Origin of the sequence: Sporosarcina sp. HYO08, from assembly GCF_001563475.1 — a bacterium.
Classification (GTDB): domain Bacteria; phylum Bacillota; class Bacilli; order Bacillales_A; family Planococcaceae; genus Sporosarcina.
Genome location: NZ_LPUT01000027.1, coordinates 230686 through 346028, shown reverse-complemented (window position 1 = coordinate 346028; position 115343 = coordinate 230686). Strand labels below are relative to the sequence as shown.

The following is a 115343-nucleotide window of genomic DNA, read 5'->3' as shown; positions in this document are numbered from 1 at the left end:
TTAGACTTTCCTAGAAATTGCTCGGCGGCTGTTGCGATTTCCGAAATGGAACCGCCAATTTTAATAATCGCTGTTCCATCGGCCATCACCGGCACACCTTGTTCTGTATAAACTTCCGGTGTTGTTACTTCCAATTTGCTTGATAATAAACTTAACGGAACAGCCTGTTGGAAAATCGGGAACACGAACGTACCGCCCCCGCGAATGATTTTCACACGATTGCCCGAGTCATCTGTATGGACATTTTTTGTTCCTAAATAACTTCCCGTGACAATCAATGCCTCATCTGGCCCGACCGTCTTATACTTAGAAATATACACAAGTAAAACAGCTAGCAAAATAAATGCAACAATCCCAATCGCAATCCAAATACCCATCTACTTTCCCTCCTCTAATTTACTTGAAGCGGAATGGTTCGTACGCTTTGACGATAAACGTCCCTTCCTTTACTTCAATAATGAGCACTTCCTTGTCATAGTCGATCGCTTCGTTCTCATAACCTGCCGCTCGTTTGGAAAGAATGCCATTGACTGTTTCAATAACAATTTCACCGAATCCATCAGTCGGAATGGGAACGATGACACGCCCAACTTGCCCTGTTAGTGACTCATCGGTATAAGCAAGCGATACTTCGGCTGAACGGAGCGGCAGCAGTACGAAAAAATAAAGTAGAAAATCTAAAATAATCGCAACTACCACAGCAATGATAAGTATCAACATATTGTTCCAATCTGTCGTAAGCTCCAATATGTAACCAACCGCGGCCGTAAATGTCACAAATGAAAGCATGATCGCGGGGTCCAAAAAAGGGCTCGTTTCTCCAATTCCTTCTGCCACATCACTGAAGAATACATATAACAGGGTTGCCATCCCGGCAAGTATAAGGACAGTTAAATAAACGTGAACAATCGGAAATCCAAACAGTTCCATTTCAACACCTCCATTTTCGCTGCTTAGTTAGTTATACGAAGTACCTTCACCATTGGTTTCAAATATTTTCTCATATTTTTAAAAATTACCATTGGGATGCGTTAAGTTTTAGACAGATTAGGGTATTCTACTAAATGCGTTCATTTGTAAAATTCTTGTAAATTTCTTATGTTTTTTGTCGAATACCGCCCAAAAATTGATATGATGAAGAGCGGTCAAAAAATTTCCAGTAACGGATGGAGGCACTATAATGTTTAGTTCAAAAAAAACCGATCCTTTTTTCGCGGCATTACTTTCAATCGCAGAAAATGTGCAAGAAGCAATGCATTATGCGAATGACTTCAAAATACAAAATGCAGCAGATCTAAAGGAAGTAAGTATTAAGCTCAAAAATTATGAAACAGCAGGGGACGAACTCATTCATGATCTAATCGCAAGGTTAAATAAATCATTTATGACACCGATCGAACGGGAAGATATTTTGCAGTTGGCGATCAAAATGGACGATGTGATTGACGGCGTAGAGGCATTTGTCGCTCACCTAGAAATGTATTCTCTCATTGAAATTAATGAATACATACAAAAATTTATGGATAATATCGTGAAAAGCTCCGACGAAATTGTTAAAGCGATGCAACTGCTCGCACGCAGAAAGCTTGAAGCTATGCGGGAGCACGCTGTCTTGATCAAAGAATACGAGCGTATTTGTGATGAAGTTTTTAGAACGTCGATCAAGCAATTATTCATTACAGAACAGGATCCGATTCGCATCATTCAATTTAAAGACATTTACGAGCAATTGGAAGATATTGCCGATCACTGTCAAGACGTTGCCAACACAATTGAAACAATTATTATGCGAAACGCATAAAGATGGGAGATTAAATGGATACGATTCTCTTCCTAACGATTCTCGTTGTTATTTTCGCACTTGCTTTTGACTTTATTAATGGGTTTCATGATACAGCAAATGCCATTGCAACATCTGTATCGACACGAGCTTTAAAGCCGCGTGTTGCTATTATGATGGCGGCTACCATGAACTTTGTCGGCGCCATCACATTCACAGGGGTCGCCAAAACAATTTCCAAAGATATTGTCGATCCATTTGTTTTGGAAAATGGTTCACTTGTTATATTAGCAGCGCTCACAGCAGCCATTGCATGGAATTTAATTACCTGGTATTACGGCATTCCTTCTAGCTCCTCCCATGCATTGATTGGCTCGATTGCGGGGGCGGCCATTTCCGCGGCGGGATTTGGTATTCTAAATTACACAGGCTTTATGAAAATTTTACAAGCACTGATCTTTTCTCCATTTATTGCATTAGCGGGCGGCTTTCTCATGATGTCATTGTTTAAGGTCATCTTTAAAAATCGTAATTTATTCAAAGCGAATACGCGCTTTCGTTATATGCAAATCGGAACTGCTGCTCTTCAATCGTTTACGCATGGGACAAACGATGCCCAAAAAGCAATGGGGATCATTACAATGGCCTTGATTGCAGCGGATCTCCAATCAGGAGATGATATTCAATTATGGGTCCGAATCGCCGCGGCAGTTGCAATGGGGATTGGAACTGCAATGGGTGGATATAAAATTATTAAAACAGTTGGCGGTAAAATTATGAAAATCCGTCCTGTTAACGGGGCGGCGGCAGACTTATCCTCTGCGATTATCATTTTCGGTGCTACGCTTATCCATTTGCCTGTTAGTACAACACACGTCATTTCATCCGCGATTATGGGGGTTGGAACTGCACAGCGTGTAAAAGGAGTTAAGTGGGGCGTTGCGCAAAAAATTGTCATGACGTGGATCATCACTTTGCCGATCTCCGCGACAATTGCAGCAATCGTTTACCAAATCCTCAATTTAGTCTTCTCACAGTTATCTATGTGAAGATCATTTGAAAAGATGAAAACGTTTTTAACATTTTCCTTGCACTACCCATTCCAATCTGTTATGATAGAGGAGAATTATTTTTGTTCGGTACGAAGGTCTCGATTACTTCTTGACCGCTTCAAGACTTGAGCAAGGATAGTAACACAATGTGTGCAAGTGCGCACGAGGAGGAAACAAACATGGAACAAGGTAAAGTAAAATGGTTTAACGCAGAAAAAGGTTTTGGATTCATCGAGCGTGAAGATGGCGACGACGTATTCGTACACTTCTCAGCAATCCAAGGCGAAGGCTTCAAAACTCTTGAAGAAGGCCAGGACGTATCTTTCGAAATCGAGCAAGGTCAACGCGGTCTACAAGCTACAAACGTTACAAAAAACTAATTTGACTTTTGAAATCCACTTCCTTCGGGGAGTGGATTTTTTTTGTGTTTTTCTCTTCCCCTTCAACACCCCCCAATCTCAAGACATTCATTCTTCTTTCCGTTATTATAGAAGAATAAGGTTTAACTTGATTCAATTGTCCCTCTGCTTCCACGATGGTGGGAACCGACAGGTGTAAGGGATCAAGTGATAGAAAGGAAGGATCATATGCGTCCGCTCGCAAAATTTGTTACGAGTGTCCCAAAATATATCATCGCCGCTTGGGTCGTTATTTTTGTCGGTTTGGCCATTTTTGCTGTTCGACTGCCAAGCTACTTACAAGGCGATGGATTTGAAATGAAAGGCGAACATGCAGAAGTGATGGACATCGTTTCTGATCAGTTCGACATGCCTGCCGAAACAATGTTTCTCGTATTTGACGGCGTTTCTGATGCCAAAATTCAAGAAACGCTGACGACAGTTGAAGAACTAGGTGTTACGTCTGACAGTGTTTCGCCGCTCGATGTAGAAAAACAATATACAGCAAATGTTTCCTATGCGATGTTGCATTTTGACAATGATGACCTGGATATGTCCCAAGTCGTCACACAAATCCGTGATGCGATTGGCGATGAGAAAGGCGTTACGCTTACGGGTGCTTCCGCCATTTCAAAAGATATTAATACCGCTAGCCAACGTGATTTAATGACGGCAGAAGCGATCGGGCTGCCCATTGCGATCATTATTCTTCTTTTCGCGTTTGGAACTGTCGTTGCCTCATTCGTTCCGATACTAATTGGCGTTGTGACGGTCGTGACTTCTTTTGGCGTCCTAACGCTAATCGGCAGCAAACTAGATTTGTCCATTTTTGTGTTAAACATTATTCCGATGCTCGGTCTTGCGTTAAGCATCGATTTTGCCTTGCTCTTTATTAGCCGTTACCGAGAGGAGCGCAGGAAAAGTGCCATTCAAGAAGCAGTCTCTACGACCGTTCGAACCGCTGGCAGGTCTATCATTTTTTCAGCATTTTGTGTATTTATCGGCCTTGGCGCTATGTTTATCATTCGCGTCGCCATTTTCCAAAACATTGCACTTGGCGGCATGATCGTTGTCGGCATGGCTGTCCTCAGTTCGGTTACGTTATTGCCTGCACTTCTCATGACACTTGGAGATCGGATTGAAAAATGGCAGCTGTTGAAAGTGAAAACAAATGGTTCCGATCGTTGGCGTGATTTTGCGAATGGCGTCATTAAACGTCCAGTACTCATCACTTCGATCGCCGTCGTTTTACTGAGCATCGCGATCATTCCAGTAAAAAACATGGAATTGACGATCCCGCAAATTGATTCATTACCTAAGTCATATGATACAAGACAAGCCTATGAGCTCATAGAAAAAACGTTTGAAATGGATCGGCAATCATCCCTCTATCTCGTTGCAGAACGGGCAAATGGCTGGGATGATGAAGCTGGACTGCAATCGATGAAGCAATTAGAAGATGCACTAACAGCGGATCCGCTCGTCGATCAAGTGCAAACCATTTTTACAGCAAGCAAAATCGACACTGCCCAGCAATGGGAACAAGCGATGCAAATGCCCCAAATGGCTTCATCCCTTACACCGCTTTTAGACACTTTTGTCAATGGGGATTTACTGTTAATCCCAGTGACGATTAGCGCCAAAGGATCATCTGAAGCAGCGCAAGATTGGGTGCGCGACTGGTCGGCGAAGGAGACCGAATGGAATTTGCGTATCGGCGGACATCCAAAGTTCAACCAAGAAATATTCGATGAAATTTGGGACAAGATTTGGATTGCCTTGGGCGTGGTCGTCGCTACGACATTTGTCATTTTAATGATCGCTTTCAGATCTATTTTAATACCGATTAAAGCAATTGCGATGAATGTCATCGGGCTTGCCTCAACATTCGGCATCCTCGTGTACATTTTCCAATATGGACATTTTGGCATGGAAGCCGGAACGATCGCACTCATTATTCCAGTGCTCGTCTTTAGCCTCGTTTTCGGTTTAAGTATGGACTATGAAGTATTTCTGATTTCACGCATGCAAGAGGAATATGCCAACACGTATGACAATGATTATTCAACAGTTGAAGGGCTTGCAACAACAAGTAAAATTATTACTTCTGCCGCTCTCATTATGATCGTCATCACCGGCGCTTTCGCATTCACTGACGTCTTGCCCGTTAAGCAAATTGGCGTCGGCATCGCCGTCGCAGTTGCGATCGATGCGACAATTATTCGATTGCTTCTCGTGCCTAGCCTTATGAAACTGTTCGGCAAATGGAACTGGTGGCTGCCATTTCGAAAAGGACCTTATAAAGCCGGGAATTGGCACTCATGAAGTAATCAAACAAAGACATATGACACACCAGGCAATTTCGGTTGGTGCCAGGCACCAAAAAGATGAAATATCACTCTAGCGGTGGATATTTCATCTTTTTTTCTGTCGGAACAACTTTTACTTTGTCAAAGTCACCTTCCGATACGACCAAATACATTGGACGGCTATTGTTTTTTGTATAATAATAATTATAGCGGAATCCTGGATCATCCTTATAGGAAACCATTACAATGAGCCTCCGTCCGTCTCTTGAGATATTCTTAATCTTCTTTTGATCAATCATGGATTTTGAGATCCCTTGTTCTTCGATATACTGTTCAAATTCTTTTTCCGCTAAGTCCCATTGGCCCCGTGCCGAGAAACCATGCCACCCCAGAACTAATAGGGCGATTAGGAATAATACTATTGTGAATCTCATTATGCTCCCCCCATGATAGATTTACGGGCGCTTCTAAAAAAAGTTTCAACGTATCGGGAAGTCAAAGTTTATTCAAATCTATTGCATAGAACTGTGCATCCTAAAGAACTAGGACAAACGATGTGCCCTAGTTAAGAAATTTTATATTCGATAGTAGAAAACGATTCGAACCCAGTTTCGCCTTTATCAAACGTCGCCATCATTGTGAAATAGATGACTGCCACTACAATGAGGACAAAAAGAACAAGTCCGATGACGAGATGACTCCCCTTCATGCGCACCCGTCGCCTCCCTTGCCAGGCGAAAACCGTTCTTCCCTTAAATAATCAACGGCCTCTTCATAATCCCCAAAGCTATCTTCCAAATTTTCACCATGATACACATTCCAAGCGTCCATTTCTTCCTTTAACACCAACTGTTCTCCTTCTGGATTTGTCCAAAACTCTACAATCGGCTCTCCGTCAGACTTTTCCGTAGATAATGCATCGATCGCGTCGCGAATAATCGTCCGCAACTCCTCTTCCGTCGCCTCCCGAATATTCACAAGGCCTCGGTCGTCGGACGCGTAACCCGGAATGCCCGATACGTAAACAAAGCCATTGCCATTCGGGTGTAAATGTTGAACGACAATCGTTTTATCATACACACTGTCTTCATAATGATAATTGACCCGTTTCATCGACACGTCTTTTCGTGTCAGTTCAGGAAATGATTCAATAATCGCTTGCTTTTGTTCAAATGTTAGCATAGTTCCACTCTTTTCCATTTAGTTTTTTTCAGTATATCATCATTCATCGTGTCTTCCATTCAATAAAAATGACGACCAACACGATCATGGCGATCGCTATCACATAAAATCCACTTGGCGTACTGCTAATCCCACCAAACATCCTTTCATTCCCCTTCCGTTAACCGTTCAATCCCGAAATAATTGACAAATCAACTGTCACTTGCCGAATATTGGTTTGCAAAGCTTCTTTTACTTTCTTCTCACCCGCACCCCATGAGAGCGGCGTCATGCGAATGAGCGGTTCCAGCAATTCAGGTGTCAGCGGAAATTGATACGTCAGCCGCGTTGTTTCCACTTCTTCAAAATGCGCCCCAAAACGTTCAATAGGATCCGCGGAGTTCGCTTGATCGCTTTTCCCGTCATAAAAAATTGTTCTCAATTCCTGTAAATAGCCACTTTCAGGAACTACTTTCAGACACATTCCCCCTGGCTTTAATACCCTTGTGAATTCTGCAAAATTAGCAGGTGATAAAATATTGACGATAAAGTCAAATTCCCCGCTTCCAAATGGGCACTTCGCAAGATCAGCGACTGCCCAAATCGAGCCTGGATGCATTTTTGCGGCAGCCTCGATGCCTTCTTTTGCCAGATCAATCCCCACGCCTGTTAAATTGTTCAAACGTGTGCAAATAGCCGACAAGTGAGAACCTTCTCCACATCCCGCATCCAATAGAAGGGCGGAGTGTTCCCCGTTTCTTGCCACCTTTATATTTTCCGTGATCCGAGAAATAATTGGGTCAAAAAAACCGCTCGCCATCACTATTTTCCTTGCCTGAAATAGGGACTTATCATACTTCGTTCCGGAAGCTTGCGGTGCTAAATTGACATAACCATTTTTAGATAAATCAAAGGAGTGGTTGTTTAAACAAACAAGTTTTGCATACTCTAGCAAATCCATGTCAGATGAACAGATCGGACAACTCAATATTGGGCTGTTGTTTTCGATGACACGCGCATTTTTCATTTTTTTCGAAACCATCATATTTTCACGCTCCGCGCATTTGTTATTGTACAAGTATATCGTTTTTCCTGACAGACTGGAAATTCGGAACCTCTAATGGCTATGAGCGTCTTACTTCTACCTGAAACAGCAAGGAGGTACAATAAGCTTAAGGGGGGAAATCCGATGAGAAGACTATTCCTTTTAGCACTTTTTGCAGGTTTACTTTATATCGCAAAACCTATCTGGGAAGAACCTGTCTCAAAAATTGTCGACCTTTCATTTTTCGACACCATTGACGAACAGGTCAATACCCTTTTAAATAATCAATCGGTGCATACCGCCGTTCAATACATTCGAGATACAGCCGATAAAGCGGCTCTTTTTATATCATCACCTTCGGTGGATCAAGAGAAACTAGCACCCGATGTCAAAATTCCGATTTTAGAAAAGCCGCCAAGTGGAGAAATCGCCATTCATAACATTGTGCTTGGCAGTTCTGAAGAAAATGTGAGAACAGAACTAGGCGATCCGCAGCGCGTTTCTGTGAACGAATACGGCACGGAATGGGAAACGTATCATGATCGTTATCATAATTTCGTTATGATTTCATTTGACGAGCTGCGAAACGTCAATGCGATTTACACAAACGATCGCCTTATTTCCACTTCCGCAGGCATCCAATACGGCTCATCCAAATCAGATGTCCGAACTGCATTTGGTGACCCGATTAAAGAGATTCGAAAAGGCCTGCACATTTTCATTTTACAAGACAGCGAAGAATACGATGTCTTTAAGTCAGGCGATACGTATACGTATGTTTTTTATGATCTCCATAAAAACGATACCGTAACAGCCGTTCAACTGATCTCAGCCTCTCTGGAACGGAGAAAAGCCGGTATTTACGCCGGCGGTAATGACGCGCTTAGAAAAGGATTTGAGCAGCAGCTGTTTGACTTAACGAATGCTGCGCGTGTGCGGAACGGACTTTCTGTACTTCAGTGGGACGAACTTGTTTCCGGGACGGCTCGTAAGCATAGTGAAGATATGGCGGTAAAAAATTATTTCAGCCATACAAATCAAGAAGGAAAATCGCCATTTGATCGGATGCAGTATGATGGCATTTTATTTTCCAGTGCGGGAGAAAACCTTGCCTATGGTCAGCCTAGTAGCATTTTTGCGCATGAAGGCTTGATGAATTCAGAAGGACATCGTAAAAATATTTTGCAAGGTCATTTCAGTCATCTTGGGACTGGCGTTGCATTCAATGAAAAGTCACAACCGTATTACACTGAAAAATTTTTCTCAAAATAAAATGGGATACCCTAGAGGTGACTGGCACCACGATACACTTTCAAAATATCGTATCACCTTCATTTTTGATACGATATTTAGTGTTCAATGGTGTCCGACGCTTCGCTCTAGGACATCCCTTTTCATTTTATTTCGCTTTGACAACTGCACAAGCAATCCGATCGCCGGAATTTCCTGATGGATCTGTTTTATAGTCATCTTCGTTTGCATGGATGACAAGTGCGCTGCCATCTCGATCGAGCAATGAATTTTTTTGACCCATTTCTAACGTGACGTCTTTCAACTCCAACTCGGCTGACACTCGTCCATTTGCATCCACTTCAATGTTAGGTAAATCCCCTAAATGGAACCCTTTTGGATTATCAAAGCCATGTTCTCGATGGGCTGGATTTAAATGTCCGCCTGCCGAGGTGAAAGTAGGTGGTGTACAAACGCCCGTTTCATGAATATGGATACCTTTCTTACCCGGCGGCAGCCCTTCCGCGATGACAGCGATCGTCACGCCGTCTTTCCCTTCAACAAAGCTCACTTCGCCGATCTTCTCATTTTTTGTATTAATCAACGGCGCCACAGCCATTTGTTCGCTTCCTCCGCTGACTGGAACTTTCATATTATTGCTACCGCATCCACTGACCAGCAGTAAGGTCATGATAACGATGAATAAGATGATCTTTTGTTTCATCTGACATCCTCCTTTTGTTTCTATACTAAGAAGGATGTCCTAATTAGATACTTTTTATCATATTTGGGAAATGTTTACGGAATAGCCCAATCCTGTCGTCAAAGAATTCACCATGACCAGAAAAAAAGCCACTGTTAACTCCATTAATTTATGGAATCAACAGTGGTTTTTTACTTAAGCCAATACTAGTTTTTCGAGATCAAGTGGTGCGATGTACGTACCTTCTTTGTACACACGCATATTCCCACCAGAAATTTCATCGATTAAAATAATATCACCTGTTTGACTGTCACGGCCAAACTCTAGTTTAATGTCGTACAAGTCGAGACCCTTTTCAGCAAGTGTATCTTTCACGACATTCGAAATTTGCTTCGTCAACGCCTCAAGCGTATCGTATTCTTCATTCGTCAAAATATCGAGCTGCGCTAAGCCATCTTTTGAAATTGGCGGATCATTGCGCTCATCGTCTTTAATCGTTACTTCAACAAAAGCGTCCAGCACTTGTCCTTCTTCACAATACGCACCATAGCGGCGTAAGAAACTGCCTACTGCGCGGTATCTGCAAATGACCTCCAAGCCATTTCCGAACATCGTTGCCGCCTTTACTGTCATCGTCACATCCTCAATATTCGCATCGATGTAATGGCTTGGAATGCCTTCTTCCGCCATTTTTTCAAAGAAAAATGTTGTCATCCGGAGCCCCGACTGTCCTGCTCCTTCAATCGTTAAACCAACTGTATTGGCACCCGGGTCAAATACGCCATCTTCCCCAGTCACATCATCTTTAAATTTTAAGAGAATGTTACCGTCTTCTAATTTGTACACATCTTTCGTTTTACCTTTATAAATGAGTTCCATGGACAAGTTCCTTTCCACTCAAATAGTCGTTCTTTCTTTAGTATAAATGAATTTCACGGGAAGAAAAAGAAAAGTTTCCCGAAACTTGACGGGCGTCAAGGTCTATTCATAAAAAATATCTTATTCTTAAGTCAGAAGAACAAAGGGAGGAAAACAAAATGAAAAAAGCTGTCTTTACACTTGAACCGCTTAGCTGTCCATCTTGCATTAAGAAAATTGAAAGTACTTTATCAAAATTGAACGGGGTCCAAGAAGCGAAAGTGCTATTCAACTCAAGCAAAGCGCGTGTTATGTTCGATGCAGAAACCATTCAGGCGGATGAACTTCAAAATACGATCGTTAAACTAGGTTATCCTGTATTATCGCAAAAAGTTTCATAAGCTGAAGGAAACGGGCTGAACCTCCGTTTCCTTTTTTATTGGAATGAAGGGAATTTTCCCCAACGACTTGATGGACATCAAGGTTTCTTTTACCGAAACACTTTAAGCTAGAGATAGATAGAAGGTACAAAATTTAAAAACTAAAGGAGAGATTGGTATGAATGCCAAAAGAACATCTCAAATTACAGCTGTCACTGGCATTTTGCTTGCCGTAGCTATCGGGCTTCACATCATCGGCCTCCATGAATGGAGACAGCTATTGCTAATCCTAGCAACAATTATTGCTGGCATTCCGATCACTATCAAAGCATTCAAAGCACTGCGAATGAAAGCATTCAGCATCGAGCTTCTTGTCACGATCGCCGTTGTGGGTGCATTGTTCATCGGGGAATATGTCGAATCTGCCGCTGTTACTTTTCTATTTTTATTCGGTGCGTATCTGGAAGCACGTACATTGGAAAAAACCCGTTCTTCCTTAAAAGCATTAGTGGATCTGGCACCGTTAGAAGCGACTGTCGTCCGTGACGGCACAACGATGACCGTTTCCGTCGACGATGTAGAAGTCGGTGACCGTGTCATCATCCGTTCCGGTGAGAAAGTTGCAGTAGATGGCTCAATTATCACAGGTACTGCCACGTTGAATGAAGCTGCCATTACCGGCGAATCCGTTCCCGCTTCCAAAACAATTGACGACCGTGTATTTAGCGGAACGATCGTGGATAACGGATTTATCGAAATCATTGCGGAACGTGTCGGCGACGATACGACATTCGCACGCATTATCGAACTCGTTGAAGAAGCGCAAGAATCACAATCGAAAACACAGAAGTTTTTAGATCGATTCGCGAATATTTACACCCCTTCCATCGTTATCTTATCCATACTTGTCTATATCTTTACACGCAATATCGAAATGACACTCACATTCCTCGTCATCGCATGTCCCGGCGCACTTGTCATTTCGGCACCCGTCTCCATCGTTGCCGGTATCGGAAATGGCGCAAGAAATGGCGTCCTTATTAAGGGCGGCGACATTATGGAAAAACTTGCAAAAATCGACACGGTTGTTTTTGATAAAACAGGCACGTTAACACGCGGACGCCCAGAAGTAACGGATATCCACGCGTTCACGGGAAATGAAGAAGACTTGCTTCGCATCGTTGCAGAAGCTGAAATGATTTCTGAACACCATCTTGGCCAAACGATTGTCAAAGAAGCGAAAAACCGCAACATCGAGCTCATGAATGAGCCTGAAGACGCCGAGGTAATAAAAGGAAACGGGATCCGTGCTCGCATTGAAGGCAAACAACTTGTCATCGGTAACCGTAAATTAATGGCTTCTGAAGGAATCATTATTGATGATGTTGCAGAAGACTATGCGGTACAACGTGAAAAAACCGGCAACACAGCGATCTTCGCAAGCATTGACGGTGTGATCGCGGGTATCTTTTCAATCGCTGACAAAATCCGTCCTGAAGCAGAAGAAGCACTTCAGCAACTGCGCACAAATGGCATCAAACAAATCATTATGCTGACAGGTGATAACCGCCATACGGCAGAACTTGTCGGAGCCCAATTAGGACTCGACGAAGTGCATGCGGAGCTGCTTCCAGAAGACAAAGTAGCAATGGTACAAAAACTGAAAAACAAAGGTCGCCATGTTGCAATGGCGGGCGATGGCATTAATGATGCACCAGCAATCGCAACAGCTGATATTGGTCTTGCGATGGGTGAAGGCGGAACGGACATTTCAATGGAAACCGCTGATATTGTCCTCATGGCTGATCGATTGGATCAATTCGCACATGCCTATTCCCTCTCGAAAGCAACCGTTCGCAACATGAAACAAAACACTTTCATCGCAGTTGGAACAGTTGTCTTACTTCTTGCAGGCGTCTTACTCGGAAAAGTATTCCTCGCGTCCGGCATGCTTATTCATGAATTAAGCGTACTAGCCGTTATTGTAAACGCCGTCCGATTAATTCGGTATAATGGAAAAAAGAAACGAGTAAGTCGACATGTTCCAGAACCATTAATAGAGTGAGGTGAATCAATCAATGACAGGATGTAATCACCATTCGGATCACGGCTTGGAGATGCAGAAGTTATGCATCTCCATTGTACCGATTTTTAATCATTTAACACCTTCGGAAATGAACGAAATCGTAAAGGAAACGACATCTGTTACACACTTGCGGGGTCAAACGATTTACCACGCAGGTGATCGATCAGAAGGTCTTTATATCGTCCATAAAGGACGGGTGAAAATTTATCGATTATCTGACAATGGCAAAGAACAGCTCGTGCGAATACTAAAACCTGGCGATTTCACCGGTGAACTATCGCTGTTTAGTGAATCGGTTCATAATGCTTATGCAGAAGCGTTAGGGCCTGTAGAATTATGCGTCATGGGGCGAGAAAACTTCCAAGCATTTTTACTCAAATACCCAGCGATTTCGTTAAAAGTACTCTCGGAATTCTCTGCACGACTAGCGAAGACCGAAACACAAGCAGCCCGCATTGCCATGGAAACGACAGACGCAAGGGTTGCGATGTATATCGCAGATCTGGTGGAAGAGCAAAAAAGCAACATCATTCAATTACCAATGAGTCGAAAAGACATCGCCTCGCATCTTGGTACGACGCCCGAAACGGTCAGCCGGAAGCTTACGGACTTTGAAGAAGCTGGCTGGATTCGGCAACGCGGGAAACGCGAGATCGAGGTTTTGGACTTAGATGAACTTTTATTAGTTTGAGCTTTCCCAATGACGGTTTTTCACACTCAATTTTAATTATTCCGACAAGTACTTCCATTTATCACGTCCATATGCTACACTAGTCCATGAAATGATAACTTCATAGAACTGACCATTAGGGGAATCCTTTTAAAGGACTGAGAGAGGAGTGCGACTCCGATACCCTTATTACCTGAACAGGTTTGAACCTGCGGAGGGAAGTGGCGTGTCTTTCATATTTTAAGGAATAAACTCATGACAGACCACTTTCCAAACGCGGAAAGTGGTCTTTTTCGTTGCATAAGGGGGAATGTCATGAATTTAATCGCTGTGACGGACGACAAGATGGAAACTGCACAACTTGTTGACACACTTTGCGCGATCGAACCATCAATCGATGCCGTCATCTTACGAGAAAAGTCAAAAACAGATGCTGAAGTGATTGAATTGATCCAAACGGTAAAACGTTCGGGCTTTGATGCATCAAAGATTATTGTCCATAGACGTCCGGACGTCGCAACCATTGCAGGCATCCAAAAAGTGCAGCTGCCCGGTCATGGTTTGCCGCTCAGGCTCGCCAAAAAACAGTTTCCAAGTTTGTCGTTTGGCAGATCTGTCCACTCCCTTGAGGAAGCGGAAGCTGCCTATAACGACGGAGCAGATTGGGTGCTTTACGGGCATCTTTTTGCAACAGGTTCAAAAGAAGGATTGCCGCCGCGAGGAACGGAAGAACTTCGCCGAATCGCTGGCTCGCTGCCAATTCCCGTTTATGCGATTGGCGGAATCAAACCGAAACACCTTTCATCTTTACAGCAAATTGGCGTAGCAGGTGTCGCCGTCATGTCTACCATTTTTAGAAGTGATGAACCGGACGAGGTTGCATCCTCATACAAGGAGGGCTCCTATGCCACAAAACGTTGACGTTGTCATCATTGGCGGAGGCATAATCGGGTGTAGTATCGCCTATTATGCCGCGAAAGCGGGCCTTTCTGTCGTACTCGTTGAAAGTTCCCAAATCGCACAAGGTACTACTTGTGCCGCTGGCGGCATGCTAGGGGCGCATTCCGAGTATTTAAATGACCAATTTTACTCATTCGCACGCGAAAGCCAGGTGCTATACGAGGAGTTCTGGCGGGAATCGGGCATTGACATTGCCTATACAACGGGCGGCATTGTCCAATTCGCTCAGTCGAATGAGGAAAGAAAAGCACTTTCCCGTTGGCATGATGCCGCTTATCTTTCACCTGAACAAATTCAGGAACGCATGCCAAGCGTCTCCCCTCCTGCATTTGGGGGTTATTTATTCCAAGAGGATGTGCACGTCCATCCCGAGAAAACTACACGAGCATTTTGTCAATCAGCAGAACAACTGGGCGCAACCATTTTACGGAATAGCCAAGTCGACGAAATTGAAACCATTCGTGGAGGTTATCGGGTTTTAGACTGGAATGCTAAACATGTTGTCATTGCGGGCGGCGTGACAAGCGGGATGCTAATTCCAGGACTACAAATGACAGCAGTGAAAGGCCAATGCATGCAGCTCGATGGAATGGGGATGCGTTTGCCGTATACGCTTTTTCACCAAGGATGTTACATCGTACCCCGAACGGACGGAACGCTTGTCGTTGGCGCAACGATGGAACCCGGCGTGATGGACTTAGACACGACGATTGCTGGTCATTTCGCCTTGAATGATATTGCAGAACGATTCATTTCCGGTCTTTCCGGTTTTCCAGTTTTGAAACGCTGGGCCGGGCTCCGTCCAAAAACGGTTGATGACTTACCTTATATCGGGCGGGTGCCAGGAAAAGAAAATATGTATGTTGCGGCTGGACACTTCCGCAACGGCATTTTATTGGCGCCTGCAACAGCTTGTCTCATTCGTGATTTGATGATTGGAATTGAAGTCGATACAGAACGGTTGGAAACATTTGATCCAAAAAGGGGGATTTTTCATGGAACGCGTTATCGAGTTGAACGGCAATCAGTATGATGTGCCTGTCGAAGTAGGGAATGTACAAGAGTTGCTTGGTCATCTTGAACTTGCAGATCGAATCGTCATCGTAGAAAAGAATAGAAATATCCTTTCTAAAGATGCATTCGATCAGCCAATCAAGGACCGTGACCAAATTGAAATCATTCACTTTGTAGGAGGAGGATAAATATGCTTAAGATTGGTAATAAAACATTCAACTCTCGTTTACTTTTAGGAACAGGAAAGTATCCATCATTTGAAATTCAAAAAGAAGCAGTACGCGTTTCGGAATCGGAAATCTTAACATTTGCAGTGAGACGGATGAATATTTTCGAACCAACGCAGCCGAATTTCTTGGAGCAGCTTGACCTTTCGAAATATACGCTCTTGCCAAATACGGCGGGTGCAAAAACAGCGGAGGAAGCGGTGCGCATTGCACAGCTTGCGAAAGCGTCTGGCCTTTGTGACATGGTGAAAGTCGAAATTATCGGTTGTGACCGATCTTTACTTCCTGACCCAGTGGAAACACTTCGTGCGACAGAAATGTTGCTGGACGAAGGGTTTATCGTTCTACCGTACACATCCGATGACGTTGTACTCGCGCGTAGGCTATGTGAAATGGGCGTCCATGCGATCATGCCGGGTGCAGCACCCATTGGATCAGGCCGCGGCATTTTAAATCCGCTGAACTTGTCCTTTATCATTGAACAATCCGAAGTGCCAGTCATCATCGATGCGGGCATCGGCTCTCCAAAAGACGCGGCATATGCGATGGAGCTTGGCGCAGACGCGGTGTTGTTGAACACGGCGGTATCTGAAGCAGATGATCCAATTAAGATGGCGCAAGCGATGAAATTAGCGATTGAAGCAGGAAGACTTGGCTACGAAGCGGGCCGCATGCCGGAGCGCGATTATGCGGTGGCAAGCAGCCCGTTAGAAGGATTGGTTCCAAATTGAGCAGCAGTAAATACTCGCGCCAAGAACTTTTTGCGCCTATTGGTGAGGAAGGACAAAAACGAATCCGCGAGGCAAAAGTTTTTATTCTCGGCGCAGGAGCTCTCGGTTCATCTGGTGCAGAAATGCTTGTCCGGGCGGGTGTTGGGCAAATTACAATCGTGGACCGGGACATTATCGAATGGACGAACCTTCATCGCCAACAGCTCTACACAGAACAAGACGTGGTTGATCAATTGCCAAAAGCGGCGGCTGCGGAGCGACGACTCAAAGCGATTAATAGTGATGTCGACATAACAGGCATCGTGACCGATGTGACACCACAGAATATTATGGAGCTAATCGATGGACATGACATCGTTTTGGATGCGACAGACAACATTGAAACAAGACTCATTGCAAACGACGCTGCATTGAAGCTCGGTATCCCCTTCTTCATGGGTGCCTGCGTTGGCAGTTATGGCCTTACTTTCCCAATCGGTATTCAAGACGATCAACCGTGTCTCCATTGCTTGTTGGAAGCGTTGCCTTCCCAAACGATGACATGCGATACGGTCGGCGTCATTAGCCCGATTGTTGTAACGACCGCTGCGCGGCAAGCTGCGGATGTGTTGAAATATTTAACGGGTGCCGATTTCGAACCGAAGCTTGAGTCCGCAGATTTGTGGACAGGCGACCGTGCTTCGATGAATGTTGCAAGTATGAAAAAAGCAGGTTGCCCGAGCTGTTCAGAAAATGCAGTCTATCCATTTTTATCTGCCCGTGAATCGATGCGGACAGCTGTGCTTTGCGGACGTGAAACCGTACAACTATCCTGGCCGGAAGGAAGAACTTTCGATCCGTTAGCATTTGCGGAATCCATTCATGGTACAACAACGAATTTAGTAAAGAACGAGCATCTAGTTGCTTGTGAATACAAAGGGCATCGCGTCGTTCTGTTTCGAGATGGCCGCATGCTCATCCACGGGACAAAAGAAGTTGTTACAGCGAAGAAAATTGCAGCTGGGTTATTGGGGTGAATAAAAAACGCTTGGGGTACAATTTTCCAAGCGTTTTTATGTTACGTTTCTACTTTCCTTTTATTTAACAAATAAAAAACAATCGCTAGTAGAACTTGAATGAGCGGAAGAAAGATTGCCCAAGGAAACGGCGGATGCGCACCTATGAACCAAGCAATTGGAAAAAGCAAGATTGCACTAATTAGCATCGGGATCGACGAACGCCTTATGAGGGCATATATAAATGTAATGACGGATCCTAAAAGCAGTGGATAGAATAAATTTAAAGTACCCAACAAAAGACCCATAATTTGTTCCACATGTAACATCCCCCTTCATTCTGATTCGACCACCACTTATTCTTAAAAAGCACCTGAGCCGCCCCCTCCTCCACCCGTGCCGCCTCCGCTACTTGAGGAAGTTGTTGACGAACCACTCGCATCAATTGAAGCATTTGTATTTGCGTTGTTGAAGGATGAAGAAATATCAACAGGATTGTAGACAATCGGACTCCCCACATTTCCTCGCCGCATACGGTTTTCTGCATCAGCAAATTCCTTAAAAGCTGTTCCGAGATTTTGATCTTTCATGCCAATTCCATATGTATACGCACGGAGCTTATCAACCATCGGCAATCGATTCCATTCTTCCATATTTAATTCCTTAAAAATGGCCCGGAACTGTTTCCACTCCTCTACGATTTGAATACCTCGTTTATTTTTCGGGTGATAAAGCGCCGCAAATCCCCCCATCGTTAGTGCAAATACAATCGCAAGCGCCATATACAGAAAAAGTTCATACCAAGCAAATGGGATCGCTACTACACCCACTACGACAGCAAGAAAAGCAATCATCCACCGGAATTTAGCACGGTTCTCAAACAAATCCTGCGACTTCACTTCCTCCGCAATCGCTTTTCGCCAGGATGCCAATGCCAAACTATACGAATGATGATTTGTCTCTTTTTTCGTATACGTTTCTAAATCTGCAATATCAAAGTAAGTACGGTCCCCTATTCTATCGAATAAAAGGGCGATCAGCACTTGTTCATGAGAATGCGTCACATCGCGATTCACCAACTCGAACTGCTGCTCGGTCAATTGCTTTATATGCCCTTTTCGAATGAGATCCAATAGAGCTGCGGCAGTTGTTTCCGGTGTTAACTGCCCAGCCTTTGTGAAGAAAATTGTTGCAGGAATACTCATTTTCTGTTCCGGAATAATTACACCGGTACGCTGAATTTTATCCCGAATCGCTTGCCTTTTTCGTCGTCCTACGACTGATACACTACTAAACAAAGCAACTAGTAAAATACCAACAGCCGTTATGCCAATCCCTCCAACAACTGCTACTTGTTCTTTGTTAGCAGCATAACGCCTTTCTTCTTCCGCTAAGCGGTTGGATTCTTCTATCACTTTACTGCGGATTGTCCCATTGCTTTCTGCCATTTTCGGAAACAACTTTGGCTCATAAACGACTCGGATATCACCATTTTTACCTGCCGGCACTTCCCCCATCAAAAACATAACGGAACCGTCCGACGTAAGCACTCCTTTGTCGTAAGCCGTATCGTAACCAATAAACAATGCCTTGTTCACCGCTTGAGGCGGATGAATCGTTATTTTCATATTGCCGTAATCGGCTTCATTGCGATTGTCAAAAAATGGCCAGTAAAACTGCGCACCATCCTCATATTTTTCCATCCCGTTCTGAATTTGATAATGCAGCTCAATCGTTACAGTTTCATCTTTTCCCTTTCGATGGATTTTATAGAGACCTTTTTTTGATTCGACGGCTAAGGCTTTGCCATTTTCCGATGCAGTAAACCGGTCAATTTTCGCGCCTTTTTTTGGAATGATTTCGCGCGTAATGCCATTGAACTTCCCATCAAACACGTATGTATGTTTTTCGATGACGTCAACCTCTCCATTCGTCTGAAGATACGCATCTATCGTTACTTCTTTTATCGTAAAATCGACTGCCAATGTCTGGATTGGCAATAGTAAAATTAGCATCAACATCAGCGGTATGATTTTTCTCCAAATCATCGCACTCACCCCTTTCTTTCTTTACGAAGGAAAAACGAATAAAGTTTCAAACTATTTGTCTTGCCGCGTAGTGCATTTCAGTCCTCCATTCTAGTAAATCACTTGTGAAATCATACCAGTTACCGAAAACAACAAGACAAGTATGATGAAACAACATACAATTTACATACAAACTACTTTATTCAAGAAGAAGGGAATGGCAAGTGTATTGATTCTGATGCAAAAGGGGGGATTGAATTGAAGGTGTCACTTAGGATCGACAGTCAGCTCGAGGACACGAAGGTGACGATTGAGTGTCCAGAATTGGATGATTCTGTGCAACAGCTGCTAGATTTCATCAAAGAAAGGGAAACAATATTTCTAATCGGGAGTAAGGGGAATATGCAACATATCTTAAAGCCGTCTGTGATTCATTACTTTCATTCGGATAAAGATGGTGTGCTAGCTGTTACTCATGACGGTACGTTCCGATTAAAGGAAAAGTTATATGAGCTTGAAGAAATGCTGCCTAAGAGTAAGTTTTTAAGACTCTCTAAATCGGTCATCGCAAACCTTCATGAACTAAGTCGATTCGAAGCATCTTTTAATGGCACATTATGTGTGTATTTTAAATCAGGGGCGAAAGAATATGTCACTCGCACGTACGTCCCTTCCATTAAAGAAATATTAAATATGAACAGGAGGAAAAACAATTGAAAACTTTTTTATTTCGCAGTGTCATCGGTATTTTTTTCGGTGCATTCCTGGCTGTTGTCGCTACAAACTCCTTTGTGTATTTTGGCGGACAGGACGTTCTTGACGGACAATTATTTTTGAAAAACTCCCTCGGCTTCATTTTTTGCGGCTGGTTTTTCACGGTAAGCCCGCTCTATTTTGAATACACACGTTTAAAGCTATCTCAACAAACTGCACTGCATTTCATAACAGTCGTTGTTCTCTATTTTACCCTTGCATTCGGTATTGGTTGGATTGAATTTACCGTTAGAAGTTTCTCCCTCGCACTTTCATTATTTATCCTTTGCTATATCCTATTCTGGATTGTTTTCTACCTTTATTTTAGACATCAAGCCAAAAAACTGAATGCACAACTGCAAGAGCTATAAAAAAACTGCACAACAGCCTGTTTTAAAAGGCTTGTGCAGTTTTTCTATGAATGTAAATTCCCCCATAATCGCATGGCCATATAAATTGCTACGCCCCAGACGACGAGCGCAGAAATTTTATTCAACAATGCCATCAGCTTTCCGCTTGAATCGAGCTTGCCAAAAAGTTTCCCCGCAAGTGCCAATCCCAAAAACCAAAGCCATGAAACAATAATTGTCGTTACTGTAAACGCCACCCGCATGTCCCCGGCATAATTTAGCGCGTTTGACCCGATGACGCCAATCGTATCAAGAATAGCGTGAGGGTTTAACAATGAAACCGATGCCGCGAAAAGGATTTGCTTTTTCGGGGTGAAACGCTCACCGTCTAGTTGCACCGAGGCAGCATTGCTGCGCCAAAGCGACCAGCCAATGTAAAGTAAAAATACAATTCCTATACTAAAAATAATGTTTTCAAGCCAGCCAAATGTGAGTACAAGAAGCGAAACGCCCGACACCGCCGCTACGATTAAAAGTGTATCGCAAATACCTGCCGTAATTACGACCGGCAACGCACGGGAAAATCGCGGCTGTAAAGCGCCTTGGTTAAAAACAAAGACATTTTGCGCTCCTAACGGCACAATGAGTCCAAATGCTAAAATGATTCCGTGAACAATCGCTGCTGCCAACAATCCCACCCTTTTCCCCATATGGATAAAGCCGCATCCAATCGTGCGATGCGGCGCTCGTTTTATTTAGTCTTCTGTAAAATAACGACTTTTAAATAGTTAAACTCCGGATAATCCCGCGGTGTGCGGAAATCTTTCGGAAGAGATGACTCTTCTAAAATTTTATACGACGAATTAGATGCCTTAAATGCCTGGTCGATAAATGATTTAAACTTCTTCATCCCGAAGCTTGCATTGTTTGTGGATGCAACGATAACGCCATTTTTCTCCGTGATGGCAATCGCATCTTGAAGCAATGCCGGGTAATCCTTCGCTGTGCTGAACGTATATTTCTTGGACCGCGCAAAACTTGGTGGATCCAAAATGACAAGGTCAAATTTCAGTTCGTGACGTTTGGCATACCGGAAATAATCGAAGACATCCATTACTTTAATGTCTTGCTGTTCATAATCAATGCCATTGACACTAAACTGCTCAATCGTTTTTGGCAAACTGCGTTTCGCCAGATCGACGCTCGTTGTTTTGACCGCGCCACCAAGCGCTGCCGCCACAGAAAACGCGCCCGTGTAAGAAAATGTATTTAGTATATTTTTTCCTTCCGAATAGTTATTACGAATCGCCTTCCGCACATCCCGCTGATCTAAGAAAACACCCGTCATCGCACCGTCATTTAAATCGACTGCGAAGTTCATGCCATTTTCTTTTACGATGATCGGAAAATCTCCTTGCTCACCTTTGACGAAGTCGTCCTGTTCGATGTATTGACCTTTTGTGTCAAAGCGCTTTTTCTCATAGATCGCTTTATATGAAACAATTTTATCCAATACACCATAGACATGATGCTTCAGCGAATAAATGCCAGCGCTGTACCAGCTCACCATGTAGTAGCCGTCAAAATAATCGATCGCCAACCCGCCAATGCCATCGCCTTCCCCATTAAATACACGGAAAGCTGTTGTTTCTGGATCCGCAAAGAAAGATTCGCGACGAGCGAGTGCCGCCGCAATTTTCGATTCGAAAAAGGCGAAGTCAATTGCCTCGTCTTCTTTTCGCGTCAATACCCAGCCGATTCCTTTGTTTTGATTGCCGTAATAGCCTTTCGCCACAAACTTTCGGTAACGATCAATAAGACGGATGATGCTGCCTTCTTCACGAAGCACTTCCGGATTCATCACTGCCTCTTTGAGAATTAACGGATAACCCTTTTTTAAATCGGCAATATTTTTAGCATTTACTTGTACATCAATCGTTTTAGTCATTTTGTCATCCTTACTTCGTTATTTTCTTTTATTATCGCATGGTTTGATAAGATTTGCGAAAATAAAAACGAAGCTAGTTCTTTAGTAAGGTTCGGGAGTACAACAATCCAACTACGCCGATGATGATAAATAAAACAGCCCGAACAAGGATCGATATACTCGCCAAATCGACGATGAATAACTTGAGAACACTAATCACAATAAGCACCGCACCACTATTTTTAACAGCCTTCCAATTCATCTTCCCGCCGATGCTGATCGATAGGAAGGCAAAGGTAAACAGCAAGAATGTATGCACCAACAGGGTATATTCCCATTCCCAGTTATAAGCAATTGTGACAGCGAAGTACCATTTGTTCAGGAAGATAAAATAGATCACTTGCATCAAAATCGCCAACAATGGAATCCGTAGCTTTTCACTTGAAAGATAAAAAGAATCTTTCAAAATCGATAGAAATAAAATCGTCAATGCAATCATATAACCAATTTGTACAGTTAAATTGAACGGGAAATTGCCGCCGTGCATGTAGCCATAGGGTGCTGTACTCGTCGGGATCAGTAACAGTCCTAACAGGAGAAATAGCAGAACCGCCGTATGCGTCAAGTAAATTCCCTTTTCCCATTTGTGAAAAGCGTACATTCCACACAGCACAATCATCAGGACAAGGTAACGGATATGAGATGCCGTTTCAAAATGCAAGCCAATACCTTCAACCCATATCCCTGTCAGCTTGGTGACATAAACAAGCACGATCAATTGACCAACAACCAAACTTTGATTGATTCGAACTATTTTCCCCTTGAGAAAAGCGGGCGGAAATTGATACAGCGTGTAATAGATCCAAAGCATCGTATATAAGAAAACGATCCACACCGCATGTTCCCACGTCCAAAATCCATAGAATTCCGTGTCAAACAAGACTGCCATAGCTGTAAATAAATAAATGATTGAACTCGCAATGATTGTACGCAATGTCGCAAAACGTAAACCTACCCATAATCCAACCGTTCCGTTAACGAGAAGGAGAATAAGCTGTACATAAGCATTTTCAAAATCGAACGATAGGAGAAAAACCGTTACGGCGAACACCGCCACCGCTGTTAGTACCCCACGTAGCAATTCTTCCTTCTTTCGAAATGCGTATGCTGCAAGCGCAACATAGAGGAGGGCAAATAGTCCATACACGACCACTTCCTGCGGATCATCAAGCCCCTTAATCCAGCCGATCGTAAAAACAAAATTTGTATACAGAAGCGCTTCTGAAAAAACAGTTCTTGAGATACTACCTTTCAAGTAAAAGAATAGCAATGCCATATGTTGAATGAGTACCGTCCCAACAAGAATGGATTCATCCCCATCTGTAAAATTCAATACCGCATAGGCGAGCAATGTCAGATGGAAGAACATAAATGTGACGTAAAACGTGTATTTATGTCGTTGACTGAGCGATACATAAAACAAGGACAGGAATAGTAGAAGGATGTATAAACAAAATTGGATCGACGTTGCTCCTTCTCCCTCCAACAGAAAAGGTAGCAAAAAGCCTGCAATCGCCGAAAACACCGTCAATGTTTCTGACTTGGTCTTCTTGGATAACCATAAACCTGCGCCAATGTAAGCCACACCGACGACAAACGCCACAGTAAAAGGAAAATACCCATACAAATAATGTGCCGCAAATGTCGTCAAAATCCCAAGCGCAATAACCCCACCGAGCAACGTTAAACCAAATCCCTTTCTCCCGCCGCTAACATAACGCATTCCAAGAAAATAGAGCAAAGCCGTACCCGCATAGCCCAAAACAACACGCACCGGATTCGTGATAATCCCGTGATCCATTCCGACCTTTAGGCCCCAGAGCACCCCAAGGAGTAAAATGAACATAAACACACGCGGCAGCCAAATGCCCATAGTCTGTTCGAGGTTGAACTCTTTTTTCGGCAATGGCTTCGTTTGGACGGGTTCCTTTACTAACCGATCCGGCTTCCTTGCTGCAATAGCTGGTTTTGGTTTCCTAGTGATGATGGAAGGCCTAGGCTTATCAACAGGCGGTGCCTCTTGGACTTGCCGTTCTGCCAGCTGTTGTTTTAGCAAGCGAACCTCTTCTTCTAGAAGGGCCATTCGTTTCAAAAGGTTCTCCATTTCCTCATTCAACTGCATCCCTCCAATCCCTTTCCGTCTTCCATTCTATTCTGGAAATTATAACACAATATTCCAATAAATAGAAAACACACATAGATTGCTTGGCTCTTATGAAAAAAGGTGTGAAAGAAAGCGATTAAAAAGAAAAAGCACGAAGGGATATTTTCCCGTACGCACTTTTTCTTTGTGACAGACTATGAGTTTCGGCTAGCATACACCCCCATCGCATCCCGCATAAACACCGCTAACCCTTCCCCAAACTGATCAATATTCTTCCTAAACCGTTCATCATCCACATACATCTTTCCAAGCCCCGCAAAAACTTCCGGTGGGTAGTTGCCTATTTTATTTAGCATGGTATACCACTCCCCAATCGCCGCTTGTGCTTCGTCTGATGCAGGGTCCAAATGTCTTACGCTTGCCAAGTTAAAGTAAATTCGATTCATTTCCTCGCCAAGTTCCGGTCCGAACCCGGCAACTTTCTTCTTCGACTCGTCGACTGCTTTGTCACCCCACCGATCTCTTGCTTCTTGTTCATATGGGTTATGACTAAAGTCAAATCCCTTAAATTTCTCTTCGTTCGTCATATTAATTTCTCCCTTCTCATGCTGGATTGTCTGCTCAATTGTTTCAATCATTGCATCCAGTCGTTTGCGCTTTTCAAGCAGCATATCGCGCTGCATTTCGAAAGCTTGTTGACGGTTGAATGATGGATCATCAAGCAGCTTCTTAATTTTTTTCAAAGGAAAGCCAAGTTCGCGGAAGAATAATATTTGCTGTAACGTTGCGATGTTTTCATCGGAATAAAGCCGATAGCCCGCTTCGGTTGTATCATCTGGTGTTAGTAGACCAATTTCGTCATAGTGATGGAGTGTGCGCACACTTATACCGACTAATTCGGCTACTTCTTTTACTTTCATTGTCTGTGGCCTCCCTTCAAAAATAACTATAATGTATGACGTAACGTAAGGGTCAATATAAAGTTTTGGGAGAATTTAATTTTTAGTTAGTTAGAGCAGAGCGCAGGGTTGCCCTCAAGCGACCGCGAGTTGCCCGGATATGGATTCGAGTTGCCCTCAAGCGACCGCGAGTTGCCCGGATCTGGATTCGAGTTGCCCTCAAGCGACCGCGAATTGCCCGGATCTGGATTCGAGTTGCCCTCAAGCGGCCGCGAGTTGCCCAGATCTGGATTCGAGTTGCCCTCAAGCGACCGCGAGTTGCCCGGATCTGGATTCGGGTTGCCCTCAAGCGACCGCGAGTTGCCCGGATCTGGATTCGAGTTTCCCTCAAGCGACCGCGAGTTGCCCGGATCAAAAAACAGGTGCCAGGCACAGTCACAATTCGCGTCATTCCGCAAATCGTGTCCATGTCTGGCACCCTAAATACCCCTTTAGATTAAATTATATAGTGCGTATTCCTTCCCATTCCGATATATCGTCTTCCAATGGAATTTGTGCTGCGCGTGCTTTTTGTGCAGCGACGAAGAAAACAGCAACCAGTGCGATGGAAATGACGGCTGCCCCGATGTATGCAACATTCATCGGCAAGCCAAATCCAATGCTCGCATTTAAAATATACGTCATCGTTGTCATGAGCATGAATGTTCCTGGAACAAGTGAAATCCAGTAATTTTTGCCAGCGATATACAAGTACATCGCCCCAACGAACAATGCAATCACGGCTGTCGATTGGTTTGCCCATGAGAAGTAGCGCCATAAAATATTAAAGTCGACGCGTGTTAATCCAACAGAAATGACAAACATCGGAAGCGCGATCCATAGTCGGCTTGAAAACTTTGCTTGTGACATTTTGAAGTAGTCTGCGATAATCATGCGTGCACTACGGAATGCCGTGTCTCCAGATGTAATCGGTAGAATGATGACCCCTAGAACCGCTAAAGTACCACCGATTGCACCAAGCATCATTGTAGACGCTTCGCTGACAATCAGTGCAGGTCCGCCTGCCGCCAATAATTCGTTCAAGCTGACTGGACCATTGAACAACGCCATTGCGGCAGCTGCCCAAATCATTGCAACAATTGCTTCTGCAATCATCATGCCGTAGAAAATTTTACGGCCTTGTCCTTCTTTTTGCGTCGTTCGTGAAATAATCGGCGACTGTGTTGCGTGGAAGCCAGAAAGTGCTCCACATGAAATCGTTAAGAATAATAATGGAAAGATCGGTAAATTATCCGGATGCAAGTTTGCCAATGTCAGTTCTGGAATCGGTGCACCTGTCAGCACTAATCCGCCTCCTACACCGACAGCGCTAATGATTAACAATAACCCGAAGATTGGATAAACTCGACCGATAATTTTATCAACCGGCAACAGCGTCGCCAAAATATAATAAATGAAAATCAATGCAACAATGACACCAAGGGCCATCCAACCGTTCATCAAATTGTACAGCAATCCAGCAGGTGCAGAAACGAAAACCGTTCCGACCAACACTAAAAGTAGGATTGCGAACGCATTGACAACATGCTTCATAAATTTCCCCAAAAATTTACCCGCAAGTTCCGGTAAATGCGCACCTCTGTTTCGAATAGAGATCATGCCTGTTAAATAGTCATGAACCGCCCCAGCAAAAATCGCACCCACAACAATCCATATGAACGCAACCGGTCCATACAGCGCCCCCATAATTGGACCAAAAATCGGTCCGACTCCCGCAATATTCAATAATTGAATGAGAGAGTTTTTCGACGTGCTCATCGGCACATAGTCTACACCGTCATTGTTGACATATGCCGGTGTGGCACGCTCCGTTTTAACGCCAAACGTTCTCTCCACAAATTTGCCGTACGTGAAATACCCGACAATGAGTAAGATGATCCCAAATAGAAATGTGTACAATGAAAACTCACCCTTTCCCTTTTGCTACTTCATATATTCAGTGTAAAGGGAATCCTCTAATAGTGGGGTGTTTTTGATCTAACATGTCAATTTGAGCGACTAACATGTCAATTTCCTAGACTGACATGTCCTTCGTTTATAGCTCTAAGCGCTGGCGCAACTCTCTCACATAGTTTCTGCTGACCGATAACAGTTCCGTCCGGCCATCCAATTCAAGCTGATAGGCGCCGTTAAACCAAGGCGTTAAACGACGCACATATTTTAAATTAACGACATATCCTTTATGAATCCGGAAAAATGAAAATGCTGTCAAACGATTCTCTAGTTCTTTTAGCGTTGCACGGATTTCATACTCGTGAGAAGCGGTGGCGATTTTCGTTACCTTGTCATCTCTGAATACATACAAAATATCATCCGGAGCTACATAAACGATTTCCCCATCCGCTTCGACCGCCAACTTCCCAAACGTTTCAACTTCTGGAGCCGCTGACGGCGCTAATACTTTTTCGATTCGGTCAATCGTTTGTTTAAGCTGTTCTTCATCGTACGGTTTTAGCAAATAATCCGTAGCGTTGATGCGAAATGCTTCCGCCGCAAATTGCGGATACGCTGTTGCGAATATAATGAGCGGCACTTTTTTAAGTTCAATTAATGCTTTTGCTACTTCCATGCCATTCATTTTTGGCATTTCAACGTCCAGAAAAATTACATCCGGCTGGAGTTGTAATGCCTTAACGACAGCCGTTTCTCCGCTTTCCGCTTCGCCGACAATTTGAATGCCCGGAAATTTCCCGAGTAAATAAGTCAATTCTTCGCGGGCATACCGCTCATCATCCACGATCATCGCTTGGATTTTCTCCATCGTTCCCCACCTCCCCTTTAGGTATTCGAAAAGAAATCGTCGTTCCTTTCATCGGTTCACTTTGGACAACGAGGGACGACCGTTCTCCAAAAGTCATTTGCAGACGTCGGTTGACATTAAATAACCCGACGCCGGTTCCCGTTTCGGATGCCAATTGACCCGTGCCAAGCATCGCAGCCCGCTCCGATGACATCCCTTGCCCGTTATCGGATACACCTATTTCAATGTCATCGCCTATTGGACGGATAAATACTTCAATCACACTGTCTCTTTCCATATCTTTAATCCCATGATGAATGGCGTTTTCGACAATGGGCTGCAATGTGAATGGCGGAATGGATTGCGTCAGTACCGTTTCCTCCACGTCGTAATAAATGGTCAATTTGTCTACGAATCTTGCTTTATTAATGGCTAAATAGGCTTTGACATGCGAAAGTTCCTGCGCCAGAGACACAAGCGTTGCTGTCGTACCGGTGACGTTTTGACGAAGAAAGTACGATAGCGAGGTGAGCAGTCTCCTGGCCTGATCGGGATCTGTCCTGATTAGAGATACGATCGTGTTCATCGCATTAAATAAAAAATGTGGATGGATTTGCGCTTGTAATGCCTTGATTTCCGCTTCTTTCGCAAGTTGCACCGCGCGATCCGCTTCGGCCAGTTCTAGCTGGTTACTAAGGAGGGCACTTAAGCCGGTAATTAACTCAACCGTGACATCGGTAATTGTTTTTCCCGAAGAATAATACAACTTCAATGTCCCAACTGTTTTCCCCCTTTGGATAAGCGGTGCAATGACCGCCGCGCCAAGTGGACACGTCGGCTCTGTACAGTGAATGGTGCCTTCATCGACGACCATCAGCTTCCCATTGTCAATAACTTCCTTCGTTTCATCCGTCCGAATCGGGCTGTTCATTTGGTGATGATCGCTTGCGATTCCGACATGTGACAAGATACTTGTTGAATTGGTAATGGCAACTGCACTGGGTTTTAGTTCGCGGTATAAAATGTCACAGACAGCACGAGCCGTGTCCGTGTTCATGCCTTTCCGTAAGTGGCCAAGGGTTTGGTCGGCAATGCGCAATGTTTTTTGTGCTTGCAGCGCCGTCTCTTTCTCCCGCTCGCTTGTCACATGGCGGATGATTAAAATGAACAGCGCAGTACCTACGCCGTTTGTAATAATCATCGGCAGCCCAATCACTTCAACGAGGGCATACGCTTTTTCAAATGGCTTGGAGATGAGTAAAATGACACCCATTTGCATAGCTTCGGCCATTGCGCCGATGCCAAAAATTGTGAGTGGGGAAAGAACTTTCTTTTTCTGATGAAAATACCCTGCCAGAAAGCCCGCGACGATTGTGGAAAAACCACAAGAGAACGCTGTGAACCCACCCAGCGTCATCCGGTGAATTCCCGCGATGAGCCCGGCGCCAATCCCTAGCCGATATCCACCTAACAGCCCTGCAACGACAATCCCAATCACCCTTGAGTTTGCGATCGCTTCTTCTGCCGCTAGTTCAAGCGCCACGCTATTAAAATTGGATGTGTCCGTATTAAACGCAACGCCGAAATAAGTACCCGCAATGCCAAAAAGCCCAAAATATAAAATGGCAGAGAGCTCTTGCCGTCTATTCAACTGATCATGCCGAACTAAGTCTTTAAAAAATTGAAAACGGGTTAAAATGAATGCAACTGCAATAATCATTCCAACCCTTTCAAACATTATGACAAATAAATCTAACAAGACAATCACCCCCTGTCTAAACCGAGAAATTCGGTTTCTCATTAAAATCTCATTTTCTTCCAAACTTCTTTTAATTTTAAGCCGGTATTCTAGCCATAACAAATATGTGGAGGATTTCACGATGTTTTCTAAATTACAAAAGATCAAATCAACTATTCAAATTCACAAACATTTTTCTTATACAATTTATTATGAAGGGATTGCTTATGAAGGTTTGTATGACAATGCATTCATGAACTGGTTAAATCCAAACCCGCCCAGCAAAGACGAAATCAAACAAACTCAAAAAGTAAAAGCCATTATGAATGCGAAATTGCACAACCTTCTCTAAAGTTCATTTATCTCTCCAGCTTCGACTGTACATACATTCTCAATTGATCAACTTGATCGATTTCCCGCTTCGGCAAAATATAGGCACTTACTGAGCTATTATACAAGTAAAAATATTGGTCGTCTTCTTGAAAACTTGTAATGCCAGACCAAGTTACTTTCGTTTCTTTATTGGAAGATGTATCGACCAATCCTTCATCGGTCAACGTGAGCTGATGATCGCCTAATAAGCCGTCATTCTTTCCTTCTTTTATCATTTTCTTCGCATGACGGGTAATGAGACTATAAAAATACTTTGGATAAAAAACAACCCATAAAGCGCTCATAAGTAAAAAAGTAATTAGTAGCGGCAACAACGGGATGTCCCCCATCCATGAGAGAAAGTAAGCACCTGCGATAAAGATGAATGGCGATAAAAACCTTTGCCATCCTAACGCCTGCTTACCCGTTTTAGAATTTTTGACGTGGTATAAATTGAAATGGATATAGTCTTCTTCAGTTAAATTGTAATAGATCTCCATCGTCCATCCCCCATTAAGTGATTTCTTCAATTTCTTTCTTTTTAGGAAAACCAAACTTCGTTTCAGAGATCAAAATCGCCCCCAAAATGAGAACTGCACCAATCATCATTTTTACCGTTAACACTTCACTTAATATGACGACTGAAAATGCCATACCCCAAAACGATTCTGTCGACAAGATGATCGCTGCTTTCGTTTCGGAAATGAATTTCTGCGCCATTGTTTGCAGTAAAAATGCAATTGTTGTTGAAAAAATCGCTAAATACAGCAGCATCGTCAAGCCTTCTGTTTGCATCGAAAAAGAAGTCTCCCCTTTGAATACGACAACCACACAGCCGATGATTGCCGCTGTCACCATTTGCGTAAGGGTGAGCAAAACCGCATCTTCACCTTTTACGAATCGAGACGTATAGAAAATGTGGAACGCAAATCCGACAGCACATAAGAGCGTCAATAAATCCCCGATATTAATGTCAAAGGATAATTGCAGCGATAATACTGCCACACCAATGATTGCCATTATGGCACCAACAAGTTCGAACCCGTCGATTTTTTTCTTGTACAATAAAAAACCGATAAAAGGAACGATCACAACATTCACCGCTGTTAAAAACGCATTTTTAGATGGGGTTGTATATTGAAGCCCCACCGTTTGAAGAACGAACGCTACATATAAGAAGATTCCTAAAATTGCGCCCTTGATGATCGTACTCTTCTTTAGATCTTTTAACTTTTTATGAAAAACGATACTTAATAGGAGCGCGCCCATTAAAAACCTTCCCGCCATAATCTGGTAAGGTGTATAATGTTCCAGCGCCACCGCACTAGCCACAAAGCCGCTTCCCCAGATAATTGCCGTTATGATGAGTCCAATTTCGCCAATATATTTCCGCATACATGTCACCGCCATTTTTTTAATAGTACCATTATAGCGGATTTACATGATCCGCAAGTCTTTTATTTCCCCTGCCATTGATCGGCACGGGGCCTATTATGATCGCCATGGCTGTACTTATGACCGGCATAGGGGCGGTTCTGACCGGCATAAGTCCTTTTATGACCGTCTCCTTAGTTTACAACGGGCAAATCCCAAACGCATCGACTTCTAACAAAAAAAGACCCCGCAGGATCTTTTTCATTCCAAAATATCGCACACCCGACCGACTTGTCCATCTGTTAAACGCACTTTAATGCCATGTGGATGGAAACTTGAATTTGTCAAAATATCTTTGACGACGCCTTCCGTTTTAACGCCTGTTCGTTGGTCTTTCTTTAATATAACAGCTACTTTTAGACCCGCCCTAATATCACTTCGATTTTGTCCGCTCACATTAACACTTTCCTTTCAAACATGTTGTCCTTTAGCATTCTTCCCTAGTACATTGGAAAGTATATAGGCAGCTGTCGCAGCGATGAATAGGAAAATCATAGGCATTGAAGACCCCTTCCCAAATGCCACTTCTTGCGACACAGCACCACTTGCCGTCGTAAAATCGGGCGTATAAAAAAATGTTAACAATGCGCCAGAGACAAGTTGAAGCCCTGCATAAAGTACCGCAAAACTAACAATAAAAACCAAATATTTTTTCATAGTGAATCACTCCCTTCCTAGAATACGGAATCATTCGCTATTGGTTTCATTTACTATACACCACATCGCCCGCCACAACTGTCATCACGACTTCCGCTTCTACGATTTCTTCCGCCGGCACTGTGAAAAGATCCCGATCCAACACTGTAAAATCAGCGTCAAAACCTGGCACCAGTTTACCGCGCACGTCGTCCTTCCCAATCGTGGCAGCACTCCCTGTTGTAAATAGTCCAACCGCTTCAAAACGGCTCAATTTTTCTTCAGGTAAATACCCTTCATGTGTTTCCCCTACTTTTCGCCGAGCAACCGCCGCATAAATCCCAAGCAATGGATCAACTTCTTCAATCGGCGCGTCCGATCCGCCTCCGCATATAAACCCGCGGTCAAGCAGCTTTTTCCATGCATATGCCCAGTCTAGACGATCTTCTCCTAACCGATCCATCACCCACGGAAAATCAGAAGATACGAATACCGGCTGAATGTCCAAAATAACAGGCAATCCTTTCATCCGTGCGACTAAATCTTCTCGCAACACATTCACATGAATGAGGCGATCTCGCTTCCCATTCGGCGCTGGGTATTTTTCAATCACATCCAACGCTTTTTCGACCGCGGCATCTCCAATCACATGTACAGCAATTGCTTCTCCGTATTTGCGGGCAAGTTTCACCTGTGCTTCGATTTCCTCATCGGTCAGTACGGTAATCCCTGACGTTTCCGGTGTATCGACATATGGTTTACTGAGCAATGCTGTTTTTCCGCCCAATGCACCGTCGATGAAAAACTTCATCTCTCCTGGATCGATCCAAGGTTCATTGTAAGCTGCTTGTTCTTCCATTAATTGCTCGAACACACCTGAACCTCTCAACAAATGCGCACGGAATTTCTTTTGTTCGCCAATCACATTGTGAAACGCCTGCAAGGGCTTTTTGTAGTCGCCGTACCAGCCAAGGTCGTCTGTCACTGCCCCCGTTAACCCAAGTGCGTGCATGTCATTGATGGATTTCTCCAACGCCCGCGTTAAATACGCTTCTGTTGGCTCTGGCATATGTTGCAATACTAAATTCATCGCGCCCTCTTTTAAAAAGCCTGTTGGTTCACCGTTATCATCCCGCACAATAATCCCATCTTCAGGATCTGGTGTATCTTTTGTAATCCCTGCGATTTCAAGCGCTTTCGAATTGACGATCGCCGCATGTCGACAAGTCCGTTTCAAAAACATAGGTGCCTGCATCACGTGATCCAATTCTTGCCGCGTGAAAATTTTCTGATCGGGGAAGTTGTTTTCATTCCAACCTTCACCGATAAACCATTCATCTTCCACCACGTCTGCGTTCTGTAACATGTCTATCATCTGCTCGGAGGATGAGGCTTTTGACAAATCAAGCCGCAGCAGCTTTTCCCCATGCCCAATGACATGCATATGACTGTCAACGAAGCCCGGATACAGCACTGCCCCCTTTAAATCGACTTCATGGTCAGCTTGTCCCTTGAATTCTGCATATGTACCCGTCGCGACAATTTTACCATTTTCCGTTAGGAGCGCTTCGACCGCGTCCCCTTCTTTTTCCATCGTATGAAATGTTCCGTTATGCCAAATTTTTCGCATCCAAAATCCCCCCAGTACTATGTATTATTCTAAACTTCTGGGCACCCAAGGGTCAATGTTTGGAAAATTCATGCTACAATTAAAGTAATAGCTATAGGAGGGATTGACGAATGAAGTTAATTGTTTACTTGGCAGGAGAAATTCATAGTTCGTGGCGTGAGGAAATTATACGAAAATCTGCCGCATTAAAGTTACCGATCGATTTTGTGAGCCCAATGTTAGACCACGATCGCTCCGACAATATCGGAGAGGAAATTTTAGGTGAGCAGCCAAACGCCATTTTCAAAGACGCTGCCGCATCCAGCTTTAACAATTTACGGACAGAAGTTTTAATGAAAAAAGCTGATCTCGTCATTGCATTGTTCGGTGAAAAATACAAGCAATGGAATACAGCGATGGACGCGAGTGCCGCGGTCGCTTACGGTAAGCCACTTATTTTAATTCGCCAAGAAGCGCACCACCATGCATTAAAGGAACTTTCCCGAAAGGCTCATGTTACCGTTGAAAATGTAGACCAAGCGATCAAAGCGCTGCGCTATATATTTGAATAACCAAAAGGTTGCCCTAGTCACATGTGACAGGAGCAACCTTTTTTTGTTTCCGTCTAGACTCCAGGCGCCCTGCGCTTTTGGTTATTTACAAAACCTTTACGTTTCCTTCATACTCCCTCAACAATCTTTTCCTATGATAATACACATGAGAAGATCTTCAACACGATTAGGAGGATGTAAATGACTTTACTGAAAGAACGTATTGGGGATGTACAGCTCCGCGTCATGGATAATACAAATTGGCGGAAACCTGTCTATGAAACAAATGGGTTGAACCTTTGGTACGGAGCCTCCCATGCATTAAAAAATATTAATCTTTCTATTAATGAAAAAGAAGTGACTGCGATCATTGGGCCTTCCGGTTGCGGGAAATCGACTTATTTAAAAACGCTCAACCGAATGGTCGAAATGGTACCGGATGTCAATATTTCAGGCAACATCACATTCAAAGGAAACAATATTCTTGGAAAAGAAATGCCCGTTGAAATGCTTCGTTCCAAAGTGGGCATGGTTTTTCAAAAACCAAATCCATTTCCAAAGTCAATTTATGAAAACATTGCGTTTGGCCCTAAAATCCACGGCATCAAAAATAAGGCCACACTCGATATGATCGTAGAAGATAGTTTGAAAAAAGCTGCATTATGGGACGAAGTGAAAGACCGACTGCATAAAAGCGCTTATGGTCTTTCGGGGGGTCAGCAACAGCGCCTTTGTATCGCACGCTGTCTCGCCATCGATCCGGAAGTCATTTTAATGGATGAGCCAACATCCGCACTAGACCCTGTTTCTACACATAAAGTGGAAGAACTCATTTCATCCATTAAAAATGATGTAACGATCGCAATTGTCACCCATAATATGCAGCAAGCTTCAAGGATTTCAGATCGTACCGCGTTTTTCCTAAACGGAGAGATTATCGAAGTCAATAGCACAGCAACCATCTTCAACAATCCCAACGATCGACTAACAAATGACTACATCAACGGTCGTTTCGGGTGACTTTTATATCAAATAACAGTCAAGACAAAAAAGAATAGAGAGAGCTTGGGGGAGGAATTCAATTGAACATTAAAAAATTTGTTTTATTATTAGTAGTCGCTGCTATTGGCGTTATTGCAGTAGCTTGCGGCAATGGATCTGCAAACGAGAAAACGGGAAACGAAGGAACAGGAAATGAAGAATTATCAGGCAGTGTTGTCATCGATGGATCTGGAACGGTTTACCCTTTAATGGCAAGACTGGCTGAAGAATACATGCTGAACGAACAACAAGATGTATCTGTTGAAGTAAGCCGCGCAGGGACAAGCGCTGGATTTAAAAAGTTTTTAGTAGACAATGGCACTGACTTTAATGATGCTTCCCGTGAAATCAAAGAAGAAGAGGCAGCAGAAGCAGACAAACTTGATATAGAAGTAAAAGAATTAAAAGTGGCACTAGATGGATTAACGTTTGTCATTAATAAAGAGAACGATTGGGCGACTGAAATGACACCAGAGCAATTGATCAGCATCTTCAAAGCAGATGGAGCCGTTGAAAAGTGGTCGGACATTAACCCAGAATGGCCAGACGAAACAATTTCTCCGATGGGACCGAATGAAAACCATGGAACGTATGAGTTCTTTTATGAAAAAGTTCTTGATAAACAAGATTTAGTGAGCAATGTCAACCTTCAACAAGAGTACTCAACGCTTGTGAAGTTAGTATCAGAAGACAAGAACGGGATTGCGTTTTTCGGTTACGGATACTATGTCAATAACAAAGATCAATTACAGGCGGTCGGCGTAGATTTTGGAAATGGCCCTGTTGAACCTGCGTTGGATACAATCGCAGAAGATGGTGCCTATGCCGATTTCACACGTCCAGTCTTCACGTATTTAAACGTCAACCATGCAAAAGATAAACCACAAGTGTTGGACTTTGCCCTTTACTCATTAAATAACATGAACAAATTTGCCGGTGAAACGGGCTTTGCACCAATTCCAGAAGCGGAAGTCAAAGAAAACATTGAGTTTTTAGAAGGACTTAAGAAGTAAAATTTTATTCGGTAGATTATCGAGTGACTGTCACCCCTGCGCTTTGTCAAAGGTAAACGGTGACGGTCACTCGACTTGTATATGCCTAAATTGAAGGGGTGCTTGTTTAAATGCCAGTCAACAGCGATCTTACGAAAAACAAGGCTGTTAACATTCGAGATTTGATCCAACAAAATAAGGAAAAAAAAAGTAATAGGGAAAAGTTTGAAAAATCCATTCCTGCATTACTTTTTCTCATAGCATCTGTATCGATCTTAACGACGATCGGCATTGTTTCGACATTACTTATGGAAACAGTGGAATTTTTCAAGCGTGTGCCGATCGTCGACTTCTTTACTGGAACTGTTTTAAAGCCATTGAGTCAAACACCTAGTTTCGGTGTGCTGCCACTGATTATGGGAACTGTCACTTCCTCCCTTATCGCGATGGCTGTCGCGGCTCCCATTGGACTCATGACCGCGATCTACTTAAGCGAATACGCATCTGAAAAAGTACGCAAAACAGTTAAACCACTGTTAGAAGTCCTGGCGGGTGTTCCAACGATTGTCTATGGTTTTTTCGCATTTACATTTGTTACGCCACTGCTTAAAACATTCATCCCTACGCTTGAAGCGACAAATATCTTAAGTCCAGGTATTGTCATGGGTGTGATGATCATTCCGATGATTGCATCACTTTCGGAAGATGCAATGAGTTCGGTTCCAAATTCTATGAGAGAGGGTGCACTTGGGCTAGGTGCCACAAAATTAGAAGTAACTGGACGTGTTGTCATTCCAGCCGCCTTATCTGGAATTATTGCTTCTTTTGTCCTCGGGATTTCTCGTGCCATCGGTGAAACAATGATTGTTACGATTGCGAGCGGAAGTACGAAAAACTTTACGTTTGACATCACCCAATCGATGCAAACGATGACGGCCTATATCGTTGAAGTAACCGGCGGAGATGCGCCTGCCGGATCGACAATTTACTATAGCCTATATGCCGTTGCGATGACGCTTTTTCTTTTCACGCTTCTAATGAACATCATGGCTAGAAAAATCTCTCGTAAATTTAGGGAGGAATATTAAAATGGAGTATATCAGCACAAATCGTGTAGCCCGCAAAATGAGTGCACGTTTACTTTTGAATAACTTATCGAAATTCATCTTTTTACTGGCCACGTTCTTTGGCATCTTTGTACTTGGAGTCCTTATTTACCGGGTCGTCTCTCAAGGCATTGGCTGGCTAAATGTCGACTTTCTAACCGGCAGACTTTCTACTCAAGCGGACAGGGCAGGGATCATGGGCGCAATCCTCGGAACTTTTTGGCTCATGATGGTTGTTGTGCCTGTCACGATGTTTTTAGGTATTGGAACTGCCATTTATCTGGAGTTATATGCCAAGAAAGGACGTCTACAATCCTTCATTCAAACGAATATTTCAAACTTAGCAGGTGTCCCTTCAATCGTTTACGGAATTTTAGGGTTAACTGTTTTTGTACGAACCTTGGATTTCGGAAATATCGTGTTAGCTGGTGGATTAACGATGTCACTCTTAATCCTCCCAATCGTCATTGTCGTTAGTCAGGAGGCACTGCGTTCCGTGCCGCAGCATTTAAGTGAAGCTTCTTATGGTATGGGGGCAACGAAATGGCAAACGATCCAAAAAGTGATTTTACCTGTGGCACTGCCGGGCATCTTAACAGGCGCGATTTTATCGCTGTCCCGTGCAATCGGAGAAACAGCCCCGTTAGTCGTCATCGGTATTCCAGCATTGTTATTACCTTTCCCGGGGAGCATCTTGGATAAATTCACCGTCCTTCCGATGCAAATTTATTATTGGACACTTGATTCTTCACTAATGGCAGAATACGCAAACTTGGCGGCTGCAACGATTATCGTTCTACTTGTTGCATTGTTAATCTTGAACTCAACTGCCATTATCATCCGAAACAAATTCCAAAAAAGATATTAAGTGTAAAAAAGGGTGCACGCATTTTTGCGAGGCACCCTTTTCGTTGGTATTTTATTCAATTCCCATTTCTTCACGCACTGCATCCGCAATTTTTTCAACGTAACGATTGCACTCGTCTTCTGTCGGCGCTTCAACCATTACGCGTACGAGCGGCTCTGTGCCAGATGGACGAACGAGCACGCGGCCATTGCCAGCCATTTCTTTTTCAACTTCTGCAATGATGGATGCGACACGCGCATTATCTGTTACTGCGTGCTTATCTGTGACACGAACATTGACAAGTTGTTGCGGATACACTTTCATTTCACTTGCTAAATCTGAAAGCGTCCGACCTGTTAGTTTCATAATATTGACAAGTTGCAAACCTGTCAGAAGTCCATCACCTGTCGTATTGTAGTCAAAAAACACGATATGGCCGGATTGCTCACCGCCAAGGTTATAATTACCTTTAATCATTTCTTCTACGACGTAGCGATCCCCTACATCTGTTTTGACACTTTTCATGCCGTGGTTTTCTAATGCTTTATAAAAGCCAAGATTACTCATGACAGTTGACACAATCGTATTCGATTTTAGACGGCCTTCCTCACGAAGGAAGCGTCCAATAATGAACATAATTTGGTCACCATCAACAATCTTACCTTTTTCATCAACAGCGATTAAACGATCTCCATCCCCATCAAAAGCCAACCCAATATCCGCGCCCTTTTCAAGGACAAGTTCGCTAAGTTTCTCCGGATGCGTTGACCCTACGCCATCGTTAATATTCAATCCATTCGGCGATGCACCCATCGTTGATAAATCTGCCTCAAGATCTGCAAAGACGTGTGTCGCTAATGATGAAGTTGCACCGTTCGCGCAGTCAAGTGCTACGTGAATACCTGTAAATTCTTCGTCAACGGTCTGTTTTAAGTGTTGGATATACTTATGACCGCCTTCAAAGTATTCTGAGACCGAACCGACATCCGCTCCCGTCGGACGAGGCAGCGTATCTTCTTCCTCATTCAGTAAGCGCTCGATCTCTTCTTCTTGCTCATCCGTCAACTTATAGCCATCCGCACCAAAAAACTTAATGCCATTATCCGCAACTGGATTATGAGATGCCGAAATCATGACACCTGCCGAGGCATTCATCACACGCGTTAAATGAGCTACACCCGGCGTACTTATAACGCCTAACGTCATTACCTCAGCACCTGTCGACAAAACACCTGCAATAAGTGCACTTTCTAACATATGGCCAGAAATACGTGTATCTCTTCCTACAAGTATTTGTGCTCTTCCATCTGTATCTTTCGTTAACACATGGCCGCCAATCCGGCCAAGTTTAAATGCAAGCTCTGGTGTTAACTCTTTATTAGCAATTCCACGGACACCATCCGTTCCGAAATACTTAGTCATTTCCATTCTCCTTTTCAAATCCGTACATTCAGTCTATTCCTTAGACGAGCTCAATGATTATCGTCACTGGTTCATTCACGATCTTCCATCGTACATCGTCCGGCCCTTCAACTGAAATGGGTAATGTTTTTTCCCCTTCGCTCGTGATACCAGTTGCATCAACAAAAGCATGAAAATCTGATGTGGATAATGCGTCAATTACGTCTGACTCCGCCGTCACTTCTACACTTGCGAAGCCATCCTCCATTTTTTCGAATGAACTTTTATATTTTTCATCTAAGCCCGTAACGGTAATAGGTATATTCGTAATCTCCTTCGTTACTTCAGCAGCTATCTCATCCACTGTCTCAGCCTCATCCGTTGTCGCAGAGACTTCGAGTTCTTCTTCATTGACGGTTGCTTGGATGTCAATTTTCAACTTGTCCAAAGACATCTTTGAAACGCCTTTTGGTATTTTCAAATCGACAGTTAACGTACTGGAACCATCTACTTTCGACACGTCAACGTCTACGATTAGTTCTTGTAATTCATCTAATACTTTTCTACTTCCCGACAAGACAACCGTTTTCTCATTTGCCCTCATGGAATCGATCGTCACGCCTTTTGCCGGGGTGCCGCGCTCCTTCAAGACAATGGGTACTTCTTTTTTCTGCGCTTCGATGTTCACCTTGATCGTCACTTGTTCGGGAACGATCGCGACGTTTAGCTTATTTAAATCCCGATCGAGGACACGAACGGTTGCCGTTTGTTCAAAAGATCGTTCAATACCAGGTTCTCCTGTCACCGATGCTTTGACAAAACTGATCGATTCAATGATACTTTTCGCACCCGTTACTTCAATCGTAGCAGGGTCAACATCCATTTTCACAACAGCATAATCTTCGGCTAACAAACGCTCATTCAATTCTGGGTCGACACGGAAAGTACGTGTAATCTTTTCTTCAATACCAATATGGATAACTGTCGGATCAAGCCTCACTTGCAATTTGTCAGATACATTCTCATGCTGAATCCGAACAGAATGATTGCCCATTGGCAAATCCCTTAAATCTACTTTCAATGTGAAATCTTTTAACAACTTCGTTGTCTGCACTATATTTGCTGGACCCTCTATTGTCATATTCACTGTTTCCGGAACGCCTGTAACCACTAAGTTTTCATTGTCATAATACACTTCCACCGGCACATCCCGTATAATGTCCGCATGATCCCCGACTCTGTTGCCTTCCGTTTTCCCGTCTTCTACCTTGACAGATATGAAGACAACGATTGCAAGTGCTAAAGCTGTAAAACGGAGAAACCATGGGGTATCCATTAATTTATCCATTTTTTTTCATCCTCCACTTCCAGAACGAGGTCTCCGCTTGCATTTTCGCCGAACCGAACCACACTTTCTTTAAACGCGCTTCGAATTCTTCCATGTTTAAGTTCCGGTCAATATCGCCGTTAGCGGTAACACTGACCGCCCCCGTTTCTTCAGAAACAATGACTGTGATCGCATCTGTCACTTCACTTAAGCCAATAGCAGCTCGGTGACGCGTCCCAAGCTCTTTTGAAATAAACGGACTTTCGGACAGTGGCAAATAGCAACCCGCCGCTGCAATCCGATTTTTTTGAATAATCACCGCACCATCATGTAAAGGCGTATTCGGGATGAAAACATTGATCAACAACTCTGATGTTAGTTCAGAATTCATCGGGATTCCGGTTTCAATGTATTCACTCAAGCCGGTTTCTTTTTCAATCGAAATCAATGCACCAATTCGCCGCTTGGCCATATAGCTGACCGCTTTTGACATGGCATCCATGAGGCGTTCTTTTTCTTCTTCTTCTTGTAAATTTGTTCTCGCGAATAGCCTTCCTCGGCCAAGCTGCTCCAATGCACGCCGCAACTCCGGTTGGAAGATGATGATAATTGTCAAGAATCCATAAGGGAGTACTTGGTCCAGTATCCAACTGAGTGTATCGAGACCGAATAGATCGGTCAAGATGCGTACAATGATAATGACGAAAATTCCTTTTAACAGTTGAACGGCTTTCGTCCCTTTTATAATCGTCATGAGTTTATAAAAAACATACCAGACGAGAAGCACATCCACTATATTTTTAAGTACTCCAACCGAGCTTAAGCCCGTAAAATAATCCCAAATCGGCATGTGCTTCCCCTACCTTTATACACAATTTCCCTTGCATCAGTATATCACAACAGTCCAATGACTTTCTTCTCTCAAATGACGAAACAAAACGACTAGCCCATTAAAAGGCACTAGTCGTCTTGTTTTCCTGTCGAAGGCATGACGTCTTTAAGCATATTTTTTAATTTATACCAAAGCCAGTCAAATACTTCGTCAATTTCCTCGCTTTTGCCTGTCACGACTGCTGTGGATGCCATATATTTGGATCCGTGGATGACCGTCACATCTCCGTCGACTTCACCCTCCACCCGCAACGCTCCGTTTTTAACAACGACATTCCCTTTAACAACCTCTCCCTCCGGTACAATAACCGTTTCTCCTTCAACGATTAAATTAGGTTGTTTCGTAACGGAAAACTGCTGATCATTATCGTAACTGGAAAGAAGAGATGCGCTCATTAATATGAAAAATAAAGCCGCCGCAGATAATAGCGGATGATTCCGTAACCAGCGCTGAAAGCCGGCTTGTGATTTTTCCTTCGGCAGTCGCGCCATTACCCCGTTCACAAAGCCTTCCGGTGCTCTGACCGGGACTGTATTTTTAAAAAGTGCTAGTGGTTCTGCTAACTCATCCATTAACTTTTGACAATCTGTACAACGACCTAAATGTTCCTTTAGGATCCGCTCTTCTTCGCGGCTCAACTCACCGTCTAAATACGCGTGCATAGATTGGATAATTTGTTCCGAACACGTATTCATATTATTCCCTCCTACATTGTACCTATCTGTTTCCGAAGTGCTTCCCTTCCACGGTGTACACGGGTTTTGACAGTGCCAAGCGGCATTTCTAAAACATCGGCAATTTCCTGAAGGGGCAATTCTTCAATATACCGCAAAATAATAACAGAACGGTATTTATCTGGAAGCCGATTAATCTCATATTGAATTCGTTCTTGTGTTTCCATTTTGACCACTTCATCTTCCGGTAATTCCCCAGCCGCAGCAAGTTGTGAATACATGTCCAGGCCTTCTGTTCCCGGTACTTCTGCGTCCAAATAATAGTCGGGCTTCTTTTTTCGAATTCGGTCGATACACAAATTCGTAGCAATTCGGTAAATCCACGTCGAGAATTTTCTTTTTTGATCAAAGCTATGAATATTCATGTATGCGCGAACGAATGCTTCTTGTGCGATGTCTTCGGCTTCTTGTGCATTTCCTAACATGCGGTAACAAAGGTGATACAGCCGATGCTGAAATAAGGTTACAATTTCTTCAAATGCATCCTGATCCCCTTTTAACACTTCATTTATTTTTTTATTGACGATCTCATTCAAATATCTCATCCCCCGCTTCTCTGCGGTTGTTCCTTCTATACGTATGAAGGTGGCAACAAGTTTCACTTTCCTATTGTTATTTTACCAAAGAATTAACGGTTTACCCAAAAAAAGAAAATCTTACCCAACGAATAGGATAAGATTCTCAATTTACGTTATAAAAGTTTTTCACCAAATAGGGACCCCATTAACCCAACCGCTACGTCCGCTGTTTTGTTCTTTTCGTCAAGAATCGGATTGACTTCCACAAATTCAGCCGAAGTAACAAGTCCGCTATCTTCTAGCATTTCCATTGCAAGATGACTTTCCCGGTAACTAATTCCGCCAGGTACAGGCGTCCCGACACCTGGCGTATACAAGGGATCAAGGCCGTCCAGGTCAAGAGATAAATGTAAACCATCCACTTTTCTTGCCTTCAAATAAGAAATAGCATCTTGCATGACAGCAGTCATGCCATCTCGGTCAATTTCGTGCATCGTATAGACTTTGATCCCTTTTTCTCTGATCAGTTCACGCTCTCCTGGATCAACCGAGCGAGCCCCGATAATCACGACATTTTCAGGTCTTATTTTTGAACCATCTGTGTGTAAGTTAACGAGTGCATCATGCCCCAATCCAAGACTGACTGCAAGCGGCATTCCGTGAATGTTGCCGGAAGGAGATGTTTCAGCTGTATTGATGTCGGCATGCGCGTCGTACCAAATGACGCCTAGATTTTCGTAATGATCCGTCAGTCCCGCAATTGTACCAATTGCAATGCTGTGATCCCCGCCTAACACGAGCGGAAAACGTCCGACTTTCACAACTTCGGACACTTTCCCCGCAAGTTGTGAGCATGCCTGAATGACTTCATCTAAATTTTTCAGTTTCGAGTCTTCATGCGCTCTACTCTCTACCGCGCAAACTGAAACGTCACCTTCATCAGTTACCTGGTGACCGATTGCTTCTAATCTTTGGACTGCCCCTGCATAACGAATGGCACTCGGCCCCATATCGACACCCCGACGACTTTGTCCATAATCAGACGGTACGCCAATTAAAGAAATCTTCAATTGTTTCAACTCCAACTCCCCTTCCATTCAATATGTTTATTGTAAATGGAACCGTGGAATGGCTCAACTTGACATTCTTTTTCATATTTATACATCGCAGGCATATTGTCGAAAGAAGAATTCTAGTTCATCCGGGGATACTGGCTTGCTGTACAAATAGCCTTGGCCCTCCTGACAGCCCAACTCCGCTAAAATACCGACTTGTTTTTCATATTCAACGCCTTCCGCGATAATATTCAAACCAACTGTATCCGCCAGCGTTACAAGCGCCTTGACAATCGCCCGACTATTTTCATTCTCATGAATATCGCGAATAAAGGACATATCAATTTTGAGCGTATCAACAGGCAATTCTTTAATATAACTAAAAGCACTATAGCCCGTGCCAAAGTCATCAATGGCAACTGTAATGCCTAGCGCCCTAATCTGTTGAATTGTACACCGCACACTCATTGTCGTTGCAAAAGCTGTTTCTGTTACTTCAATTTCAATTCTTTCCGGTTTGACTTTTGTTTCTTTTAAAATCATTTTTATAGTATCTATAATTGTCGATTCTTCTAGTTGCAAGGTCGACATATTAATCGCAACACGGAATCCATCCAACCCCTTATCCTGCCACTTTTTCATTTGCGTACAGGCTTCCCGTAAAATCCATTCCCCAAGTGGTACGATGAGCTTTGTCTCTTCTGCCATCGGGATGAAAGTGTTCGGAGCAATCCGACCTAGATCTGGGTGGTCCCACCTCACAAGCGCTTCAACACCAGTGAGCCGATTCGTCACTAAGTTCACTTTTGGTTGATAATCAAGATAAAAATGACCAAGCTCAACACTTTTACTCAACTCGTTTTCAATTAGTCTGCGTTCAAGAGTCGATGTGGCTGAACCGGGCACATAAATAGCGTAGCCACCGCCACCCTTCCCCTTTAATTCGTAAAGCACATTTTCCGATTTAATCGAAAGCTCCGACGCCTTGTGTGCATGGTCTGGGAATAAAGCAACCCCACTGCTAAACGATAAGGAAAATAATTGTCCTTTCAAAGAAATCGGTTTCGCTAAGTGACGATGGATTTCCGTCATTATTTCTTCAACGTGTGCTTCATCTCGAATATCTTTCAAGAGCAGCGCAAACTGATCCCCCGACAGTCTACTTACAACATGACCATCTTGCAGCATATCTTTCAATCGATTGCCAACAATAGACAATATAAAATCGCCTGCTTCATATCCAAAAGAGTCGTTCACATAGCGTAGGCGATCGATATTAATTTGAACGAGAGCTAGTTTTTCACCATTCTTTTTTGCTTTCTTAACTTCAGTCTCGACAATTTTGCGAAAGGATATGCGATTCGGTAAACTCGTTAACTGATCATTATAAGCAAGATGACGGATCATTTCTTCCGTTTCTTTCTTTTCCGTAATATCTGATCGAATGGATATGTATTGATAGGGTTTCCCTTTCTCATCGAGAAAAGGAACAATCGTCGAATCTACCCAATAATATGTTCCATCTTTTGCCTGATTTCGAATTTCACTGCGCCATGTTTTTCCGCTGCGAATCGTCGTCCACATTTTTTCGAAAAACTCCGGTGGATGATGTTTTGAGTTAATGACACGATGCGTTTTTCCTACTAACTCTTCTGAACTGTACTTCGATATTTGAACAAATAGATCATTGACAAAAAGGATCTTTCCCGCGCTATCTGTAATTGCGATAATAGCAAACTGATTAAGCGCATGAATAATGTCTTGGATTTCTTTTTCCGAACCTTTTCCATTTGCGGAAGTAATCAGCTTCCGCATCATCCTATCGTCTTCATACATCCAATCCGCCTTCTTTCAATAAACATGAACGACCGCATATTTTTCCGCCAATCTGCCAGTCTATAATACTTGTTATTATACAATGAACAGCATATTTTTTTCACTTTTTGTATTCTTTTGTCGATAATTAGATACTTTTGACGAAAAGAAAAAAACCCTTTTCATCGAAGGAAAAGGATTTCTTAAGTATCATTTATAAACATGGTTTGGTAAAGCAAATACAGAAAATGGCTGGGGTAGCTGGATTCGAACCAACGAATGACGGAGTCAAAGTCCGTTGCCTTACCGCTTGGCTATACCCCAGTGATTAAATTAATGGTGGTGGGGGACGGATTCGAACCGCCGAACCCGGAGGGAGCGGATTTACAGTCCGCCGCGTTTAGCCACTTCGCTACCCCACCAGTATAACCTATTGAAGTAAATAATATACATTTCGTATAAAATGGTGACCCCTACGGGATTCGAACCCGTGTTACCGCCGTGAAAGGGCGGTGTCTTAACCGCTTGACCAAGGGGCCATTATTTTTGATGTCATGTCCGTCTCGAACAGTACAAATGTAATATTAGCAAATATCGTCGAATGGTGCAAGCATAAAATTAAAGTAAATTAAATCCGACTATTCTAATTCTTCTCACCAAGTAAACAAACTAAGAAATTCCACTAAAAATAGCCATACTCGGGTTGAAACTTCATCGTATTGAAAGGATTCCAAGCGAATAATCTTCATCATTTATTCTTTCTTAATTCAAAAAGCCAGCGGGAAAACAATGCATTGTTTTCCCGCTGGCTTTTAAACCATTACTTAAATTATTCCTTAAAATAAAAAAATCGCTTTTCCCATTTTAGGAAAGCGCATCATGTTAACTTCTATATTGGAGCTTCCAGCCGGGCTCGAACCGGCGACCTCTTCCTTACCATGGAAGCACTCTACCTGCTGAGCTATGGAAGCATATAAATGGCTCCGCAGGTAGGATTCGAACCTACGACCGATCGGTTAACAGCCGATTGCTCTACCACTGAGCTACTGCGGAATAATATCATATTTGCATCACAACAAATTCAATTATAACAAGAAAAAGATCTTTTGCAACTATTTTTTGTGATTTTTTCATTGCAGCTTGTCATTCTCGCTGACGACTTTTTTATAGTACCACCATGCGGCATATTCGTCAAGCCTGTCTCATAAAGTATTATACACTGTGGACAAAGGGGAGCTTTATGCGAAAAAAAAGATATGCGATCATTATCATTCTTAGTTTTGGGATCTTCTTGCTGCTCCCTCAATTCCCCGAAAAAGAATCGCTTATCTCCGTTTTCCGTGCAACAGACGAACCTGCCGTCATTGTACGGGGGACAAGCGGCTCGGCCTTAACCGTTAATATCTCATTCGGGGATCAGGAAGTAGAGAGCTGGATACAAGATCTAAATCCACCCTACCCTTTTCTTTTCATTGATGTCGATTGGGCAAAACGGTTTCCGGAAACCGTGAAAATGATTAACAAAAAGAATATCCCGGTCGGCCTTCTTGGAACGAGCGGAGCAGATTACGAGCAAAATCCCACTCTCATTACGGAGCAGCTAAAGCAATTCGAAAGCTTCTTTGATTCAAAGCCTTTATGGTTCCGCACGATGGATGAGGTGTTCCCTCAAACGCTTCGACAAACACTTTGGAAGGAAGAAGTTAACGCGCTTGGTTCAACTATTCACTGGAACGGCGGTGCGATTCCTCCTGTAAAAGAAGGGGAAATCATTTCAGTTTCACACCACCGTTCAGACCGCACTCCGTTAACCGACATCAAACAGCTATACGGGGAGAGAACTTTTAAGCCACTTGAAGATGTTTTATTTAGCACAACTGTGAAAACGAAAAAAATTCCAAAGTAAAAGCATGTCGCGTATGGCGCGACATGCTTTTACTTTGCTTTTATTGCTTTTATTACTTTCTGCTCAGCAGATTTTCTTTCTTTTCGGCGCTTGTCCCGTCTTGCTACGTCTTGTTCAGATTGCTTATTATATTTCGGCAACATTAATAATTGATAAGCATTTACGGCAAGAAGCGGGAATAATAAAATCGTTACCCACGTGTCAATATTGCCCGATCTTACCATTAATGCCGGCAGCCATTCTAATGTCGTAATGACAATCATAAAGAACAGCGCAGAAATCAGGGTATGCTTTTTTGTCCACTTTGCTTTTAAAATGGCCGTAACAACGGAAACCCCTACAAGCGTAAAAAGTAACAGTAAATAAAGCAGCGTACGCCCCGGCTCCCCAGATGTCAACTGGAATCGGAAGAATATAAGGTCAAATAAAACAACCGCAATGATCAAAAGCTGTACCCAGTTCCATAACGTTAATGTTCTAAAAAGATTGACGCCGAATTGATGAACAGTCAAATAAGCAAAAAAGCCCATTTGTGCAACGACACTCATCGTGAAGCCAAGAAAAATCATCCACATAAGCGCCCCTATAAATTGCCAAGTTTCCCCGCTTGATACATATTGCGAAAAGAACTCCCAACGGACGATTAAGCCAACGACCGCTGTCACGGAGCCTCCAATGAGTAATGCAGTTAAAAAGAATTTCACCCAATTTCTTATTGTCACACCAATGCTCCTCCGTTTTTCTTGCTTCTACTAGTTTAACAACATTTTTCTAAAAAATCTATTTCCTATGCAAGTTCCATGCATATTCGCAGTCATACTTGTGAACAATAATGTTAAATTGCAAAGGAAAGGAATTCGATTTCCGTGAGAATCAGGTACGTATTTTCTTTACTATTACTTCTTTTGCTTGTAACGGGATGCACGATGCCACAGCAAAATCAGCAGCAACCGTCCTATGATGATATGAAAAAAATGATGTCGGATGCCCTACAAACAGATGAAGGAAAAAAAGCGATCCGCCAACTTTTTTCGGATTCAGAATTTCGGGAGCTTCTCATTTTAGAACACCCAGAAATTAAACAAGCTATTGAAGACACAATGCTTTCTAAAAAGGGTGAAGATTTTTGGAAAACAACGTTTGAAGATCCGAAATTCAAAGAAGAAATTGCCAAAAGCATGAAAAAAGAACAGCAAGATGTTATGAAAGCACTCATGAGCGACTCCTCTTTTCAAAAAGAAATGGAAGAATTTTTCGGACAACCAGATATGCAAAAGCAAATGGAGAAAGTCATCTTATCGGCAAACATGAAAGAACATTTGGAAAAAGCGATTGAAGAAACGATTAATAGTCCATTGCTCCAGACAAAATGGCAGGAGCTCATTTTACAAGCAGGAGAAGGGAAGCCTGGAGAGAGCGGTGGCCAGGGCGGCGGTCAAAGTGGTGGTGGTGGAGATGGTGGTGGCCAATCCGGCGGTGGCGGTAAATCTGGTGGTGGTGGGGGTGGGGGCTAATCACTCACCTGATTTTGCCATCTGACCAATCCCTTGCACCCGCTGCTTATCCTGTATATTTTAAAAAGAGAAGACAAAGTCAAAAAACGACTTTGTCTTCTCTTTTTGGACTTAATCCACTTACAGGCAGTGAGACGCTCTTATGAGAGTAGATTCACTTTTTACTTTTTCGTCTTTTTTAAAATATTCTTTGCGATGTCTGTGTAAATTTGTCCGATTGGATGGTCATCACCATAGACAGAAGGAGCGAATTCTTCGTCATTCCAATCTGGTTGACCTAAAGGAATTTGACCTAATAACTCCGTCCGCAACTCTTCGGCAAGTCGTACCCCGCCGCCTTGCCCAAAGACAAATTCACGTTCGCTGGTTAGCTTAGATTCAAACCACGACATGTTTTCAATTACACCGAGTAATTCATGATCCGTTTGTAGTGCCATTGCACCAGCACGCGCTGCTACAAATGCAGCTGTCGGATGCGGCGTTGTGACAACAATTTCTTTCGACGTTGGAATCATTTGATGGACATCCAGTGCAACGTCACCTGTTCCTGGCGGCAGATCCAGAAGAAGGTAATCTAGCTCACCCCACTCAACATCCCGGAAAAATTGGTCTAACACTTTTCCAAGCATTGGACCTCGCCAGACAACCGGCGCATTATCATCTACAAAGAAGCCCATTGAAATGACTTTTACGCCTAAACGTTCAACCGGAATGATCCGATCTCCTTGAACGACAGGTGATTCTACGACACCCATCATGTCTGGAACGCTAAAGCCGTAGATGTCTGCATCAATGAGACCGACTTTCTTCCCAAGACGTGCAAGCGCAACGGCCAAGTTAACAGAAACTGTTGACTTTCCTACTCCACCTTTACCCGATGCGATTGAAATAAATTCGATATTATTTAAAGGGGACAAGAGATCTTGCGTTTCTGATACTGTAGCGGATCCCCTGAACTTCTCTAATGTTTCTTTTGGCAGTTCTTCAAATCGAATACCAACTGTATCTGCACCGGCTTCTTTCAATTGCTCAACAACTGTCATTTGAAGGGGCATCTGCTCTGCCGTATTGATCTTCGCAATCGCTATTTTAACGCTCACATGCTTCTTTTCAGGCTTAATCGAAACATTTGTAATACCATCTGTTTCAGCAAGCGTTTTATGTAAAAACGGATCCTTCAACTGACCGAGTAATTCACGTACTTCTTGTTCATTTATCACAATCGACACTCCTTGCAGATTAATCATTCACCTCCGATTATAACATAATGCCTTTCACTTACTCCGTGATGACCATCACTTTTTTTCAGACATTTGGAAATTTACAATTCCTTCGGCAATAGCATCGGCCACTTTCGCTTGATAAGATGGATCTGTTAACAATTCGCGTTCTTCAGGATTAGATATGAAACCAGTCTCAACAAGAACCGCAGGCGTTGGTACTTTTTTCAACAAATACACACCTGTGATCGCCATCGCAACACGATCTGTATTTTTTAAGTTCTCTTGGAATGTGGACATAATCGATTTGGCTAATAACTCTCCGTCCGGATGCCCTCCCGGATGATAAAACACCTGTGCTCCCCGCCATCTTTCTTCTGGTATTGCATTGACATGCACACTGATGAACATATCGGGCTTCTCTTTCGTCGCTATCGTTTCCCGCAACTTTAAATCAGCTAGCTTTCGCGAGCGCGTCGTTCCAAATTCTTCATTCGGTGCATGCTCCGCCAATGCATCTCCTTCTTTCATGCGCGTCATGATAATTGTTGCACCTTTCTTTTCTAACCTCTTTTTCAATAAATGGGAAATGCTAAGTGTAATATCCCGCTCGACAACCTCTCCAACATTCGCTCCGCCATCCAACCCACCGTGACCAGGATCAATGACAATTTTCACACCACCCAATTCTGCCGGCATGAAAAAATTGCGGTCAGAAGAGGAAGCCTTTACACCGTACAAAACGATTCCAAGTGTACATACAAATAAAATACCAATGATGACCAACCGTTTCATATACACACCGCCTTTTTGCTCCAATATACGCGGTGAAATCAGAAGTTATGTCCACCTTGGAATAAGAAAAAGACTGTCCCAAAAGGAAGAGCCAATCATTCCCGGACAGTCCATTCATTTTATTTAGTTGCACCTTCCCAATCCAACATACCGCCAACCATATTGGTGACATCATAGCCTTCTGTAGCTAAGTACTCACAAGCCCGGCCGCTGCGTCCGCCAGAACGGCAAACAAGGATATACGCTTTGTCTTTTGTGAGCTCATCTTTGCGCTCGGGGATTTCTCCAAGTGCAATATGCACAGCACCTGGGATGATTCCTGCCGCGACTTCATCATCTTCTCGTACATCAATGACATGCAATGCTTCGCCTCTTTCTAGACGTTCTTGCACTTCAGCTGCTGAGATTTCTTTCATCAAAAACCCTCCAGTTCTTTCCTATGTGTTCACTTTATCATAAGTGTCGTCAATCTACATAAAAAAGTAACAGGAGTTAAAAAAACTTATTGCGTATAGCTGTTTTCCAGTAATTTACGAATGGAAATCTTCCATTTGTAACCTGTTTCAATATGGTATGCTTGCGCAAAAGATCCTTGGTTAATGGCAACGCCAAGCTTATCTAATGAGTTGACAAAAAGAAGCGGTTCACCTCGACGACTGTCTGCAAAAGATCTGCCATACGTCATAATATTCTTATATACTTGACGGACATCGTTTTGAATCGTTACTTCAAATGAATCGCCATGATTGGCATCTAGCTGTTTGAATAGGGATCGATCAATATTTGTCCAAAGATTGCCGAAGCGAATATCGAGAATATCAATATTTCCAGTCACACCACCTTCGTTTACTACGGGTTCCATTTTTGCCAATTGGATCACAGAATCCAACGAAACTTCCGCTCCTATTTCTTCAAATGTAATAATACCAGCCGCCAATCTTGCCGCTGTGTAGGCGTAGACATCTCGGCCATGGAAAGTATACGATTCTCCCGACTTAGGCAATCGATTGACCGATTCGTCGATGACTCTTGCAGCAACGATCCCAATTTCAGATTGTATATGTGTAAGTGTTCCATTATCGGGTGTGACAATGTATTGATTTTCAGCTGTTTTTACAACAATACTTCGGCGATCCGTTCCTACGCCAGGATCGACTACCGAAACAAACACCGTCTCTTCTGGCCAGTAGGAAATCGTTTGATACAAACGATAAGATGCTTCCCAAATATCGTATTGTGGAATATCATGTGTTAAATCGAAGATACGTAAAGAAGGATCTACTGAAATTGCAACACCATACATTGCGCTCACTGCCCCATCACTTATGCCAAAATCTGTTTGTAACACGATATGTCTTTTAGTCATCGTAAATCGCTCCTTTAGTAAAATTTTAAGGATAAAAAAACACGCCCTTATCATAATGATAAGGACGTGGTATTCACGTGGTTCCACCTTACTTCACCGCCCGCTCGCGCAAACGGCCTCATCAAGTACACGGGACTAGTAAAGCCTCCCTTTATACTGTGGCTTTGATAACGAGTAGCCAACACTCGTCGCTAACCTACTCGTTACAAAAACGTTCAGCGCGAGACTCAGAGACCATTTTTCAGATTATTACTTTTGCTTCTTCTCAGCACCCGAAGCTTTCTGTACAAAATAAGTAATCCTACTTTTCTCTTCAATGTCGTTGAAAGAATATATTGACTTTTTTCATTAAGTTGAATGATACAATAAAAATTTTCTATATGCAAGTATTGCTGGAACATCATGCCGCGTTTAAACTTAAAGCCATTGTATCGATAAAACGAAGAGCCGAAAATAAAGTGCCTGGCACTTCCAGCATGTATGTAAAATAAAAAGGGTGCCAGTTGCCAGCACCCTTTAAAAAATTTTATTGATTTCCTTTTTTAACCCACTCTGCAACGGTTACAGTACGTTTTGCCTGATGTTTTACTGCACCTTCAACATCTTCCACCATTTTACCATCTTGGCCAACAGTTACACTCGTTCCGTATGGGTTTCCACCCGCGCCGAACAATACTGGATCTGTGTAGCCTGGCGTTGCAATGATTGCACCCCAGTGCATCATGGACGTATATAGCGATAGTAAAGTAGCTTCCTGTCCACCGTGCGGATTTTGCGCAGAAGTCATTGCGCTCACTACTTTGTTCACTGTTTTCCCGCTTGCCCAAAGCCCGCCCTGTAAGTCAAGGAATTGTTTCATTTGGGAAGGCATCGTTCCGAAACGTGTCGGTACGCTAAAGATGATCGCGTCCGCCCACTCAAGATCTTCAGAAGTCGCAACTGGAACATCTTTCGTTGCTTCTACTGTTGCTTTCCACCCTTCATTTCCTTGAATGACGGATTCAGGGGCTAATTCTTGAACTTTCAATACCCTTACTTCGGCGCCCGCTACTGTTGCACCCTCTTCAGCCCACTTCGCCAATTGGTAGTTTGTTCCACCCATGCTGTAAAAAATTACTGCCGCTTTGACATTTGTCATATCTTTCATCTCCTTTGATCTCTTTCATAATCTGTCCAAAAACCTCATCTACTACACCTTCTTGATCTCGCTTCCTATAGGTATTTATCTAACAGTGTTTCAACTCATAAATCTCGATTTCAAGATATTGATTTTTATTTATGTCCACTTCCAACCTGAATCGAAATGACCATTATCTGTGATTTACATCACACGCCAAGAAGCAAGTATGTAGTATTATGACATTTGTCAGAATTTATTAATTACCGTTATTTCCATAGGAAAACAAATATTTTTCACCCATTAGAAGTGAAGCTAAATTTGTGGATAGGAGCGGCTTTCATGGACTATATCAAGCCTCAAGCACTTGTTCGTAACGTTGCTGCAGCCGGTGCGCTAAAGTCAAGATTACCCATTCGCGATTTACTGATCAAAGGAGGATTGGCAGGCGCTTTTTTAGGACTTTCCACGACACTTGCCTTTACCGCAGCGACACAAACGAATCTCGACATTGTTGGTGCTTTAGCGTTTCCCGTTGGATTTGTCATGATCCTATTGCTCAATCTTGAGCTTGTCACCGGAAATTTCGCATTGCTTCCAATCGCAGCTTTTAGAAATATGACAACGCTTCCACAAATCCTGTATAACTTTTTCTGGGCATTCCTTGGAAACTTAATAGGTAGTATTTTTTATGCGTTCTTATTTGTAATTTATGTAACGAAATTCGGTCATGCCTTAGATACAGCAATCATTCAGAAGGTGATAAACATCGCAGAAAGTAAAACACTTGAATACAAGTCACTTGGAACAGATGGGATCATTTTAGCTTTTGTGAAAGCGATCTTATGCAACTGGATGGTAACATTCGGTGCAATTATGGCATTCACATCAAAATCGACGATCGGAAAAATTGTTGCAATGTGGCTGCCCATTTTTTTATTTTTTGCCCATGGCTTTGAACACGCCGTCGTTAATATGTTTTTGATCCCGACAAGCATGTTACTAGGAGCAAATATTTCAATGACAGATTGGTGGATTTGGAACCAAATACCAGTAACTATTGGTAATTTTTTAAGTGGTTTTCTTTTAACAGGGCTCACTTTGCATTTAATCACTAAAGCAAACCTTGTCACTCATAAAAGTCCCACAGCACAAAAAGTAAAAGTCAATGAACCAAACTCGTAATCTTTCATCCATAGCCTCCCATAACTACAAATTCATTTTCCCATCACAAAGCCCCTTAGATAGAGGGGCTTTGGACAATTCAACAATGAAACAATCGACTCCAACTCAAACAAAACACGCATCCCAAATAGACGTTATATATAGATCGCAAACGGTTTACAAAATTAAGATAATTTTATACAATAATAGATGAATCCTATAATAACTTACAAATTCTATTAGGGAATCCGCTAAAAATGTGGAGAAATTGGCCAATCGAATTTCGACATAAAAAAAAGCCGATTTTCCCTACGTTGAGGAAGCATCGGCTTTGTTCCTATATAGTTGGAACGATCAAGAGGTTCCGGTCGATTTACCGCCTTTGGATTTCTTAAACAAACTCTTGTGCAGATTATTCTGGAAGGCAACGGCCGCAAGAACAATGACAACACCAAGGATTTGAAGTGGCGATGGAATTTCACCGAATAGAACAACGGCAATGATCGCAACTGTAGAAATTGGGCTGAGTAATAGTAGACCCGCAACAATTGTAGGGTCCAAACGAACTGCACCATACTGAACAAACGTCCATGCAATAGCTTGACCTAATGAAGCAAGAACAATCATCCAGAACCAGTTCATAGCAGTGATCGGATCACCAACAGTAGTTTCAGGATTCATTGGAAGTGCGCCATTGACTAAAACTCCGTGAGTTAGATCGAAGCCGCGTCCAGAGAAACCTAGGAATAATGTCGGAGCGATCAGTTGAGCAAGGTTCGCATAGAACATTGGTTGAACGATCTGGTCCACTTTATTTACGCGTGAAGCTTTACGGCTAGTGTAAAGATAGATTCCGTAACAACAACCAGAAATAGTACCAGCAATCGTACCAAGTACAGCAATATTCATGCCATATACAGTAGAAGGTCCTGATGCCGGTGCATTACCTTCCAAGACACCACCGGAAATAATAACACCTAATACCATGATTGGAGCGATAATAAAGAAGCTTTTTGGAACTTTTTCTTTGTCAAAAATAGCAGCAAGTGCTGGTAAAATGATGATTTGAATATTCAAAAGGATTGAAGCGATACCAGAACCAACGTAGAAGATAGAATAATTCCATGCCGTAAAGTCAATTCCAAGAAATAGACCTGCGAATAGGGAAAGCATAATCCCTTTTTTGTTAATTGCACCGAATTTTTTTATTTCTCTAAGGAAAAATGGCAGAAGAAAGATTATCCCAAGACCAACACGAAGAATAACCGACGTTGCTGGCTCGAAGTTCGACTGTTTTACCCAAGGGGCAGTAAATGCAAGTGCGATGATACCGATGATCAAGATCAAGTATGCACGGCCTTTTGATCCACCGTGCTGTGCTGCCTGAGCGCTATTAGTAGCCATATGTTTCACTCCAAGTAAGATAGATTAGTTAGTTGATTTTTAAAGCTTAAAACTTTTCCCAACTGTTTTAGAAACATGAAGAGACTTGAGTGTAATTCAATAATTCTTAAGCAAGTTTATTCATATAGCGAGCAAATTCATCCCATGTGTTGTGCATTTCTTTTTTCAACAACACTAGGTCTGACGCGAGCCATCTGACATTCACTGCTTTTCCTTCAAGCACCGAGGCACTTACTTTCATTTGTGCAGACTGCTGAAGCTTTTCATTTAATGCCTTGATGTCTATTTGCTCCAACGTAGGAGCAACAAACCACATGGAGCCGATGTATAAATGATCTTCTAGCACGCCTACTTGATCAAGTTCCGTGCGGTCAGGAGTAAACAAGAGAGGGTCGTAAATCAAACATTCCTCTTCCATCCAGACTTGAAAATTTGTTTTTACATCACTGTATTGAAATACTTCTCCACGCTTATCACGGCCGGGAGATAGAATGTCTCCCCAAAGCAGTGTAGCATCTTGCGCCATATGAATGACGGTTTTCCCGCGGAATTTTGCATCCACAAAAGGAATGACCGCTTCTGTTTTCATCGCAAGACTTGCTTTGGAACCGATGGATATATCCATTTTTTGCGAACTCCACTCTCCATTAAATGAAGGGTAGATTTTTGTTGCGGATTGTGGAATGAGACAGACATCTGCTCCATCTTCAATCTCAATTTGAAATTCATTTTGGTCGCCTGCAACAAGACCACCTGATGTTTCCACTAGGTATACCGTTGCCTCGGATCGGTTAGCTGGATTGAGATACATTGGTCGACTAGCTCTTAGCGGTGGAAGCTGGTAACAGTTCGCCATGACCGTTCTAATCCCGCGATTTGAAAATTTCATTGACAAGCGGCCATTATGCTGCGGTCGCTTAACTAGACTGTGTTGCAGACTCATTGGATTTCCCTTCTAAAAACAAATCAGATTTGATCCAGGCAACAATGTCTTCAAGACCTTTTTTCGTCTTAATGTCCGCAAAAGTAAATGGTCTTCCAGCTCTTGCTTTTGTCGTATCATCTTTCATTCTGTCGAGATCTACGCCAACGTATGGTGCAAGTTCGATTTTATTTACCATGAGGAAGTCAGAACGTGTAACACCAGGGCCGCCTTTTCTCGGAATGTCGCCGCCTTCAGCAACGTCGATTACATAAATAAATGCATCAACTAGCTCAGGGCTAAACGTTGCCGATAAGTTGTCGCCACCGCTTTCTAGAAGAATAATATCAAGATCTTCAAAACGTTGTTTCAATTCAGCAATCGCTTCAAAGTTCATTGACGCATCTTCACGGATCGCTGTATGCGGGCAACCACCTGTTTCAACGCCGATAATGCGGTCTGCATCAAGTACCTTTTCGTTGATTAGAAAATTGGCGTCTTCTCTCGTGTAAATATCATTTGTAATAACAGCGATATTGTATTCTTCTTTCAGTGCTTCTGAAAGTGTTCTGACAAGTGTTGTTTTACCGGAACCAACTGGTCCGCCAATGCCAAGGTGTATTGTTTTCATTTTCACAATCTCCTCGTAGATTTATTTAGGCCCTTTATTAGACCTATAAAACACAAAAAAATGTCAATCATTTGGATGCTTTGGACTATTCCTGAATCATAATCTTAGAAGGTCGTTTCGTATAAATCTCCTTCTCCTTGTGGGAATAACCATAGACAAAAGACCGTTCTTATTCTGCAAACGAATCTTTCTTCACACAAGCTAGGCCCCTGTTATTCGAACCCGGATAATAGCTCCGGGTTCGAAGCAGGGATCGTACTTATAAAAGAGGCTGCTTGATCGGCGTTCACACCAAGGTATTAAAGAATGTCCAAGAACTTGACTCCATTGATTCCAAATCGAAAGGGAATATCATTCCTCTTGACATGTCACCGCAGTTTTTTATGAAATAAACAATCGTGAATGTAAAAACTCGTGCTTCATCGACGCTATTTCAAGAGCGACTGAATTGTTATCAAGATCATCCAGGTCCAAGGTCATCACATGACTTGCTGTTTCTTGAATGACTGGCAACAAGGAAAAGATCGTTTGTACACCGCTTGTCTGTCCAAGCGGAATTGCACGGACAGCGTTTTGAACGAGTGAAGTTATGGATGAATAAAGAAATGTTTCAAGTGACATCTTCAGATCTATGCCTAGCAGAGCGGTATAAATACCGTATACGATAGGAAAATGACCTTTGATTTCCTTGTTCTTTAATTTTTCATACCAAAAAGTCAGTAACTCTTCATCATTTAGCGAGTGTACCGTTTGTAAAAATTGCCGCCCCATCATCGCGCTTCCCTTTCTTGTTTCCGGGGATAGCTTGATGGCGTGACAGATATTTTCAAGACGGATCAATCCTTGTTTGTCCTGTTCTTTTGCAAGACGATAAGCTTCCTTGACTAGGATGGCATCCGTTGAAGCAAGATTTTGACGGAGATACATGTCGCAAAATTCCCGTAAATCATCTTCTTTACGAATGACATTTTCTTGAATGTATGTTTCCATTCCGAAAGAATGGGCAAAACTTCCAGTTGGAAATGCTGTGTCATGGATTTGAATAAGATGCAGATACGAAGGATTAATGTTGATGCCCTCTGTATTTGAATGGCTCTTTGAACCTACGCTCTGATTGTTCATAGGAAACCCCCACTTCATCCATTAATTTCTCAAGTGTTTGATCATAACGGACGAGAATTTCATCGTCTTCAATAATACACATCGTGTGACGATTGCCAATTTCAAATGCCATTTTCCCCATTTCCTGCATCGTCTTTGGAGTAATGACATATACCTTTTCCAACTTTGTCCGAATGGCAATTAGCGTATCTTCATCTTCAAACAATACATCCCCATAGCTGAGGGTGCTGCCGCTTTCAAGCTTTATGGCAACATCTGTACCATTTTCCGTTTCTTTACGCAAAATTCTTTTGTTTAAGTCTTCCCATTCCAGTTCAAGCCAGTCAATTTTCTTGTTTGATGACTCAAAATCGTTGAGGTGTCCCGCCGTTTTTGTAATAAGCAAGCCTTTGTCCTCCCTTATCTTTGTACAATGTCGCCTATAAAAGATTGTTCAACAATTCACGTAAATTGTTTTTCTTTTAGAATAGGAAATATCTTTGTGCCATAGAAAGCTGCTCGAATGGTTCACATGTGATAACTTCTCCGTCAACTTTAACCTCATATGTTTCTGGGTTAATGTCGATGTCCGTTACTACATCGTTCCATTTCATGTCTTTTTTACCGATGTTACGGCAGTTTTTCACTGTTCCGATACGGCGTTTTAGACCAAGCTTTTCAGGTACACCTTTCTGAATAGCAGCTTTAGACATAAACGTGATGTTTGTGTCATGGATCAATGTGCCAAGAGCACCGTACATGCGGCGTCCCATAACTGGTTGTGGTGTCGGAATAGAAGCACTTGGATCACCGATTTGTGCGTAAGCAATCATACCGCCTTTTACTACGCGATCTGCTTTTACGCCGAAGAACTTTGGCTCCCAAATAACTAGGTCAGCAAATTTACCTTCTTCGATTGAACCTACTTCGTGTGAGATCCCTTGTGCAATCGCAGGGTTGATCGTATATTTCGATACATAGCGCTTAGCACGTACGTTGTCCGAACCGTTTGTTTCTTCAGCTAAAGGACCACGTTGTTTTTTCATTTTGTCTGCAGTTTGCCATGTTCTAAGAACCATTTCACCAGCACGGCCCATCGCAAGTGCGTCTGTTGACATCATACTAATAACGCCTAGGTCATGAAGAATGTCTTCAGCTGCAATTGTTTCTGGACGAATACGTGAGTCCGCAAACGCAACGTCTTCTGGAATGTCGTGCTTCAAGTGGTGACAAACCATAAGCATATCAAGGTGCTCATCGATTGTGTTAATCGTAAATGGTCTTGTTGGGTTTGTTGATGATGGTAATACGTTCGGATGACCAGCCATTGCCATAATGTCAGGAGCGTGTCCACCGCCTGCACCTTCAACGTGGAATGAGTGAATTACACGACCGTTAATTGCACGAAGTGTATCTTCAAGGAATCCTGCTTCGTTCAATGTGTCGGAGTGAATAGCAACTTGGATGTCAGCTTCGTCAGCTACTGTCAAGCTACGGTCAATCGACGCTGGTGTCGCACCCCAGTCCTCGTGAATCTTAAGACCCGCTGCACCTGCATCAATTTGTTCCATAATTGGCGCAAGGTTTGAAGCATGACCTTTTCCTAGGATCCCAACGTTGATTGGAAGTCCTTCTGTTGCTTTAAGCATTTTTTCAATATTCCATGGTCCAGGTGTAACTGTTGTCGCTTTAGAACCTTCCGCAGGTCCAGTTCCACCGCCAAATAAAGTCGTTACACCGTTAGCAAGTGCAACGTCAACTTGGTCTGGGTTGATGAAGTGTACGTGTGTGTCAATTGCGCCAGCTGTAACAATTTTACCTTCAGCAGCAATGACTTCTGTAGCTGTACCAACGATCATGTTTGGCGTAACGCCATCCATAATGTCCGGGTTACCGCCTTTACCGATGCCGACGATGTAACCGTCTTTCACACCGATATCCGCTTTGTAAATTCCTGTATGGTCAAGAATAAGTGCATTTGTAAGTAGAAGGTCAAGTACATTTTCATTGCGCGTGTATGTACCGTTTTCTCCCATACCTTCACGCAATACTTTACCGCCGCCGAAGTTTGTTTCGTCTCCGTAAACAGTATAGTCCTTCTCAACTTCGATCCAAAGATCTGTATCAGCGAGGCGAACCTTGTCCCCGACAGTTGGACCATAACTATTCGCGTACTGCTGTCTATTGATTTTCACTTATCATTCAACTCCTTTATAGCCTAGTTCTTTTGCTCTCTGAAGAATTTCTTCTTTGTTGTCAACGGAACCGTTTGTCAAATCTGAGATACCGTAAACAACACGGTTACCACCGATTTCCGTTAATTCAACTTCCTTCTCTTCGCCTGGCTCGAATCGAGCTGCTGTACCTGAAGGGATATTTAGTCTTTTACCAATTGCTACTGCACGGTCGAATGATAGTTCTTTGTTTACTTCGACAAAGTGAATGTGTGAGCCGACTTGGATCGGACGGTCTCCCATATTCGATACGCGAATAGTTGTTTTTTCACGACCAGCGTTAATTTCGATTTCGCCTTCCGCTACGCGGTATTCGCCGGGTACGATATAATTTTGATTACCCATTATTACTCGCCTCCTATGTTCAATGCATTCCTGGGGTTTATACCAATTTTTAAGAAATTGGATTGTGAACGGTTACGAGTTTTGTTCCGTCTGGGAAAGTCGCCTCTGCTTGGATATCAGCGATCATTTCTGGAACACCTTCCATAACGTCGTCTCTTGTCAATACGTGTCTTCCTTCTTCCATCAGCGCAGCAACCGTCTTGCCGTCACGTGCACCTTCCATGATGAAGCTCGTAATGATGGCAATCGATTCAGGATAATTTAACTTAAGACCTCTTGCTTTACGCTTCAAGGCCAATTCACTCGCCAGAAAGATTTGCAATTTTTCCTTCTCTGCTGGATTTAAATGCAATGCCTTTTCCTCCTTTACACTTATCTCACATGATTTATTTTGGTGAAATTCACCATTAGAAATCGATTGTACAACTTAATCGTCTGCACAACGTAATCGATTATACAACGTACAAATCGATTGTACAACGTAATCGATTATACAACGCACAAACCGCATATACAATGTACAAATCGTTTTAACTACGTTGAAGATTATATAACGTAAGTTTTAATACTTGCAACGATCATCTTGCACCTTTCACAAAAATGTCAAACAACTCATGAATACCCAGCCACCAAATTGACACTTTACTTTCATGCGTGATACACTGAGAATCCTTCTCGCTATACCTAATTCACAAACCAGTATTGACGTGTGACAAATCCTTGCTCCTTCATAATGACATCACTCCACGTGTGCGACGTATTTCCCCGGATCTATTAATGGTCCGAGTAATTTGCTGACCTTTTTCTATATACTGCAACTAATCATACAAATCATACTAGCCACTCCGATTGACAATCGCTTCATCACCTTCCTTTCTAGTCCCTGTCACTTTTTTAAAAAGCTTAATGTCCACTTCTGAACACTTGAATACATGTGTCAACTTTTCCAATTCTTTTCGGCCGATCAGTCTTCTCTTTCCCTGAAACTCTTCGAATAGACAGCCTCTTTATACTTTTTAAGTATCTCGATAATTGCTCAAAGCACATATATACACAGTCTTCCCCAATTACCTCTAAATCAAACCCAGTTTTTGACGAAAATTCGACAAAAACCTCTTCAAATGATATTTTGGCAAATGTCTTTACAATTCATGCATGACTTCCCAAATTAATGGTTCACGGAAATAGGCATGCCCACGCCTATTTCCACCATAAAAAAGCCTCTTCCCGACTCTCTCGGGAAGAGGCTGTAAACACCAATATTAACGTTTTGAGAACTGTGGTGCACGACGAGCGCCTTTAAGACCGTATTTTTTACATTCTTTCATGCGTGCTAAATTAAATTTTCTTCTTTTCACACTCGCTCTCCCGTGCCATGTCATCCCAGTAGGATTTCTTTACCACTTTTCCGTTTCGACGAATGCCATCCGAAGTATTTGAAGCCGCCAGTCATTCGCTATACTCATCGACCTTTTCGCGGCGGATTCTTCAAACTTTCTTCACACATCTATTTGCGACTATATTAATGAAGGAACTCCATTTCACCAACCCTTTTACCAAAAAAACTTCACATATTTCCACACTTTATTTCCCGCTTCCACCCCTCCCCTTCCGAACTGCTTTTTACTTCTTCGCATGTGCTTTGCCTGTGCGTATTTTCACCCTGCAGATAAACAGTAGCTAGGCGGCATCGCCTTACTACGCGCTTATTCTACTTTACCTACACCTTTTCAAAGCATTATGTACCTATTCTCCCCAATCACCTTCAAATCAAACTTATTGTCAGTGAAATTCGACTTGTTTTTTCACAATCACTATGATTATATGGGTATAGCAGAGATTGGAAAACGGTTACACGCTGTTCCACATGCAAAAACACCTCTTTTCCGATAAATCCACGGAAAGAGGCGCCACGAAATGCTGTGCAGTTTCATTTTCCCTAATTAGCAGATTTCATTTCCTTTAAAACGGAAAGAAAATACTTCCAATTACTCAACGTCGATGGTATGCTAAGATGCTCGTCTATCGTATGGACATTGTACATATCGGGTCCTATAGAAATCGCATCCAGTCCCGGAATTTTATCGATAAAAATACCGCATTCAATGCCGGCATGAACGGCGATAATTTCAATATCCTCTCCATTCTCTTCCTTGTACACTTTTTCAAATAATGAGCGAAGCGTTGAATTGGGATTGTACGGCCACTCTGGATAGTCGTTTTCGGTAAAGCACTTGCAGCCAATCGTTTTCGCAACTAACTCTGCATTCCTAACCATGGCATGTTTTAGACTCCTCACAGAACTTCTCAAGTCGCTTTCAAAAAGAATTTCCGCGTCTGTTGTTTTAACAATTCCTAAGTTAGTCGAAGACTCCACCAGATCCGCTATTTCCATGCTCATACTTTGAATCCCGTTTTGGATCAGCATGAGTGAAGCGATCGCTTTCTGCTTTGTTTCTTCCGTAAAAATCTTGCCAACATCATTTTCCACGCTTCTTAGACTAATATGCACTTCTGGATCGGAAGCTTTCAACTCGTTTTGTAAAATTGAATTCCATTCGTCTATTTTATTTTTCAATTTTTCGGCTGCATTTGCAGAAATTAAAATAACCGCATCTGTTTCGCGTGGAATGGCATTCGTTGCTGTTCCACCGTTTATCTGCTGTAGTGAAAAAGGAATTTCCGCAGACAAATCCGATAATATTCGCCCGATTATTTTATTGGCATTCCCTCTACCTTTATCAATGGAAATACCCGAATGCCCTCCTTTTAATCCCTTGATATGGACAGAATAAGCTAATTGATCGGGCGGGGCTTCTCCCCAAACGATCGGAAGAACTTGCGTTACTTTGATCCCGCCCGCACCGCTTACGAGCAGCTTGCGGTCCTCTTCCGAATCAATATTAATAAGCATCTTCCCTTCAAAATGGGCAGCATCTACGGCCAAAGCGCCGCCCATTGTCGTTTCTTCCTCCGTCGTAATGACAACTTCTAGCGCAGGATGAGGAATATCTTTTGAATCCAGCAAGGCAAGTGCATAGGCCACCGCGATTCCATTATCCGCCCCCAACGTTGTATCCGTAGCATAAAGCATGTCCCCAACGATTCTTAATTGAAGCGGATCTTTTTCAAAATCATGAGGATTTCCTTGATTCTTTTCGCAAACCATATCCATATGTCCTTGAATGATGATAGTCGGCGCGTTTTCATATCCGATTGTTGCAGGTTTCTTAATAATGACATTCAACGCTTCGTCTTGGATCACTTCCAAATGACGTTCCTTTCCAAAATCGACTAAATAGTTACTAATCGTTCTTTCATTTCCGGAACCTCTCGGGATCTTTGAAATTTCTAGAAAATAATAAAATACTGGGTGTGATGCTAGTTCTTCTAAATGAGTATACAAGTTAACCATCCTTTACTAGTCATTATGGACCGTAATTAATCGCAACAGCGATAATGATAAATACAATTTCCATCGCTAAAATACTTAAGAATAGCGGCCAAAGAAAGCGATACCAACGATCGATTGGAATACCGGCGATTCCGCAAATAACGACAACTGTAGAAGGCCAAAGCATATTGGCAAATCCATCTCCATATGAGAAGGCCAGCACAGCGATTTGGCGATTGAGTCCAATTGAGTCTGATAAAGGTGTCATAATCGGCATCGAAATTGCGGCCGCAGCACTTCCAGACGGCACAAAGAAATTAAGCATCGTTTGCAAGAAAATCATTCCACTTGCCGCCGCATAAGGCGATAAATCTTTAATCACATACGCCATATAATACACAACTGTATCAATGATATGCCCGTCCTGTAAAACTACTAAAATCGCGTTGGCTATCCCAATAATGAGGGCGGCATACACCATGTTTCAGCAGGCTTCTATAAAAGTATCGGCAATTTGTCCAAGAGACAGTCTGTTTACTAAACCGATAACAATCATCATAATGATGAATACGCCTGATAGTTCCGGAAGATACCAGCCGAATTTAATCGTCCCCGTCACTAAAGTTATAATGGTGCAACCGAATAAAATGAGACTGACTTTATGTGTAGGGGTAAACTTTGTATCCGCAAATCCGCCTTTTTCAACGCCCGAAAGAAAAGGGAACTCAATATTTTTGACAAGACTTTTCGTCGGGTCTTTTTTAACCTTGTTGGCATAACGCATCACAAAAAAGATTGAAATGGACATAAAAACGACAAACGCTACAGCCCGCAGCACAATACCTGAAAAAATCGGCAGTCCTGCGATGCCTTGCGCGATCCCAACCGTAAAAGGATTTGTAATGGCCGCTGCAAAACCGGTCGTAATACCGACGTAAACGATGGCAACACCGACTAACGCATCATAATCGGAATGTACCCGTAACTTTCCTCATACATCCCAAACCCGGCACCCATCGCTCCAAAGACAAACATGAACGCTGGAATGATTAGACCTTCTCTGCCTTTCATTTTCCTGACAAGTGCCCCAATACCGCTATTGAAAACGCCCGTCTTCGTAAGAATAAAGATAAATCCATAAGCAAAAAAGAGATAAAAAATAATTTCCGCTCCATTAATCATCCCTTTTTGAATGCTGATAAACATATCAAAAATACCAACAGGATTTTGCTCAACAGACTGGTAAGAACCCGGTACAACGAGCATTCTGTTCGTAGCCTCATCTTCTACTCTGTCAAATTCCCCTGCCGGAATCACATAAGTCATAATGGTCGTCAAAATAATAATGATACCCATAAAAACATAACTATGGGGCATTCGAAACTTAAATTTTTCCCGCGCAATCTCTCGCTCTTTTTTTCAAATGCAATAGCTTTTTCCATCATTAAACAGCCCCTTATCATAAATTTCGAATGCGAATGAGGGATCGATTACATTGATTGTAAATGCACAAGTCGCGGTGTCTTACTTGATGAATTTCCACTCTCTACTTTGCCTTTTAAATTGAAGCACTTACAAATCGATTTGAAAAGCCGGGAACAATGACTTAAATTGCATCATTGTTCCCCTTTTTAATCCGATAATGTTAGAACCTCATTTAGACAGTAAGGGCTTCCTTACTTAATATTATTTTTTTTGATCTATTAACAGCTCCAAGGAAAAGTCATCTTTTAACCATGTTTCTGCTTTGCCAATATCTTTGGAGAAGATGCGATCTTTTGCAATGAAAGGCACATGTTTTCGACCGTCCTCCAGTACCTGCCTCGTAATTGGCGCCATATGCTCAAGCCCTCGGATTTCTGCCGCCTGCATCGCACAGATCGCCTCGATGGCAAGAACGCGTCTTGCATTTCCTACAATTTGATAAGCGTGACGTGAACCGATTGTACCCATGCTCACATGATCCTCTTGATTGGCAGAAGAAGGAATAGAGTCCACACTTGCCGGATGTGCCAGTGTTTTATTTTCCGATACGAGTGAAGCGGCAGCATACTGCATAATCATTGCACCAGATTGAAGTCCCGGTTCTGCGCTTAGGAATGGCGGCAAGTCATTTAGCTGCGGATTGACAAGCCGTTCAATTCGGCGCTCCGATATATTCGCAAGTTCAGCAACCGCAATTTTGAGGAAATCCATTGCAAACGCAATCGGCTGACCGTGGAAGTTACCGCCGGAAATCACTACGTCGCCGCCGTCAAAAATGAGCGGATTATCCGTTGCCGCATTCATTTCGATTTCCAGCTTTTCTTTTACATAGTTTAAAGTTTGCCAAGATGCACCGTGTACTTGTGGAATACAACGAAGGGAATATGCATCTTGCACGCGAATTTCACCTTGCCTCGTTGTTAATTGGCTTCCTTCCAAATGATCCCGCATCCGCTTTGCAACGGCAATTTGTTCAGGGTAGCCGCGAACAATATGAATTTTTTCGTTAAATGCATCAATGATTCCTTTAAGCCCTTCCATTGTCATTGCTGCAATGGCTTCCGATTCATAGGCAAGTTTTTCTGCTTCCAAGTAGGTGACAACCCCCATAGCAGTCATTGCTTGTGTACCATTAATGAGCGCCAGTCCTTCTTTAGCCGTTAATATAATTGGGAAAATGCCTTCCTCCGCCATTGCATGCTGTGCATCCATTCGCTTACCCTTATAAAATACCTCCCCTTCCCCAAGAAGCGGAAGGACTAGATGGGAAAGCGGTGCCAAATCGCCGCTCGCCCCAAGAGAACCTTGCTGCGGAACAACTGGATGAATGCCGGCATTTACAAACTGCAACAATCGCTCGATCACCGTTTTTCGAATACCGGAAAATCCTTTTAATAATGCATTTGCACGCAAGACAAGCATCGCTCTGGAAACAAGTTCCGGAAACGGATCTCCTACCCCGCATGCATGCGAATGAATAAGGTTTAATTGCAATTCTTCCACATGATCCGGTTCAATAAGTACATCGCTAAACTTTCCAAATCCCGTCGTAATTCCATAAACGACCCGGCCTTCTTCTACGATTTGCTCCACCGCTTTACGACTATCTTCTACACGTTTCCAGCTATCTTCAGATGCCGTCACCATTTCTCCGTCAAATAAAATCTTGCTCATATCCTTTAATGTCAATGATTGACCTGTTAATACAACCATCATGCCACCAGCTTTCTTTTTTATTTTTTAGTTGACTGTAAAAGTGAAAATAAAAAAGGAGGCCGCACTAAAGAAATCATATAATATGATTTCAAAAGTACAGCCCCCTATTGTCTAAAATACACTGGGCTACAATAAGCGTATTCAATTTAAATATGATTAATGCCGAGACCTAGTGTCTCATGTTCCGAACCTTTGACCGGCGCACCGATTGTTCCATAAATCGCAACGGCTAACCAGCCGCCTTCTGAAGCACTTTCATAAGGATTCCCACGCACGACGGCAAAACGCAATCCAACTGTCCGCATAATGGGCCCTAATTGTATTTGACCGCGTGTAATACCATGGAGTGCCTCCATAATGGCATGGTACAAAGAATGCGTTTCACGGTAAATGTTGCTATCTATGACCCCGTGCTGTTTAGCAGCTACTTCAATTGCAGCGATCACCTTTTGCGAATCCATGGAGCCAACTTTACCGGTACAACTTTTCCAGTTTACTTCATTCGTTAGCTTTTGCAGTTGCTCCTTATTATCGTCCGCCAATACAAGCAATGCAGCATGGCGCCCGATCCGATGGTCTTTGCTTAACGCCATGGACTATTTCTCACTCTTTCTACTATTCTCTACTTTCACTAATGTTATCGTATAGCAAATGCTCCGAGTTGTCAAACTATTTTTATCTTTTCCACAGAATATAGTTCAAAGCGCAAAAAAGACCCTTCCCACATAAGTGAAAAGAGCCTGGAAATACTAATATTAACGTTTTGAGAACTGTGGTGCACGACGAGCGCCTTTAAGACCGTATTTTTTACGTTCTTTCATACGCGCATCACGTGTAAGTAATCCTGCTGATTTCAATGTTGAACGGAAATCTGGGTCTACGTTTAGAAGTGCACGTGCAACGCCGTGACGGATTGCGCCTGCTTGTCCTGTGTAGCCGCCACCGTGGACGTTTACAAGGACATCGTAGCTTCCAAGAGTTTCTGTTGCAACTAGAGGTTGTTTAATAACCTCACGAAGTGTTTCGAATGGTACGTAGTCTTCTGCGTCACGGTTGTTGATGACAATTTTGCCATCTCCAGGAACGAGACGTACACGAGCTACTGAACTTTTACGACGGCCAGTGCCGAGATATTGTACTTGTGCCAAAGGTATTTCCTCCTCTTAATTATCCGCGAAGCTCATATGCTTCTGGTTTTTGTGCTGTGTGCGGGTGCTCCGCTCCAGCGTATACATGAAGTTTCTTGAATGTTTGACGACCTAAAGGACCTTTTGGAAGCATTCCTTTAACCGCAAGCTCAAGCATTTTTGTTGGGTAGTTTGTACGCATTTCGTTTGCTGTACGTTGTTTAATGCCGCCAGTGTAACCTGAATGACGGTAGTAAATTTTGTCTTTCAATTTGTTACCTGATAGTTCGATTTTCTCAGCGTTGATGATGATGACGTGATCGCCAGTGTCAACGTGTGGTGTGAAAGTCGGTTTATGTTTACCGCGCAGAATTGCTGCAACTTCAGATGCAAGGCGACCTAGTGTCTGGCCTTCTGCATCGACAACGAGCCATTTACGCTCTACTTCGTGACCTTTAGCCATGAATGTTGTACGCATTTTCGTATCCTCCTAGAATGAATCTCAAAATCTGTTCCGTTTTCTCTATCCCTAAACACAAGAAACCTTCCGGGGCTTTTTTGTGGGGTTATTGAAATACCATTATTCATCTTATACCGATTTCAGTTGTAAGTCAAGCGATTTTCTCGAAAACACGAGGAAAAGTTGTCTCAACATTTGTAGGTGACTGACTGTAGGTACAAACCGTGTGCCGGCGCGGTTTTGCTCGCCTTTTTCCGGTCGCGCGCCGCTAGAATTTCCCGCACTTCTTCCGGACGATGCCAACCCCTTCCGACCGCCAATAACATGCCTGCGATCGTGCGCACCATATTGTACAAAAAGCCGTCTCCTTCAATTGTCATCACAAGAGCATCTCCCTGTTTTTCAAGTGTTAGCTCCCTAACGGTTCGCACTCGATTGGAAGTTGCCGTCTTGGATGAACAAAAGCTTGTAAAATCATGGGTGCCTAAGATATATTGTATCGCTTCTTTCATTTGCTCAAGATCCGGTCGCAAATTGCCAAGATGTACCATGTAATTACGCTCAAATGGGCTTTGTATTTCGCTATAAGACCATTTGTACACATACGTTTTTCCCGTTGCGGAATACCTTGCATGAAAATGTTCATCCACATATTCTGCATCTACAATGCGAATATCTTTTGGGAGCAGCACATTCAGCGCCATACACCATCGATCTGGCGTCAAAGAGAACGGCGTGTCAAAATGGATCACCTGTCCAGTTGCATGAACGCCTGCATCTGTTCGGCCGCTTGCTACTGAATGGATGGACTGATCCTTTTTATGAATTTTCACGAGTGCCTTATCAATTTCAGCCTGAACCGTTCGCAGACCTGGCTGGAACTGATAACCTGCAAAATTTGTTCCATCGTACGTAACGGTTGCTTTTACGCGATTCATATTTATCCCCTCAACCATATAAGAATACCAATGACAACCACAAGTAAGATAATGATTGCCGTGTCGCGCCAGCTCCATGTTAACTGGCGATACCGCGTTCTTCCTTCCCCTCCGCGATAGCCGCGGACTTCCATCGCGATGGCGAGATCCTCCGCCCGTTTAAATGCGCTGACAAACAACGGGACAAGCAAGGGAATAACGGCTTTAATACGCTGTTGAATTGTACCGCTGCTAATATCCGATCCACGCGCCAATTGCGCTTTCAAAATCTTGTCCGTTTCATCCATTAAAGTTGGGATGAAGCGTAAGGAAATAGACATCATAAGTGCTAACTCATGAACAGGCAGTTTAAATCGCTTCAATGGACCAAGTAAATCTTCCATTCCATCTGTAATCGAAATCGGTGATGTCGTTAACGTGAGAATGGATGTCATTAATACGAGCACAAGAAAGCGGGTCGAGATATAGATCCCCTGCCTTAACCCTTCCGTATACACTTTGATAAAACCCCAGTGAACTAAAAGCGATCCTTCTTTTGTGAAGAAAATATGCATAAGCATCGTAAAAACAATTAAAAATAAAATGGGTTTTAATCCGCTAAGTAGAAAATACAAGCGAATTCTAGAACTAAAAATGACAAGTAAAGTAAATGCTAAAAGGATTGCATAGGTAATCGTATTATTCGCTAAAAAGACCGCAATAATGAAAATAAATACAAACAATAACTTCGAACGCGGATCGAGCTTATGGACGAATGACGTACCCGGAATATAGCGACCGAATATCATTTTTTCTAACATGAGCGGTCACCAGCTTCCCGGGCTGCTTTCGCAATCGCTTCTGCAAGCTGTTCTTCCGTTAAGGCTAACCGATCTAACGGACGGCCAATTGTCTTTTCAAATTTGCGCTGAAATTGTACTGAACGTGGTAAACCAAGTCGATACGAAGCAAGCTTTTCTTCATCGGCAAATACATCCTTCGGTCCGCCAGTCATGACTGAACGACCATTATGCATCACAATCATATGATTTGCATACCGGGCTGCATCCTCCATGCTATGCGTCACAAGAATCGTCGTTAAATTCTCTTCCCTATGTAAGCGATGGAACAATTCCATAATCTCGTTTCGACCACGCGGATCAAGCCCCGCCGTCGGTTCATCTAATACGAGTACAGATGGGCGAAAGGCTAATACACCGGCAATGGCGACACGACGCATTTGTCCGCCTGATAAGTCAAATGGAGACTTTTCCGCAACGTCTGCTGGTAAGCCCAATAATGCAATCAGTTCATGCGCTCGCTTTCTCGCTTCCTCCTCGGGAACACCAAAGTTCATCGGGCCAAACATAATGTCTTTTTCGACCGTCTCTTCAAAAAGTTGATGCTCTGGAAATTGAAAAACAATGCCAACTTTACGGCGTACTTCTTTTAAATCTTTTCCCTTGGTGGCTTTCGTGATTTGGGCGTTACCAATTTGGACAATACCTTCTGACGGCTTCAATAAACCATTTAAATGCATTAAAAGTGTAGACTTGCCTGAACCTGTGTGGCCGATAATCGCTGTATAGGAGCCGGAGGGAATGGTCACATCTACCCCTTGTAATGCCCTTTTTTCAAAAGGCGTATCCTTACCATATAAATAGCCTACTTGCTGAAGTGAGATGTCCATAATTCATTCACCAACTCTTCTTCTGTCATTTGCTCTTCCTTAAGCGCCACACCTTCGTCTTGCAACAATCGAGATACTTTTAATGCGAACGGTAAATCTAGCCCAATCGCTTCCAATTCTTCTCCCCTTGAGAAAATTTCCCTTGGTGTACCAATCGTTAATAATTGACCTTTATTCATTACGACAACGCGGTCGGCCAGTAGCACTTCTTCCAGGTCATGCGTGATCGAAAGTACCGTAAGGCCAGACTCCCGCTTCAAGTCCTCGACGACTTGAATCACTTCTTGTCGTCCTTGAGGATCTAGCATAGACGTTGCCTCATCTAATATAAGTAGCCGCGGTTCTAATGCGAGAGCTCCTGCAATCGCGACACGCTGCTTCTGTCCCCCTGAAAGATGGTGTGGTTCATGATTGAGAAAGTCTTCCATCTTCACTTGCGCAAGTGATGTATGCACACGGCTTACCATTTCTTCAAATGGAATACCTTTGTTCTCCAGGGCAAATGCAACATCATCCTGCACCGTAGAACCAACAAACTGATTGTCCGGATTTTGGAACACGATCCCCATTTTAGAACGCAGCTCCCAAATATTGTCTTTCGTCAGTTGTTCTCCAAACAGTTCCACTCCGCCTTCGTCTGGAAACAATAGCCCGATCATTAACTTTGCAAGTGTCGATTTGCCCGAACCATTATGTCCCACGATGGCGATCCATTCCCCTTCGCGCACTGCAAACGAAACATCATCAACCGCTTTCCTAGCTTGCCCTTCCTCTGCCCGATAGGAAAACGCTAGATGCTGAACCGAAAGTATTTCCGAAGTCACCTTCTCACCCCCAGCAAACTTGTATATGTATAGAGAGAAGATTCCACCCCATAATATGGGAGGAATCTATCCTTGCTAAATAAAGATAAAAAAAAAGCGCGCACCTCATCCGAAGAAATGCGCTCACATCTATAAATCCGCACCGGGTGCTCAAGTCCGATCCGTTGGATGAGGTGCGTAGAGCTAGACCCCACGGCCAAAACCGTTGATCGTAACACTCAGCTTTTCCAATTGTCGTATAAACCATAGTACAAAAAGGGTGCGATTATCGCACACCCTCTGCATATTAAACCATCTACGCCGAGGCGTAATGTAGATTAGACTAACTCAATTACGACGACAGGTGCTCCGTCACCGCGACGAGGTCCCATTTTCATGATACGTGTGTAACCGCCTTGACGCTCTGCATAGCGAGGTGCAACCGTATCAAAAAGCTTTTGAATTGCAAACACTTCTTTCTCGTTGCCTTCTTCGTCAGTCGTTGTAACGAGTTCCCGACGGATGAATTGTGCAACTTGACGACGTGCATGCAAGTCCCCACGCTTACCAAGCGTAATCATTTTTTCAACGACTGAACGCAATTCTTTCGCACGCGCTTCTGTTGTTTGAATGCGCTCATGTACGATCAAATCTGTCGCTAGGTCGCGTAGCATTGCTTTACGTTGTGAACTTGTACGTCCAAGTTTTCTGTATGCCATAGAAGTTTCCCTCCTTCAGTCTAGATAATCGCTCAATCTTCTGTGCGTAACTCTAAGTTAAGCTCATCCAATTTTGCTTTCACTTCTTCAAGTGATTTACGTCCAAGATTTCGCACTTTCATCATTTCTTCCTCAGTCTTGCTTGCAAGCTCGAGTACTGTATTGATGCCTGCACGTTTTAGGCAGTTATAGGATCTAACGGAAAGATCTAGTTCTTCAATTGTCATTTCCAGAACTTTTTCTTTCTGATCTTCCTCTTTTTCCACCATAATTTCTGCAGTTTGCGCTTCATCGGTCATACCAACAAATATATTTAAGTGCTCCGTCAGGATTTTTGCCCCGAGTGAAACAGCTTCTTTTGGACCGATGCTTCCATCTGTCCAAATATCAAGTGTCAACTTATCGAAGTTCGTCATTTGACCAACACGAGTGTTTTCAACTTGGAAGTTTACGCGTGAAACTGGAGTGTAAATAGAGTCGATCGGAATAACGCCAATCGCAAGATCCTCACGTTTGTTCTGATCGGAAGGTGCATATCCTCGTCCACGAACTGCATACATGCGCATGCGTAAGTGTCCATTTTTACCAAGTGTCGCAATTGGCAGTTCCGGATTCAACACTTCTACGTCACTATCATGTGTAATGTCCGCAGCTGTTACAACTCCTTCACCTTTCACATCTATCTCAATTACTTTCTCTTCATCTGAATAGATTTTAAGAGCCAGTTTTTTCACGTTCAAAATAATTGACGCGACGTCTTCAACGACACCTTCAATTGTTGAGAACTCGTGGAGCACGCCATCAATCTGAATAGACGTCACAGCAGCACCAGGTAATGAGGATAGAAGGATGCGGCGCAAGGAATTCCCTAAGGTGTTTCCGTATCCACGCTCAAGCGGCTCAATGATAAATTTACCGAACTTGGAATCTTCACTGATCATCACTGTTTCAATCTTCGGTTTTTCAATCTCGATCATTCATTTACCCTCCTTCAAAACGTCGAATGTAAAGGCCGTTCCATATTGAAATCGATTTACAAACGGCAAATTGCAATCGCACAATTCATTTTTGACAAAAATTGTGATTCTCAATCAAATGGAGTGAAAGCCATTATACACGGCGGCGTTTTGGCGGGCGGCATCCGTTGTGCGGAACCGGAGTAACGTCACGAATCGCTGTTACTTCAAGACCTGCTGCTTGTAGTGAACGAATTGCTGCTTCACGTCCAGCACCTGGGCCTTTAACCGTAACTTCCAACGATTTTAAACCATGTTCCATTGATACTTTCGCAGCTGTTTCAGCAGCCATTTGAGCAGCAAATGGAGTTGATTTACGGGAGCCTCTGAAGCCTAGTGCACCTGCACTTGACCATGATAATGCGTTCCCTTGCATGTCAGTAATTGTTACAATTGTATTGTTGAACGTCGAACGGATGTGTGCAATACCAGATTCGATATTCTTTTTCACGCGACGTTTACGAGTTTGTTGTTTACGTGCCATGTTAAGAAGAAACCTCCTTTACCTATTATTTTTTCTTGTTCGCTACAGTCCGCTTAGGACCTTTACGAGTACGGGCATTGTTTTTCGTGTTTTGACCACGAACTGGTAAACCACGACGGTGACGGATGCCACGGAAGCTACCAATTTCCATCAAACGTTTGATGTTAAGTGAAGTTTCACGGCGAAGATCACCTTCAACTTTTAGTCCGTCAATTTGTTCACGAATTTTATCAAGCTCAACATCGGTAAGATCACGTACACGTGTCTCTTCAGAAACGCCAGCTGCTTTTAGTACTTCTTGTGCTGTTGTTTTACCAATACCGAAAATGTAAGTTAATGAGATTACGACGCGCTTATCGCGCGGAACGTCTACACCAGCAATACGTGCCATATAAGTTGTGCACCTCCTTCTGAATTAGCCTTGTCTTTGTTTGTGTTTTGGATTTTCACAGATTACCATTACTCGGCCGCGTCTGCGAATAACTTTACATTTTTCACAGATCGGTTTTACAGATGGCCTTACTTTCATCTTACCCAACCTCCTTCAATAGTCCGGAGTGCAAAAGTTTATTTAAAACGGTATGTGATACGACCACGTGTCAAATCATAAGGCGAAAGTTCCATTGTCACTTTGTCGCCAGGCAGGATGCGGATAAAGTGCATACGGATTTTGCCTGATACATGGGCAAGAATCGTATGGCCGTTTTCCAGCTCTACTTTGAACATCGCATTTGGCAACGTTTCGACTACGGTACCTTCAACTTCAATTACATCGTCTTTCGCCATCAATCCTGTCTCCCTTCTATATACAATAAAGGTTCTCACCACTTGGCGGCATCAGTCGCCTTGAAAGCTTCCTTAACATATGTCCGGATTCCATGAAGTGATGTTCAAAAGACGCCTGTCACCTTTCGTTTCCCTGCAAAGTCACTCTGCCTGAAAATCGAGTCGGTTGAACACGACCGTCTGAAGTGCCTTGGATGAGTTCCTAGTTGCGCTATAAATTTTCTACGAAATACATTATACATGTCTTGACACTAAAATGCATTTAGTATGCGGAAGATCATAACGCCTGCTGTACTCCGACCAGATCTAATACCGGGCACCATATGCTTTTGCAGCTCGTTGATACGATCTTTCCGTGCAGCATTCCTATACTGCCCAAATTCGGCATATATTAACTGTGCCCGGAAAGTGTCACTGTCCGCTTTCTGTCAGAATTGCGTCCAGATCTTTGAATACGTCATTGATATTCTGTTGTCCATCGATGTTTGCAAGAACACCTTTAGCGTCGTAAAACGCTAGAAGTGGTGCAGTTTGGTTCATATTTACTTCCAGACGGTTCGTAACAGTTTCCGGATTGTCATCCGCTCGCTGATAAAGTTCGCCGCCATCCTTGTCACACTTCCCTTCAACCTTTGGTGGGTTGAATTGAAGATGGTAGGATGTGCCACATTCTTTACAAATGCGACGGCCTGTAAGCCGTGCGACAAGTTCTTCTTTTTCAACTTGAATGTTTAGCACATGTTCGATTCCGCGATCCATATCCGCTAGAAGTTCATCTAGTGCTTCTGCCTGCGCTACTGTGCGCGGAAAACCATCAAGTAAGAAACCTTTATCGCAATCGGATTTGCTTAATCGTTCACGCACGATTCCGATTGTTACTTCATCAGGAACAAGAGCTCCTTGATCCATGAACGATTTTGCTTTGACTCCAAGTTCCGTGCCTTCTTGAATGGCAGCACGGAACATATCGCCTGTAGAAATATGAGGGATTTCGTACTTTTCGACAATTTTATCTGCCTGTGTGCCTTTACCGGCGCCAGGTAGACCCATTAATACGATATTCATACGTATTGCCCTCCACATTCATATTCGCCGAACGAGATATTCTCTAAACGACTTATTTTATAAAGCCTTTGTAATGCCTTTTCACAAGCTGCGACTCAAGCTGTTTCATCGTTTCCAAGGCAACCCCGACAACGATGATTAAACTTGTTCCGCCAATTTGCGCAGACGATGGTAAGTTTGCGAAATTGATGAAGAATATAGGCATGATAGAAACGACAGCAAGGAAAATCGCGCCAACAAATGTCAATCTATACAAAGTGCTTGTTAAGTAATCTTGTGTGTTTTGTCCCGGTCGGATACCTGGTATATATGCACCTTGGCGTTTCAAATTATCCGTCACATTCTCAGGATTGACCTGAATGAACGCGTAAAAATAAGTGAAAGCGAGAATGAGTGCAACGTAAAAGACCATACCTACTGGTTTCGTGTAATCAGTGTAATTCAAAATAGCTGTTGTTACACTGTTTGTGCCGAAAAACGTTGCAATCGATTGCGGTGTCATAAAGAACGCTGAAGCGAAGATGACCGGAATAACGCCAGCAGCATTTAATTTCAAAGGTAAGTGTGTCTGTTGGCCAGCCGTTGTTTGGTTGCGACCTGTGACACGTTTCGCATATTGGATCGGAATTTTACGCAATGCTTCTTGTACGTAGATAACTCCGACAGTAATCGCAATGACCACAAGGAGAAGCAGCGCCATAATTGCAATTCGAATAAATAACGCATCGCCTGCACCTTCGATCTGAGTTGCGTAAAGTTGGTTGACTGCATTTGGAATCCCAGCGACAATACCTGCAAAAATAATGATAGAAATACCATTTCCGACACCTTTTGCCGTAATTTGTTCGCCGAGCCAGAGTAGAAATGCAGTTCCTGCCGTCAATACGATCGCGATCACCACATATGTCGAAATGCCTTCTGCTTTCACCAAAGTACCATCGTACATACGGTTAAACCCAAATGACATGGCAATTGCTTGGATAAAAGCAAGGACTATCGTAAAATATCGTGTGAATTGTGCAAGTTTCCGTCTTCCGACATCTCCTTGCTTAGCCCACTCTGTAAATTTTGGTACGACGTCCATCTGCAAGAGTTGCACGATGATCGACGCTGTAATGTATGGCATAATTCCCATCGCTAAAATCGAGAAGTTAGCGAGGGCACCACCGCCAAATACATTCAATAAGCCAATAAAGTTGTTATCGGATTGTTGTAGAGCTGTCGCATCAACGTTTGGAACAGGAATAAAAGTCCCGATTCTAAAAACGATGAGCAAAAGCAAAGTGAAAAAAATTTTAGACCTGATATCTCTAACACGCATAAAGTTGGAGATCGTCTGAAACATTAAACCACCTCGGTTTGCCCGCCCGCTTTTTCAATCGCTTCTTTTGCAGAAGCAGAGAATTTGTGAGCCTTGACAGTGATCTTTTTATCAAGAGTTCCGTTACCAAGAATCTTAATGCCGGACTTTGCGTTGCTCACAATGCCTGTTTCGATAAGAAGTTCAGGTGTTACTTCTGTTCCTTCTTCGAAACGATTTAGCGTGTCAAGGTTGACGATCGCAAATTCTTTACGGTTGATGTTCGTAAATCCACGTTTAGGTAGACGTTGGAAAAGTGGAATTTGACCACCTTCAAATCCAAGACGTACACCGCCGCCAGAACGGGCATTTTGACCTTTGTGACCTTTACCGGAAGTTTTACCCCATCCAGAGCCGATCCCACGACCAATACGCTTACGTACTTTACGTGCACCTTCAGCCGGTTTCATTTCGTGTAGTTTCATATCATTGGCACCTCCTTATCAAAAAATCGGAATTATTGTTCCTTAACTGTAACTAAGTGTCCCACTCGGTTGATCATACCGCGAATTGCCACGTTATCTTCGTGTTCAACCGTTTGGTTCAATTTGCGTAGACCAAGTGCCTCGACTGTTTTACGTTGTGCAGGTTTTGAACCAATTACACTTTTCGTAAGGGTGATCTCAAGTTTTTTAGCCATTGTGTTTCCCCCCTTAACCTAACAGTTCTTCTACAGATTTACCGCGCAATTTTGCTACTTCCTCCGCGCGTTTCAAATTCTTTAATCCTTCTACAGTTGCACGAACCATGTTGATTGGTGTGCTTGAACCGAGGGATTTTGATAGGATATCTGTGATTCCTGCCAGTTCAAGAACGGCACGGACAGGTCCACCAGCGATAACTCCAGTACCTGGTGCTGCAGGCTTGATAAGGATTTGACCAGCACCGAAGCGTCCAATTACTTCGTGTGGAGTCGTTCCTTTAACCATAGGTACAGTTACTAGGTTCTTTTTCGCATCTTCGATAGCTTTGCGGATCGCATCTGGAACTTCCTGAGCTTTTCCAGTACCAAAGCCTACACGTCCATTCTTATCTCCGACAACAACGAGAGCAGTAAAGCGGAAACGGCGTCCACCTTTAACAACTTTCGCTACGCGGTTAATCGTAACTACGCGTTCTTCGAATTCACTTTTAATTTGATCATTACGACGCATGAAATTTGTCCCTCCTTCTTAATTAAAATTCCAGACCGTTTTCACGTGCTGCATCTGCCAAAGCTTTCACACGGCCGTGAAATAGGTAACCGCCACGGTCGAATACAACCGATTTAACGTCCTTTTCAGAAGCTTTTTTCGCAATAAGCTCGCCGACTTTAGCTGCCGCTGCAGTATCTGCTTTGGAATCAGATTGGAAATCCTGGTCCATTGTAGAAGCACTTGCAATCGTTACACCATTTGCGTCATCGATCAACTGTGCATAGATATGCTTATTTGAACGGAAAACGTTTAGGCGTGGACGCGCTGCAGTACCGCTGATTTTCGTACGCACACGTGCATGACGCTTTTTACGGACAGCATTCTTATCTTGTTTCGTAATCATCGTGGTCACTCCTTCCGGTATGCCTTATGCGGCATTATTTACCTGTTTTACCTTCTTTACGACGTACGTGTTCGCCTTCGTAGCGAATACCTTTGCCTTTGTAAGGCTCTGGTGGACGTACTTGTCTAATGTTTGAAGCAAGAGCACCTACGCGTTCTTTATTGATGCCGCGAACGATGATCTTTGTGTTTGCAGGAACTTCAACTTCAATTCCTTCTTCTGGCGTGAACTCAACTGGGTGGGAATAACCAACGTTCAATACAAGTTTTTTGCCTTGAAGTTGTGCACGGTATCCAACACCAATTAGTTCTAGTGAGCGTTCAAAGCCTTTTGAAACGCCTGTCACCATGTTGTCAAGAAGTGAACGTGTCGTTCCATGAATTGAACGATGTTCTTTTGAATCAGAAGGGCGTTCTAAAGTAATAACGTTACCTTCCTGTACGATTTTAATATCAGAGTTCAAAGTGTTTGTAAGTTCGCCTTTCGGACCTTTCACTGTAACAAAGTTATCCTCGGAAACTGTTACTGTTACGTTTTCAGGTACTTCGATCGGTCTATTACCAATACGTGACATTCAATTGCACCTCCATTCGATTGTTGCTGATTACCAGACGTAAGCTACGACTTCTCCGCCTACTTGTTTCGCACGTGCTTCTTTGTCAGTTAACACGCCGTGTGATGTAGAAACTAGCGCAATGCCAAGGCCGTTCAAAACTTTAGGTACTTCGTTTGTTTTTGCATAAACGCGAAGACCAGGTTTTGAAATACGTTTCAGACCAGTGATGACACGCTCGTTGTTTTGACCATATTTAAGGAAAATGCGGATGATGCCTTGTTTGCTATCTTCCACGTATTCAACATCGCGGACGAAACCTTCACGTTTTAAGATTTCTGCGATTTGTTTTTTCATATTTGAAGCAGGTACTTCAAGCTTCTCGTGACGAACCATGTTCGCGTTACGGATGCGTGTAAGCATATCTGCGATCGGATCACTCATTGTCATTCCATTAACCTCCTTCCCAATTTTAGGGGATTACCAGCTAGCTTTTTTAACGCCAGGAATTTGTCCCTTGTATGCTAGTTCGCGGAAACAAATACGGCAAAGTTTAAATTTGCGATATACAGAGTGCGGACGTCCACAACGCTCACAACGTGTGTACTCTTGCACTTTGAACTTTGGCGTACGTTTCTGTTTAGCGATCATTGATTTTTTAGCCACGTTTTCGCCTCCCTTTTATTTACTTTTGGAACGGCATGCCGAACTGCTTTAATAACTCATGAGCTTCTTCATCAGTGTTTGCAGTCGTAACGATGACGATATCCATTCCGCGTATTTTAGAAACTTTATCGTAGTCGACTTCAGGGAAAATAAGCTGCTCTTTCACGCCGAGCGTATAGTTTCCGCGACCGTCGAATGCTTTCTTAGAAACACCACGGAAGTCACGAACACGAGGCAATGAAATTGAAATCAACTTGTCAAGGAATTCGTACATACGCTCACCGCGTAGTGTTACTTTCGCCCCGATTGGCATTCCTTCACGAAGACGGAAACCTGCGATTGATTTCTTTGCTTTTGTGATCACTGGTTTTTGACCAGAGATAATCGTTAAGTCTTCCACTGCTGCGTCTAGCGCTTTCGCGTTTTGTACAGCGTCACCAACACCCATGTTAATGACAATTTTGTCCACTTTTGGTACTTGCATAACTGATGTATATTCAAACTTGCTCATAAGAGCAGGAGTAACTTCACTTTTAAACTTTTCTTTTAATCGGCTCATCTGTTGGACCTCCTTTCACTTGTTACTTATTTGTCCAGGTTTTCACCGGATTTTTTAGCAACACGAACTTTTTTGCCATCTTCGATCTTGTATCCTACACGAGTCGGCTCGCCTGTTTTAGGATCGATCACCATGACATTCGATACGTGAATTGCTGCCTCTTGGCTGAGAATTCCACCTTGAGGGTTTTCCTGGTTTGGTTTCGTATGCTTTTTAACGATGTTTACACCTTCAACAAGCACACGATCCTTTTTAGGGAAAGCAGCTAGGATCACGCCAGTTTTGCCTTTATCTTTTCCTGTAATGACCATAACTTTATCGCCTTTTTTAACGTGCATTCTGTCGCACCTCCTTGATTGGCACTGTCATGAAATTAAAGAACTTCCGGAGCAAGTGAAATGATTTTCATAAAGTTGCTATCACGGAGTTCGCGGGCAACCGGTCCGAAAATACGCGTTCCACGCGGACTCTTGTCATCACGGATGATTACACATGCGTTTTCATCAAATGTGATGTAAGAACCGTCTTTACGGCGAACACCGCTCTTTGTACGAACAATAACAGCTTTTACGACATCGCCCTTCTTGACAACGCCACCTGGTGTTGCTTTCTTCACTGTACAAACAACTACGTCGCCAATGTTTGCAACTTTACGGCCTGTTCCGCCAAGTACTTTGATTGTAAGGACTTCACGTGCGCCTGAGTTGTCTGCGACTTTCATACGACTTTCCTGTTGAATCATTGAGGCTACCTCCTCTCGGATTTCAATCTCCGAACGTTATTAGATAATGATCGCTTTTTCCACGATCTCGATGACGCGGAAATGCTTTGTAGCTGATAATGGACGTGTTTCCATAATACGAACAACATCGCCGATTTTCGCTTCATTTAACTCGTCATGAGCTTTGAATTTTTTAGAATACTTTAAACGCTTGCCGTATAAAGAATGCTTCTTTTGTGTTTCTACCATTACAGTAACTGTTTTATCCATTTTGTCGGATACAACACGTCCTGTATACACTTTGCGCTCGTTACGCTCAGTCATGGCTGTAACCTCCTTCATCAGTTATTTGCACTGATTTCTCTTTGACGTATAACTGTTTTCATGCGCGCAATCGATTTACGAACTTCACGAATGCGTGCAGTGTTTTCTAATTGTCCTGTCGCTAATTGGAAGCGAAGGTTGAAAAGCTCTTCTTTCAGTGATTTCACTTTTTGCTCAATCTCTGCAGTTGTTAAGTCACGGATTTCTTTAGCTTTCATTAGATTCACCACCAATTTCTTCGCGTTTTACAAACTTACTTTTAACGGGAAGCTTGTGAGATGCGAGGCGAAGTGCTTCACGTGCAACTTCTTCTGACACACCTGCAATTTCAAACATGACTCTACCAGGCTTAACAACAGCTACCCAGCCTTCAACAGCACCCTTACCGGAACCCATCCGGACTTCAAGAGGCTTTTTCGTATATGGTTTGTGCGGGAAAATATTAATCCATACTTTACCGCCACGTTTCATGTAACGTGTCATTGCAATACGTGCAGATTCGATTTGACGGTTTGTGATCCAACCAGAATCAGTTGCTTGTAAACCATATTCACCGAACTGTACAGTTGCGCCGCCTTTAGTAGTACCGCGCATTTTTCCACGGAATACACGACGATGTTTAACGCGTTTAGGCATCAACATATTATTTGCCTCCTTCCTCAGAGTTCTTCTTCACTGGAAGGACTTCTCCACGGTAGATCCATACTTTAACACCGAGCTTACCGTATGTTGTATCTGCTTCAGCGTGTGCGTAGTCAATGTCTGCGCGCAATGTATGGAGAGGGACAGTTCCTTCGCTATAGTGTTCCGCACGTGCGATATCTGCACCGCCAAGACGTCCGGATACTTGTGTTTTAATACCTTTCGCACCTGCACGGATTGTGCGTTGAATCGCTTGTTTCTGTGCACGACGGAAAGATACACGGCTTTCTAATTGACGTGCAATAGATTCTGCGACTAGTTTCGCATCTAGATCCGCACGTTTGATTTCAACGATATTAATGTGTACACGCTTGCCTGTGATGCTGTTCAGTTGTTTACGAAGTGCTTCGACCTCGGAACCACCTTTACCGATCACCATACCTGGCTTCGCAGTGTGAATAGTAATGTTAACACGCTTTGCAGCACGCTCAATTTCCACCTTGGAAACAGATGCATCTACAAGACGCTTTTCGATGAATTCACGGATTTCCAAGTCTTCGTGTAAGAGAGTTGCATAGTCTTTTTCTGCATACCATTTCGACTCCCAGTCACGGATAACGCCAACCCGTAAACCATTTGGATGTACTTTTTGACCCACGAATTATCCCTCCTTCTTTTCTGATACCACTAATGTAATGTGGCTCGTACGTTTGTTAATCGCACTTGCACGACCTTGTGCACGTGGACGGAAACGTTTCATTGTTGGACCTTCATCAACGAACACTTCGCTAACATATAGATCTTCAACGTTCATTTCATAGTTGTGCTCAGCGTTTGCAATCGCTGAATTCAAAACTTTTTCTACGACTGGTGATGCCGCTTTTGGCGTCAAGCGTAGAATCGCGACAGCTTCACCGACTTTTTTGCCCCGGATAAGATCAACGACCAAACGGACTTTGCGAGGAGCAATACGGACTGTGCGGACAGTTGCTTTTGCTTGTTGCATCAGGATAACCTCCTCTCAATTAACGTCTTGTTTTCTTATCGTCGGCACCATGGCCTTTGTATGTGCGCGTTGGTACGAATTCACCAAGTTTGTGTCCAACCATATCTTCAGTCACGTAGACAGGAACGTGTTTACGACCATCGTAAACAGCAATCGTTACGCCAATGAATGTCGGGAAGATTGTTGAACGGCGTGACCAAGTTTTAATAACCTGTTTTTTCTCGGATGCTTTTTGTGCTTCCACCTTTTTCATTAGGTGATCATCAACAAAAGGTCCTTTTTTCAAGCTGCGGCCCATGTCGGAACCTCCCTTCGTGTTTGTACTACGGTCCACTGATCGAACCGCAGTGCAATCACATTATTTTTTACGACGACGAACGATAAGTTTGTCGGATTTATTGTTTTTCTTGCGTGTTTTGTAACCAATTGTTGGTTTACCCCAAGGTGTAACAGGACTTGTACGTCCAATTGGTGTACGTCCTTCACCACCACCGTGTGGGTGATCGTTAGGGTTCATAACAGATCCGCGAACTGCTGGACGCTTACCTAACCAGCGTGAACGACCTGCTTTACCGATGTTAATCAATTCGTGTTGCTCATTACCAACTTGACCGATTGTCGCGCGGCAAGTAGCAAGAATCATGCGAACTTCGCCTGATTGAAGGCGTACAATTACGTACTTTCCTTCACGGCCAAGAAGTTGTGCAGAAGTACCTGCAGAACGTACTAGCTGACCGCCTTTACCTGGTTTCAATTCGATATTATGAATTGTAGAACCCATTGGAATGTTTTCAAGTGGCAATGAGTTACCTACTCGAATGTCTGCATCTGGACCAGACATAACTGTCATGCCCACTTGCAATCCTTTTGGAGCAAGGATGTAACGTTTTTCTCCATCTACATAGTTGATCAATGCGATGTTAGCAGAACGGTTTGGATCGTATTCGATCGTAGCAACGCGTCCTGGAATGCCATCTTTTCGACGTTGGAAATCGATGACACGGTATTGGCGCTTGTGGCCTCCACCTTGGTGACGAACTGTAGTCCTACCTGTATTGTTGCGGCCGCCTTTGCGTGTTAGTGGTGCAAGCAATGATTTTTCTGGTTTATCCGTAGTAATTGCGGAGTAGTCAGATGATGTCATATTACGACGCCCGTTGGAGGTAGGTTTGTATTTCTTAATCGCCATTGGTGTTCCCTCCTTCGTTATTTTAGCTATCTAGCTTTTTTCAATTAGATTTCGAATAGTTCGATGTCTTTTGAATCAGCAGTTAATGTCACAATTGCTTTACGGCGTTTGTTTGTATAGCCAGCGTGTTTGCCCATACGTTTAAACTTGCCTTTGTAGTTTTGTACGTTGACTTTCTCAACTTCCACTCCGAAGACTTCTTCGATAGCTTGCTTGATGTGTGTTTTGTTTGCACGAGTGTCAACCTCAAAAGTGTATTTCTTGAATTCCATTTGCTCAGAAGTACGCTCGGTAATGACCGGACGTTTTAGAATATCACGTGCTTCCATTAACCAAGCACCTCCTCTACTTTTTCAACTGCTGCTTTAGTCATGACAAGCTTATCGTGCGCGACAAGGTCTAGGACGTTAATGCCGCTAGCTGTTACAACGCTAACTCCAGGAATATTGCGTGCGGACAATGCCACAGTTTCGTCTAGATCTGCAGTAACGATCAACGCTTTTTTCTCAATTGAAAGGTCTGCTAGAACTTTAACGAATTCCTTTGTTTTTGGCGCTTCAAATGTTAATCCGTCAAGTACGATTAGATTCTCTTCGCGAACTTTCGTTGAAAGTGCTGAAAGAAGAGCCAATCTACGAACTTTTTTCGGTAATTTGTAGCTATAGCTGCGTGGTGATGGTCCGAAGACAATCCCGCCTCCACGCCATTGTGGTGAACGAATCGACCCTTGACGAGCACGACCAGTTCCTTTTTGACGCCATGGTTTACGGCCACCGCCGGCAACTTCGGCGCGAGTTTTTACTTTATGGTTCCCTTGGCGCAATGCTGCACGTTGTTGAACCAATGTTTCAAATAAGACAGCTTCGTTTGGCTCGATTCCAAATACAGCTTCATTTAGTTCGATTTCACCGACTGAAGATCCTGTCTGGCTTAGTACGGATACTTTAGGCATTCCTATTTCCTCCTTCCTTTAATGATTAGTTCCCTTTGATTGCGCTTTTTACTTGAATAAGTGATTTGCGCGCTCCTGGAACATTTCCTTTTACAAGTAGCAAGTTACGCTCAGCGTCAACTCGTACGATTTCTAAATTTTGGATCGTTACAGTGTCGCCGCCCATACGTCCTGGAAGCAACGTTCCTTTGAATACGCGTTGTGCGTCAACTGAACCGATTGAACCTGGTGCACGGTGGAAACGTGAACCGTGGCTCATTGGCCCGCGTGCATATCCGTGGCGTTTAATAACACCTTGGAAACCTTTACCTTTTGATGTACCTGTAATGTCGACGATATCGCCTTCAGCGAATGCATCAACTTTGACTTCCTGACCAACTTCGTAAGCCTCTACGTCCATTTCGCGGAATTCACGAATGAAGCGCTTAGGTGCTGTTTCAGCTTTTGCAACATGGCCTTTTTCAGGTTTGTTTGCAAGTTTCTCACGTTTGTCTTCAAATCCAAGCTGAATTGACGCGTAGCCGTCTGTTTCAACCGTCTTCTTTTGAAGAACAACGTTCGGTGCAGCCTCAATTACAGTTACTGGGATCATATCTCCATTTTCAGCAAAAATTTGCGTCATGCCGAGTTTTCTCCCTAAGATTCCTTTGGTCATTTGTCACACCTCCTGAATTAATGTAAGTTTATTATTTTAATCGATTATAGTTTGATTTCAATGTCAACGCCTGATGGTAGATCAAGTTTCATCAATGAATCAACAGTTTTCGGTGTCGGATTGACAATATCGATAAGACGTTTGTGTGTACGCATTTCGAACTGCTCGCGCGAATCTTTGTACTTATGTACCGCACGAAGGATCGTGTAAACAGATCTTTCAGTTGGAAGAGGTATCGGACCCGATACACTAGCACCTGAACGTTTTGCTGTTTCTACAATCTTTTCAGCTGACTGATCCAAAATTCTGTGATCATATGCTTTCAAACGAATACGAATCTTTTGTTTTGCCATTATTTTCCCTCCTTCTCGCCTATTTTCTAGACATTCTCCGCGAAAATTTCCCACACACATGCCATGGCAAAGCGGCCGGGTGTGTCGGCAACCTCTCGCTTCATCGCAGTCAAAGACCAACATTCAACATTATACACAACGAAAAAGAATCCCGCAAGTCTTTTGGCGAAATTCTTTTGTCGACTTATTCATTATAAGTGTTGATGTCCTTTTATGCAACTTATTGTCTAATAGTCGCAACATTGTTACATATTAACCTATGATCATCGCTGTCACCCAGCCGAAAACGATCAAAGGAATATTATAATGCAAGAACGTCGGGACACAAGTATCCCAAATATGATTATGCTGCCCGTCTGCATTAAGTCCGGCTGTCGGTCCCAAAGTCGAATCGGAAGCAGGTGACCCTGCATCACCTAAAGCAGCAGCCGTGCCGATCAATACGATAATTGCCATCGGGCTGAATCCGAAAGCGATACTAAGCGGAACAAAAATCGAAGCAATAATTGGGATTGTCGCAAACGACGATCCGATGCCCATCGTCACAACCAAACCAACAAGCAGCATAACGAAAGCGGCCATTCCTTTATGATCACCAAGAAGTGCACTCGAGCTTTCGACAAGCGTTAGGATATGTCCAGTCTTTTTCAATACAGAAGCAAATCCATTTGCTGCAATCATAACAAAGCCGACGAATGCCATCATGCGCATCCCTTCATTTAAAAGGCTGTCAGCTTCCTTCCATTTCAATACTCCCGTTACATAAAGAATCGCAATACCTGTTACCGCGCCCGCAATCATCGACTGCGTCGGGACTTGCACTGCAATCGTGCCAAGTAAGGAAGCCACTGTGAAGAAGATTTTCTTTTTCTCGACCATTAACGATTCCCCAAGTTCGGCTGTTCCCCGATCCTCATAGTCTCTTGGCTTTCGATAAGAGATAAAGATCGCAATCAGAAGACCAACGAACAAACCAAGGACTGGCCATGCCATCGCCTTCGGTATATCAGTCAGGTCAATCGCCAATCCCGCAGCATTCATTTGCGCGGCAAGAATCTCATGGAAGATGAACCCGTATCCATAAGGAAGCAGGATATAGGGCGCGGTTAAACCGAATGTTAAAACGCAGGCAATCAGGCGCCGATCCACTTTCATTACATTCAATACATGCAGAATCGGTGGAACAAGTAATGGAATAAAGGCAATATGAATCGGGATTAAGTTTTGCGAGAATAGCGCCATCGTCAAAAGAATTAACACGATGAGCACTTTACCAAGTCCTGACTGATTCCCTTCTCCCTCTTTTTTCATAAGACGCAACATCGCAGAAACAAGCAATTGCGGCATGCCTGTCTTTGATATCGCGACAGCGAATCCTCCGAGCAATGCATAGCTGAGCGCGATTGTCGCACCAGCCCCTAACCCCCCCGTAAATGTAGCAATGGTTTCCTCGAACGATAGTCCGCCGACAAAACCGCCGATGACGCTGCCTGCTACTAGTGCAAGTACGACATTGACGCGCAACAGACTCAATATCAACATAGCTAGAACAGCTATAATTACTGCATTCATAGTAAATCCCCCTACAACTCGTTTGCTTCGTCACATTAAAGCGTTGAAGAACGTTACTAAATCTATCAAAGGTCCGCCCTTCTGTCAACGAGTTTTCCCGCATTTCGACAGGTAGATTCGCAAAAGGCAAAAAAATCCCGCCACAAAGGACGGGATTTTAAAATAAACGTTTATTAAGCTTTGATTGTAGCTACAACGCCAGCGCCTACAGTACGTCCACCCTCACGGATAGAGAATTTCGTACCTTCTTCAAGCGCGATTGGAGCGATCAATTTTACTGTCATTTCGATGTTATCGCCAGGCATAACCATTTCTACGCCTTCTGGAAGCTCGATAACGCCAGTTACGTCAGTTGTACGGAAGTAGAACTGCGGACGGTAGTTAGAGAAGAATGGCGTATGACGTCCACCCTCTTCTTTTGAAAGAACGTAAACTTCTGATGTGAATTCAGTGTGTGGAACGATTGTACCTGGTTTAGCAAGTACTTGTCCACGTTGGATATCTTCACGTGATACACCACGAAGTAGTGCACCGATGTTGTCTCCAGCTTCTGCATAGTCAAGAAGCTTACGGAACATTTCTACACCTGTTACAGTTGTAGATTTAGACTCTTCAACGATACCGATGATGTCAACAACATCGCCGACTTTAACTTGTCCACGCTCAACGCGTCCTGTAGCAACTGTTCCACGACCAGTAATTGAGAATACGTCCTCAACTGGCATCATGAATGGTTTTTCAGTATCACGTGGTGGTGTTGGGATGTACTCGTCTACAGCTTTCATAAGCTCAACGATTTTCTCTTCCCACTCTTCTTCACCTTCAAGTGCTTTAAGTGCAGATCCTTTGATAACAGGAATGTCATCACCAGGGAAATCGTACTCAGAAAGAAGGTCACGAATTTCCATTTCTACAAGCTCAAGAAGTTCTTCATCGTCAACCATGTCACATTTGTTCATGAATACAACTAGGTAAGGAACACCTACTTGACGTGAAAGAAGGATGTGCTCACGAGTTTGTGGCATTGGACCGTCAGCTGCAGATACAACTAGGATTCCGCCGTCCATCTGAGCAGCACCAGTGATCATGTTTTTAACGTAGTCAGCGTGACCTGGGCAGTCAACGTGTGCGTAGTGACGAGTTTCAGTTTCGTACTCGATGTGAGACGTGTTGATTGTAATACCACGCTCTTTTTCTTCAGGTGCGTTGTCAACGTCCGCGTAAGAACGAGCTTCTCCACCTAGTTTTTTCGAAAGAACTGTTGCAATCGCAGCAGTTAGAGTTGTTTTACCATGGTCAACGTGACCGATTGTACCGATATTCGCATGTGTTTTGGAGCGATCGAATTTTTCTTTACCCATTTTGGAAATCCTCCCTCAAAATATAAAAGTTTTTTTAGTTTTTTATAGCTACGGATGCCGAGAATCCCCCGGGGCCCCAGGGTGTCCTCAACTATCCATATCTTACAAGTTATTGTTTACAGAAACAAGGATGAATTTGCTTATTCACCTTTGTTTTTCTTGATAACTTCTTCAGCAATGGATTTCGGCACTTCTTCGTAGTGATCGAATACCATTGAGAAGACTCCGCGTCCTTGTGTGTTTGAACGTAGAGATGTTGCATATCCAAACATTTCAGCAAGCGGAACCATTGCACGTACAACTTGTGCATTACCACGAGCGTCCATTCCTTCAACGCGACCACGGCGTGAAGTGATGTCACCCATGATGTCGCCCATGTACTCTTCAGGAATGATTACTTCAACTTTCATCATTGGCTCAAGAAGAACTGGGTTAACTTTTGAAACTGCGTTTTTAAGTGCCATAGATGCAGCAATCTTAAACGCCATTTCGTTGGAGTCTACGTCGTGGTATGAACCATCGAATAGACGAGCTTTAATGTCGATTAATGGGTATCCTGCGATAACCCCGTTGTCAAGCGAGTCACGTAGACCTGCTTCAACAGCTGGAATGTATTCACGTGGAACAACCCCACCGACGATTGCGTTTTCGAACTCGAAGCCTTTTCCTTCTTCGTTTGGAGAGAACTCGATCCAAACGTGACCGAATTGACCACGTCCACCAGATTGACGAACGAATTTCCCTTCAACCTCTGCAGATGCACGGAATGTCTCACGGTAAGAAACTTGTGGTGCTCCAACGTTTGCTTCTACTTTGAACTCACGTTTCAGACGGTCGACGATGATATCAAGGTGAAGCTCACCCATACCAGCGATGATAACTTCGCCTGTTTCTTGGTCAGTATGCGCGCGGAAAGTTGGGTCTTCCTCTTGAAGTTTCGCAAGTGCTTGACCCATTTTGTCTTGGTCCGCTTTTGTTTTTGGTTCGATTGCAACGGAAATAACCGGCTCTGGGAATTCCATTGACTCTAAGATAATAGGTGCTTTTTCGTCACATAATGTGTCACCAGTACCTGTATCTTTCAAACCAACTGCAGCTGCGATTTCACCCGCATGAACTTCAGCGATTTCTTCACGAGAGTTCGCGTGCATTTGTAGGATACGTCCAACACGCTCACGCTTCCCTTTCGTGGAGTTTTTCACGTATGAACCAGATTGTAGAACACCTGAGTACACACGGAAGAATGTTAACTTACCAACGAATGGATCCGTCATAACTTTAAACGCAAGTGCTGAGAATGGTGCTTCGTCACTTGATGGACGATCCTCTTCTTCTTCAGTATCTGGGTTGATCCCTTTCATTGCTTCAACATCAGTTGGAGCTGGAAGGTAATCTAATGTCGCATCAAGAACAAGTTGTACACCTTTGTTTTTGAATGCTGTTCCGCAAACTACTGGGAAGAATTCAACAGCAAGTGTCGCTTTACGGATTGCAGCTTTAATTTCTTCAACAGATACTTCTTCGCCGCCAAGGTATTTTTCCATAAGATCTTCATCGAAGTCAACAACTGCTTCGATTAGCTTCTCACGGTATTCCTCAGCTTTTGCAACCATATCTTCTGGAATATCTTCAACGCTAATATCCGTACCTAGGTCATTACCATAGATTGTAGCTTTCATTTCGATTAAGTCGATAATTCCACTGAAATTATCTTCCGCTCCGATTGGAAGCTGAATTGGATGCGCGTTCGCTTGAAGACGATCATGCAAAGTGCTTACCGCGTATTCGAAGTCAGCACCTGTTTTGTCCATTTTGTTGACGAATACGATACGTGGTACACCGTATGTAGTCGCTTGGCGCCAAACTGTTTCAGTTTGAGGCTCAACGCCTGATTGCGCGTCAAGAACCGTTACCGCACCGTCAAGTACACGTAGGGAACGTTCAACTTCAACTGTGAAGTCCACGTGACCTGGTGTGTCAATGATATTGATACGGTGACCTTTCCATTGCGCTGTTGTTGCTGCAGAAGTGATCGTGATTCCACGCTCTTGTTCCTGCTCCATCCAGTCCATTTGGGATGCACCTTCGTGTGTTTCACCAAGTTTATGGATTTTACCTGTGTAATAAAGGATACGCTCAGTCGTCGTTGTTTTACCAGCGTCGATGTGAGCCATAATACCAATGTTACGAGTATTCTCTAAGGAGAACTCTCTAGCCATTTTGTATATCTCCTTCCAAATTCGGATTAAGATTTCACCGAACGAGTTCGATCAAATCTGTACAGCGGATTTTCAAGCAAATACGCCAAGGCGTATTTGCTTGAATTTCCGATCTTACCAGCGGTAGTGAGCGAATGCTTTGTTCGCTTCTGCCATTTTATGCATTTCTTCACGACGTTTTACAGAAGCACCTGTATTGTTTGAAGCGTCAAGAATTTCGTTTGCAAGACGCTCTTCCATCGTTTTTTCACCACGTGAACGAGAGTAGTTCACTAGGTAGCGAAGTCCAAGTGTTGTACGACGCTCTGGGCGCACTTCAACCGGAACTTGGTAGTTTGCTCCACCTACACGACGCGCGCGTACTTCTAGTACTGGCATTACGTTGTTAAGCGCAGCTTCAAATACTTCAATTGGATCCTTTCCAGAACGTTCTTTTACAAGTTCGAACGCACCATAGAGGATTTTTTGGGATGTACCCTTTTTGCCGTCAACCATCATTTTATTGATGAGACGTGAGACGAGCTTCGAATTGTAAATTGGATCTGGAAGAACGTCACGTTTAGCAACAGGACCTTTACGAGGCATGTTGTTTTCCTCCTTTCGAGATAATCATATAAGATATATTATTTCTTTTCTTTTGGTTTTTTTGCACCGTATTGTGAACGGCTTTGCATACGGCCTTGAACACCTGCTGTGTCAAGTGCACCACGCACGACATGGTAACGAACACCCGGTAAGTCTTTTACACGTCCACCGCGGATTAGCACAACGCTGTGCTCTTGAAGGTTGTGACCTTCACCCGGGATGTATGCGTTGACTTCCAGTTGGTTTGTCAAACGTACACGCGCATATTTACGAAGAGCCGAGTTCGGTTTCTTCGGTGTCATTGTACCAACACGTGTACAAACACCCCGTTTTTGTGGTGAGTTCACGTTTGTCATTGACTTTTTGAAGCTGTTATAGCTTTTTCCGAGCGCTGGAGCTTTAGATCCTTCCACTTTAGATTTACGTGGTTTACGGACCAATTGGTTAATTGTAGGCATCGGTTTGTCCTCCTTTCACAATTCTTTTTTGTAAGACCACACATCCAGGTGGTTCATTTTTGGGGTAAAAACAAAGTCTTTGTGTTTTAACTACACAAAAACCATTAGCCGGTAATTGCAACAACTGATGCAGCAACTTGTATCCCACAGATCTGTCCAAGTTTTTCACTAGAATGAACATACGTTACTTGAATGCTATGACGTCCGGCTTCCTCCACTACTGGAGCTGTAATCCGTTCCTCTGCATCTTCTGCAACGATGACCTCTGACACGATCCCTGCACGAATTGCTTTTACGGTCTGCTTTGTACCGATGATTGTCTTCTTTGCCTGTTCAACTTTATCGTAAGACATCCGAATATCCTCCAAAGTGCAGACATTCAACTATCAACCTTTTGTATATTATCATCTACTAAAAAATATGTCAACAGATAATGAAGAAAAACGGGGGATTTTTTTGAATCCCCTCGTTTTATGTTGTTTTAGATCATTCAGCCGCGACTGTTTCTTCGCTTAGCTCTTCGTCCTGCTCCATTTCGACATGGCGATAGCGCTGCATACCTGTTCCAGCAGGGACAAGTTTTCCGATAATAACGTTCTCTTTCAAGCCAAGCAATTCGTCTGTCTTTCCTTTGATCGCCGCATCTGTTAGGACACGTGTCGTTTCTTGGAAAGAAGCTGCTGACAAGAATGATTCTGTTTCAAGGGAAGCTTTTGTAATACCAAGGATGACCGGACGACATGTTGCAGGAATTTTTCCTGACGCAAGCACTTCCGTGTTGGCATCTTTAAATTGATGAATATCGATTAAGGAACCAGGCAATAGATCTGTATCGCCCGCTTCAATAATCCGCACTTTACGAAGCATTTGGCGAACCATTACTTCAACGTGCTTATCACCGATTTCAACCCCCTGCATACGGTATACCTTTTGAACTTCCTTCAATAGATATTCTTGAACTGTCGCAACGTCTTTTACGATGATTAATTCTTTCGGGTCAATTGAACCTTCCGTAATAACATCCCCACGGTCGATCGTATCGCCTACTTGAACTTTCAAGCGTGCATTGTAAGGGGCAAGGTATTTACGTGTTTCCACTTCACCTTGGATTGTAATTTCTTTTTGGCCTTCACGTATTTCATCGATTTCAATGATATTTCCTTTGATTTCGGAGATAACAGCTTGACCTTTCGGATTCCGCGCCTCGAAAATTTCTTGAATACGTGGAAGACCTTGTGTAATATCGTCTCCCGCAACCCCACCTGTGTGGAACGTACGCATCGTAAGCTGTGTACCCGGCTCACCGATTGACTGCGCTGCAATAATTCCAACCGCTTCGCCGACTTCGACTTTATCACCTGTCGCCAAGTTAATGCCGTAACATTTCTTACAAACACCATGTTTTGTATTACAAGTAAAGGCAGAGCGGATTGTCACATTTTCAATACCCGCATCCATAACAGCCCGTGTAATATCCGCTGTAATGAGGCCATCCTTTTCAAGAATAACTGCGCCTGTTTCAGGATGGTAGATCGTTTTCTTTGTATGGCGGCCTTCGATACGCTCATCAAGACCTTCAATAATTTCTGTACCTTCCGTAAGTGCACCGATTTCTAGACCGCGGTCAGTCCCACAATCATCTTCACGAACAATAACATCTTGCGCAACGTCAACAAGTCGACGCGTCAAGTATCCTGAGTCAGCTGTTTTCAGCGCGGTATCAGCAAGACCTTTACGCGCACCGTGTGTTGAGATGAAGTATTCGAGAACAGATAGACCTTCACGGAACGAAGACTTGATCGGAAGTTCGATAATACGTCCAGCCGGGTTAGCCATGAGACCACGCATCCCCGCAAGTTGCGTAAAGTTCGATGCGTTACCACGGGCCCCGGAGTCACTCATCATGTAAATTGGGTTTGCATTATCAAGGGAATCCATCAATTTATCTTGAATGATGTCCTTCGCATGGCTCCAGTACGAAATAACACGGTCGTAACGTTCTTCTTCCGTGATTAAACCACGGCGGAATTGCTGCAGAACTTTATCAACTTTATCTTGTGCTTCCTGTAAGATTTCATCTTTGTTAGGCAGTACAACGATGTCCGAAATACCAATTGTTATACCAGCACGAGTAGAATATTTAAATCCGAGGTCCTTCATGCGGTCCAGCATTCGAGACGTTTCAGTAATATGGAAACGTTTGAAGATTTCCGCGATGATATTCCCAAGGATTTTCTTTTTAAACGGTGAGACAAGATCCATTTCAGCTAGATGTTCTTTAACATTAACAGTTCCCGCAACGAAGTACTTATCGGGGGTTTCAACTTGTAAGTTAAAGTCTGTCGGCTCGTTAATGTACGGGAACGACTCTGGCAAAATTTCGTTAAAAATAATTTTCCCAACAGTTGTTAGAAGCAGCTTGCTGTTTTGTTCTTCCGTAAATGCAGGGTTGTTTAATGACCGCGCTTGAATCGCAATACGAGAATGAAGGTGTACGTGACCGTTTTGGTAAGCAATTAATGCTTCGTTTGCATCACTAAACACAGTCCCTTCGCCTGTCGCACCTTTTCTTTCCAAAGTGAGGTAATAGTTTCCTAATACCATGTCTTGGGATGGTGTAACAACTGGCTTCCCATCTTTCGGGTTCAAAATGTTCTGAGCTGCAAGCATGAGAAGACGTGCTTCGGCTTGTGCTTCCGCAGATAACGGGACGTGAACAGCCATTTGGTCACCGTCAAAGTCTGCGTTATATGCCGTACAAACGAGCGGGTGAAGCGTAATCGCACGACCTTCTACCAATACCGGCTCGAACGCTTGGATCCCAAGACGGTGGAGCGTCGGTGCACGGTTCAGCAATACCGGGTGCTCTTTAATTACATCTTCTAATACATCCCATACTTCCGAGTGAAGGCGTTCAATTTTACGCTTCGCGCTTTTAATATTGTGCGCTAAACCACGTTCAACAAGTTCCTTCATTACGAATGGTTTGAATAGCTCAATGGCCATTTCTTTCGGTAAACCACATTGATACATTTTCAAGTTCGGGCCAACAACGATAACGGAACGGCCAGAGTAGTCAACTCGTTTACCGAGTAAGTTTTGACGGAAACGACCTTGCTTCCCTTTCAACATATGTGAAAGAGACTTTAATGGACGATTTCCTGGTCCTGTTACTGGGCGGCCGCGGCGACCGTTGTCAACGAGCGCATCAACTGCTTCTTGAAGCATACGTTTTTCGTTTTGAACGATAATGCCAGGTGCACCGAGGTCAAGAAGACGTTTCAAACGATTGTTACGGTTGATTACCCGACGATAAAGGTCATTTAAATCTGACGTAGCAAAACGTCCGCCGTCTAGTTGAACCATCGGACGCAATTCAGGCGGTATAACCGGCAAAACTTCAAGAACCATCCATTCCGGCTTATTACCGGAGTTACGGAATGATTCCACAACTTCTAGACGTCTAATTGCACGCGTACGGCGCTGTCCTTGAACTGTTTTCAGTTCTTCCTTCAAAAACTCCATCTCTTTATCGAGATCAATGGACATAAGCAGACGCTCGATTGCTTCTGCACCCATTAACGCTTGGAATTTCGAACCATACTTTTCACGGTAAATACGGTATTCCCTTTCAGAAAGCAATTGCTTTCTTTCAAGTGGCGTATCCGCAGGGTCAACGACAACGTAGGAAGCGAAATAGATAATTTCCTCCAAAGCTCTTGGTGTCATATCGAGAATTAATCCCATACGGCTTGGAATCCCTTTAAAGTACCAAATATGTGTCACAGGCGCCGCAAGTTCAATATGTCCCATGCGCTCCCGGCGTACTTTTTGACGTGTTACTTCTACGCCGCATCGATCACAAACGACGCCTTTGTAACGAACACGCTTATATTTTCCGCAATGACATTCCCAGTCTTTCGTAGGTCCAAAAATACGCTCACAGAACAAGCCGTCCTTTTCCGGTTTCAATGTACGGTAGTTAATCGTTTCAGGCTTTTTCACTTCTCCGTAAGACCATGAACGAATCTTATCCGGTGAAGCGAGGCCGATTTTCATATACTCAAAATTGTTTACATCTATCAAGGAGCCTACCTCCCTCTAGTCTTATCGCTACGATTGGCTATTCTCGAACAATTGCACTACTTTTGCATTTGAAAAGAAAGGGGACGTGCAATTCCCCCTTCTTCTATTTCTCTAGACTCAGACTGGCTGGTCTTCTTTGATTAGATTTAAAGCATCTGTTGGCTGCGTATCATCATCCTCATCAAGATCACGCAACTCGATTTCTTCTAAATCTGGTGACAACATCTTCACATCTAACCCAAGGCTTTGAAGCTCTTTAATAAGTACTTTAAACGATTCAGGAACGCCAGGTTGCGGCACACTTTCCCCTTTCACGATCGCTTCATAAGTCTTCACACGTCCAACGACGTCGTCAGACTTCACCGTCAGGATTTCTTGAAGTGTATAAGCTGCACCGTATGCTTCAAGCGCCCAAACTTCCATCTCTCCGAAACGCTGTCCACCAAATTGCGCTTTCCCGCCAAGCGGTTGTTGCGTAACAAGTGAGTACGGACCAGTCGAACGCGCGTGAAGCTTATCGTCAACCATGTGCGCAAGCTTGATCAAGTACATCACACCGACAGATACACGATTGTCAAATGCTTCACCGGAACGCCCGTCATATAGAATCGTTTTTCCGTCTCGATCCATTCCAGCCTCTTCCATCGTTTCCCAAACATCTTCTTCATTGGCCCCATCAAATACAGGTGAAGCCATATGAATGCCAAGGCTACGAGAAGCCATGCCGAGGTGCATTTCAAGTACCTGTCCGATGTTCATCCGCGACGGTACGCCAAGCGGATTTAACATGACATCGATCGGTGTACCATCCGGCAAGTATGGCATATCCGACTCAGGTAAAATACGGGAAATAACCCCTTTGTTACCATGACGGCCAGCCATCTTATCCCCAACAGAGATTTTACGTTTTTGAACGATATATGCACGCACCAATTGGTTAACACCCGGTGGTAATTCATCACCGTCTTCGCGATTGAACACTTTCACATCAAGAACGATACCGCCAGCACCATGTGGTACACGAAGAGATGTATCACGAACTTCACGTGCTTTCTCTCCGAAGATTGCATGAAGAAGCCTTTCTTCGGCCGTTAGCTCTGTGACTCCTTTTGGCGTTACTTTTCCGACAAGGATATCGCCATCGCGAACTTCGGCACCGATTCGAATAATTCCACGGTCGTCTAGATTACGCAGCGCATCTTCCCCAACGTTTGGAATATCGCGTGTAATTTCTTCTGGACCAAGTTTCGTATCTCGGGCTTCAGATTCATATTCTTCAATATGAACAGAAGTGAAGACATCGTCTTTTACAAGTCGCTCACTCATAATGATGGCATCTTCATAGTTAAAGCCATCCCAAGTCATAAATGCAGTTAGTACGTTTCGTCCAAGCGCAAGTTCACCTTGCTCCATTGAAGGACCATCTGCCAAAATATCAAGCGGCTTCACGCGGTCGCCGACGCTGACAATTGGACGCTGATTATAGCAAGTCCCTTGGTTGGAGCGGATAAAGTTCTCTAAGCGATAAGAAGTTAAATCACCTTTTACTTCTTTTTCACCTACAGACTCAATACGGCGTACGCGAATTTCTTTCGCTTCAACATGTTCGACGATTCCATCATATTTCGCTAGAACCGCAGCGCCAGAGTCACGCGCTGACACATGCTCCATACCTGTACCGACAAACGGTGCTTCCGGGTTTAATAACGGAACAGCTTGACGTTGCATGTTCGCGCCCATTAGTGCACGGTTCGAGTCATCGTTTTCAAGGAATGGAATACATGCTGTCGCTGCCGATACGACTTGCTTCGGCGAAACATCCATATAGTCGATTTGTTCACGTTTGAAAACTGTGTTGTCACCTTGGAAACGTCCGACAACTTCTGGATTAACAAAAGCACCCTCTTCGTCAAGTTCTGCATTGGCCTGTGCGACGATGTAGTTATCCTCAATGTCAGCTGTCAAGTAATCAATTTGCCCTGTGACACGTCCTGTCGTTGGGTCAACTTTTCGATAAGGTGTTTCGATGAATCCGAATTTGTTCACTTTCGCAAATGTTGAAAGTGAGTTGATCAGTCCGATATTTGGACCTTCCGGCGTTTCGATCGGACACATACGCCCATAGTGGGAATAGTGAACGTCACGCACTTCCATCCCTGCGCGTTCACGTGTCAATCCACCAGGTCCGAGAGCGGAAAGCCTGCGTTTATGTGTTAGCTCCGCTAAAGGATTCGTTTGGTCCATGAATTGTGACAGCTGAGAGCTTCCGAAAAACTCTTTAATAGATGCAATAACCGGACGAATATTGATCAGTTGCTGCGGCACAATCGACTGTGTATCGTTAATGGACATACGCTCTTTTACAACACGTTCCATTCGTGAAAGACCGATGCGGAATTGGTTTTGCAGTAGTTCCCCAACTGAGCGGAGGCGACGATTTCCGAGATGGTCAATATCATCTGTATTTCCAACACCATGCAGTAGATTGAAGAAGTAACTAATAGAAGCAACGATATCTGCTGGTGTAACGTGTTTGATTTCCTCATCAATATTAGCATTGGAAATAACATTGATCACTTGCTTTTCTTCGCTTTTCGGTGAATAAATTTTTATCGTTTGAATCGTAATGTCATCTTCTAGTACACCGCCAGCATGGGAAATTTCTTTCATGCCAATGCCTTTCTCCAAATATGGAAGCAGGCGATCCAATGCCCGTCGATCGATGAGTTGGTCTTTTTCTAGCAAAATTTCCCCTGTTTCAGGGTCAACGATTGTTTCAGCTAGCACCTGATTAAACAAACGATTTTGCAAGTGAAGTTTTTTATTCATTTTATAGCGGCCTACGTTCGCTAAATCATATCTTTTCGCATCAAAGAAGCGAGAAAACAATAGATTTTTCGCACTATCTAACGTTGGCGGTTCCCCCGGACGAAGGCGTTCGTAAATTTCTAGTAGCGCTTTTTCGGATGTTTCTGTATTATCTTTTTCTAGTGTGTTGCGCAAAAATTCATTGTCACCGATTAGTTCGAGTATTTCTGGATCGGAAGAAAATCCAAGTGCTCGCAAAAGAACGGTAATCGGCAATTTTCGTGTACGGTCAATTCGAACATGAACGACATCTTTTGCATCTGTTTCATATTCTAACCAAGCACCGCGGTTCGGAATGACAGTCGCGGCAAAACCACGTTTTCCATTTTTATCAATTTTGTCGTTATAATAGACACTTGGTGAACGAACAAGCTGTGAAACAATTACACGTTCAGCACCATTAATGATAAACGTACCATTTTCTGTCATGAGCGGGAAGTCCCCCATGAAGACGTCTTGCTCTTTCACTTCTTCCGTTTCTTTGTTGTGCAAACGCACTTTCACTCGGAGTGGAGCCGCATATGTTACATCGCGCTCTTTTGACTCATCGACTGGATATTTGGGCTCTCCAAGTTGATAATCGATGAATTCCAACGAAAGATTTCCAGTGAAATCTTGAATAGGGGAAATATCGTGGAACATTTCCCGCAACCCTTCTTCCAAGAACCACTCATAAGATGCCGTCTGGATCTCAATCAGATTCGGCAGATCGAGCACTTCGCTGATCCTTGCGAAACTTCTACGCTGACGGTGTTGACCGTATTGAACTAAATGACCTGTCAACTTATTCACCCCTCAAAAACAGTAATAGTCCTTTGCGAAATCATAAATATGGTGTATGATATCGAAAAAAACAAAAAGAAAACGAGATCCGGCAAGAGCTCATTTTCGGTTATACAATCTTTTATCCATTCGTCAGTATACCTAACTTTCCCATTTTTCATGCAAAAGGGCACACGACCGCATTATAATTATTTATGCATTAAGTTACTCTACTATAAAGCTAACTCATTGTCAAGATTTTTTCGCCTTCAAAATATAATAGCCTTTCTTTTTAACAACTGTTTCAACATTACCGAAAAGCTCATTTAATCGCTGAATTGTCGAAGGCGCACCTTGTTTCTTTTGGATGACGACCCATAACTCCCCACCCTTATCTAATTTCAAATAGGCACCTGCGTAAAAGTTAAATACCGTCTCTTTTCCTGCACGGATTGGCGGATTTGTTAAAATTGCTGCAAAACCTCCTGCGGTTACGGCCGAAAGTGCATCACTCGAATAGATTTTTACATTCGCGATATTATTTTGCGCAGCATTGTATTTTGCAAGGGCAAGTGCTCGTTCATTCACATCGACCATGTGAACAGTCCGTTCCGGAAAAGATGCGGCGATCGATAAACCGATCGGACCGTACCCACAGCCCACATCAAGTATATTCCCATCCCCCTCAGGCGAAACAAATGATTCAGCAAGAAGTCTTGAACCGAAGTCTACTTCACCTTTACTAAATACACCCGCATCTGTTTTAAAGCGTACTGTTTTCCCGCGCAACACTACGGACCACTCTTTCGGCTGACTTTTCACCTTTGGATCTTTTGAATAATAATGTTCGGACATGCAGGATCCTCCTCTTTCAAACAAACGATAAAAATTGAACCTATGACACATACCAAAAGTCACTTTGGCCTTTTACATTTCATTCAATATAGTTTTGACAAGATAAAAAAAACGAAGAAAAGCCCGTCCAAACCGACGAGCTTCTCTTCATTATTTCAAAATTACTTAAGTTCGATTGAAGCGCCAACTTCTTCAAGTTTAGCTTTTAGCTCTTCAGCTTCTTCTTTCGCTACGCCTTCTTTAATTGCTTTTGGAGCGTTGTCAACAAGCTCTTTCGCTTCTTTCAAGCCAAGGCCTGTAGCTTCACGAACAGCTTTGATAACTTTGATTTTTTGGTCGCCAGCAGATGCTAGGACTACGTCGAATTCAGTTTGCTCAGCAGCAGCGTCTGCACCAGCAGCTCCGCCAACAACTGCAACTGGTGCTGCAGCAGTTACGCCGAACTCTTCTTCGATTGCTTTTACAAGGTCGTTCAATTCAAGAACTGTCATTTCTTTGATCGCGTCAAGGATTTGTTGATTTGTCATTTGTGTTTCCTCCTAAATGTTGTTTTTGTCGGGATTATCCCGTAAGTCGTATATTAGGCTGCCTGATTAAGCGCCTTGTTCTTCTTTTTGTTCTGCAACAGCTTTTGTTGCAAGCGCGAAGTTGCGCATTGGTGCTTGAAGTACGCTGAGTAGCATAGAAAGTAGACCTTCGCGTGATGGAAGTTCTGCCAATGCTTTTACGTCTTCTTGAGATGCAATTGCACCTTCAATTACACCAGCTTTAATTTCAAGTTTGTCGTTTTGCTTTGCAAAATCGTTTAGGATTTTTGCAGGAGCAACAACGTCCTCATTTGAAAACGCAATTGCGTTCGGGCCTGTTAGGTGTTCGTTTAACCCTTCAAGTCCTGTAGCTTCCGCAGCACGGCGAGTCATTGAGTTTTTGTATACTTTGAAGTCAATACCTGCTTCACGAAGCTGCTTACGAAGTTCCGTAACTTGGCCTACAGTTAGACCACGGTAGTCAACAACTACAACAGATGCTGCTGATTTGAACTTGTCTGCAATTTCTCCAACTAGCGCCTGTTTAGCTTCTAACACTTTGCTCATCTGGACACCTCCTAAAAAGTTTGGGGTCACTTATACCGATATAAAAAGCCCTCGTTCTACGAAGTAGGCACGAGGGCAGAATAAGTCGTCATCTTTAATAAAAGAGCGTCTTGTCCTCGGCAGGAATATTAAGCGGCACGCCGCTCCTACTGTCTACGGTACAAATGAATCTATTTACAACAAAAGTAACTTTATCAGAAGTTTACACTTTTGTCAATAATTATTTTTGAACTGTTACAGTTGACGGATCAACTTTCACAGCAGGACCCATTGTCGTCGTCACGTTGACAGACTTCATGTAAGTACCTTTAGCTGCCGCCGGTTTTGCTTTTTGAATTGTATCAAAAATAGTCTCGAAGTTTTCAACAAGTTTTTCGTTGTCAAAAGAAACTTTTCCGATCGGCGCGTGAATGATCCCTGCTTTGTCAGCACGGTATTCAACTTTACCAGCTTTGATTTCTTCAACAGCTTTCGCTACGTCAAACGTAACTGTTCCTGTTTTCGGGTTCGGCATAAGGCCTTTCGGTCCTAGGACACGACCAATTTTACCAACTTCACCCATCATGTCAGGCGTTGCTACGATTACGTCAAAATCAAACCAACCTTGTTGGATTTTGTTGATGTATTCCACATCTCCAGCAAAGTCTGCACCAGCAGCTTCTGCTTCTTTCAATTTTTCACCTTTCGCGAAAACGAGTACACGTTGTGTTTTACCAGTACCGTTTGGAAGCACAACTGCTCCACGGATTTGCTGGTCATTTTTACGCGTGTCAATTCCTAGACGAAAAGCAACTTCAACTGTTGCATCGAAGTTCACTGTACTTGTTTTTTTCGCAAGCTCGATCGCTTCGTTCACATCGTATGCCGTTGTGCGGTCAATTTGCTTGGCAGCTTCTGTGAATTTTTTACCTCTTTTAGCCATTATAATATCCTCCTCAATTGTGGTTTTAACGGATTAACCCTCCCACGAATAAGGGTTGCGTGTTCCAAGGAACGAGCGCAACCCCCACTACAAAGAAACAACTAAAAACTCTCTCGATAATTAGTCTTCGACAGTGATTCCCATACTGCGAGCAGTACCTTCAACCATTGCCATCGCCGCTTCAACAGATGCCGCATTTAAATCTTGCATCTTTTGTTCCGCGATTTCGCGAACTTTATCACGCTTCACTGTAGCAACCTTCTTTTTGTTCGGTTCACCCGAACCTTTTTGAAGATTAGCCGCAACCTTTAGCAATACTGCCGCCGGTGGAGTTTTAGTAATAAATGTAAAAGAACGATCTTCGAATACAGAAATCTCAACAGGAATGATTAGACCTGCTTGATCCGCTGTACGCGCGTTAAATTCTTTACAGAATCCCATGATGTTCACACCTGCTTGACCTAGTGCCGGTCCAACTGGCGGTGCCGGGTTTGCTTTCCCAGCCGGAATTTGCAACTTAACTACTTTAACTACTTTTTTAGCCACGAGACAACACCTCCTTAAGTCCGTGATGTGGTAATAGGGTTTCCCCTCCCACTCATTATGTGCCTGCCAACTTTCGCTGGTAGAATTTTTGTCAATCCGTTCAGACGGTCAGGTTATAGCCTGACCTTTGATATGGTACCACTTTTACACAACTTGTGCAAGCATAAAATCTAACATCAAATCACAATTTCTCAACTTGATTGAAATCAAGTTCCATTTTTGTTTCCCGTCCGAACATATCGACAGAAACTTTTACTTTCCCTTTGTCGTGGTCAATCTCTTCTACCTTACCTTCGAAATGCGCAAATGGACCTTCAAGTACTTGTACCATTTCGCCAATTTCGAAGTCGACTTCCCCTTTGCCTTCTTTCACACCCATTTGCTTCAAGATGAATTCAACCTCTTCTGGAAGTAGCGGTGTCGGTTTAGCTCCACCGCCCGACGAACCGATAAACCCAGTTACGCCAGGTGTGTTTCGAACAACATACCATGAATCGTCCGTCATAATTAATTCTACGAGAACGTATCCCGGAAAAGTCTTTCGCATGACTGTCCGTTTTTTCCCGTCTTTAAAATCTGTTTCTTCCTCTTCCGGAACGATTACACGGAAAATTTTATCTTGCATTCCCATCGTTTCTACACGTTTTTCTAAGTTTGCTTTTACTTTGTTTTCATAGCCGGAGTACGTGTGAACGACAAACCAATTTTTCTCCATATCCATAATATCAAGGACTGTACGTCCGTCCCTCCTTTTCATAGGTAGCGAATCACTCGCTTAAAATTACGCATAAATTTTTAGTGAAACTGAAAAAACCCGTTCAATGGCCAGACGGGATATTTTCAAAAGGATATTCGTGCTACTTTATTATAACGCAAGGTACCATTCCATTACTCGTGAAATGCCAAGATCAATCAGACCAAAATAAATCGCCATAAAGACAACCGTGGAAATGACGACAATTGTATACCGTGTCAATAATTTACGTTTCGGCCAGCTGACTTTTCTCATTTCCGAGACTACGTTTTTCAAAAAACCGATCATCTTGCCCATTATTGTGTAACCCTCCGAATAAGAACTTATGCTGCAGACAAATTAAATTAGGCTGTTTGCTTATGCACTGTCTGCTTATTACAATGCTTGCAATATTTCTTTAATATTAAACGTTCCGTCTGTTGCTTACCTCTAGCCGGAACTGAATAGTTTCGTGATCCACAAGTTTCACAGCTTAAAATAATTTTAGTAGACATTTTTTCACCTTTAGACTATATTCTTTTCAAAAAAAAGATAAAAAAATCATAAGTTACCGTTTCTCTCAATAGTCTTGCTAAGATTACCACCGAACACTGGTCATGTCAACAAGCCCCTTTGATGCCTCTAAAGCTTTACCGTACCTCATCCACCTGCATATAACGTTCCAGCTTTCTCTTAATCCGCTGAAGCGCATTATCGACCGACTTTACTTGTCTATTTAACTCATCCGATATCTCTTGATAGGACTGTCCTTCTAAATAAAGCGCAAGTACTTCTTTTTCAAGAGCGCTTAATACCTTATTCATCTCTTCTTCCATCTGGATAAAATTTTCCTTATGAATCATCAAGTCTTCAGGGTCGTCAAGCGTAGGTCCAGCAATTACATCCAGCAACGTTCGATCAGACTCTTCATCAAAAACAGGCTTGTCCAACGAAACCGAGGTGTTCAACGGAATATGCTTTTGTCTCGTCGCAGTCTTAATGGCCGTAATGATTTGGCGTGTAATACATAGCTCCGCAAATGCTTTGAAGGAACTCAACCGATCCTCTCTGAAATCACGAATCGCTTTGTAAAGACCAATCATCCCTTCTTGAACAATGTCTTCTCGATCCCCGCCGATAAGGAAGTATGATCGTGCTTTTAAACTAACGAGCGATTGATATTTCGAAATTAAATAATCAAGCGCATCCATGTTCCCTTCGTGGATAATCGTAATGACTTCCCCGTCAGAAAGTCCGGTGAAATCCGATATGCCGCTTTTAACGTATGCCTTTTCCACCAACAGGATCACCCCGATTCAATCAATTAGGCCCCGGCATAATTGCGCCAGTTTTTTCTATGACATCCGCCGAAGGCTTAACTTGAAGCGGCAAATGCGTTTGCTGATTCAAGTTATAACTATTTAAGCAAGTATACCGCATGAAAAATTTTACCGTCAACCGTTCACTACAATCCCCGGCGCCATTTTTCAAAAATTTCAGCCACTTCATCTGATAATGGAATTTTTGAAAAGGGACGTTGTTTTTGAATATCTTCCACTTTTTTTGTAATTATTCGATCCATTTCATTAACTTCTATTTCTAATTCACGTGCGGATTTTCTAAGTGCCCCTTGCGCAAATACAACCCACTGTTCTGTGTAATCCGATGTCGCCACATGAATTTGCACCCGACGGCCGGATAGCTCGGAAACAAGCTTTTCAATCCGTTCGTCGGCCGTTTCATTTTCCCGTGTAAATACAACTTCTACATCATGCTTCACTTTTTTCTTTTCTATGCCAGGCACGAGATGCGCATCAAACACAATGATGACGCGCCATCCCATATGCGCTTTATATTCCGCCAACCGTTCAATCAGTCGATCCCGCGCATCGGCCAGCCTTTCCTTCTTTAACTGTCGAAGCTCCTCCCAAGCACCGACGACGTTATAGCCGTCGACAAGCAGCACATTCTTTTTCAACTCTCCGGTAGAATAGGTCGGCGTTTACGCACGACTTCATACATTAAAAGGGAGGCAGCAACGGAAGCATTTAACGATGTGACATGTCCAAACATCGGCAAGAAATAAAGAAAGTCACATTTCTCCTTCAAAATCCGCGACATTCCTTTGCCTTCGCTTCCAATAATGATCGCAAGCGGCAATGTACAATCCATACTCCTATAATCAGCAGCACCCGCTGCATCTGTTCCCGCAATCCAAACACCGCGTTTCTTCAATTCTTCTACCGTTTGAGAAAGGTTGTTGACGCGGACGACTGGGATATGCTCAATCGCGCCCGTTGACGCTTTAGCGACAACCCCGGTAAGCCCAACTGATCGGCGCTTCGGAATAATGACACCATGAACCCCTGTTGCATCCGCAGTTCGCAGGATCGAACCTAAATTATGCGGATCTTCCAACTCATCTAAAATGAGGAACAACGGATCTTCTTTTCTTGAAGATGCTCGGGCAAACAAATCTTCTAAATCGGCGTATCGGTAAGCAGCAACTGACGCAATCACCCCTTGATGATTCACATCAAGCATTTTGTCTAATTTTTGCTTCGGTGCTGTTTGGACAATAATGCCCCTCTTTTTCGCAAGTACTTGGATCTCTCCAATACTTTTTTTGTTCAGCCCTTCAGCAACCCAGATTTTATTTAATTCTCGATCTGATCTCAATGCTTCCAAGACGGGATTTTTCCCGCCGATCAATTCCGTATCGTTTTCCGTCATTACATCTCTGCCTCCTCTGGCTGTTCAATGAATTGAATGGATTTTTGGATGAATTCCGCCACACGTTCATCTTGGTGCAGCAAGTATAAATAGCCAATGACCGCTTCAAAACCCGAACTATAGTTATAAGTCACAACGTCTGTGTTTTTAGGGACAGAACCAGATTTGGCGTTCCGTCCCCGGCGCATAACCGCTTCTTCCGCCTCGGTTAAAAAGTCTGTTCGCTGCATCATTCGAATGATTGCCGCTTGGGACTTTGCAGAAACATAGCGTGTTGCTTCCTTATGCAAAATATGCGGCTTTACACGCCCTGAGCGAAGGAGATGCTCTCGTATCGCTTGTTCATACACGGCATCTCCCATATAGGCAAGAGCAAGGGCATTGAGTTGCTTCACATCATTGTCACGTAACTTCCCCATACATTAGCCTCTTTTCCAACGTGTGCCTTGCGCTGTATCTTCTAGCAAAATACCTTTTGCTTTCAACTCATCACGAATTTCATCCGCTCTCGCAAAGTTACGGTTTTTACGCGCATCGAGACGTTCTTCAATTAACGCTTCAATATCTTGGTCTAACAAATCCGTTTCGCTTTCTAGCGAGATGCCAAGTACATCCATTAACCGCTCCAACGTCTCTATAAAATATGTTAACACTTCAGCTTGTGTATTTTTCTCTAATAAATAGACGTTTGCAAGCTTCACAAGTTCGAAAATCGCAGCAATGCCGTTTGCTGTATTAAAGTCATCGTCCATCGCCTGCTCAAATGCCGTAATTTGTTCATCCACTTTATGCATCCATATATCTTTTTGATCGCCAAGATCTGCGGAAGTGCTCAGTCGATGCTTTAAGTTGTTGTATGCCGTCTGAATACGATCCAATCCATTCGCCGCACTTTCTACCAAGTCTTGTGAAAAATTGACTGGATGTCTGTAATGAACGGATAGCATGAAAAAGCGCAGTACTTTTGGATCGACTTGCTTTCTAATATCGTTGACAAGTACGAAGTTACCAAGTGACTTTGACATTTTTTCATTCTCAATATTGATATACCCATTATGCATCCAATAACGCGCAAACATTTTACCAGTCATTGCCTCAGATTGTGCAATTTCGTTTTCGTGATGCGGGAATGTTAAATCTTGGCCGCCTGCATGAATATCAATTGTATCGCCAAGATGCTCTCTCGCCATTACAGAGCATTCAATATGCCAACCTGGGCGCCCTGCACCCCATGGACTTTCCCAAGAAATTTCACCTTCTTTTGCCGATTTCCACAATGCAAAGTCAAGTGCGTTTTCCTTAATTTCACTTTCTTCAATTCGTGCACCGACACGCAGTTCGTCAATCGATTGATGGGATAACTTCCCATACCCTTCAAACTTACGCGTTCGGTAATAGACATCTCCTTCAGATTCATACGCATACCCTTTGTCGATCAAGACAGATATGAACTGAATAATATCGTCAATATGATCCGTTACCCGAGGATGGGCATCTGCTTTCGTGCAGCCGAGCGCCAAAATGTCTTCGAAATAGGCATCGATAAAGCGATCCGTTAGCTCGCCAACCTCTTCACCAAGCTCATTGGCAGCCTGAATAATTTTGTCATCAACATCTGTAAAATTCGAAATGTACGTAACATCGTAACCTTTGTAAGCAAAATAACGACGAACCGTATCAAAAGCGATGACTGGACGTGCATTCCCGATATGAATGTAGTTATAGACCGTTGGACCACATACATAAATCTTTACTTTCCCTTCTTCCAAAGGAATAAAAGGCTCTTTTTTACGTGTCAACGTATTGTAAATTTGAATACTCATTTTACATCCCTTCCCTTTCACGCTGTTTTTCTAACTGTTGAAGCCGCTCTTGTAAACGCGTCATTTCTTCTTCCATTTGTTTAAAAGAGTCTGCCACTGGATCCGGAAGATCTTGATGATCGTATTTATCTTTAATCCGTACACCATTCGCAATCACAATCGTTCCCGGAATCCCTACGACCGTGGAATGAGGGGGAACATCCTTTAATACGACTGATCCGGCACCTACTTTACTGTTTTCACCAATTGTGATGGAACCAAGTACTTTAGCGCCAGAGGCAACGAGTACATTGTCGTGCAATGTAGGATGCCGTTTCCCTTTCTCTTTCCCTGTTCCGCCAAGTGTGACGCCTTGGTAAATTGTTACGTCATTGCCGATTTCGCAAGTTTCCCCTATAACGACACCCATCCCGTGGTCGATAAAAAATCGCCGGCCAATTGTGGCACCCGGGTGAATTTCAATGCCAGTGAAAAAGCGACTGATTTGCGAAATAAGTCTTGCGGGGAATAAAAGTTTTCGTTTATATAGCGCATGTGCAATACGATGGGCCCAAATTGCATGCAGACCTGAATAGGTTAAGACAATTTCAAATGTACTCCGTGCCGCTGGGTCTTGATCGAAAATACATTGGATGTCTTCCTTCATCCTTTGAAACACCAGAAATGCCTCCTTTTATACTTCATGTTTTTAACCAACGTTCACGCGTTCATTAGATAAAAAAATACGCCCCTGTCAAAGATGACAGAGACGCATTGTATACGTGGTTCCACTCCGCTTGAAAGGCATAGCCTTTCCGCTTGACGCCGATAACGCCGGCAATGCGTCCGACCTACTTTCATTCGGTACGGCACTCAAAGGTGCATTTCCACAGTGTAGCGGCACGGATCATTTGCAGCCGATGATGATCCTCTCTGAAGTGCTTACAAAGTGTACTTCTCCTTCTCGAAGCTTTCGATCAAATATATATTAGTTGTATTTTCCCATAAGACAAGCACGAAAGTCAAATTACTGAGCAAATTTCGCGATGCGGGCGATCGCTCTTTCTTTACCAATTAGAGCAATTGCTGCCGGCAGTTCAGGGCCATTTGTTTGGCCTGTCGTCACGACACGAATCGGCATAAAGAGGTTTTTCCCTTTTTGCCCCGTTTCTTTTTGAACCGCTTTAATTGCAGCCTTGATAGAATCTGCATCAAATGTCTCTAACCCTTCAAGTTCACTTGCGAGCACTGCCATGACAGCCGGTACTTGTTCGCCGGCAAGGATTTCTGTCGCTTGTTCATCATATTCAATGTGATCATTGAAAAACTGGGCAGAAAGCTCAACAATTTCCGCACCGAAGCTAAGCTGCTCGTGGTAAAGTGCGATTAAATTGCGAACCCATGCTTCCTCTTCAACCGTCAATTGTTTATTGACAAGACCCGCTTCTTGCAGGTGTGGCAATGTAAGTGCGACGACTTCATCAAGGCTAAGCTTTTTCACATACAAGTTATTCATCCATGTTAGTTTTGTTTTATCAAACATAGACGGCGACTTCGACAAACGGCTTTCATCAAACAGCTTGATCAGCTCGTCTTTCGAAAAAACTTCTTCTTCTCCACCTGGCGACCAGCCGAGCAGTGCGAAGAAATTGAACATCGCATCCGGTAAATAACCGAGATTTTTATATTGTGAAATGAACTGGATAATGGACTCATCTCGTTTAGATAGCTTTTTTCGTTCTTCGTTGACGATTAGCGTCATATGGCCGAATTGCGGCGATCCCCATCCTAAAGCATCTGACACCATCATTTGTTTCGGCGTATTCGTTAAATGCTCTTCACCTCGGAAAACATGGGAGATTTTCATCAAGTGATCATCGATGACAACGGCGAAGTTGTATGTCGGGATACCGTTCGCCTTGACGATTACCCAATCGCCGATATCTTCTGATTCAAACGTTACCGCCCCGCGGACAAGGTCTTCAATTTTATATGTGACATTTTCAGGTACACGCATACGAACTGTATGAGAAAGACCTGCCGCTTCCTTTTCCGCAACTTGTTCTGCAGTTAAATGGCGGCAAACACCGCTATACATTGGCGCTGCGATACCAGAAGCTTTTTGTCTTTCACGCTCTGCTTCCAACTCTTCTGTTGTACAGAAACATTTATACGCATGACCTTCATCAAGCAGTTGTTGGCCATATTTCGTATATAAATCTAGGCGTTCCATTTGACGATATGGACCGTACGGACCGCCGATATCAACGGACTCGTCGTAGTCAATGCCAAGCCATTTTAAGTTCTCAAGCTGAGACAGCTCGCCGCCCTCGATGTTGCGCTCGATATCCGTATCTTCAATTCGCACAATAAATTTACCGCCATGATGGCGTGCGAACAAATAGTTAAATAACGCTGTCCGTGCGCCGCCAATATGCAAATGGCCTGTCGGACTTGGCGCATAACGTACACGTACTTCAGTTGTCATAAGTTGTACCTCTCCGTTCTTACTATATTCCGTGCTATTTTATCATTACTTTCTCCACTTGAAAAGACGCTCAACCTATTCAAACTTTGACGAGTAAAATGGCAGCCATAGAGGCAATACCTTCTTCTCTGCCCGTAAAACCAAGATTTTCCGTCGTAGTTGCCTTAATATTTACTTGGGAAACGTCTGCTTCCAATAGTTCCGCTACCCGCTTCTGAATGACTTCAATATGCGGTGCCATTTTCGGCTTTTGCGCAATGATCGTACAATCGATATTGCCAAGTTTGTATCCTTTTTCTTTTACCATTTTCCAAATGTTTTCTAATAAAATGGCGGAATCCGCATCTTTATAGGATTCATCTGTATCTGGGAAATGTCTGCCGATGTCGCCTTCACCAATGGCGCCCAGCGCAGCATCCGTAATCGTATGCAAGAGAACATCGGCATCTGAATGCCCTGCCAATCCACGATCATAAGGAATGGTAATGCCTCCTAAAATTAACGGACGCCCTTCTTCAAATTTATGTACATCAAACCCTTGGCCAATTCGAATCATCGTTCCAACCCTCCACTTTGCTTCAATAAAACTTCCCCGAAGAGTAAATCCTCTTTTGTGGTCATTTTAATATTATCGTACGTACTTTCCACTATTTTAACAGGATGACCGATCCTTTCCACTAGCATCGATTCATCTGTCCCTAAAAATCCAGCTGCTGCCGCTTGATCAGAGGCTGCTTTTAATATCCCATAGCGAAATGCTTGCGGTGTTTGAATGATCCATAAGCCTTCTCGATCAACTGTCTTTTCTACCGTGCCTTCCGGTGCAAGCTTCATCGTGTCTTTCGTTCGAACTCCGGCAATTGCGGCTCCGGCACGTGCAGCTGTTTCAACAAGCGCCCCAATGACGTGACGGCGTATAAATGGACGCGCAGCATCATGGACAAGGACGATATCATCCTTGTCATAAGCCTGCAAGCAGGCTGCCACACTTTGCTGGCGTTCTTCGCCCCCATCAACGAGTGCTTTTATTTTCGTTACCCCAAACTGTTCGATCATCGCTTGAATTTGCGGCTTCTCTTCTCGCTTAACAGCAATGATGATGCCAGCACAAGCTGGATCTTGCTCAAACACAAGTAATGTATGAACAAGAATCGGCTTGTTCGAAAGCTCTAGAAAAAGTTTATTCATCCCGGCGCCCATTCGTTTTCCGCTGCCGGCTGCCGGGATCATTACTGTATACTCCACATCCATCTTCCTTGTCTATTATCATCATTACCCATTTAATCGCATCGGTCTGCCATTTTTAGGTTTTGCAAAGATCATTCTTCCGGCGGAAGTTTGTAACACACTTGTCACGACGACATCAAGCGGATTTCCAATATGGTATTTTCCATCTTCAATGACAATCATCGTTCCATCATCCAAGTAAGCAACACCTTGGTTATATTCTTTTCCGTCTTTAATGACGACAACATGCATTTCTTCACCAGGTACGACGACCGGCTTTACTGCATTCGCCAAATCATTAATATTTAATACGGATACACCGTGCAAATCTGCTACCTTATTGAGGTTGAAATCGTTTGTCACGACAATTCCTTCCATACTTTTCGCGAGCCGAACGAGCTTCAAATCAACTTCGGGAACATCCTGAAAATCTTCATCCGTTATTAAAATTTCCGAACCATCGTTTGTTTGCAGCCGCTTTAAAATGTCCAAACCGCGTCTGCCTTTTGTTCTCTTTAATGTATCGGAAGAATCAGCAATATGCT

131 protein-coding genes, 5 tRNA genes, 2 pseudogenes, 1 riboswitch and 3 other annotated features (2 of these 142 only partly in view) are annotated in these 115343 nt (G+C 43.3%); of the genes and pseudogenes, 24 read left to right on the top strand and 114 right to left on the bottom strand.

The genetic code is table 11. The features are described from left to right. A protein-coding gene (locus AU377_RS10995) for a flotillin family protein (RefSeq protein WP_067407804.1) crosses the window boundary here: on the bottom strand, positions 1-377 show its beginning. It extends 1165 nt beyond the left edge of the window; 377 of the gene's 1542 nt are visible here — the first part of the coding sequence; it begins with the start codon at positions 375-377; the stop codon falls past the left edge of the window. 19 nt (positions 378-396) lie between these two features. Continuing rightward, entirely contained in the window at positions 397-930 is a 534-nt protein-coding gene (locus tag AU377_RS10990) for an NfeD family protein (RefSeq protein WP_067407803.1), read from the bottom strand. A gap of 250 nt (positions 931-1180) precedes the next feature. Between AU377_RS10990 and AU377_RS10985 the strand changes: the two genes are divergently transcribed. The 4 genes from AU377_RS10985 (at position 1181) to AU377_RS10970 (ending at position 5555) form a co-directional block, all read left to right on the top strand. Continuing rightward, positions 1181-1801, top strand: a complete 621-nt coding sequence (locus AU377_RS10985; protein ID WP_067407802.1) for a DUF47 domain-containing protein — start codon at positions 1181-1183, stop codon at positions 1799-1801. A gap of 14 nt (positions 1802-1815) precedes the next feature. After that, complete coding sequence (locus AU377_RS10980) at positions 1816-2829, top strand: inorganic phosphate transporter (RefSeq protein WP_067407801.1); 1014 nt, start codon at positions 1816-1818, stop codon at positions 2827-2829. 182 nt (positions 2830-3011) lie between these two features. Then, positions 3012-3212 carry a cold-shock protein gene (locus AU377_RS10975; protein WP_067407800.1) on the top strand — a complete coding sequence of 67 codons (201 nt, stop codon included), beginning with the start codon at positions 3012-3014 and terminating at the stop codon, positions 3210-3212. Between the two features lie 207 nt (positions 3213-3419). After that, positions 3420-5555: an MMPL family transporter gene (locus AU377_RS10970; protein ID WP_067407799.1), complete on the top strand. Its 2136-nt coding sequence runs from the start codon at positions 3420-3422 to the stop codon at positions 5553-5555. A 70-nt stretch (positions 5556-5625) separates the two neighbouring features. On the opposite strand, the gene AU377_RS10965 is transcribed toward AU377_RS10970, so the two are convergent. From AU377_RS10965 to AU377_RS10955, 4 genes are all read right to left on the bottom strand, one after another. Beyond that, positions 5626-5973 (bottom strand): DUF3139 domain-containing protein, encoded by a 348-nt coding sequence (locus AU377_RS10965; protein WP_067407798.1) that lies wholly within the window; start codon positions 5971-5973, stop codon positions 5626-5628. Positions 5974-6104: 131 nt separating this feature from the next. Next, entirely contained in the window at positions 6105-6254 is a 150-nt protein-coding gene (locus AU377_RS15545; RefSeq protein ID WP_156450431.1) for a hypothetical protein, read from the bottom strand. Continuing rightward, on the bottom strand, positions 6245-6721 hold the full coding sequence (locus AU377_RS10960) for a hypothetical protein (protein ID WP_067407797.1): 477 nt from the start codon (positions 6719-6721) through the stop codon (positions 6245-6247). Before AU377_RS10960 ends, AU377_RS15545 begins: the two co-directional genes overlap by 10 nt. A 160-nt stretch (positions 6722-6881) precedes the next feature. Next, on the bottom strand, positions 6882-7745 hold the full coding sequence (locus AU377_RS10955) for a methyltransferase domain-containing protein (protein ID WP_067407796.1): 864 nt from the start codon (positions 7743-7745) through the stop codon (positions 6882-6884). 144 nt (positions 7746-7889) lie between these two features. Here AU377_RS10955 and AU377_RS10950 point away from each other — a divergent pair, with 144 nt between their 5' ends. Beyond that, positions 7890-9017, top strand: a complete 1128-nt coding sequence (locus tag AU377_RS10950; protein ID WP_067407795.1) for a CAP-associated domain-containing protein — start codon at positions 7890-7892, stop codon at positions 9015-9017. Positions 9018-9144: 127 nt separating this feature from the next. Here AU377_RS10950 and AU377_RS10945 read toward each other — a convergent pair whose 3' ends face one another. Beyond that, complete coding sequence (locus AU377_RS10945) at positions 9145-9699, bottom strand: superoxide dismutase family protein (protein ID WP_067407794.1); 555 nt, start codon at positions 9697-9699, stop codon at positions 9145-9147. Between the two features lie 174 nt (positions 9700-9873). Further along, the gene (locus AU377_RS10940) at positions 9874-10557 is read right to left on the bottom strand and encodes a phosphoribosylaminoimidazolesuccinocarboxamide synthase (RefSeq protein WP_067407793.1); all 684 of its coding nucleotides are present in this window, start codon (positions 10555-10557) and stop codon (positions 9874-9876) included. Between the two features lie 158 nt (positions 10558-10715). Between AU377_RS10940 and AU377_RS10935 the strand changes: the two genes are divergently transcribed. The 8 genes from AU377_RS10935 to AU377_RS10900 all read left to right on the top strand — a co-directional run bounded on the left by AU377_RS10935 (position 10716) and on the right by AU377_RS10900 (position 17620). Beyond that, on the top strand, positions 10716-10937 hold the full coding sequence (locus AU377_RS10935; RefSeq protein ID WP_067407792.1) for a heavy-metal-associated domain-containing protein: 222 nt from the start codon (positions 10716-10718) through the stop codon (positions 10935-10937). Positions 10938-11094: 157 nt separating this feature from the next. Next, a complete protein-coding gene (locus tag AU377_RS10930; protein ID WP_067407791.1) occupies positions 11095-12981 on the top strand; it encodes a cation-translocating P-type ATPase in 1887 nt (628 codons plus the stop codon). A 13-nt stretch (positions 12982-12994) separates the two neighbouring features. Then, on the top strand, positions 12995-13693 hold the full coding sequence (locus AU377_RS10925) for a Crp/Fnr family transcriptional regulator (protein ID WP_067407790.1): 699 nt from the start codon (positions 12995-12997) through the stop codon (positions 13691-13693). A 107-nt stretch (positions 13694-13800) separates the two neighbouring features. Further along, positions 13801-13909, top strand: a riboswitch (TPP riboswitch). A 78-nt stretch (positions 13910-13987) separates the two neighbouring features. Next, a complete protein-coding gene (locus AU377_RS10920) occupies positions 13988-14593 on the top strand; it encodes a thiamine phosphate synthase (RefSeq protein WP_067407789.1) in 606 nt (201 codons plus the stop codon). Then, entirely contained in the window at positions 14577-15665 is a 1089-nt protein-coding gene (gene thiO / locus AU377_RS10915; RefSeq protein ID WP_067407788.1) for a glycine oxidase ThiO, read from the top strand. The genes AU377_RS10920 and thiO overlap by 17 nt, the downstream gene beginning before the upstream one ends. Next, a complete protein-coding gene (thiS, locus tag AU377_RS10910) occupies positions 15628-15834 on the top strand; it encodes a sulfur carrier protein ThiS (RefSeq protein ID WP_067407787.1) in 207 nt (68 codons plus the stop codon). Before thiO ends, thiS begins: the two co-directional genes overlap by 38 nt. Further along, the gene (locus AU377_RS10905; protein ID WP_156450430.1) at positions 15831-16604 is read left to right on the top strand and encodes a thiazole synthase; all 774 of its coding nucleotides are present in this window, start codon (positions 15831-15833) and stop codon (positions 16602-16604) included. The genes thiS and AU377_RS10905 overlap by 4 nt, the downstream gene beginning before the upstream one ends. Continuing rightward, positions 16601-17620, top strand: a complete 1020-nt coding sequence (locus tag AU377_RS10900; protein WP_067407785.1) for a ThiF family adenylyltransferase — start codon at positions 16601-16603, stop codon at positions 17618-17620. Before AU377_RS10905 ends, AU377_RS10900 begins: the two co-directional genes overlap by 4 nt. Positions 17621-17661: 41 nt before the next feature. Here AU377_RS10900 and AU377_RS10895 read toward each other — a convergent pair whose 3' ends face one another. After that, on the bottom strand, positions 17662-17919 hold the full coding sequence (locus AU377_RS10895; protein WP_067407784.1) for a hypothetical protein: 258 nt from the start codon (positions 17917-17919) through the stop codon (positions 17662-17664). Positions 17920-17961: 42 nt separating this feature from the next. Then, positions 17962-19647: a DUF2207 domain-containing protein gene (locus AU377_RS10890; RefSeq protein WP_067407783.1), complete on the bottom strand. Its 1686-nt coding sequence runs from the start codon at positions 19645-19647 to the stop codon at positions 17962-17964. 237 nt (positions 19648-19884) lie between these two features. On the opposite strand from AU377_RS10890, the gene AU377_RS10885 reads away from it, so the two are divergent. Beyond that, complete coding sequence (locus AU377_RS10885) at positions 19885-20343, top strand: LytTR family DNA-binding domain-containing protein (protein ID WP_067407782.1); 459 nt, start codon at positions 19885-19887, stop codon at positions 20341-20343. After that, entirely contained in the window at positions 20340-20750 is a 411-nt protein-coding gene (locus AU377_RS10880; protein ID WP_067407781.1) for a DUF3021 domain-containing protein, read from the top strand. Before AU377_RS10885 ends, AU377_RS10880 begins: the two co-directional genes overlap by 4 nt. Before the next feature lie 44 nt (positions 20751-20794). On the opposite strand, the gene AU377_RS10875 is transcribed toward AU377_RS10880, so the two are convergent. The 7 genes from AU377_RS10875 to AU377_RS10845 form a co-directional block, all read right to left on the bottom strand. Then, positions 20795-21418 (bottom strand): LysE/ArgO family amino acid transporter, encoded by a 624-nt coding sequence (locus tag AU377_RS10875; protein WP_067407897.1) that lies wholly within the window; start codon positions 21416-21418, stop codon positions 20795-20797. A 62-nt stretch (positions 21419-21480) separates the two neighbouring features. Beyond that, positions 21481-22677, bottom strand: coding sequence for a class I SAM-dependent rRNA methyltransferase (locus AU377_RS10870; protein ID WP_067407780.1), 1197 nt, complete (start codon positions 22675-22677; stop codon positions 21481-21483). A 73-nt stretch (positions 22678-22750) separates the two neighbouring features. After that, positions 22751-24832 (bottom strand): DUF2339 domain-containing protein, encoded by a 2082-nt coding sequence (locus tag AU377_RS10865; RefSeq protein ID WP_067407779.1) that lies wholly within the window; start codon positions 24830-24832, stop codon positions 22751-22753. A gap of 182 nt (positions 24833-25014) precedes the next feature. Next, positions 25015-25740 carry a MerR family transcriptional regulator gene (locus tag AU377_RS10860; protein WP_067407778.1) on the bottom strand — a complete coding sequence of 242 codons (726 nt, stop codon included), beginning with the start codon at positions 25738-25740 and terminating at the stop codon, positions 25015-25017. Positions 25741-26220: 480 nt separating this feature from the next. Continuing rightward, complete coding sequence (locus AU377_RS10855) at positions 26221-27678, bottom strand: carbon starvation protein A (RefSeq protein WP_067407777.1); 1458 nt, start codon at positions 27676-27678, stop codon at positions 26221-26223. Between the two features lie 136 nt (positions 27679-27814). Continuing rightward, positions 27815-28540 carry a LytTR family DNA-binding domain-containing protein gene (locus AU377_RS10850; RefSeq protein ID WP_067407776.1) on the bottom strand — a complete coding sequence of 242 codons (726 nt, stop codon included), beginning with the start codon at positions 28538-28540 and terminating at the stop codon, positions 27815-27817. Beyond that, positions 28509-30287 carry a LytS/YhcK type 5TM receptor domain-containing protein gene (locus tag AU377_RS10845; RefSeq protein ID WP_368664428.1) on the bottom strand — a complete coding sequence of 593 codons (1779 nt, stop codon included), beginning with the start codon at positions 30285-30287 and terminating at the stop codon, positions 28509-28511. The genes AU377_RS10850 and AU377_RS10845 overlap by 32 nt, the downstream gene beginning before the upstream one ends. A 112-nt stretch (positions 30288-30399) precedes the next feature. Between AU377_RS10845 and AU377_RS10840 the strand changes: the two genes are divergently transcribed. Then, positions 30400-30609, top strand: a complete 210-nt coding sequence (locus AU377_RS10840) for a hypothetical protein (protein WP_067407774.1) — start codon at positions 30400-30402, stop codon at positions 30607-30609. Between the two features lie 7 nt (positions 30610-30616). Here AU377_RS10840 and AU377_RS10835 read toward each other — a convergent pair whose 3' ends face one another. The 5 genes from AU377_RS10835 to AU377_RS10815 all read right to left on the bottom strand — a co-directional run bounded on the left by AU377_RS10835 (position 30617) and on the right by AU377_RS10815 (position 34329). Beyond that, a complete protein-coding gene (locus AU377_RS10835) occupies positions 30617-31129 on the bottom strand; it encodes a YcxB family protein (protein WP_067407773.1) in 513 nt (170 codons plus the stop codon). Positions 31130-31142: 13 nt separating this feature from the next. Further along, positions 31143-32024 carry a DMT family transporter gene (locus AU377_RS10830; protein ID WP_067407772.1) on the bottom strand — a complete coding sequence of 294 codons (882 nt, stop codon included), beginning with the start codon at positions 32022-32024 and terminating at the stop codon, positions 31143-31145. A 240-nt stretch (positions 32025-32264) separates the two neighbouring features. Further along, on the bottom strand, positions 32265-32459 hold the full coding sequence (locus tag AU377_RS10825) for a YwbE family protein (RefSeq protein WP_067407771.1): 195 nt from the start codon (positions 32457-32459) through the stop codon (positions 32265-32267). A gap of 15 nt (positions 32460-32474) precedes the next feature. Then, positions 32475-32720 carry a hypothetical protein gene (locus AU377_RS10820; protein ID WP_067407770.1) on the bottom strand — a complete coding sequence of 82 codons (246 nt, stop codon included), beginning with the start codon at positions 32718-32720 and terminating at the stop codon, positions 32475-32477. 46 nt (positions 32721-32766) lie between these two features. Beyond that, positions 32767-34329 carry an amidohydrolase gene (locus tag AU377_RS10815; protein ID WP_067407769.1) on the bottom strand — a complete coding sequence of 521 codons (1563 nt, stop codon included), beginning with the start codon at positions 34327-34329 and terminating at the stop codon, positions 32767-32769. A 110-nt stretch (positions 34330-34439) separates the two neighbouring features. On the opposite strand from AU377_RS10815, the gene AU377_RS10810 reads away from it, so the two are divergent. From AU377_RS10810 to pstA, 5 genes are all read left to right on the top strand, one after another. Then, positions 34440-34880: a YtoQ family protein gene (locus tag AU377_RS10810; protein ID WP_067407768.1), complete on the top strand. Its 441-nt coding sequence runs from the start codon at positions 34440-34442 to the stop codon at positions 34878-34880. 225 nt (positions 34881-35105) lie between these two features. Next, positions 35106-35879: a phosphate ABC transporter ATP-binding protein PstB gene (gene pstB / locus AU377_RS10805; protein WP_305809685.1), complete on the top strand. Its 774-nt coding sequence runs from the start codon at positions 35106-35108 to the stop codon at positions 35877-35879. 62 nt (positions 35880-35941) lie between these two features. Further along, positions 35942-36913: a PstS family phosphate ABC transporter substrate-binding protein gene (locus tag AU377_RS10800; RefSeq protein ID WP_067407766.1), complete on the top strand. Its 972-nt coding sequence runs from the start codon at positions 35942-35944 to the stop codon at positions 36911-36913. Positions 36914-37023: 110 nt separating this feature from the next. Continuing rightward, a complete protein-coding gene (gene pstC, locus AU377_RS10795; RefSeq protein ID WP_067407765.1) occupies positions 37024-37980 on the top strand; it encodes a phosphate ABC transporter permease subunit PstC in 957 nt (318 codons plus the stop codon). Position 37981: 1 nt separating this feature from the next. Then, positions 37982-38866, top strand: a complete 885-nt coding sequence (gene pstA, locus AU377_RS10790) for a phosphate ABC transporter permease PstA (protein WP_067407764.1) — start codon at positions 37982-37984, stop codon at positions 38864-38866. A 51-nt stretch (positions 38867-38917) separates the two neighbouring features. Here pstA and glmM read toward each other — a convergent pair whose 3' ends face one another. The 12 genes from glmM to AU377_RS10730 all read right to left on the bottom strand — a co-directional run bounded on the left by glmM (position 38918) and on the right by AU377_RS10730 (position 47640). Further along, entirely contained in the window at positions 38918-40267 is a 1350-nt protein-coding gene (glmM, locus tag AU377_RS10785) for a phosphoglucosamine mutase (RefSeq protein ID WP_067407763.1), read from the bottom strand. A gap of 40 nt (positions 40268-40307) precedes the next feature. Beyond that, on the bottom strand, positions 40308-41594 hold the full coding sequence (locus tag AU377_RS10780; protein ID WP_082732012.1) for a YbbR-like domain-containing protein: 1287 nt from the start codon (positions 41592-41594) through the stop codon (positions 40308-40310). After that, entirely contained in the window at positions 41587-42423 is an 837-nt protein-coding gene (cdaA, locus tag AU377_RS10775) for a diadenylate cyclase CdaA (protein WP_067407762.1), read from the bottom strand. The genes AU377_RS10780 and cdaA overlap by 8 nt, the downstream gene beginning before the upstream one ends. 110 nt (positions 42424-42533) lie before the next feature. Then, positions 42534-43160, bottom strand: a complete 627-nt coding sequence (locus tag AU377_RS10770) for an anti-sigma factor (protein WP_067407761.1) — start codon at positions 43158-43160, stop codon at positions 42534-42536. 11 nt (positions 43161-43171) lie between these two features. Further along, positions 43172-43735: an RNA polymerase sigma factor SigW gene (sigW, locus tag AU377_RS10765; RefSeq protein ID WP_067407760.1), complete on the bottom strand. Its 564-nt coding sequence runs from the start codon at positions 43733-43735 to the stop codon at positions 43172-43174. 155 nt (positions 43736-43890) lie between these two features. Continuing rightward, positions 43891-44796, bottom strand: a complete 906-nt coding sequence (gene rocF / locus AU377_RS10760; RefSeq protein WP_067407759.1) for an arginase — start codon at positions 44794-44796, stop codon at positions 43891-43893. A 78-nt stretch (positions 44797-44874) separates the two neighbouring features. Further along, entirely contained in the window at positions 44875-46608 is a 1734-nt protein-coding gene (locus AU377_RS10755) for a bifunctional diguanylate cyclase/phosphodiesterase (RefSeq protein ID WP_067407758.1), read from the bottom strand. Between the two features lie 228 nt (positions 46609-46836). Then, positions 46837-46911, bottom strand: a tRNA-Gln gene (locus tag AU377_RS10750). 13 nt (positions 46912-46924) lie between these two features. Continuing rightward, positions 46925-47009, bottom strand: a tRNA-Tyr gene (locus AU377_RS10745). 42 nt (positions 47010-47051) lie between these two features. Then, positions 47052-47126: transfer RNA gene (locus AU377_RS10740), tRNA-Glu, on the bottom strand. A gap of 356 nt (positions 47127-47482) precedes the next feature. After that, positions 47483-47558 (bottom strand) — tRNA-Thr (locus AU377_RS10735). Between the two features lie 7 nt (positions 47559-47565). Beyond that, positions 47566-47640: transfer RNA gene (locus tag AU377_RS10730), tRNA-Asn, on the bottom strand. A gap of 187 nt (positions 47641-47827) precedes the next feature. Between AU377_RS10730 and AU377_RS10725 the strand changes: the two genes are divergently transcribed. Continuing rightward, positions 47828-48493 carry a hypothetical protein gene (locus AU377_RS10725; RefSeq protein WP_067407757.1) on the top strand — a complete coding sequence of 222 codons (666 nt, stop codon included), beginning with the start codon at positions 47828-47830 and terminating at the stop codon, positions 48491-48493. Positions 48494-48522: 29 nt separating this feature from the next. Here the strand turns inward: AU377_RS10725 and AU377_RS10720 are convergent, their stop codons facing one another. After that, positions 48523-49215 carry a KinB-signaling pathway activation protein gene (locus AU377_RS10720; protein ID WP_067407756.1) on the bottom strand — a complete coding sequence of 231 codons (693 nt, stop codon included), beginning with the start codon at positions 49213-49215 and terminating at the stop codon, positions 48523-48525. A 144-nt stretch (positions 49216-49359) separates the two neighbouring features. Between AU377_RS10720 and gerD the strand changes: the two genes are divergently transcribed. Then, complete coding sequence (gerD, locus tag AU377_RS10715) at positions 49360-50007, top strand: spore germination lipoprotein GerD (RefSeq protein ID WP_156450429.1); 648 nt, start codon at positions 49360-49362, stop codon at positions 50005-50007. A 161-nt stretch (positions 50008-50168) separates the two neighbouring features. On the opposite strand, the gene AU377_RS10710 is transcribed toward gerD, so the two are convergent. The 5 genes from AU377_RS10710 to wrbA form a co-directional block, all read right to left on the bottom strand. Beyond that, a complete protein-coding gene (locus AU377_RS10710) occupies positions 50169-51227 on the bottom strand; it encodes a P-loop NTPase (RefSeq protein WP_067407896.1) in 1059 nt (352 codons plus the stop codon). 75 nt (positions 51228-51302) lie between these two features. Then, positions 51303-52022, bottom strand: coding sequence for an N-acetylmuramoyl-L-alanine amidase (locus tag AU377_RS10705; protein ID WP_067407895.1), 720 nt, complete (start codon positions 52020-52022; stop codon positions 51303-51305). 119 nt (positions 52023-52141) lie between these two features. After that, the gene (locus tag AU377_RS10700; RefSeq protein WP_067407754.1) at positions 52142-52438 is read right to left on the bottom strand and encodes a rhodanese-like domain-containing protein; all 297 of its coding nucleotides are present in this window, start codon (positions 52436-52438) and stop codon (positions 52142-52144) included. Positions 52439-52524: 86 nt separating this feature from the next. Next, complete coding sequence (locus AU377_RS10695) at positions 52525-53388, bottom strand: S-adenosyl-l-methionine hydroxide adenosyltransferase family protein (protein WP_067407753.1); 864 nt, start codon at positions 53386-53388, stop codon at positions 52525-52527. Between the two features lie 57 nt (positions 53389-53445). Next, positions 53446-53714: a binding site (T-box leader), on the bottom strand. A gap of 200 nt (positions 53715-53914) precedes the next feature. Then, positions 53915-54526, bottom strand: coding sequence for an NAD(P)H:quinone oxidoreductase (gene wrbA / locus AU377_RS10690; protein ID WP_067407752.1), 612 nt, complete (start codon positions 54524-54526; stop codon positions 53915-53917). A gap of 321 nt (positions 54527-54847) precedes the next feature. Here wrbA and AU377_RS10685 point away from each other — a divergent pair, with 321 nt between their 5' ends. Beyond that, the gene (locus tag AU377_RS10685; RefSeq protein ID WP_082732011.1) at positions 54848-55690 is read left to right on the top strand and encodes a formate/nitrite transporter family protein; all 843 of its coding nucleotides are present in this window, start codon (positions 54848-54850) and stop codon (positions 55688-55690) included. 333 nt (positions 55691-56023) lie between these two features. Here the strand turns inward: AU377_RS10685 and AU377_RS10680 are convergent, their stop codons facing one another. The 74 genes and pseudogenes from AU377_RS10680 to AU377_RS10325 form a co-directional block, all read right to left on the bottom strand. Further along, positions 56024-57073 (bottom strand): DMT family transporter, encoded by a 1050-nt coding sequence (locus tag AU377_RS10680; RefSeq protein ID WP_067407751.1) that lies wholly within the window; start codon positions 57071-57073, stop codon positions 56024-56026. Between the two features lie 106 nt (positions 57074-57179). Further along, entirely contained in the window at positions 57180-58016 is an 837-nt protein-coding gene (locus tag AU377_RS10675) for an urease accessory protein UreD (protein ID WP_067407750.1), read from the bottom strand. After that, positions 57991-58626: an urease accessory protein UreG gene (ureG, locus tag AU377_RS10670; protein ID WP_067407749.1), complete on the bottom strand. Its 636-nt coding sequence runs from the start codon at positions 58624-58626 to the stop codon at positions 57991-57993. Before ureG ends, AU377_RS10675 begins: the two co-directional genes overlap by 26 nt. 381 nt (positions 58627-59007) lie before the next feature. After that, positions 59008-59748, bottom strand: coding sequence for an urease accessory protein UreF (locus AU377_RS10665; protein ID WP_253724461.1), 741 nt, complete (start codon positions 59746-59748; stop codon positions 59008-59010). Then, positions 59690-60133, bottom strand: a complete 444-nt coding sequence (locus AU377_RS10660) for an urease accessory protein UreE (RefSeq protein ID WP_067407748.1) — start codon at positions 60131-60133, stop codon at positions 59690-59692. The genes AU377_RS10665 and AU377_RS10660 overlap by 59 nt, the downstream gene beginning before the upstream one ends. Before the next feature lie 76 nt (positions 60134-60209). Next, on the bottom strand, positions 60210-61922 hold the full coding sequence (gene ureC, locus AU377_RS10655; protein ID WP_067407747.1) for an urease subunit alpha: 1713 nt from the start codon (positions 61920-61922) through the stop codon (positions 60210-60212). Between the two features lie 3 nt (positions 61923-61925). After that, positions 61926-62306, bottom strand: coding sequence for an urease subunit beta (locus tag AU377_RS10650; RefSeq protein ID WP_216635651.1), 381 nt, complete (start codon positions 62304-62306; stop codon positions 61926-61928). A 49-nt stretch (positions 62307-62355) separates the two neighbouring features. Further along, entirely contained in the window at positions 62356-62658 is a 303-nt protein-coding gene (gene ureA / locus AU377_RS10645) for an urease subunit gamma (RefSeq protein WP_067407746.1), read from the bottom strand. Positions 62659-63568: 910 nt separating this feature from the next. Then, positions 63569-63640: pseudogene (rpsI, locus tag AU377_RS15540) on the bottom strand (30S ribosomal protein S9); the annotation flags it as partial. Positions 63641-64245: 605 nt separating this feature from the next. Beyond that, positions 64246-65712: an aminoacyl-histidine dipeptidase gene (locus AU377_RS10640; RefSeq protein ID WP_067407745.1), complete on the bottom strand. Its 1467-nt coding sequence runs from the start codon at positions 65710-65712 to the stop codon at positions 64246-64248. Between the two features lie 22 nt (positions 65713-65734). Then, positions 65735-67026, bottom strand: a pseudogene (locus AU377_RS15775) (YfcC family protein). Between the two features lie 360 nt (positions 67027-67386). Further along, positions 67387-68898, bottom strand: a complete 1512-nt coding sequence (hutH, locus tag AU377_RS10620) for a histidine ammonia-lyase (RefSeq protein ID WP_067407741.1) — start codon at positions 68896-68898, stop codon at positions 67387-67389. 149 nt (positions 68899-69047) lie between these two features. Next, the gene (hutP, locus tag AU377_RS10615; RefSeq protein WP_067407740.1) at positions 69048-69494 is read right to left on the bottom strand and encodes a hut operon transcriptional regulator HutP; all 447 of its coding nucleotides are present in this window, start codon (positions 69492-69494) and stop codon (positions 69048-69050) included. A 162-nt stretch (positions 69495-69656) separates the two neighbouring features. After that, entirely contained in the window at positions 69657-70049 is a 393-nt protein-coding gene (gene rpsI / locus AU377_RS10610; protein ID WP_067407739.1) for a 30S ribosomal protein S9, read from the bottom strand. Between the two features lie 19 nt (positions 70050-70068). Further along, entirely contained in the window at positions 70069-70506 is a 438-nt protein-coding gene (gene rplM, locus AU377_RS10605; protein ID WP_067407738.1) for a 50S ribosomal protein L13, read from the bottom strand. Positions 70507-70676: 170 nt separating this feature from the next. Then, positions 70677-71426 carry a tRNA pseudouridine(38-40) synthase TruA gene (gene truA, locus AU377_RS10600; RefSeq protein ID WP_067407737.1) on the bottom strand — a complete coding sequence of 250 codons (750 nt, stop codon included), beginning with the start codon at positions 71424-71426 and terminating at the stop codon, positions 70677-70679. 2 nt (positions 71427-71428) lie between these two features. Beyond that, the gene (locus AU377_RS10595; RefSeq protein ID WP_067407736.1) at positions 71429-72226 is read right to left on the bottom strand and encodes an energy-coupling factor transporter transmembrane protein EcfT; all 798 of its coding nucleotides are present in this window, start codon (positions 72224-72226) and stop codon (positions 71429-71431) included. Next, positions 72220-73095 (bottom strand): energy-coupling factor ABC transporter ATP-binding protein, encoded by an 876-nt coding sequence (locus AU377_RS10590; protein WP_067407735.1) that lies wholly within the window; start codon positions 73093-73095, stop codon positions 72220-72222. Before AU377_RS10590 ends, AU377_RS10595 begins: the two co-directional genes overlap by 7 nt. Continuing rightward, a complete protein-coding gene (locus tag AU377_RS10585; protein WP_067407734.1) occupies positions 73071-73919 on the bottom strand; it encodes an energy-coupling factor ABC transporter ATP-binding protein in 849 nt (282 codons plus the stop codon). Before AU377_RS10585 ends, AU377_RS10590 begins: the two co-directional genes overlap by 25 nt. A gap of 317 nt (positions 73920-74236) precedes the next feature. Continuing rightward, on the bottom strand, positions 74237-74617 hold the full coding sequence (gene rplQ, locus AU377_RS10580) for a 50S ribosomal protein L17 (RefSeq protein ID WP_067407733.1): 381 nt from the start codon (positions 74615-74617) through the stop codon (positions 74237-74239). Positions 74618-74649: 32 nt separating this feature from the next. Continuing rightward, positions 74650-75594 (bottom strand): DNA-directed RNA polymerase subunit alpha, encoded by a 945-nt coding sequence (locus tag AU377_RS10575; RefSeq protein ID WP_067407732.1) that lies wholly within the window; start codon positions 75592-75594, stop codon positions 74650-74652. A 133-nt stretch (positions 75595-75727) separates the two neighbouring features. After that, positions 75728-76117, bottom strand: a complete 390-nt coding sequence (gene rpsK, locus AU377_RS10570) for a 30S ribosomal protein S11 (protein WP_067407731.1) — start codon at positions 76115-76117, stop codon at positions 75728-75730. 25 nt (positions 76118-76142) lie between these two features. After that, positions 76143-76508, bottom strand: coding sequence for a 30S ribosomal protein S13 (rpsM, locus tag AU377_RS10565; protein WP_067407730.1), 366 nt, complete (start codon positions 76506-76508; stop codon positions 76143-76145). Positions 76509-76532: 24 nt separating this feature from the next. Continuing rightward, positions 76533-76646, bottom strand: coding sequence for a 50S ribosomal protein L36 (gene rpmJ / locus AU377_RS15350; RefSeq protein WP_076758849.1), 114 nt, complete (start codon positions 76644-76646; stop codon positions 76533-76535). A gap of 38 nt (positions 76647-76684) precedes the next feature. Continuing rightward, on the bottom strand, positions 76685-76903 hold the full coding sequence (gene infA / locus AU377_RS10560; RefSeq protein ID WP_060203457.1) for a translation initiation factor IF-1: 219 nt from the start codon (positions 76901-76903) through the stop codon (positions 76685-76687). A gap of 411 nt (positions 76904-77314) precedes the next feature. Then, positions 77315-77968 carry an adenylate kinase gene (locus tag AU377_RS10555; protein WP_067407729.1) on the bottom strand — a complete coding sequence of 218 codons (654 nt, stop codon included), beginning with the start codon at positions 77966-77968 and terminating at the stop codon, positions 77315-77317. A gap of 52 nt (positions 77969-78020) precedes the next feature. After that, on the bottom strand, positions 78021-79313 hold the full coding sequence (gene secY, locus AU377_RS10550) for a preprotein translocase subunit SecY (protein ID WP_067407728.1): 1293 nt from the start codon (positions 79311-79313) through the stop codon (positions 78021-78023). Further along, a complete protein-coding gene (gene rplO / locus AU377_RS10545) occupies positions 79313-79753 on the bottom strand; it encodes a 50S ribosomal protein L15 (protein ID WP_067407727.1) in 441 nt (146 codons plus the stop codon). The genes secY and rplO overlap by 1 nt, the downstream gene beginning before the upstream one ends. 32 nt (positions 79754-79785) lie before the next feature. Beyond that, positions 79786-79968 carry a 50S ribosomal protein L30 gene (gene rpmD, locus AU377_RS10540; protein ID WP_067407726.1) on the bottom strand — a complete coding sequence of 61 codons (183 nt, stop codon included), beginning with the start codon at positions 79966-79968 and terminating at the stop codon, positions 79786-79788. A gap of 13 nt (positions 79969-79981) precedes the next feature. Beyond that, the gene (gene rpsE / locus AU377_RS10535; RefSeq protein ID WP_067407725.1) at positions 79982-80482 is read right to left on the bottom strand and encodes a 30S ribosomal protein S5; all 501 of its coding nucleotides are present in this window, start codon (positions 80480-80482) and stop codon (positions 79982-79984) included. 22 nt (positions 80483-80504) lie between these two features. Continuing rightward, the gene (gene rplR, locus AU377_RS10530) at positions 80505-80867 is read right to left on the bottom strand and encodes a 50S ribosomal protein L18 (protein ID WP_067407724.1); all 363 of its coding nucleotides are present in this window, start codon (positions 80865-80867) and stop codon (positions 80505-80507) included. Between the two features lie 34 nt (positions 80868-80901). Then, positions 80902-81441, bottom strand: a complete 540-nt coding sequence (rplF, locus tag AU377_RS10525; protein WP_067407723.1) for a 50S ribosomal protein L6 — start codon at positions 81439-81441, stop codon at positions 80902-80904. Between the two features lie 30 nt (positions 81442-81471). Then, positions 81472-81870, bottom strand: a complete 399-nt coding sequence (gene rpsH, locus AU377_RS10520) for a 30S ribosomal protein S8 (RefSeq protein WP_067407722.1) — start codon at positions 81868-81870, stop codon at positions 81472-81474. 30 nt (positions 81871-81900) lie between these two features. Beyond that, the gene (gene rpsN / locus AU377_RS15345) at positions 81901-82086 is read right to left on the bottom strand and encodes a 30S ribosomal protein S14 (RefSeq protein ID WP_001085700.1); all 186 of its coding nucleotides are present in this window, start codon (positions 82084-82086) and stop codon (positions 81901-81903) included. Between the two features lie 19 nt (positions 82087-82105). Continuing rightward, positions 82106-82645, bottom strand: a complete 540-nt coding sequence (rplE, locus tag AU377_RS10515) for a 50S ribosomal protein L5 (RefSeq protein ID WP_067407721.1) — start codon at positions 82643-82645, stop codon at positions 82106-82108. 26 nt (positions 82646-82671) lie between these two features. Continuing rightward, positions 82672-82983 carry a 50S ribosomal protein L24 gene (rplX, locus tag AU377_RS10510; RefSeq protein WP_067407720.1) on the bottom strand — a complete coding sequence of 104 codons (312 nt, stop codon included), beginning with the start codon at positions 82981-82983 and terminating at the stop codon, positions 82672-82674. Positions 82984-83018: 35 nt separating this feature from the next. Continuing rightward, positions 83019-83387, bottom strand: coding sequence for a 50S ribosomal protein L14 (rplN, locus tag AU377_RS10505; RefSeq protein ID WP_067407719.1), 369 nt, complete (start codon positions 83385-83387; stop codon positions 83019-83021). A 39-nt stretch (positions 83388-83426) separates the two neighbouring features. Continuing rightward, on the bottom strand, positions 83427-83690 hold the full coding sequence (gene rpsQ, locus AU377_RS10500; protein WP_067407718.1) for a 30S ribosomal protein S17: 264 nt from the start codon (positions 83688-83690) through the stop codon (positions 83427-83429). A 17-nt stretch (positions 83691-83707) separates the two neighbouring features. After that, the gene (gene rpmC, locus AU377_RS10495) at positions 83708-83908 is read right to left on the bottom strand and encodes a 50S ribosomal protein L29 (protein WP_009499049.1); all 201 of its coding nucleotides are present in this window, start codon (positions 83906-83908) and stop codon (positions 83708-83710) included. Further along, a complete protein-coding gene (gene rplP / locus AU377_RS10490; protein WP_067407717.1) occupies positions 83898-84332 on the bottom strand; it encodes a 50S ribosomal protein L16 in 435 nt (144 codons plus the stop codon). Before rplP ends, rpmC begins: the two co-directional genes overlap by 11 nt. 1 nt (position 84333) lies before the next feature. Beyond that, entirely contained in the window at positions 84334-84990 is a 657-nt protein-coding gene (gene rpsC / locus AU377_RS10485) for a 30S ribosomal protein S3 (RefSeq protein WP_067407716.1), read from the bottom strand. A 3-nt stretch (positions 84991-84993) separates the two neighbouring features. Next, entirely contained in the window at positions 84994-85338 is a 345-nt protein-coding gene (rplV, locus tag AU377_RS10480) for a 50S ribosomal protein L22 (protein WP_067407715.1), read from the bottom strand. Positions 85339-85357: 19 nt separating this feature from the next. Next, on the bottom strand, positions 85358-85636 hold the full coding sequence (gene rpsS / locus AU377_RS10475; protein WP_067407714.1) for a 30S ribosomal protein S19: 279 nt from the start codon (positions 85634-85636) through the stop codon (positions 85358-85360). Between the two features lie 60 nt (positions 85637-85696). Continuing rightward, on the bottom strand, positions 85697-86527 hold the full coding sequence (rplB, locus tag AU377_RS10470) for a 50S ribosomal protein L2 (RefSeq protein WP_067407713.1): 831 nt from the start codon (positions 86525-86527) through the stop codon (positions 85697-85699). 44 nt (positions 86528-86571) lie between these two features. Beyond that, positions 86572-86856: a 50S ribosomal protein L23 gene (rplW, locus tag AU377_RS10465; RefSeq protein WP_067407712.1), complete on the bottom strand. Its 285-nt coding sequence runs from the start codon at positions 86854-86856 to the stop codon at positions 86572-86574. Continuing rightward, the gene (gene rplD / locus AU377_RS10460) at positions 86856-87479 is read right to left on the bottom strand and encodes a 50S ribosomal protein L4 (RefSeq protein ID WP_067407711.1); all 624 of its coding nucleotides are present in this window, start codon (positions 87477-87479) and stop codon (positions 86856-86858) included. Before rplD ends, rplW begins: the two co-directional genes overlap by 1 nt. Positions 87480-87504: 25 nt before the next feature. Then, the gene (rplC, locus tag AU377_RS10455) at positions 87505-88134 is read right to left on the bottom strand and encodes a 50S ribosomal protein L3 (RefSeq protein WP_067407710.1); all 630 of its coding nucleotides are present in this window, start codon (positions 88132-88134) and stop codon (positions 87505-87507) included. Positions 88135-88178: 44 nt separating this feature from the next. Then, positions 88179-88487: a 30S ribosomal protein S10 gene (gene rpsJ / locus AU377_RS10450; protein WP_067407709.1), complete on the bottom strand. Its 309-nt coding sequence runs from the start codon at positions 88485-88487 to the stop codon at positions 88179-88181. A gap of 252 nt (positions 88488-88739) precedes the next feature. Continuing rightward, positions 88740-90059, bottom strand: coding sequence for a Na+/H+ antiporter family protein (locus AU377_RS10445; protein WP_067407708.1), 1320 nt, complete (start codon positions 90057-90059; stop codon positions 88740-88742). A 173-nt stretch (positions 90060-90232) separates the two neighbouring features. After that, positions 90233-91420 (bottom strand): elongation factor Tu, encoded by a 1188-nt coding sequence (tuf, locus tag AU377_RS10440; protein WP_067407707.1) that lies wholly within the window; start codon positions 91418-91420, stop codon positions 90233-90235. A 140-nt stretch (positions 91421-91560) separates the two neighbouring features. Continuing rightward, positions 91561-93639: an elongation factor G gene (gene fusA / locus AU377_RS10435; RefSeq protein WP_067407706.1), complete on the bottom strand. Its 2079-nt coding sequence runs from the start codon at positions 93637-93639 to the stop codon at positions 91561-91563. Positions 93640-93753: 114 nt separating this feature from the next. Then, positions 93754-94224, bottom strand: a complete 471-nt coding sequence (rpsG, locus tag AU377_RS10430; protein ID WP_067407705.1) for a 30S ribosomal protein S7 — start codon at positions 94222-94224, stop codon at positions 93754-93756. A gap of 38 nt (positions 94225-94262) precedes the next feature. Continuing rightward, entirely contained in the window at positions 94263-94682 is a 420-nt protein-coding gene (rpsL, locus tag AU377_RS10425) for a 30S ribosomal protein S12 (protein ID WP_067407704.1), read from the bottom strand. A gap of 104 nt (positions 94683-94786) precedes the next feature. Continuing rightward, positions 94787-95035 (bottom strand): ribosomal L7Ae/L30e/S12e/Gadd45 family protein, encoded by a 249-nt coding sequence (locus AU377_RS10420; RefSeq protein WP_067407703.1) that lies wholly within the window; start codon positions 95033-95035, stop codon positions 94787-94789. A gap of 133 nt (positions 95036-95168) precedes the next feature. Next, complete coding sequence (gene rpoC, locus AU377_RS10415; protein WP_067407702.1) at positions 95169-98768, bottom strand: DNA-directed RNA polymerase subunit beta'; 3600 nt, start codon at positions 98766-98768, stop codon at positions 95169-95171. A gap of 117 nt (positions 98769-98885) precedes the next feature. Further along, positions 98886-102428, bottom strand: a complete 3543-nt coding sequence (gene rpoB, locus AU377_RS10410) for a DNA-directed RNA polymerase subunit beta (RefSeq protein WP_172794050.1) — start codon at positions 102426-102428, stop codon at positions 98886-98888. 222 nt (positions 102429-102650) lie between these two features. Continuing rightward, on the bottom strand, positions 102651-103253 hold the full coding sequence (locus AU377_RS10405) for a class I SAM-dependent methyltransferase (protein ID WP_067407700.1): 603 nt from the start codon (positions 103251-103253) through the stop codon (positions 102651-102653). A 161-nt stretch (positions 103254-103414) separates the two neighbouring features. Beyond that, positions 103415-103780, bottom strand: a complete 366-nt coding sequence (gene rplL / locus AU377_RS10400; RefSeq protein ID WP_067407699.1) for a 50S ribosomal protein L7/L12 — start codon at positions 103778-103780, stop codon at positions 103415-103417. Positions 103781-103846: 66 nt separating this feature from the next. Continuing rightward, positions 103847-104347, bottom strand: coding sequence for a 50S ribosomal protein L10 (gene rplJ / locus AU377_RS10395; RefSeq protein ID WP_067407698.1), 501 nt, complete (start codon positions 104345-104347; stop codon positions 103847-103849). Positions 104348-104379: 32 nt separating this feature from the next. Continuing rightward, positions 104380-104524: a sequence feature (ribosomal protein L10 leader region), on the bottom strand. Between the two features lie 43 nt (positions 104525-104567). Continuing rightward, complete coding sequence (gene rplA, locus AU377_RS10390) at positions 104568-105269, bottom strand: 50S ribosomal protein L1 (protein ID WP_067407697.1); 702 nt, start codon at positions 105267-105269, stop codon at positions 104568-104570. A gap of 120 nt (positions 105270-105389) precedes the next feature. After that, complete coding sequence (gene rplK / locus AU377_RS10385) at positions 105390-105815, bottom strand: 50S ribosomal protein L11 (RefSeq protein ID WP_067407696.1); 426 nt, start codon at positions 105813-105815, stop codon at positions 105390-105392. Between the two features lie 181 nt (positions 105816-105996). Then, positions 105997-106530 carry a transcription termination/antitermination protein NusG gene (gene nusG / locus AU377_RS10380; RefSeq protein ID WP_067407892.1) on the bottom strand — a complete coding sequence of 178 codons (534 nt, stop codon included), beginning with the start codon at positions 106528-106530 and terminating at the stop codon, positions 105997-105999. A gap of 150 nt (positions 106531-106680) precedes the next feature. Continuing rightward, on the bottom strand, positions 106681-106866 hold the full coding sequence (gene secE, locus AU377_RS10375; protein ID WP_067407695.1) for a preprotein translocase subunit SecE: 186 nt from the start codon (positions 106864-106866) through the stop codon (positions 106681-106683). A 47-nt stretch (positions 106867-106913) separates the two neighbouring features. Continuing rightward, the gene (rpmG, locus tag AU377_RS15340; protein ID WP_082732008.1) at positions 106914-107063 is read right to left on the bottom strand and encodes a 50S ribosomal protein L33; all 150 of its coding nucleotides are present in this window, start codon (positions 107061-107063) and stop codon (positions 106914-106916) included. A 135-nt stretch (positions 107064-107198) separates the two neighbouring features. After that, entirely contained in the window at positions 107199-107852 is a 654-nt protein-coding gene (gene sigH, locus AU377_RS10370) for an RNA polymerase sporulation sigma factor SigH (RefSeq protein ID WP_156450435.1), read from the bottom strand. 161 nt (positions 107853-108013) lie between these two features. Next, positions 108014-108526: an NYN domain-containing protein gene (locus tag AU377_RS10365; RefSeq protein ID WP_067407693.1), complete on the bottom strand. Its 513-nt coding sequence runs from the start codon at positions 108524-108526 to the stop codon at positions 108014-108016. Beyond that, positions 108523-109281 (bottom strand): 23S rRNA (guanosine(2251)-2'-O)-methyltransferase RlmB, encoded by a 759-nt coding sequence (rlmB, locus tag AU377_RS15535; RefSeq protein ID WP_067407691.1) that lies wholly within the window; start codon positions 109279-109281, stop codon positions 108523-108525. Before rlmB ends, AU377_RS10365 begins: the two co-directional genes overlap by 4 nt. Continuing rightward, positions 109281-109700 carry a Mini-ribonuclease 3 gene (locus AU377_RS15530; RefSeq protein ID WP_067407689.1) on the bottom strand — a complete coding sequence of 140 codons (420 nt, stop codon included), beginning with the start codon at positions 109698-109700 and terminating at the stop codon, positions 109281-109283. The genes rlmB and AU377_RS15530 overlap by 1 nt, the downstream gene beginning before the upstream one ends. Positions 109701-109703: 3 nt before the next feature. After that, positions 109704-111104, bottom strand: coding sequence for a cysteine--tRNA ligase (cysS, locus tag AU377_RS10350; protein WP_067407687.1), 1401 nt, complete (start codon positions 111102-111104; stop codon positions 109704-109706). Between the two features lies 1 nt (position 111105). Beyond that, a complete protein-coding gene (gene cysE, locus AU377_RS10345; RefSeq protein ID WP_067407685.1) occupies positions 111106-111762 on the bottom strand; it encodes a serine O-acetyltransferase in 657 nt (218 codons plus the stop codon). A gap of 83 nt (positions 111763-111845) precedes the next feature. Next, positions 111846-112060, bottom strand: a binding site (T-box leader). Between the two features lie 50 nt (positions 112061-112110). After that, positions 112111-113571, bottom strand: a complete 1461-nt coding sequence (gene gltX / locus AU377_RS10340; protein WP_067407684.1) for a glutamate--tRNA ligase — start codon at positions 113569-113571, stop codon at positions 112111-112113. A gap of 79 nt (positions 113572-113650) precedes the next feature. Continuing rightward, on the bottom strand, positions 113651-114127 hold the full coding sequence (ispF, locus tag AU377_RS10335; RefSeq protein WP_067407682.1) for a 2-C-methyl-D-erythritol 2,4-cyclodiphosphate synthase: 477 nt from the start codon (positions 114125-114127) through the stop codon (positions 113651-113653). Next, entirely contained in the window at positions 114124-114816 is a 693-nt protein-coding gene (gene ispD, locus AU377_RS10330) for a 2-C-methyl-D-erythritol 4-phosphate cytidylyltransferase (RefSeq protein WP_067407680.1), read from the bottom strand. Before ispD ends, ispF begins: the two co-directional genes overlap by 4 nt. Before the next feature lie 27 nt (positions 114817-114843). Continuing rightward, positions 114844-115343 carry the 3' portion of a PIN/TRAM domain-containing protein gene (locus AU377_RS10325; RefSeq protein ID WP_067407678.1) on the bottom strand. The gene runs 613 nt beyond the window's last position, so the window shows 500 of its 1113 coding nt (coding positions 614-1113); its start codon lies beyond the right edge, outside the window; the stop codon is at positions 114844-114846.

Coding starts and splice junctions, on each gene's coding strand:
- AU377_RS10990 (WP_067407803.1), bottom strand. CDS start 930: ATGGAACTGTTTGGATTTCCGATTGTTCACGTTTATTTAACTGTCCTT.
- AU377_RS10985 (WP_067407802.1), top strand. CDS start 1,181: ATGTTTAGTTCAAAAAAAACCGATCCTTTTTTCGCGGCATTACTTTCA.
- AU377_RS10980 (WP_067407801.1), top strand. CDS start 1,816: ATGGATACGATTCTCTTCCTAACGATTCTCGTTGTTATTTTCGCACTT.
- AU377_RS10975 (WP_067407800.1), top strand. CDS start 3,012: ATGGAACAAGGTAAAGTAAAATGGTTTAACGCAGAAAAAGGTTTTGGA.
- AU377_RS10970 (WP_067407799.1), top strand. CDS start 3,420: ATGCGTCCGCTCGCAAAATTTGTTACGAGTGTCCCAAAATATATCATC.
- AU377_RS10965 (WP_067407798.1), bottom strand. CDS start 5,973: ATGAGATTCACAATAGTATTATTCCTAATCGCCCTATTAGTTCTGGGG.
- AU377_RS10960 (WP_067407797.1), bottom strand. CDS start 6,721: ATGCTAACATTTGAACAAAAGCAAGCGATTATTGAATCATTTCCTGAA.
- AU377_RS10955 (WP_067407796.1), bottom strand. CDS start 7,745: ATGATGGTTTCGAAAAAAATGAAAAATGCGCGTGTCATCGAAAACAAC.
- AU377_RS10950 (WP_067407795.1), top strand. CDS start 7,890: ATGAGAAGACTATTCCTTTTAGCACTTTTTGCAGGTTTACTTTATATC.
- AU377_RS10945 (WP_067407794.1), bottom strand. CDS start 9,699: ATGAAACAAAAGATCATCTTATTCATCGTTATCATGACCTTACTGCTG.
- AU377_RS10940 (WP_067407793.1), bottom strand. CDS start 10,557: ATGGAACTCATTTATAAAGGTAAAACGAAAGATGTGTACAAATTAGAA.
- AU377_RS10935 (WP_067407792.1), top strand. CDS start 10,716: ATGAAAAAAGCTGTCTTTACACTTGAACCGCTTAGCTGTCCATCTTGC.
- AU377_RS10930 (WP_067407791.1), top strand. CDS start 11,095: ATGAATGCCAAAAGAACATCTCAAATTACAGCTGTCACTGGCATTTTG.
- AU377_RS10925 (WP_067407790.1), top strand. CDS start 12,995: ATGACAGGATGTAATCACCATTCGGATCACGGCTTGGAGATGCAGAAG.
- AU377_RS10920 (WP_067407789.1), top strand. CDS start 13,988: ATGAATTTAATCGCTGTGACGGACGACAAGATGGAAACTGCACAACTT.
- thiO (WP_067407788.1), top strand. CDS start 14,577: ATGCCACAAAACGTTGACGTTGTCATCATTGGCGGAGGCATAATCGGG.
- thiS (WP_067407787.1), top strand. CDS start 15,628: ATGGAACGCGTTATCGAGTTGAACGGCAATCAGTATGATGTGCCTGTC.
- AU377_RS10890 (WP_067407783.1), bottom strand. CDS start 19,647: ATGATTTGGAGAAAAATCATACCGCTGATGTTGATGCTAATTTTACTA.
- AU377_RS10870 (WP_067407780.1), bottom strand. CDS start 22,677: ATGACTAAAACGATTGATGTACAAGTAAATGCTAAAAATATTGCCGAT.
- AU377_RS10860 (WP_067407778.1), bottom strand. CDS start 25,740: ATGAAAGTAAAAGAAGTAGCCGAATTAGTCGGTATAAGTGTGCGCACA.
- AU377_RS10850 (WP_067407776.1), bottom strand. CDS start 28,540: ATGGAGAAAATCCAAGCGATGATCGTGGATGATGAGCGGTATGCCCGC.
- AU377_RS10840 (WP_067407774.1), top strand. CDS start 30,400: ATGTTTTCTAAATTACAAAAGATCAAATCAACTATTCAAATTCACAAA.
- AU377_RS10835 (WP_067407773.1), bottom strand. CDS start 31,129: ATGGAGATCTATTACAATTTAACTGAAGAAGACTATATCCATTTCAAT.
- AU377_RS10830 (WP_067407772.1), bottom strand. CDS start 32,024: ATGCGGAAATATATTGGCGAAATTGGACTCATCATAACGGCAATTATC.
- AU377_RS10820 (WP_067407770.1), bottom strand. CDS start 32,720: ATGAAAAAATATTTGGTTTTTATTGTTAGTTTTGCGGTACTTTATGCA.
- AU377_RS10815 (WP_067407769.1), bottom strand. CDS start 34,329: ATGCGAAAAATTTGGCATAACGGAACATTTCATACGATGGAAAAAGAA.
- AU377_RS10810 (WP_067407768.1), top strand. CDS start 34,440: ATGAAGTTAATTGTTTACTTGGCAGGAGAAATTCATAGTTCGTGGCGT.
- pstB (WP_305809685.1), top strand. CDS start 35,106: ATGGATAATACAAATTGGCGGAAACCTGTCTATGAAACAAATGGGTTG.
- pstC (WP_067407765.1), top strand. CDS start 37,024: ATGCCAGTCAACAGCGATCTTACGAAAAACAAGGCTGTTAACATTCGA.
- pstA (WP_067407764.1), top strand. CDS start 37,982: ATGGAGTATATCAGCACAAATCGTGTAGCCCGCAAAATGAGTGCACGT.
- glmM (WP_067407763.1), bottom strand. CDS start 40,267: ATGACTAAGTATTTCGGAACGGATGGTGTCCGTGGAATTGCTAATAAA.
- AU377_RS10780 (WP_082732012.1), bottom strand. CDS start 41,594: ATGGATAAATTAATGGATACCCCATGGTTTCTCCGTTTTACAGCTTTA.
- cdaA (WP_067407762.1), bottom strand. CDS start 42,423: ATGCCGATTTGGGATTATTTTACGGGCTTAAGCTCGGTTGGAGTACTT.
- AU377_RS10770 (WP_067407761.1), bottom strand. CDS start 43,160: ATGAATACGTGTTCGGAACAAATTATCCAATCTATGCACGCGTATTTA.
- AU377_RS10755 (WP_067407758.1), bottom strand. CDS start 46,608: ATGTATGAAGACGATAGGATGATGCGGAAGCTGATTACTTCCGCAAAT.
- AU377_RS10725 (WP_067407757.1), top strand. CDS start 47,828: ATGCGAAAAAAAAGATATGCGATCATTATCATTCTTAGTTTTGGGATC.
- AU377_RS10705 (WP_067407895.1), bottom strand. CDS start 52,022: ATGAAACGGTTGGTCATCATTGGTATTTTATTTGTATGTACACTTGGA.
- AU377_RS10700 (WP_067407754.1), bottom strand. CDS start 52,438: ATGAAAGAAATCTCAGCAGCTGAAGTGCAAGAACGTCTAGAAAGAGGC.
- AU377_RS10695 (WP_067407753.1), bottom strand. CDS start 53,388: ATGACTAAAAGACATATCGTGTTACAAACAGATTTTGGCATAAGTGAT.
- wrbA (WP_067407752.1), bottom strand. CDS start 54,526: ATGACAAATGTCAAAGCGGCAGTAATTTTTTACAGCATGGGTGGAACA.
- AU377_RS10685 (WP_082732011.1), top strand. CDS start 54,848: ATGGACTATATCAAGCCTCAAGCACTTGTTCGTAACGTTGCTGCAGCC.
- AU377_RS10680 (WP_067407751.1), bottom strand. CDS start 57,073: ATGGCTACTAATAGCGCTCAGGCAGCACAGCACGGTGGATCAAAAGGC.
- AU377_RS10675 (WP_067407750.1), bottom strand. CDS start 58,016: ATGAGTCTGCAACACAGTCTAGTTAAGCGACCGCAGCATAATGGCCGC.
- ureG (WP_067407749.1), bottom strand. CDS start 58,626: ATGAAAACAATACACCTTGGCATTGGCGGACCAGTTGGTTCCGGTAAA.
- AU377_RS10665 (WP_253724461.1), bottom strand. CDS start 59,748: ATGAACAATCAGAGCGTAGGTTCAAAGAGCCATTCAAATACAGAGGGC.
- AU377_RS10650 (WP_216635651.1), bottom strand. CDS start 62,306: ATGGGTAATCAAAATTATATCGTACCCGGCGAATACCGCGTAGCGGAA.
- hutH (WP_067407741.1), bottom strand. CDS start 68,898: ATGGTTGTATTAACAGGTCAATCATTGACATTAAAGGATATGAGCAAG.
- hutP (WP_067407740.1), bottom strand. CDS start 69,494: ATGGCGTTAAGCAAAGACCATCGGATCGGGCGCCATGCTGCATTGCTT.
- rplM (WP_067407738.1), bottom strand. CDS start 70,506: ATGCGTACAACATTCATGGCTAAAGGTCACGAAGTAGAGCGTAAATGG.
- truA (WP_067407737.1), bottom strand. CDS start 71,426: ATGAATCGCGTAAAAGCAACCGTTACGTACGATGGAACAAATTTTGCA.
- AU377_RS10595 (WP_067407736.1), bottom strand. CDS start 72,226: ATGTTAGAAAAAATGATATTCGGTCGCTATATTCCGGGTACGTCATTC.
- AU377_RS10590 (WP_067407735.1), bottom strand. CDS start 73,095: ATGGACATCTCACTTCAGCAAGTAGGCTATTTATATGGTAAGGATACG.
- rplQ (WP_067407733.1), bottom strand. CDS start 74,617: ATGGCATACAGAAAACTTGGACGTACAAGTTCACAACGTAAAGCAATG.
- AU377_RS10575 (WP_067407732.1), bottom strand. CDS start 75,594: ATGATCGAGATTGAAAAACCGAAGATTGAAACAGTGATGATCAGTGAA.
- rpsK (WP_067407731.1), bottom strand. CDS start 76,117: ATGGCACGTAAACAACAAACTCGTAAACGTCGCGTGAAAAAGAATATC.
- rpsM (WP_067407730.1), bottom strand. CDS start 76,508: ATGGCACGTATTGCTGGTGTAGACGTTCCGCGCGATAAGCGCGTCGTA.
- rpmJ (WP_076758849.1), bottom strand. CDS start 76,646: ATGAAAGTAAGGCCATCTGTAAAACCGATCTGTGAAAAATGTAAAGTT.
- infA (WP_060203457.1), bottom strand. CDS start 76,903: ATGGCGAAAGACGATGTAATTGAAGTTGAAGGTACCGTAGTCGAAACG.
- AU377_RS10555 (WP_067407729.1), bottom strand. CDS start 77,968: ATGAATATCGTATTAATGGGTCTACCTGGCGCCGGTAAAGGCACACAG.
- secY (WP_067407728.1), bottom strand. CDS start 79,313: ATGTTTCAGACGATCTCCAACTTTATGCGTGTTAGAGATATCAGGTCT.
- rplO (WP_067407727.1), bottom strand. CDS start 79,753: ATGAAACTACACGAAATGAAACCGGCTGAAGGTGCACGTAAAGTACGT.
- rpmD (WP_067407726.1), bottom strand. CDS start 79,968: ATGGCTAAAAAACTTGAGATCACCCTTACGAAAAGTGTAATTGGTTCA.
- rpsE (WP_067407725.1), bottom strand. CDS start 80,482: ATGCGTCGTAATGATCAAATTAAAAGTGAATTCGAAGAACGCGTAGTT.
- rplR (WP_067407724.1), bottom strand. CDS start 80,867: ATGATTACGAAACAAGATAAGAATGCTGTCCGTAAAAAGCGTCATGCA.
- rplF (WP_067407723.1), bottom strand. CDS start 81,441: ATGTCACGTATTGGTAATAGACCGATCGAAGTACCTGAAAACGTAACA.
- rpsH (WP_067407722.1), bottom strand. CDS start 81,870: ATGACAATGAGTGATCCGATCGCAGATATGCTTACACGCATCCGTAAC.
- rplE (WP_067407721.1), bottom strand. CDS start 82,645: ATGAGCCGATTAAAAGAAAAGTTTAAAAGTGAAGTTACTCCTGCTCTT.
- rplX (WP_067407720.1), bottom strand. CDS start 82,983: ATGCACGTTAAAAAAGGCGATAAAGTTATGGTCATTACAGGAAAAGAT.
- rplN (WP_067407719.1), bottom strand. CDS start 83,387: ATGATTCAACAGGAAAGTCGTATGAAAGTCGCAGACAACTCAGGCGCA.
- rpsQ (WP_067407718.1), bottom strand. CDS start 83,690: ATGACTGAGCGTAACGAGCGCAAAGTGTATACAGGACGTGTTGTATCC.
- rpmC (WP_009499049.1), bottom strand. CDS start 83,908: ATGAAAGCTAAAGAAATCCGTGACTTAACAACTGCAGAGATTGAGCAA.
- rplP (WP_067407717.1), bottom strand. CDS start 84,332: ATGTTGATGCCTAAACGCGTTAAACATCGTCGTGTATTCCGTGGAAAA.
- rplV (WP_067407715.1), bottom strand. CDS start 85,338: ATGCAACAAGCAAAAGCAACTGTCCGCACAGTCCGTATTGCTCCTCGC.
- rpsS (WP_067407714.1), bottom strand. CDS start 85,636: ATGGGCCGCAGCTTGAAAAAAGGACCTTTTGTTGATGATCACCTAATG.
- rplB (WP_067407713.1), bottom strand. CDS start 86,527: ATGGCGATTAAGAAATACAAACCTACCTCCAACGGGCGTCGTAATATG.
- rplW (WP_067407712.1), bottom strand. CDS start 86,856: ATGGAAGCACGTGATATTCTAAAACGTCCGGTCATTACCGAGCGTACT.
- rplD (WP_067407711.1), bottom strand. CDS start 87,479: ATGCCTAAAGTATCCGTACTAAGCCAGACAGGATCTTCAGTCGGTGAA.
- rplC (WP_067407710.1), bottom strand. CDS start 88,134: ATGACCAAAGGAATCTTAGGGAGAAAACTCGGCATGACGCAAATTTTT.
- rpsJ (WP_067407709.1), bottom strand. CDS start 88,487: ATGGCAAAACAAAAGATTCGTATTCGTTTGAAAGCATATGATCACAGA.
- AU377_RS10445 (WP_067407708.1), bottom strand. CDS start 90,059: ATGAATGCAGTAATTATAGCTGTTCTAGCTATGTTGATATTGAGTCTG.
- tuf (WP_067407707.1), bottom strand. CDS start 91,420: ATGGGTAAAGAAAAATTCGATCGCTCCAAAACACATGCGAATATCGGT.
- fusA (WP_067407706.1), bottom strand. CDS start 93,639: ATGGCTAGAGAGTTCTCCTTAGAGAATACTCGTAACATTGGTATTATG.
- rpsG (WP_067407705.1), bottom strand. CDS start 94,224: ATGCCTCGTAAAGGTCCTGTTGCTAAACGTGACGTTCTTCCAGATCCA.
- rpsL (WP_067407704.1), bottom strand. CDS start 94,682: ATGCCTACAATTAACCAATTGGTCCGTAAACCACGTAAATCTAAAGTG.
- AU377_RS10420 (WP_067407703.1), bottom strand. CDS start 95,035: ATGTCTTACGATAAAGTTGAACAGGCAAAGAAGACAATCATCGGTACA.
- AU377_RS10405 (WP_067407700.1), bottom strand. CDS start 103,253: ATGTCCGAACATTATTATTCAAAAGATCCAAAGGTGAAAAGTCAGCCG.
- rplL (WP_067407699.1), bottom strand. CDS start 103,780: ATGACAAATCAACAAATCCTTGACGCGATCAAAGAAATGACAGTTCTT.
- rplJ (WP_067407698.1), bottom strand. CDS start 104,347: ATGAGCAAAGTGTTAGAAGCTAAACAGGCGCTAGTTGGAGAAATTGCA.
- rplA (WP_067407697.1), bottom strand. CDS start 105,269: ATGGCTAAAAGAGGTAAAAAATTCACAGAAGCTGCCAAGCAAATTGAC.
- nusG (WP_067407892.1), bottom strand. CDS start 106,530: ATGGAGAAAAATTGGTTTGTCGTTCACACGTACTCCGGCTATGAAAAC.
- secE (WP_067407695.1), bottom strand. CDS start 106,866: ATGGGCAAGATGATCGGTTTTTTGAAAAACGTAGTCTCGGAAATGAGA.
- rpmG (WP_082732008.1), bottom strand. CDS start 107,063: ATGTCTACTAAAATTATTTTAAGCTGTGAAACTTGTGGATCACGAAAC.
- rlmB (WP_067407691.1), bottom strand. CDS start 109,281: ATGACGGAAAACGATACGGAATTGATCGGCGGGAAAAATCCCGTCTTG.
- AU377_RS15530 (WP_067407689.1), bottom strand. CDS start 109,700: ATGGGGAAGTTACGTGACAATGATGTGAAGCAACTCAATGCCCTTGCT.
- cysS (WP_067407687.1), bottom strand. CDS start 111,104: ATGAGTATTCAAATTTACAATACGTTGACACGTAAAAAAGAGCCTTTT.
- gltX (WP_067407684.1), bottom strand. CDS start 113,571: ATGACAACTGAAGTACGTGTACGTTATGCGCCAAGTCCGACAGGCCAT.
- ispF (WP_067407682.1), bottom strand. CDS start 114,127: ATGATTCGAATTGGCCAAGGGTTTGATGTACATAAATTTGAAGAAGGG.